A 112195-nucleotide genomic window follows, 5' to 3' on the forward strand; every position below is an offset into this window, starting at 1 on the left:
CCGCGGCCTACGCGATCGTCGCCGAGGCGGTCACGAACACGCTGCGGCACAGCGGCGCCCAGTCCGCGTGGGTGACGACGACCTCCGCTCCGGCGGGCCTGCGGGTCCGCATCGCCGACGACGGCCGGGGCTTCTCCGCCGAGGCCAGGGCCGGCGTCGGCACCCGCTCGATGCGTGAGCGCGCGGAGGAGCTCGGTGGCAGCCTCTCGATCACCTCACCCGAGACCGGCGGCACCCTCGTCGAGGCCCTCCTCCCCCAGGGCGTGGCGGTGACCCGTGGGTGACATCACCGTGGCCGTCGTCGACGACCATCCCGTCTTCCGGATGGGCATGGCCGGCCTCCTCGCCTCCCTCGACGGCATCACCGTCGTCGGTCAGGCGAGCGACGCGGCAGAGGCGCTCGCCCTGCCGCTCGCCGACATCGACGTCGTCCTCATGGACCTCAATCTCGGCGCGGACTCGGGCATCGAGACGACCCGCGAGATCGTCCGTCGTGACCCGGACGCGCGCGTGCTCGTCGTGACGATGCGCGAGGACGACGACGCGGTCGCGTCCTGCATGCGGGTCGGCGCGCGCGGCTACCTCCTCAAGGGCGCGAGCCCCGACGAGGTCGAGCGGGCGGTGCGCGCCGTCGCGAACGGCGACGTCATCCTCGGCTCCGCCGTCGCCGCCCGGGCGGTCACGGCGCTCACGTCGGGGCGGTCCGTCGCCCGCGTCCCCTTCCCCGACCTCACCGACCGCGAGCGCGAGGTGCTCGACCTCGTCGCCCGCGGCCACGACAACCTCACGATCTCGCGGCGCCTCGTCCTCTCGCCCAAGACCGTCCGCAACGTCGTCTCCAACGTCCTCACCAAGCTGGCCGTGCGTGACCGGGCCGCGGCCGTCGTGCGCGCCCGCGAGGAAGGCCTTGGCGTCGACTGACCGGTCAGCCTGTGCGGGCGAGGTGCGCCACGACGTAGAGCACCCCGAACGGGTCGCTGACCTCGCACGTCACCACCTCGAACGCCCCGTATGCCGGCCCGCCGGTCGCGTTGACCGGTGCCCCTGCCGCTCCGGCCAGGACCTGAAGTGGCGCCCGGCCGGCGACGAGCAGGTCGGCACAGAGGTTGGTGTCGAGGGTGAGCAGACCGTCGAGACCTCCGTCGGCCGCACCGCGCAGCGCAGCGACGATGACGTCGTCGACCTCGTGCGACCGGGGGTCGAGGTGGCCGGGTGCCTTCTCGGTCCGGCGGGCGGAACCGTCGGCGACGACGAGCATCGTCGTGGGGGGTGTCTTTGCTCCACCTCCCGAAGCAGCCGTCGCGCCGTGAGGTTCGGCCCCCGATGCCGCGGCCGGGTCCATCACGTCACGTGCGGAAGCGAAGCCACCCCCCTTCGCCTCACCAACCGACGCAGACGCAGGCACCTCTGCATCACCAGCGGAAGCGAAGCCACCCCCCTTCGCCTCACCAACCGACGCAGACGCAGGCACCTCTGCATCACCAGCGGAAGTGAAGCCACCCCGCCGAGCGTGGTGGTCGACCGCGTCCTCAGCCGACGTCCTGCGCACCCGGCCAGCGGGCACCGACGGACCCGTCGCGACCGCGCGCCCCAGGTCGACGCAGTCAGCCGTCGGGGCGTCCCACGGGACTGCGACGTGCTCGACCTCGAACCCGAGGTGGGTCGAGGCCAGCAGGTGGTCCGCGACGCGCAGCCCCACGGCCGGGCGAGTGCTCCGCGGCTCGCGGTCGGTGGCGTGGACGACGACGACGTGCGCCGCCGTGGCCACGGCGTCCCGCACTGCCGCGACGCAGGACTCGAGCAAGCCGGGGGCCGCAGGGACGCGACCCTGGTACTCCGGCAGCAGCAGCGGCGCGGCCGGGACGATGACGACGTCGGTGATCACGCGAGCCCCCGTGCGGTCCGGGCCGGTGCCAGGTCGCCGGCGAGTACCGAGACCATGTCGAGCACCTGACGGGTCTCGACGACCTCGTGGACGCGGTAGATGTGAGCGCCGTGCCAGGCGGAGATCGCCGTCGCCGCAAGAGTCCCGGTCAACCGCTCGCCGACCGGGAGGTCGAGGGACTCGCCGACGAAGTCCTTGTTGGACAGCGAGACGAGCAGCGGCCAGCCGAGCGCGACGAGCTCGTCGAGCCGCCGGGTCACCTCGACCGAGTGCCACGTGTTCTTGCCGAAGTCGTGTGCCGGGTCGATGACGACCCGCTCGCGCGGGACACCCACCGACACGGCGCGGTCGGCCTGGGCGACGAGCGACTCGACGACGGACGCGACGACGTCGTCGTACTCGATCCGGTGCGGCCGGGTCCGTGGCGTCACGCCGCCGGTGTGGGTGCAGACGACGGCGGCGTCGAACTCGGCCGCCACCTCCACGAGCTCCGGGTCCGCGCCGCCCCACGCGTCGTTGAGGATGTCGGCGCCCGCCTCGAGGACGGCCCGACCGACGGACGCCCGCCACGTGTCGACGCTGATGAGGAGGTCGGGGTGCTCGGCGCGGACGGCGGCGACGAAGTCGACGACCCGCTCCTTCTCCTCGTCCTCACCGATCTCGACACCCGGGGCGGCCTTGATGCCGCCGATGTCGACGATGTCCGCACCCTGCGCGACGACCTGGCGGACGCGGTCGAACGCCGCGTCCTCGCGCCACGTCGCGCCCTTGTCGTAGAACGAGTCCGGCGTGCGGTTGACGATCGCCATGACGAGCCGCGACCGGGCGTCGAACTCGCGCCGGCCCAGCCGGAACGTGAGGTCACTCATCGAGACTCCGCGCGGGGACCAGGCTCTGCGTGGGCCGGCATACCGACGCTGTCGGCCGGAGGCCGCTCGCCCGTCGCCACCGCGGTGACACGCGGCTCGAAGCCCGCCTGCCCGCGGGCGTACTGCGTGAGCCCCACCGTCTCCTCCGCCCGGACCGGCCCCGCACCGGAGCGTTCGCGCCGCCGGTCCGCGGCCGCCAGCACCTGGACTGCCATGAGGCCGAGGGTGTCATGCCGGTGGTGCCGGTGGGTGCGACGGCCGAGGTCGACCTGCGCGATGGCGTCGATGCCGTGTGCGTCATAGGTGTCGACGAGGGCGGCGATCTCGACGCCGTAGCCGACCGGCACGGCATACGACGCGAAGGCTGCGCGCCGGATGGCCCATTCGCCCGAGAGTGGCTGCACGACGCCTGCGAGCCCGGGACGGTGCAGCGCCAGCCACGGTCGCGCGACGAGCTCGGTGACCCGCCCGCCCGACTCCTCCTCGCGACCGGTCGCGTCGATCATCGGCCGGTCGTAGACCGCCTTGACGAGCTGCACCGCATCATCGACGAGGAGCGGCGCGAGCAGTCCGGTGACGAAGTGCGTGCCCCAGTCGACGAGGTCGGCGTCGACGAAGACGAGGAGGTCGCCACGCGTGACGTGCTGCGCCTTCCAGAGCGCCTCGCCCTTGCCCGGCACCGAGCCGAGGTCGGGCCGGATCCTGTTGGCCGAGAACACCTTTGCCCCGGCAGCGCGAGCCACCTCGGCCGTCCGGTCGCTGGAGTCGGAGTCGATGACGACGACCTCGTCGACGAGCCCGCCACCACCGTCGCGCACGAAGTCGGCACGGATCCGCTCGACGACCGCCGCGACGGTCGCCTCCTCGTCCTTGGCCGGGACGACGACAGAGACGGTGTGCCCACCCTTGCGCTCGAGGAGCGCCTCGGGCGTCCAGTCCGACGCCCGGTATGCCGGCCGGTCCACACGGTGTGGCTGGTGCCCGTCCATCTCGCTCACTGCCCGAACGTCGGGCGTCGCTTCTCACGGAAGGCCGTGAGCCCCTCGACGAAGTCGCGTGTGCGCAGGAGGGCGTGCTGGCCTTCGTTCTCGCGTGCCAGCGTCGAGTCGAGGTCCAGCGCGGCGGCGGTGATGGCCGCCGTGGTGCGTGCCGTGCCCGTCGGGGAGAGCGCGGCGAGGTGTGCGACGAGCTCGTCGGCGCGCGCGGCGAAGCCTTCCGCCGGCACGGACTCGGCGACGAGCCCCCACTCGGCGGCGACGGCCCCGGTGAGCCGCTCGCCGGTGAGCGCCAGGCGCAGGGCGCGGGCCCGTCCGATGGACGCGACGACGAGCGCGGTGGCGCCGCCGTCGGGCATGAGGCCCAGGGCCCCGAAGGCGAGGACGAGGGTCGCCTCGTCCCCGACGAGGACGTAGTCGGCGGAGAGCGCCATCGCGAGCCCGGCGCCGGCGGCGACGCCCGGCACGAGTGCAATCACCGGCGTGCCCGCCTCGACGACCGCGCGGCTCACCGCACCCACGCCGTGCAGGGTCCCGTCGAGGTCGCCCTCGTCGAGGTGCACGGAGAGGTCAGCGCCGGCGCAGAAGGCTCGCCCCTGACCGGAGAGCACGATGACGCGCACGGCCGGGTCGGCGTCGAGCCGCCGCACCGCGTCGGCCGCTGCCTCGAGCATCGGCACGTCGACGGCGTTGAGGCGGTCGGGGGCGGCGAGCGTGACGCGCCCGACCGCGCCGTCCACCTCGACGAGGACGGAGTCCGCCGAGCGCTCGCTCATGCCGAGGCCCTGGAGCCCGAGCCGCTGCCGGACCCGTCGCCGGCCCCGTCGCCGGATCCCTCCGGAGCCGACGGGCGGTAGAACGCCGCGAGCATCGCCCCGGCCGCGGCCACCCCACCGACGGCGGCCAGCGCGCCCCAGCCCAGCCCGGCGAGGTCGAGGCCGAGCGCGTTGTCGAGCGACCACCGCCCGGGCCCGAGCACCGCGAGCGCCACGGCGACGATGGCAACGAGCACGACGTACTCCCAGCCGCCCTTGAAGATGAAGTAGCCCTTGCCGCGGTGGTCGGTGAGCGCGGCAACGGTCATGAGGCCCACGAACGCCATCGCGGCGAGCCCGTTGAGCAGGCCGAGCGTGACGAGAAGTCCCGCGCCGATCTCGGTGAACGCGGCGAACCGCGCGTGCAGCCACCCCGGGCGCAGTCCGAGCGACTCGAACCAGCCGGCCGTCCCGGACAGCCCACCCTGCACCTTGTTGACCCCGTGCAGCACGAGCATCGGGCCCAGGGCGAGGCGGATGACGAGCGAGGCGACGTCGAGCTCGGTGGAGCTCAACGCGGTGGCGGCGGAGGTCATGACCCGGACCCTACGGTGAGCTCGCGCAGACCCGGCACGACCTGCTCGGCGAAGGTCCGCAGGAAGCGCTCCTGGTCACCGCCGGGCCCGTGGAAGACGAGGTGGTCGAAGCCGAGGTCGGTGTACTCCTTGACGGCGGACACCACGTCCTCCGGCGTCGAGGCCACGATCCAACGCTGCGCGACTTGCTCGATGGGCAGCTCGTCGGCGGCCCGCTCCATCTCCGCCGGGCTGGTGATCGAGTGCTTCTGTTCGGCGGTGAGCGACAGCGGCGCCCAGAAGCGTGTGTTCTCCAGGGCGCGCTCGGCGTCCGGGTCCCACGACAGCTTGATCTCGATCATCCGGTCGATGCTGCCGGTGTCCCGTCCCGACTTCTCCAGTCCCTCGGCGACGGCAGGCAGGAGCGAGTCGGCATAGAGCTCCCGGCCCTTGCCCGAGGTGCAGATGAAGCCGTCACCGGACCGGCCGGCATACCGGGCGACGGTCGGGCCGCCCGCGGCGACGTAGACGGGCACGGGCGTCTCGGGCCGGTCGAAGATCCGGGCGTCCTCGGTGCGGTAGTAGTCGCCCTCGAAGGTCACCGACTCCTGCGTCCACAGCGCCCGCATGAGCCGCACCGACTCGCGCAGCCGGGCGAACCGCTCCTTGAACTCGGGCCAGCCGCTCTCGGGCACCGAGCCGACGGCCACCTCGTTGAGCGCCTCGCCGGTGCCGACACCGAGCATGATCCGACCCGGCGCGAGGCAGCCGAGGGTCGCGAAGGTCTGCGCGACGACCGCGGGGTTGTAGCGGTAGGTCGGCGTCATCACCGACGTCCCGAGCATGACCCGCTCGGTCCGGGCCGCGACCCACGACAGCCAGGCGATCGAGCTGGGCGCGTGCCCGCCCTCGAGCCGCCACGGCTGGAAGTGGTCCGAGATCGTCACCGAGTCGAGCCCGAGCTCCTCGGCGAGCACGGCGTATCCCGCGAGCTCGGCCGGGGCGAACTGCTCGGCCGAAGCCTTGTAGCCGATGCGCATGCCGTCATCCTTCCCCATGCCGGTGCCATAGTGAGCACGTGGCCCCTGACCTGCACAGACGCCGTATGCCGTGCCTCGCGGTCGCCGGAGCGACGACCCTTGCGCTCCTGCTCGCGGGCTGCGCCGGACGCGGCTCGGCGGAGAACGAGCCGGTCGCCGACACCGCGACCCGCTTCCTCGCCTCCGTGACCTCGGCCCCTGACCAGGGCTGCGACCTCCTCGCCCCGGCGACACTCGAGGAGGTGGAGGCCGACGGCGAGCAGTGCGCCGACGTCCTGCCCGAGGCCGCCGGCGGCGAGCAGTCCGGCGAGCCGACGGTCGACGTCTACGGGCGCGACGCGATGGTGCGCTGGGGCGAGCAGGTGATCTTCCTGGCCCGGTTCGACGACGGCTGGCGGGTCACGGCCGCGGGGTGTGAGCCCACGGGGAAGGACCTGCCCTACGACTGCGAGGTGGAGGGGCCGTGAACGGCATGAGGTGGTCCTTCGTCGGCTGGCTCCTCGTCATCGGGTTCGGCCTGGCGTGGTGCCTCACCATCGGGGCGATGGCCCGATGAGGCGGCTGCGCGACCACGGCCTCGCCCTCGTCTTCGGCGCTCTCTTCCTCCTCTCCCTCACCGGACAGGCGCTGTGGGGAGTTGCCGAGCTCAACGGCGAGGCCCGCGACCGCGGCCTGCCGACGATCGGGCTCGGCGAGTACGTCACGTCCTCGACCTTCGCCGTCGACGTCGCCGAGAACTGGCAGTCCGAGTACCTCCAGTTCCTCCTCTTCATCCTCCTCACCGTGTGGTTCGTCCAGAAGGGCTCGCCCGAATCCAAGCCCCTCGACAAGACGGGCCGCGAGAGCGACGAGGACCAGAAGGTCGGGCGTCATGCGACGCCCGACTCGCCTCCGCTCGCCAAGGCCGAGGGCTGGCGTCGCTCGCTCTACTCGCACTCGCTCGGCCTGACGATGGGCCTCATCTTCCTCGGGTCGTGGTCCGCCCAGTTCGTCGCCGGCCGGGCCGCGCACAACGCCGACCTCATCCGCGACCTCAAGGAACCCGAGGGCTGGGCCGCCTACCTCACCGACCCGGACTTCTGGGGCCGCACGCTGCAGAACTGGCAGTCCGAGTTCCTCGCCGTGGCGAGCATGGTCGTCCTCTCGATCTACCTGCGCGAGCGCGGCTCGCCCGAGTCGAAGCCGGTCGGCGAGCCGCACGAGTCCACCGGGGTCGAAGGCTGAACCGCCCGGCTGGAGAGCTGAGCCCAGCGGGACTGCAGCGCACCGTTGACCGGCACGGCGCACCGGAGGACGCTGGCCGGAGGAGGTGTCGGACATGGCTTCCCACGCGATGAAGGCTCGCGGCAACGCGATCGGGCTGTGGATCCACCGGGCCTTCAGGGGGCGCCTCGACGGCGGCGGCAAGGTGGGCGGCGTCCTCATGCTGACGACGCCCGGACGACGCACGGGGCTCCCTCGCTCGACGATGGTCCGCTACCTCGACGACGGTGACACCCGGCTCGTGTGGGGCACGGGCAGCGGGTCGCCCACCGAGCCCGACTGGTTCCGCAACCTCAGGCAGGCCCCCGAGGCGACGATCGAGATCGGGACCACCTCGACCCGCGTGCGTCCCGAGGTGCTCGAGGGCGACGAGCTCGCTCGGGTCTGGCGCGACGTCGTCCTCGCCCAGCTCCCCACCGTCGCGAAGTACGAGCACCGGTCCGGTCGCACCATTCCGGTCGCTCGGCTGCACCCGCTGGGCCCCGCCACGGACGCGGCGGCCGGCAGTCCACGACGCGACTAGCCTGAGGGTGCGCGTGAGACCCACGCCATGGCACCGCTGCACCGTCGCGCAGCCCTCACTGACAAAGGAGTCACCACCGTGACCGCGTCGTCCGTCACCGCCCCCGGGACCGCCGAGGCCCCCGAGGCCACCGCCGCTCCGGGAGCCCCGCAGGCCTCCGCGCCGGAGCCCACGCCGCCCGCACCCGAGCCCCACGTCTCGTCCGTCCAGCACGACCCGACCGACACGTCCGGCCACGAGCAGGTCGTCCTCTGCTCTGACCCCGCGACCGGCCTGCGCGCGATCATCTCGATCCACGACACCTCTCTCGGCCCGGCCCTCGGCGGCACGCGGTTCTACCCCTACGCGACCCACGACGACGCGCTCGCCGACGTCCTGCGCCTCTCGCGCGGCATGTCATACAAGAACGCCGTCGCCGGCATCCCGCACGGCGGCGGCAAGGCCGTCATCATCGGCGACCCCACGACCGACAAGACCCCCGAGCTGCTGCGCGCGTTCGGCCGTTTCGTCGAAAGCCTCGGTGGCCGCTACGTCACGGCCTGCGACGTGGGCACCTACGTGCAGGACATGGACGTCGTCGCCGAGACGACCCGCTGGGCCACCGGCCGCTCGCCCGAGAACGGCGGCGCCGGCGACTCCTCCGTCCTCACCGCGTTCGGCGTCTTCCAGGGCATGCGGGCCGCCGCCCAGCACCTCTGGGGCGAGCCCACCCTCAAGGGCCGCCGGGTCGGCATCGCCGGCGTCGGCAAGGTCGGCCGCATCCTCGCCGGCCACCTCCTCGAGGACGGCGCCGACGTCGTCGTCACGGACGTCAACGCGTCCGCCGTCGACGCCCTGCTCGTCGCCCACCCCGGCATCGAGGTCGTCGGCGACGTCGCCGCCCTCGTCCGCAGCGACATCGACGTCTACGCCCCGTGCGCCCTCGGCGGCGCGCTGGACGACGACACCGTCGACGTCCTGCGCGCGAGCGTCGTCTGCGGTGGTGCCAACAACCAGCTCGTCACCGAGGGCGAGGGCGGCACGGCCGACCGCCTCGTGGCGCGCGGCATCACCTACTGCCCCGACTTCCTCGTCAACGCCGGTGGCGTCATCCAGGTGAGCGACGAGCTGCGCGGCTTCGACTTCGAGCGGGCCAAGCGGGGCGCGACCGCGATCTTCGAGCACACCCTCGAGGTCCTCCGGACCGCCGACGAGCGTGGCGAGAGCCCGGCAGCGGCTGCCGACCACATCGCCGAGCGCCGCATGGCCGCCGGGTCCTCGACGATCTGGCTGCCGCAGCACTGACCCTCCCCGCACCCGGCCGCACCCCGGCCGACCTGCCCGTATGCCGTGTGCCCGCCTCCTGAGGTGGGCACACGGCATACGAGGTTCTCGAGGTCTTCGCGGTGCCCCGGGCGGGCGCGACGCAGGACACGACCCGAGAACCGGACCCGTGCGCGGAAATCCCCCGGCCTGATGTAGCGTTGACCCCACGACACACACACGATTCCCGGGACCACAGCTTGCACGGGATGACCCCTTCGGGGCCGTCCCATCGGGTATGCCGTCCCGGCAGACGCACGAGGGGGTCACGCCATGGGGCGCGGCCGGGCAAAAGCCAAGCAGACCAAGGTGGCACGCGAGCTGAAGTACTTCAGCCCCGACACCGACTTGAGCGCGCTTGAGCGAGAACTTCACGGGAGCTCATCCCCTGCACCGTCGACCCGGAGCACCGGGCACGACCGTGACGAGGACGACGACTATGACAAGTGGGCCGCCGGGCGTCGCTGACGCCTGACGTCCACGCACGACACCTCGTCCGGCATGCACATCGTGCCGCCTGCGATCTGTCATGCTCGCGGGCATGACTGACGTGCGCAGTGCCGACGCCGCCAAGCGGCTCGGCGTCGAGACCACCGGCATCGAGATCATCGACGAGTCGGCCCGCACCGCGGCCCCTCGCGACCTCTTCTGGCCGTGGTTCGCCGCCAACGTGTCGGTGTTCGGCATCTCGTACGCCGCCTTCGTCCTCGGCTTCGGCATCTCCTTCTGGCAGGCCGTGCTCGTCACGGTCGTCGGGGTCGTCGTGTCCTTCGCCCTGTGCGGGATCATCGCCCTCGCCGGCAAGCGGGGCTCCGCGCCGACGATGGTGCTCTCGCGCGCCGCCTTCGGGGTCAAGGGGCAGAAGGTGCCCGGCGTCATCTCGTGGTTCGTCTCGATCGGCTGGGAGACCTTCCTCGCGATCCTCGCCGTCCTCGCGACCGCGACGATCTTCGAGCGGCTGGGCTGGGGCGGCGGCACCGCGACCAAGGTCGTCGCCGCGGTCGTCGTCGCCGCGATGATCGTGCTCGCCGCCGTCGCGGGCTACCACGTCATCATGCGGATGCAGTCGGTCCTCACCTGGGTCACCGGCGCGATCACCGTGCTCTACGTCGCGATGACGTTCACGCACATCGACTGGTCGGCCGTCTCGTCGCTTCCGTCGGGTGGCATCGGCGCCGTCATCGGGGCGCTCGTCCTCGTCATGACCGGCTTCGGCCTCGGCTGGATCAACATCGCCGCCGACTGGTCGCGCTACCAGCGCCGTGACGCCAGCGGCGCCGCGATCGTCGGCTGGAACACCTTCGGCGGCGCCCTCGCGCCGGCCCTGCTCGTCTGCTACGGACTCGCCCTCGCCGGGTCCGACCAGGCGGTCCTCGACGGCATCGGCGCAGACCCGATCGGCACGCTCGCGACGCTGCTGCCGACGTGGGTCCTCGTGCCCTTCCTCGTCGCCGCGATCCTCTCGCTCGTGTCCGGAGCCGTGCTCGGCATCTACTCGTCCGGGCTGACCCTGCTCTCGCTCGGCGTGCGCATCCCGCGTCCGATGGCGGCGCTCATCGACGGTGTCATCCTCACGCTCGGCACCTTCTACGTCGTCTTCGTCGCGGAGAGCTTCATCAACCCGTTCCAGTCGTTCCTCATCACGCTCGGCGTTCCGCTGGCCTCGTGGGCGGGGATCATGATCGCCGACATCGCGCTGCGCAAGCGCGACTACGACGACGACGCCCTCTTCGACTCCTCGGGCCGCTACGGCGCGTTCGACTGGGTGTCGATCGGCACGATGGCGGTCGCCTCCGTGCTCGGCTGGGGCCTCGTCGTCAACAACTTCGCCGATGACGCCTCGTGGAACAACTGGCAGGGATTCCTCCTCGACCCGCTCGGGCTCGGCACTTTCGTCGAGGACCCCGCCGGCTCCTACTGGGAGGGCACCTTCGCCTACGCCAACCTCGGCGTCCTCCTCGCCCTCGTGCTGTCCTTCGTCGTCACCTACGTCGCCCGCGGCGCCAAGGTCCGCGCCCAGGAGTCGCGCGCGTGAGCAGCGCCGCTCCCCCGACGGGCCGCCTGCCCGTCGACGAGGTCGCCCCCCTCGACGACGAGTGGCTCGTCGTCATCGACCCGCAGGCCGTCTTCGCCGACCCCGTGACGAGCCCGTGGGGCTCACCCATGTGGTCCGAGGTGGTGCCGCGGATCCGGCGTCTCGCGACGGCATACGAGGGTCGGGTCGTCGTCACGCGCTTCGTCGCGGACCCGGAGCTCGGCGGCTCGTGGGCCGACTACTACGACGACTGGCAGTTCGCGCTCGTCCCGGGCTCCGACCCCCTGTATGCCGTGGTGCCCGAGCTCGCGGACCTCACCGACCACGTCGTCACCGAGCCGACCTTCGGCAAGTGGACGGCCGGGCTGCGTCGCGTCATCGGCGAGCAGCCGCGGTTCGCGCTCGCCGGGGTCGCCACCGACTGCTGCGTCATCTCGACGGCCCTGCCTGCCGCTGATGCCGGCGCCACCGTGCGCGTCGTCGCGGACGCGTGCGCCGGGTCGAGCGTCGCGATGCACGAGCAGGCGCTCGGCGCGATGAGCATGTTCGCCCCGCAGGTGACGATCGTCTGAACGCGCGGGCCCTCAGATGACGCCGGTCGCGGCGAGGAGCGCCGCGCCGACGACGACGCCGAGCAGCCCTGCCGTCACGCCGGCGGCGCGCGCGCCCATCGCCTCCCCGCGCCCCAGCAGGGTCGCGGCGCCAAGACCGACACCCCACCCACCGACGAGCCCGGGGAGGGTCGTGACGACGAGCCCGCCGACGTCCGGCGACCCGAGGTCGCGCGACGCCACCTGCTCGATCGCGGAGCCGACGAGCCAGACGGCCACGAGGACGAGCACGAGCCAGGCCATGAGCACGACCGTCCCGGCCGCCAGCACCCCGACCGCCCAGCGCCGGGCCACACGCACGGGGTCACTGCCCACGGGTTCGCCGGTCACCGGTGAAGCCGGGTCGAGTCCCCGGGGAGGGCGGGTCGGGTCGGTCACCCTCCGAGGATGCCGGTCGAGGCCGCCCGTGTCCTGAGGTCGGCTGCTCAGGCCGGGTGGTCGCCGACGACCTGGACCGAGCCGCCGTCGACACCCTTGGCGCCACGCACGACCTCGACTCCGTCCTCGACCCGGGCGTCCTCGAGCGCAGTGACCTCGCCCATCGCCCAGGCGGCGAGCCCGCGGTCGGCGAGTGTGCGCACGGCGAGGTCGATCTGGTCGGCGGGCAGCATCGCGACGAACCCGACGCCCATGTTGAGGGTGCGCTCGACGTCGGCCTGCGGCACGTTGCCGAGGCGCTGGACGGTCGTGAAGACCGGTGGCGGGGTCCACGTCGCGCGGTCGACGCGGGCGAAGACGTCGGACGGCAGGACACGCGCGAGGTTGGCGGCGAGCCCCCCGCCGGTGACGTGCGAGAGCGCGTGGACGTCGACACCGTCGGTGCGGATGAGGTCGAGCAGGTCGCGCGAGTAGACGCGGGTCGGCTCGAGCAGCTCTTCGCCGAGGGTCCGGCCGAACTCGTCGACGTGGCGGTCGAGCTCCCAGCCGGCGTGGGCGACGACGCGGCGGACGAGCGAGTAGCCGTTGGAGTGCAGGCCAGAGCTGGCGATGCCGAGGACGACGTCGCCCGGGCGCACCCGCTGCGGGCCGAGGACGTCGGCGTACTCGACGACGCCGGTGGCCGCGCCCGCGACGTCGTACTCGTCGGGGTCGAGCAGGCCCGGGTGCTCGGCGGTCTCGCCGCCGACGAGGGCGACACCGGCCTGCTCGCACGCGCGCGCGATGCCGCCGACGATGGCGGCGATGCGCTCCGGCACGACCTTGCCGGTCGCGATGTAGTCGGTCATGAAGAGCGGCTCGGCGCCGCAGACGACGATGTCGTCGACGACCATGCCGACGAGGTCGAAGCCGATGGTGTCGTGCTTGTCGAGCGCCTGGGCGATGGCGACCTTGGTGCCGACGCCGTCGGTGCTCGTCGCGAGGACCGGCCGGTCCATGCGAGCGAGGGCGCTGGCGTCGAACATGCCGGCGAAGCCACCCAGCCCGCCGAGGACCTCGGGTCGGGTCGCCCGGCGGACGTCGGCCTTCATGAGCTCGACGGCCTTGTCACCCGCCTCGACGTCGACTCCGGCCGCGGCATACGTGATCTGTTCGCCCTGGTCGCACACGTCGGTCAGCCTAGGGTCAGGGCCGGCGGACGGCCTCGGCCGCCCCACCGGAGGCGGTGACGGACACGCGGTCGACGTCGAGCGTGCCGGCATCGGTCGGGTCGACGCCGGCGGCGTCGACCGGGAACTCGAGCTCGAGCAGCCCCTTGCCCAGCCGGTCGGCCGACGGCAGCTCGACCGGGTAGACGCCGGTGAAGCACGCGGTGCAGAGGCGCTCGGGCTCCTGCTCGGTCGCGGCGATCATCCCCTCCTCGGAGATGTAGCCGAGGGAGTCGGCGCCGATCGAGTTGCAGACCTCCTCGACCCCGATGCCGGTGGCGATGAGCTCGGCGCGGGTCGCGAAGTCGATGCCGTAGAAGCAGGGCCAGCGCACCGGCGGCGACGAGATCCGCACGTGCACCTCGGCCGCACCGGCCTCCCGGAGCATCCGGACGAGCGCGCGCTGGGTGTTGCCGCGCACGATCGAGTCGTCGACGACGACGAGGCGCTTGCCCTTGATGACCTCCTTGAGCGGGTTGAGCTTGAGGCGGATGCCGAGCTGGCGGATCGTCTGCGAGGGCGCGATGAACGTGCGGCCGACGTAGGCGTTCTTGACGAGCCCCTGGCCGTAGGGGATGCCCGACTCCTGCGCGTAGCCGATCGCCGCGGGCGTGCCCGACTCCGGCGTCGGCATGACGAGGTCGGCGTCGACGGGGTGCTCGCGGGCGAGCGCCCGGCCCATCTCGACCCGGGCCTCGTGGACGACGCGGCCGTTGATCGTCGTGTCGGGGCGGGCGAGGTAGACGTACTCGAAGACGCAGCCCTTGCGGTCGGTCTCGGCGAAGCGCTGCGAGCGCAGGCCGTCCTCGTCGATGGCGATGAGCTCGCCGGGCTCGACCTCGCGGATGAACGAGGCACCGACGATGTCGAGGGCGGCGGTCTCCGAGGCGACGACCCAGCCCCGCTCGAGGCGACCGAGGACGAGGGGACGGATCCCCTGGGGGTCGCGGGCGGCATACAGGGTGTGCTCGTTCATGAAGACGAAGCAGAACGCGCCGCGCAGGCGCGGGAGGACGTCGAGGGCGGCCGTCTCGACCGTGCGGTCGGGGTCCGCGGTGAGGAGGGCTGTGACGAGCGCCGTGTCGGTCGTGTTGCCACGGCCGAGCTCGCCCGGGTGGCGACCGTCGCCGCTCACCTCCTCGACGAGGTCGCGCAGCTCGGCGGAGTTGATGAGGTTGCCGTTGTGGGCGAGCGCGAGGGTGCCGCCGTCATGGCCACCGAGGGTGGGCTGGGCGTTCTCCCACGTGGAGCCGCCGGTCGTCGAGTAGCGGCAGTGCCCGATGGCGAGGTGACCCTTGAGCGAGCCGAGCGAGCGTTCGTCGAAGACCTGCGAGACGAGGCCCATGTCCTTGTAGACGAGGAGGCGGCGGCCGTCGCTCGTGGCGATGCCGGCGGACTCCTGGCCGCGGTGCTGGAGGGCGTAGAGCCCGTAGTAGGTCAGCTTGGCGACGTCCTCGCCGGGGGCCCAGACGCCGAAGACCCCGCAGGCGTCCTGCGGGCCCTTCTCGCCGGGCATGAGGTCGTGGGTGAGTCGTCCGTCTCCGCGTGCCACACTCCAAGTGTCCCACGACTCCGCGGGACCCCGGCGGCGGCCGCACTCCCGACCCATCCGCCGCGGGCTCGGCACCGAATGGCTTGCCATGGACGCTTCCGTTCCGACGTCGCACCCGCGCTGGCCGTATGCCGTCAGCGGCCTGCTCGCCGCGGCCGCCGGTGCCGCCGCCGGTCACCTCGTGGCCGCGTTCGTCGCGCCCGAGGCGTCCCCCGTGCTCGCCGTCGGTTCGCAGGTCATCGACGCGACCCCGACGCCCGTCAAGGAGTGGGCGGTGCGCACGATGGGCACCGCCGACAAGCCGATCCTCATCGGCAGCGTCACCGTCGTCACCCTTCTGCTCGCCGCCGCCGCGGGCCTCGTGTCCCGCACGCGCCCGCTGGTCGGCCGGCTCGTCATCGTCGGGCTCGCGACCCTCGCCGCGGCCGCTGCCGTGCTGCGGCCCACCGCCGGTCAGCTCGACGTCGTCCCCGGGCTCGTCACGGGCCTCGTCGGCGTCGGCGTGCTCACGCTCCTGCTCGGGCTCGTCGCCCGGCGCGAGACCGCCGTGGTCGCGTCCGGGCGGACCGGCGCCGCCTCGGCACCCGAGAGCCCGACCGACCACAATGCCCGCGCCACCGGCGAGGAGGTGTCGACCGGCCGCCGGAGCTTCCTGCTCGGGGCAGGTGCCACCGCGGTCGGCGCGGCCGCCGTCGGCGCAGTCGGCCAGAAGCTCACCGCCGACGCCATCGCCCCCTCGACCATGACGCTGCCGGCGCCTGCCCAGACGCTCGCGCCGCTGCCCGCGGGGATCGAGGGCACGGTCAAGGGAATCGTGCCGTGGCGCACCCCGAACAAGGACTTCTACCGGATCGACACCGCGTTGGTCATCCCTCGGGTCGACGTCGACTCGTGGGAGCTCACGATCGACGGCGAGGTCGACTCACCCTTCAGCATCGACTTCGCCGAGCTCTCCTCGATGGACCTCGTCGAGAAGGACATCACGATGTGCTGCGTGAGCAACGAGGTCGGCGGCGGCTACATCGGCGGCGCCCGCTGGCTCGGCGTGCCTGTCCGGCAGCTGCTGGAGCGCGCGGGCGTCCGCGGCTCGGCCGACCAGATCCTCAGCACCTCCGTCGACGGCATGACGATCTCGACGCCCGTGCAGGCACTCACCGACGACCGCGACGCCCTGCTCGCCATCGGGATGAACGGCGAGCCGCTGCCCCGCCGCCACGGCTACCCGGTGCGCCTCGTCACGCCGGGCCTCTACGGGTTCGTCGGCTCGACGAAGTGGGTCGAGCGCCTCACCGCGACGACGTATGCCGCCAAGAAGGCCTACTGGACCGAGCGCGAGTGGGCGACCGACGGCCGGATCCTCACCCAGTCCCGCATCGACACCCCGCGCGGGCTCGCCAACCTCCGCCCCGGCCGCAACGTCATCGGCGGCGTCGCCTGGGCCCAGGGCCGTGGCATCGCCAAGGTCGAGGTCCGCATCGACGACGAGCCGTGGCGCGAGGCGACGCTCGGGCCCGACGCCAACATCGACTACTGGCGGCAGTGGTTCCTCGAGTGGGACGCCAAGGCCGGCCGGCACGAGCTCACCGTCCGCGCCACCGACCTCACCGGGGCCGTGCAGACCGAGCAGCGCGCCGAGCCGTTCCCCCGGGGCGCGACCGGCTGGCACTCGATCCCCGTCCTCGTCGACTGACGACACCCAGGCGGGCCCGTCCCGCCCTCCCCCGCCGCCCCTTCGCTTGCGTCCGCAACTCTGGTGGCCAGGTCGTCACCTTGCCGGACGCAAGGAGTGCCCCTCTCCTTGCGTCCGCAACTCTGGTGGCCAGGTCGTCACCTTGCCGGACGCAAGGGTGAGTCGCGTCCGAAGGTGGGCGGACGGCATACCGAAGAAAGCTCGAAAAAGGTTGGGCCAGAGCCCATCCGACTCGCGAGCGGCACCGAACAACGGGTGTCATCCACCCCCATGAAGGAGACGATCATGAAGCTCACGCACCGTCCCGCAGTCCTCGCCCTGGCCCTCGCGCTCCCGCTCGGCCTCGCCGCCTGTGGCAGCTCGGACGACAGCACCGACACCGCGGCCAGCTCGTCGACCTCGGAGTCCATGAGCCCGTCCGCGAGCGCCTCCGAGTCCCCCTCGGGAGACATGATGGGCGAGCCGTTCGGCGCCGCCTGCAGCCAGGTTCCCGCCAGCGGCGCCGGCTCGTTCGACGGCATGTCGACCGCACCGGTCGCCACTGCCGCGAGCGCCAACCCGCTCCTGTCGACGCTCGTCTCCGCGGTCAAGGAGGCCGGCCTCGTCGACACCCTCAACGGCGCTCCCGAGCTCACCGTCTTCGCGCCGACGAACGACGCGTTCGCCAAGGTCCCGAAGGCGACGCTGGACGCCGCGATGGCCGACCCGAAGGGTCTGCTCACCAAGGTGCTCACCAACCACGTCGTCGAGGGCAAGATCAGCCCCGACCAGCTGGCCGGTGACCACAAGACCCTCGGTGGCGGCACGATCACGGTGGCCGGCAGCGGCGAGGACTTCACCGTCGGCGAGGCCAAGGTCGCCTGCGGCAACGTCCAGACCGCCAACGCGACCGTCTACATCATCGACGGCGTCCTGCTCCCGGCCTCCTGACCGACGAGCACCCGAGACAGGACGTAGGCGATCATGGTCCACATGGCAGCGGTCGGCGACGAAGGAGACCCCTCGCCGACCGCTGCCGTGGGACCGGACCTCGCCGGCCTGCTCGGTCGGTCGGCCCGGGGGGACGAGGCGGCGTTCGCCGAGCTCTACGACGCCACCGCGGCCCGGGTCCACGGGCTCGTCGTCCGGGTCGTGCGCGACCGGGCGCAGAGCGAGGAGGTCACCCAGGAGGCCTTCCTCGACATCTGGCGCCACTGCACCCGCTTCGACTCCTCCAAGGGGTCGCCGCTCGCCTGGATGCTCACGATCGCCCACCGCAAGGCCGTCGACCGGGTCCGCTCCGCCGAGGCGAGCAAGGCCCGCGAGGTCACCTACGAGGTGACGACCGCAGAGCGCGAGCACGACTCGACGCTCGAGAAGGTCGAGGTCCGCCTCGACCAGGAGCGCGTCCGCCGCGCGCTGGCCTCGCTCACCGACACCCAGCGAGGAGCTGTCGAGCTCGCCTACCTCGGCGGACACACCCACACCGAGGTGGCTGCCCTCCTCGGCATCCCGCTCGGGACGGCGAAGACCCGGATACGGGACGGACTCATCCGACTTCGAGACACCCTGGAGGTGACGGCATGAACCCTGACACGCACGCGCTCGCAGGCGCGTATGCCGTCAACGCCGTGACGGAGGAGGAGCGACGCTCCTTCGAGCTGCACCTCGGTCAGTGCGCGGACTGCCGCGCCGAGGTCGCCGAGCTGCGCGCCGCTGCCGCCACCATCGCGGCGGACGTCGAGCTGCCTCCCCCGCCGGCGCTGCGCGCGTCGGTCCTCTCCGCCGTGGCCCAGACCCGCCAGCTCTCCCCGCTCGAGGAGACCGAGGCGCCTGCTGCCGCTCCTGCCGCGACACCGGCCCCCGACGGGGCGCCGTCCCCGGCCGAGGGGTCCCCGGCTCCGGTCGATGCGCCGGTGGGTGCACCCCTTGACGGCTCGGCGGGTGTCGACGAGCTCGCCGCACGGCGTCGCAACCGGCTGCGTCCCTGGCTCGCGGCCGCCGTCGCCGCCGCCGTCCTCACCGTCGGTGGCCTCGTCTGGCAGCCGTGGCGCGACGACGCCCCCCCGCAGCTCACCGCCACGGAGCAGGTGCTGCAGGCCGACGACGCCCAGCGCCTCGAGCTGCCGATGGGCACCTCCGAGGTCGTCCTCGTCCGGAGCCCGTCGCACAAGCAGGCGGTCTTCGTTGCCGACGCCATGCCGAGCCCGCCATCGGGCAAGGCCTACCAGCTGTGGTTCGACGTCCCCGGGCAGGGCATGGTGAGCGCCGGCATGATCCCCACGACGGGGTCTGCCGTCACGGTCATGCTCGAGGGTGACGCCTCGACCGCCACCGGCGCCGGCATCACGCTCGAGCCCGAGTCGGGCTCGGAGCACCCCACGAGCGCCCCGGTCGCCCTCTTCTCGTTCGCCTGACCGCCGCCTGGCGCGGTGGACAATGGGCGCCATGCGATACGCACTCACCGGCGCCACCGGGTTCGTCGGCGGCGAGCTCGCCCGCCAGCTCGTCGAGGCCGGGCACGACGTCGTGGCGCTCGTCCGCACGCCGGGCCGGGCCACGGCCCTGAGCGCGCTGGGTGTCGATCTCGTCGAGGGCGAGCTCGACTCCGACAAGGCGCTCGACCGGCTGCTCGCCGGCGCCGACGGGCTCTTCCACGTGGCCGGTTGGTACAAGCTGGGGAGGACGTCGCGCGTGGCCACGTCCTCGCGATGGAGCGCGGGGTCGCGGGCGAGGACTACATGCTCGCCGGTGAGCCGGCCACCCTCTCCGAGCTGCTGGGGCAGGTGGCCGAGGTCGCCGGGACGAAGCCACCGGTGCCCCTCCCCGCCTCGGTCGTCCGGATCACCGAGCGGGTCCTGCGGCCCGTTGCCGGCGCCCTGCGACTGAGCGGCACCTACCACCCGGAGTCGCTGCGAGCGGCGCTGGCGAGCTACACCGGCACGCGGGCGAAGGCCGAGCGCGAGCTGGGATGGACCTGCCGCCCGCTCTCGGAGGGCCTCACGCAGACGGTGGTCGCCCTCCGCGCCCGCTGAGCGCGAGACTGAGGCCGACCAACGCCACCGCCGGGCCCACGACCGCCCAGAGGGTGACGCCCGACATCACACTGCCCCCGAGCACGCCCACGCCCTGCAGGAACCAGACGAGACCGACGACGACCAGCACGAGGCCCAGGACCAGCCGCGTCCGCGTGCTCATCGGTTGCGGCGCTCGGAGATCGTCTCGATGAGCACGGACACGCCGGCTGCGAGCAGACCGACGACGATGGCGCCGAGGATGCCGAGGTAGCCGACCGCCGTCGACGTCGAGTACTCACCGGCGGTGGTGCGCGCCGACGACTCGAGGCCGCGGTAGACCCCGAAGAAGGCACCCAGCGCGAACCCCAGGACGGCCCCGACGACGAGGACACGGAGGTGGTTGGGACGGCGGATCTCGTTCACGCCCCCAACGCTACTTCGCGTGCGCGGCGGCGACGACACCGGAGGCAACGGCTTCGAGGGTCGCGAGCGAGCCGGCATACGGGGACTCGGCCCTGGGCCAGTGGGTGATGGTGTCGGTGAAACCGAGCTCGGCGGCGCGGCCGGTCATCTCCTCGTAGAGGCCGGCCGACTCGAGCGAGAACCGCGGTGATGCGTCGAGGAGCAGGTAGCGGTCGTGCCCGCCCGTGCCCTCCAGTCCGTCGAACCGCTCGACGAGACCGGTGACGCCCTCCCACCACTGGTCGAGCGTCTCGGCGCCGCGCACCCCGGTCGTCACCCAGCCCTGGCCGAAACGGGCCGCGAGCCGCAGCGAGCGCGGCCCGTTGGCGGCGACGACGAACGGCACCCGGTCGCGAACGGGTCCGGGCAGCGTGCGGGCGTCGCGCACGGCGTACCACTCGCCGTCGTGGTCGACGTGGTCCTCGCGCAGCAGCCGGTCGAGCAGCGGGACGTACTCGTGGAAGCGGTCGACCCGCTCCTTGACCGTGTGCGAATCGCCGAGCACCTCGGAGTCGAGGTCACCGCCGGTGCCGAGCCCGCAGAGCAGGCGCCCGCCGGACAGGTCGTCGAGGGCGAGGACGTCACGGGCGAAGACGTAGGGGTGGCGGTAGTTCGGCGACGTGACGAACGTACCGAGCCCGATCGTCGACGTCACGCCGGCCGCCGCGGCGAGCGTCGGCACCGCCGGGAACCACGCGCTGTCGGGCAGCCCGCCCCACACGAGGTGGTCGTAGACCCATGCGTGCGCGAAGCCCAGCTCCTCGACCGCGCGCCACCGTGGCCCGGCCTCGCGCCAGGGTGCGTCGGGAAGGATCGAGATCCCGTGTCGCACGTCAGGTCACCTTCTCGGGGTCGGGGAAGAGCGGGAGGTATGCCGTGAGGTCGGCTCGCGTGCCACTCACCCGCAGGCGTCCCTCACCGGCCGCCGCGGCCGGGTCGAGCGTGCCGACGACGAGCGCGAGCCATGTCGCGGCGTCGGTCTCGATGACGTTGGGCGGGGTGCCGCGGCGGTGCTGGAGGCCCTCGATGCACTGGACCACGCCGAACGGGGGCACCCGCACCTCGACACTGCGTCCGGGGGCTCGGGCGCCGAGCTCCTCGAGCGAGAACCGCACCGCCGTCGCCGTCGTCGTGCGGTCGGCGCCCTCGGGGTCCCCCACCCACGAGGCGAGGGCCGCGCGGCCGGCGGTGACGGGCACACGGCGACGGGACGGCATACGGGCATCGTAGGGCGGCGCACCGACGGTCCCGGACGACCACCGTTTCCCGTGATGTCAAAAAAAGTTATGGAAAGGGTGCAGACGCCGTCGGCATTGTCGGGCAGCATGGGCCGGGTTGCCGAGCCCCTGCCGGTGACGACGCGCTCACTCACCCGGAGTGGCCGAACCAGGAGTTGGCATGACGATCACCACCAGGCGCCGGGTCGGCGCAACCGTTCTGGCGGCGGCCTGCGCCGCAACCCTCGCGGCGGCGCCCGCGAGCGGCGACACCAAGGCCAAGCCCAAGGGCAACCCCAACCTCACGACGGTGCAGCTGCTGTCGTTCAACGACTACCACGGTCACCTCGAGGCGACCGACCCGAAGCTCACCCCTGCCGAGGACCCGAGCCAGACCGCCGTCGGTGGGGCCGAGCACCTCTCGACGACGCTGACCAACCTGCGCGCCAAGGTCGGCGAGAAGTCGAGCCTCACCGTCGCGGCGGGAGACCTCATCGGCGGTTCGCCGTTCCTCTCCGGCATGTTCCACGACGAGCCCGCGGTGGAGTCGCTCAACGAGATGAAGCTCGACGTCAGCTCCGTCGGCAACCACGAGTTCGACGAGGGCACCGACGAGCTGCTCCGCATGCAGAACGGCGGCTGCCACCCGACCGACGGCTGCTACTTCCCGGAGGCGCCCTACGCCGGTGCCGACTTCCAGTGGCTCTCGGCCAACGTGGTCCGGAAGGACAACGGCGACACCCTCCTGCCCGGCACGTCGGTCAAGACCGTGAACGGTGTCAAGGTCGGCTTCATCGGCATGACCCTCGAGGCCACGCCGACACTCGTCAGCCCCGCTGGCGTGTCCTCGGTCGACTTCCTCGACGAGGTCACGACCGCCAACGCACAGGCTGCGGCCCTGAAGAAGCAGGGCGTGAAGTCCATCGTCGTCCTCCTGCACGAGGGCGGCTACCAGACCGGCACCATCAACGACTGCAACGGCATCTCGGCCCCGATCGCCCAGATCGCCGCCCAGATCACTCCCGAGGTCGACCAGATCATCACGGGTCACACGCACCAGGCCTACATCTGCTCGCTTCCCGACCCGGCGGGCAACGACCGCCTGGTCACGAGCGCGCACGACTACGGCCGGACCGTCACCGAGACGACGCTCGTGATCAACACCAAGAGCGGCGAGGTCATGCGTGACCGATCGACCGCCACCAACCACCTCGTCGCCCGGACGGCTCCGAAGGACGGCGCGATCACGCAGATCATCGACAAGTGGAACACCCTTGCCGGCCCGCTCAAGGCGCAGGTCGTCGGCACCCACACCGAGGACATCCTCGGCGACTCCGGCGGCAACCGCGGCATCGAGACGCCGATGGCCGACGTCGTGGCCGACGCGATCCTCGCCGGCACCGACGGTGCCAACGAAGGTGGCGCCCAGATCGCCTTCATGAACGTCGGAGGCGTCCGCGAGGATCTGCCGATGAAGCCGAAGTACTCCGAGGCACCCGGCCAGATCACCTACGCAGAGGCGTTCGACGTCGCTCCGTTCAACAACCTGCTCGTGAGCCTCGACCTCACCGGTGACCAGATCCGCCAGGTCCTCGAGCAGCAGTATCAGCCGGTCGCCGCTCGAGGTTCGCGCCCGATGCTCGCGCTCGGGGTGTCCGAGGGCTTCACCTACACCTGGGACGCCACGCAGCCGCAGGGCTCGCGCGTCGTCAACGGCTCGATGGCCCTCAATGGGACGCCGATCGAGGCGACGAAGACCTACCGGGTCGGGACGCTCAGCTTCCTCGCCGATGGTGGGGACCTCTTCACCGCCTTCACCGGTGGCAAGAACCGCATCGGAGGCCCGGAGGACCTCGGCAACCTCGTCGCCTATTTCGGTGCCAACCCCGGCATCACCGCTCCGGCCAGCCGGATTGCGGGGCTCTGACCCGCCTCCCTGCACGATCCACGCACCCCCCGCGCCACGTCGGCGCGGGGGGTGCTTGGCTGTGGGGCGTGACCGACGAGCCCGTCTTCGAGCAGGACGGCGACGTCACGTGGATCAGCGTCGGCGGCCACGCCCAGTCGGCCGTCTGCCTCGACGACCCGACGCTGCTCGTCTTCGAGTACGTCCAGCAGCTCGCCCTCGCCGTCGACGCGGTCTTCGCCCCGCCCGCTCCGCTGCGCGTCACCCACGTCGGTGGCGCCGGGCTGACGCTGGCGCGGTGGATGCAGGTCACCCGACCGGGATCGCCGCAGATCGTCCTCGAGCCCGACGTCGCCCTCACCGAGGCTGTCCGGCGCGAGCTGCCGCTGCCCCGCGGGCACCGCATCCGGGTCCGACCGCAGCGTGGCGAGGACGGCGTCTCCGGGCTCGCCTCCTCGAGCGCGGACCTCGTCGTCCTCGACGCGTATGCCGGCGGGCAGGTCCCTGCCTCCCTCACCACCGTCGAGTGGTTGGGCGAGGTCGCGAGGGTCCTCGCGCCCGGCGGCCTCCTCCTCGCGAACCTCGGTGACCGACCCGGGCTCAGGTATGCCGCACGCGTCGCCGCGGGTGCCCGGGAGGCCATGGGCGCGGGTGCGCGGACGGCATACGTGGGGTTGCAGGGGGTGCTCAAGGCGAAAGGTTTCGGCAACGTCGTCCTCGTCGCGTCACGCGACGAGCTGCCGGTCGACGACCTGCGGCGGGCGGCGGCGCGTCAGCCGCTGCCGACGGGGGTGGTCCCGCCGAGCGAGGTGGTGGCGCGGAGCGCGGGGGCGCAGCCGTTCAGCGCGGCGTCCGGCGACACCGCCATGTCGCCCGCCCCGCCCGACTGACCCTGGCGGCGTCGCGACTCGGGAGGGTCAGTGCGGCGGCCGGAAGTCCTCGGGCGACCAGTCGCGGGAGTAGTCGACTGGGGCATCGATCCCCGGGTCGTCCCGGACCTCGCGGGCGCTGCGGGACGAGCCCACGGGCCCGGTGTCGTCACCGTCCCCCGAGTCCTCGTCCTCGTCCTCGTCCTCGACCTCGTCGGCCGACTCGTCCGCGTCGTCGGGCAGCGGCCCCGAGCGCAGCCACCACAGGGTCGCCACGGCCATCACGCCCAAGGCGGCGATGAGGATCGAGACGTTGCCGAGGAGCAACGGGGTCACGGACTGCGGACCCAGGTAGCCGCTGGCTCGGCTGGCGCTGTCGTCCGCCGTGAGGACGTAGAGGTGCGCGAGGAAGAGCACGACGACGGCGACGAGAACCACCACACCAGCGCCGAGGACCTCCCAGCGGAGCGATCCCAACCGCGCCGACGCCGCCTTCCGGTGGAATGCGGCGACCGCAGCGGCCAGCAGCACGGAGGCGAGCAGCGCCTGCATGGGCAGCGGTCGGTAGCCGGTCTCGAACACCATGAGCGTGATGCGAGTCGCGAGGTCCATGCCCAGGTCCGTGGGCGTGCCGTCCTCGCCGAAGGACTGCCCCGTCTGCTGCCACATGATCCGGGCGACCAGGCCGAGCCCGATCGCCACCAGCACCGCGGCCGCTGCCAGCAGGCGGGCGGTCACCCCGACAAGCCGCTCGGTCGACATGGCGCGCAGGTCCATGGGCCCCCTCCCCTCGGCGCGGACGCTCCGCACCTGGGCCACAGGTTAGGCGTCATCCGGCGGCTGGCGTCGTAGCCTCGCGCCATGGATGACGAGCTCGACGAGACGCAGTGGACCGATGCCGCCCGTGAGAGCTACGCCGCGAGCGCCGAGGCGCTCATCGCCGAGATCCGGCGGCACGTCGAGCTCACCACCGGGCGCGAGGGTCGTCAGCGCGAGCTCGGCCCCTGGTTCGAGTCCGCCGAGGAGGTCCACGAGGCGGCCGTCGCCTTCACCCACGCCGAGCTCGACTGGTGCGGCTCGACCTCGATCAAGGTGCGCATCGACGAGGACGACTGGGATGACGACGAGGACGACGACGAGGAGGACGAGGAGGTGGGCGACGTCCTGTCCGTCGTGGGCCGTTGGGACTTCCGGGTGACCGACCCGGAGGCGTTCGTCGAAGCGGGGCGCCGGGCCTACGCCGAGGCGTGGCCGGACGACACCGCCGAGGACGCCGAGATCGCGGTGCCGGACGTCGGCGCCGCGGTGGCCGCACTCATGCACCCGCCGACCCTCGACCAGCTCGAAGGCGCGGAGGGGCTCGACATGGCGATGGTGTGGGCCGAGACCTACCTCCACGACGGGTCCGAGACCGACGAGGAGGACCCGTTCGCCATCGTCCACGAGTCACGGCGCAGGGGATGAGGTGGGCTCAGGCAGCGTCTGCCGTGCGTGCGCTCGCCTCGCGTGCCTCACGCTCAGCACGCGCGGCCTCGACCTTGGCCTGACGGCGCCGCTTGAGGCGCATCTGCGGGTCGTCGCCGGCGCCGAGCTGGGCCGGTCCGAAGACCTCCCACATGGCGTACTGGATGCGGTAGCCGATCCGGTAGCCCAGCGACAGGCCCTCGTTCTCGGGCTTGGCCATCGACTCCCACTTCCTTCGTGCACTTATGGTTAGTACACTCAGCATAGCCCACCCGACCACTAGGATTGCGACCGTGACGACGTCGAAGACCTCCACGGCCACCGCGGGCACCGACCTGCTCGCCCTCGACCGCCAGGTCTGCTACGCCCTCGCGGTCGCCTCGCGCAACGTCATCGCGCTCTACAAGCCGCTGCTCGAGCCGATGGGCCTGACCCACCCGCAGTACCTCGTCATGCTCGCGCTCTGGGAGGAGACCCCGCTCACCGTGAGCGAGCTCGGCCGCCGCGTGAGTCTCGAGCCGGGCACACTCTCGCCCCTGCTCAAGCGGCTCGAGGCCGGCGGGCTCATCACCCGAGAGCGTGACCCACGCGACGAGCGCGCCCTCGCCGTCTCGCTCACCCCCGCGGGTGCCCGGCTGAGGAGGCGTGCCGAGAAGGTCCCGCCGGCCATCCTCGACCGGCTCGGCATGGAGCTGTCCGAGCTCGAGGACCTGCGCGACGGACTCACCCGCCTCATCACCGCCGCCCGCGCCCAGTAGCTCGGGTCGCGAGCCGGGTTGGCGCTCGCGAGCCGCTTCGAGGCGGCTCGTGAGCGAGAGAGCGGCTCGGGAGACGGCCGCTCCTCCGCCGAGGGGTCAGCCGACGAACGTGCGGGCGTTGCGGAACATGCGCAGCCACGGCGACTCGTCCTCGACCCGCCCGCTCGTCCACGACATCTGCGCGTTCCGCTGCACCCGCTCGGGGTGCGGCATCATCGCGGTGAACCGGCCGTCCGGCGTGGTCACTGCCGTGAGCCCGTCCGGTGAGCCGTTGGGGTTGTGCGGGTATGCCATGGCAACCGACCCGTCGCCCGTCACGTAGCGCGCCACGCGCTCCACCGCGGCTGCGTCACCGCGGGCGGAGAAGTTGGCGAAGCCCTCGCCGTGCGCGACGGCGATCGGCAGGTGCGAGCCCGCCATCCCCGACGTGAAGATCGACGGCGAGTCGAGCACCTCGACGAGCGAGAGCCGCGCCTCGTACTGCTCGGACCGGTTGCGGGTGAAGCGCGGCCACGCCTCGGCACCGGGAATGAGGTCGGCGAGGGCGGCGAACATCTGGCACCCGTTGCAGATGCCGAGCCCGAAGGTGTCGCCGCCGTGGAAGAACTCGTGGAACTGCTCGGTGAGCGCGTCGTTGAAGAGCACCGACCGCGCCCAGCCCTCACCGGCGCCGAGGGTGTCGCCGTAGGAGAAGCCGCCGCACGCGACGAGCCCGACGACGTCGGAGAGCGACGCGCGCCCGGTCTGGAGGTCGGTCATGTGGACGTCGAGCGTCTCGAACCCGGCCCGGTGGAAGGCGTAGGCCGTCTCGACGTGCGAGTTCACGCCCTGCTCACGCAGGATCGCGACGCGGGGCTTGGCACCGAAATTGAGGAACGGGGCAGCCACGTCGTCGGTCGGGTCGAAGGTCGTCGACACCCGGAGGCCCGGGTCGTCGTCGGCCCCGAACGCTGCGTGCTCCTCGTCGGCGCACTCGGGGTTGTCGCGCAGCGCGGAGATCCGCCATGACACCTCGTCCCACGCCTGGGCGAGGTCGCGCAGCGGCTCGTCGACCTCGACACGGCCGTCGACGTTGACGGTGAGCCGGCGCTCCGGGTGCGTGCCGCCGACGACCGTGGCGAGCTCGCCGACACCGGCCGCGATGAGGACCTCGCGGACCTCGCCCACCGAGGCTGCGGGCACACCGAGGACGGCGCCGAGCTCCTCGGTGAAGAGTGCCTCGACCGAGTCGACCGACACCTCGACCCCCATCCCGCTCGCGAACGCCATCTCGCACACGGTCGCCCACAGGCCGCCGTCGGAGCGGTCGTGGTAGGCCGACACCAGCCCGCGGGAGCGCAGCTCGTGCACGGCCCTGGCCAGTGCGACGAGGCGGGCCGGGTCGTCGAGGTCGGGCACCTCCCCGCCGAACGCGCCGGACACCTGGGCCAGCATCGACCCGCCGAGCCGGTTCGCGCCGGCGCCGAGGTCGATGAGCACGAGGGCCGAGTCCGCTGCGAGCTGGGGGGTGAGCGTCCCGCGCACGTCGGGCAGCGCGGCGAACGCCGACACGACGAGCGAGACCGGCGACGTGACCTGCTTCGCCTCCCCGGAGGCCGGGTCCGTCCAGCGGGTGCGCATCGACATCGAGTCCTTGCCAACCGGCACCGAGATGCCGAGGGCGGGGCACAGCTCCATCGCGACGGCGTGCACGGTGTCGTAGAGCGCGGCGTCCTCACCGGTCTCGCCCGCGGCGGCCATCCAGTTGCACGAGAGCTTGACCGACGACAGCGACGCGATCGGCGCCGCGATGAGGTTCGTCAGCGCCTCGCCGACCGCCATCCGCCCGGAGGCGGGAGCGTCGACCGAGGCGAGCGGCATACGCTCCCCCGACGTCATGGCCTCACCCGCGAAGCCGGCGTGGTCCGCGAGGGTGACCGCCACGTCGGCGACCGGGACCTGCCACGGTCCGACCATCTGGTCGCGGTGCGTGAGCCCGCCGACCGTGCGGTCGCCGATCGTCACGAGGAAGCGCTTGCTCGCGACGGTCGGGTGACGCAGGACCGCGTATGCCGTCTCGCGCACGTCGATGTCGCCCAGGTCGAGCGCGTCTCCCGTCCACGACACGCGCTCGACGTCGCGGGTCATCCGCGGCGGCTTGCCGAGGAGGACCTCCATCGGCATGTCGATCGGGACGTCGTCGTCGGAGTCGCCGGCGACGACCAGCTGGGCGTCGTCGGCCGCGACGCCGATGACCGAGAGTGGGCAGCGCTCGCGCTCGGCGAACGACTCGAGCAGCTCGAGCGACTCGGGCGCGATGGCGAGGACGTAGCGCTCCTGGCTCTCGTTGACCCAGATCTCCTTGGGCGCGAGGCCGGACTCCTCGAGCGGCACCGCCGAGAGGTCGAAGCGGGCACCGAGACCGGCGTCGTCGACGAGCTCGGGGAAGGCGTTGGACAGCCCGCCCGCGCCGACGTCGTGGATCGCGAGGATCGGGTTGTCCGAGCCGAGCGACCAGCACGAGTTGATGACCTCCTGCGCGCGCCGCTCCATCTCGGGGTTCCCGCGCTGCACGGAGTTGAAGTCGAGCTCGGCGGCGTTGTCGCCGGAGGCCATCGACGAGGCGGCGCCACCGCCGATGCCGATGCGCATGCCCGGCCCGCCGATCTGGATGAGCAGGGTGCCGGCGGGGAAGCGCACCTTCTCGGTCTGGTCGGCGCTGATCGAGCCGAGGCCACCGGCGCTCATGATCGGCTTGTGGTAGCCGCGGCGCACGCCGTCGACGGTCTGCTCGTAGACCCGGAAGAAGCCACCGATGCCGGGGCGTCCGAACTCGTTGTTGAAGGCCGCGGCCCCGATCGGGCCCTCGACCATGATGTCGAGCGGGCTGGCGATGTGGTCGGGCGCGCCGTAGGGGTTGGTCTCCCACGGCTCCGAGGTCCCCGGCAGGTGCAGGTTCGACACGACGAACCCGGTGAGCCCGGCCTTCGGCGCCGAGCCGCGCCCGGTCGCCCCCTCGTCACGGATTTCGCCACCCGCCCCCGTCGCGGCGCCGGGGAACGGCGAGATCGCGGTCGGGTGGTTGTGGGTCTCGACCTTCATGAGGACGTGGACGTCCTCCTCGCGCGCGACGTAGGGCGTCGGCCCGTCACCACGCTCGGGCAGCCAGCGCTCGACCCGCCGGCCCTGCATGACCGAGGCGTTGTCCTTGTAGGCGACGACGGTCCCCTCGCCGGCGACCGACTCTGTGTGCCGGATCATCCCGAAGAGGCTGCGCGTCTGCGGCTCGCCGTCGACGACGAAGTCGGCGTTGAAGATCTTGTGCCGGCAGTGCTCAGAGTTGGCCTGCGCGAACATCATGAGCTCGACGTCGGTGGGGTTGCGGCGCAGCCCGGTGAACGCGTCGACGAGGTAGTCGATCTCGTCGTCGGACAGAGCCAGCCCGTATGCCGTGTTCGCACCTTCCAGCGCGTCGCGGCCGCCGCCGAGCACGTCGACGTGCTCCATCGCCTCGGCCTGGCGCTCCTCGAAGAGCGCGGCGGCCGCCTCGCGGGTCGGGAGGGCGGTCTCGGTCATCCGGTCGTGCAGGACGGCGGCGACGGCGGCCCAGCGCTCACCGCCAGCGGGGTCGGCATGGTTGCCGAGCCCGACGCCCTCGACGGTGAACTCCGTGACGCGCTCGACCCGGCGGACGTCGATGCCGCAGTTGTGCGCGATGTCGGTCGCCTTGCTCGCCCACGGCGAGATCGTGCCGAGGCGGGGACCGACGACGACGGTCGTCCGCGGAGCCTCGGAGGGCGACGGGACGGCATACGGGTCGCCGTAGGTGAGGAGGCGCTCGACCGTGGCGCGCCCTGTGTCGTCGAGGGGCTGCTCGCTCGCAACCCAGTGGACGAACCGGGCGCTCACACCGGTGATGCCGGAGTCAACCGCCCGCAGGCGGGCGAGGAGGGCCGCGGCCCGGAAGGGTGAGAGAGCGGACCCCCCTTCGACGGTCGTCAGGGCGAGGTCGTGCGTCGAGACAGGCACTCTGGGTTCTCCGAACGTGTGCGGCCGGGCCGGGTCACAGGCTACTGGCCCTTGGTCGGACCTCAGACCACCGGATCAGCGAGGTCGAAGGCGCGCGACACCGCGGTGGCCAGCTCCTGCTCCTGCTCGGGCAGGAGGAACCCGACCAGACGCCCCACGGCGCCGACCTCGGTCGTCTGGATGTTGTCGATCGACACCGCGCACGGGTGGTCCAGCCCGTTCCTCGGGCCGACGGGGATCTCGGTGAACCCGCCTCGCACCGTGCTCGTGATCGGCGCCACCGTGACCTTCGTGAGGTGGGGGCGGGCCGTCTCTCGGGTGAGGATGACGGCTGGACGTGGTTTGTCCAGCTGGACGATGTGGATCGGGCGCATCAGTCGAGATCGGGATATGTGCGGTTACGCGACCACTCCGCGAGCCCCGCCAGGTCGTCATCCTCGAGGGCTCCCGCGGCCTTCTGCGCCATGAGCCGCTGGACTTCCTCGGCATACAACCTCCGGCGCAGCTCGCGCTCGAGGGCGGACTCGACCAGCTCAGCGCGGCTGCGCGCCTGCCCGGACTTCACCTGGTCGTCGAGGAAGGCGACGAGGCGGTCGTCGATGCGGACGGAGATCTGCGTGCTCACGCACGAATGGTATCGCCACCGGGTGACAGAGTGAATCCCAAAGGCACGGTCAGCGCGTGAGGACCGCCCGCCAGCAGGGGTAGTCCGTCAGCGACCCGTCGGCGACGACCTCGACCTCGCTCAGCCCGTGGCTGGCGAAGAGGGACACGTCCTCGGCGGTGAGGAGCCACGGCGGCCCCGAGCCGTCGTCGTCGGGCTGCAGGACGCCCTGGACCGCCACGAGCGTGCCGCCGGGCGCGACGAGGTCCGCGATGGCCCCGACGGTCCGGTCGCGCAGGTCCCGCGGCAGGGCCTGGACGGTGTAGACGTCGACGACGAGGTCGAAGGCCCGGTGCCAGTCCTGCGGCAGGTCGAAGAGGTCGGCCGTGAGGTAGACGACCTGGGTGTCCGGGTGGCGCCGGCGGGCCGTGCGGATCGCCGTCGGCGAGAGGTCGAAGGCGGTCGTCTCGAACCCGAGGGACGCGACGTGCTCGGCGTCGGCGCCGAGGCCGCAGCCGACGACGACCGCCCGACGTCCCTCGCCGCGCACGCCGTGCTCGCGCGACCAGGCGGCGAGGAGCGGCTGCGGGTCGTCGTGGTCCCACGCCATCGTCACCTCGCCGGACTCGCCGGCGGCATAGAGCTCCTCGAACCAGCTCGTCGGGTCACCCCGCTCGATGCTCGCCTGTGCGAGGCGGTCCGCCTCCTGCTGCCAGCGGCGCGGTTCGGAGCCTTGGCGGGTCATGGGTCAGAACGTCCGGCCGGTGAGGCGCTCGTAGGCCTCGACGTACTTCGCCCGGGTCCGCTCGACGACGTCGGCCGGCAGTGCGGGCGGCGCGTCGCCGGAGGTCTTGTCCCAGCCGCTCTCGGCGGACAGGAGCCACTCGCGCACGAACTCCTTGTCGAAGCTCGGCTGAGGGTGGCCCGGCTCCCACTGGTCCGCGGGCCAGAAGCGGGACGAGTCCGGGGTGAGCACCTCGTCGGCGAGGACGAGGGCACCGCCGGCGTCGACGCCGAACTCGACCTTGGTGTCGGCGATGAGGATGCCGCGCTCGCCGGCGATCTCGTTGCCGCGGGCGAGGATGCGGGTCGTGAGGTCGCGCAGCTCCTCGGCGCGCTCAGCGCCCACCTCGCCGACGACGGCCTCGAAGGACATCGGCTCGTCGTGCTCGCCCACGGGCGCCTTCGTCGACGGGGTGAAGAGCGGCGCGTCGAACCGGTCGCCGTCGCGCAGGCCCTCGGGCAGCGCGAGCCCGCTCACGGTGCCATCGGCGAGGTACTCCCGCAGGCCGCCGCCGGTGAGGTAGGCCCGGGCCACGCACTCCACCGGCACCATCTCGAGCCGCTGGACGAGCACCGCGCGACCGGCGACGATGTCGGGCACATCGGTCGACACGACGTGGTTGGGCACGAGGTCGGCGAGCTGGTCGAACCACCACAGCGACAGCTGGGTGAGCACGGCGCCCTTGTCGGGGATCGGCGGGTCGAGGATGAAGTCGAAGGCCGAGATCCGGTCCGAGGCGACAAGGAGCAGCTGGTCGTCACGCCCGTCCGGGACGTAGAGGTCGCGGACCTTGCCCGAGTAGAGGTGGGTGAAGCCGGGGATCTCGAGCGGCGTCGTCATGCCTGCGATTCTGGCAGCCTCGGCCCCGCCGTCACTCCCGGGCAGCGGCCGGCCAGCGCTGGGCGCCCGGGCCGTCGGCGGCGTGGGCGTCCTCGGGGTTGTAGATCGGGCAGCTCGTCATCGACAGGCAGCCGCAGCCGATGCAGCCGGTGAGCCCGTCGCGCACCTCGACGAGGGCGTCGATGCGGGCGGTGAGGGCGGCGTGCCACACCTTGGAGAGCCGGGCCCAGTCGCCCTTGGTCGGCGGGTGGTCGTCGGGCAGGGTCGCGAGCGCCTCACCGATCTCGCCCAAGCTGAGACCGAACCGCTGGCCGGCGCGCACGACCGCGATCCGGCGGAGCACATGCCGTCCGTAGCGGCGGTGGTTGCCGGCGTTGCGCACGCTCGCGATGAGCCCGCGCTCCTCGTAGAACCGGACCGTCGGGACCGAGACGCCGCTGCGTGCGGCGACTTCACCTATGGGCAGCAGGTCGTTCTTGTCCACGCCCGCAGCCTACGACTTGATCTCAGGTGCGCTTGAGATATCAGGATGCCCGGCATGACCTCGACGGCCGCCGTGCCGACCCCCGCGCCTCCCGGAGGGTCAGCTCCCGCGGCCGCACCTGAGCGCGCCGAGCGCCTGCTCAGCGCGCGACACCTGCCGGTGGCGGTCGGCATCATCGCCCTCGTCACCCTCGGCGCCTTCGAGAACCGGGCTGTCATCAGCATCATGCCGACCGCCACCCGGGCCCTCGATGGGCTCGCGTGGTTCGGCGCCGCCAACGCGGCCTCGATGGTGACCTTCATGGTGGCCGTCGTCGTCGCCGGCCGCTGGGTCGACCGCGTCGGGGCGCGCACGGTCCTGCTCACCGGGCTGGGGACGTTCGCTGCCGCCCAGGTCGTCACCGCGGCTGCCCCGTCGATGGCCGTGCTCCTCCTCGGGCGCGGGCTCTCCGGCATCGCCGAGGGGCTCATCGACGTCTCGACGCTCGTCTTCGCCGCCCGGGCACTGCCCGAGCACCTGCGCGCCAAGGTGTTCGCGACCTTCGCCGCCGCCTGGATCCTGCCGAGCCTCCTCGGCCCCGGGGCCGCAGGTGCGGCCGAGGCGCTCGTCGGCTGGCGGCTCGTCTTCCTGCTGCCGACCGTCCTGCTCGTGCCCGCACTCCTCCTGCTCCTGCCCGCGCTGCGCCGCAACGTCCGGCACGACGACGGCCAGGCCACCAGAGCTGCGGACGCAAGCCCGACGCCGGCGCCGCTCGCCCCGGCCATCGGGCTCGCCACGGCCGTCGCCCTGCTCAGCATCGGCGGTCCGCTCGCCTTCGATGGCGGGGACCACCGGCTCGCCGGGCTCGTCGCCCTCGCGGTCGGCGGACTCGCCCTCGTCGCCACGGTGCGCGCAGCGCTGCCGCCCGGGACGCTCACGGTGGCACGCGGCATACCGGCAGTGGTCGCGCTGCGCACGCTCCTCGTCGTCGCGTTCGGCGGCATCGGTGGCTACCTGCCTCTCATGCTCGACGTCACCCACGACGTCGGGCCGGCGCTCGCGGGCATCAGCCTCAGCGTCACCGGCGTCTTCTGGGCCGTCGGCTCGGCGGTCCACAGCCTCGACGCCGTCCAACGACGCCTCGACGCCGCGGCCCGGGTCCGGCTCGGCCTCGCGCTCATCGTCGTCGGGGGGACCGGCCCGCTGCTCATCGCGCTCGGCGTCCTCGGGCTCGTGCCGGGGCTCGTCGGGTGGGCGCTCGCCGCGACCGGCATGGGGCTCTCCTCCCCCAGCCTGGCGACGGAGATCTTCACCCTCGCCGAGCCGCACGAGCAGGGGCAGGCAACCGCCGCGTCGCAGATCGGCGCGAGCCTCGGCAGCGCGCTCACGACAGCCGGCGGGGGCGCGCTCATCGCCGCCCGCCACGACACCCTCGACGGAGGGGTCTTCGCGCTACTCATCGGTATCTCGATCGCGGCCGCCGCGACGGCCCTCACTCTCACGCACCGGCTGCGCGCGTAGGTCGTTCCCGTGGGCGGATGCCCCTGCCGCAAACCGCTGGCGGGCTGGCACAGTACGACCCATGCTCTCGTCCCGTGACCTGTCCCTCGTGGCCATCTTCGCCGGCGTCATCGCCGCGCTCGGCCTCGTCCCGGCCGTCTCGCCCTTCGGTGGCGCCGTCCCCATCACCGCGCAGTCGATGGGCATCATGCTCGCCGGCGCCATCCTCGGCGCGCGCCGCGGCGCCCTGTCGGTGCTGCTCTTCCTCGCGCTGGTCGCCATCGGGCTGCCGCTGCTCTCCGGCGGGCGTGGAGGCCTCGGTGTCTTCGCCGGGCCAAGCGTCGGCTACCTCGTGGGCTTCCCCGTCGCGGCCTTCCTCGTCGGCCTGCTCACCGAGCGCGTCGGCCGCCCCTACCGGGTCCACCTCGGCGTCATGGCCAACATCCTCGGCGGCGTCCTCGCCCTCAACGTCCTCGGCATCATCGGCATGGCCGCAGTCCTCGGCGTCTCGCTCGTCAAGGCCACGACCCTCGCCGCCGTCTTCATGCCCGGCGACGTCGTCAAGGCCGTCCTCACCGCCGTCGTCGCCGCGGGCGTCCACGCCGCCTACCCCGGCCTCATCCCGGCGCGCCGCGAGCAGCCCGCCACCCCGGACCGCGTCTCCGCCTGACGCTCCACCGAGCCACCCTTCCGTGCCCGAGATCCGCGTCGCGTCCGTCAGCCACTCCTTCGGCGACGGCGCGACGCGGCGACCGGTCCTGCGCGACGTCGACGTCACCCTCACCGAGCACCGCATCGGGGTCGTCGGGGCCAACGGCTCGGGCAAGTCGACCTTCGCCCGCCTGCTCAACGGCCTCGTCCACCCGGACTCGGGCACGGTGACGGTCGACGGCCGCGACACCGTCCGCGACGGCCGCGAGGTCCGCCGGCGCGTCGGCTTCTGCTTCACCGACCCCGACGCCCAGATCGTCATGCCGACCGTCGCCGAGGACATCGCCTTCGGGCTGCGCCGCCGCGGTCTCACCAAGGACGAGGTGCGCGCGCGCACCCAGGGTGCGCTCACGGCATACGGGCTCGAGGGTCACGCCGACCACCCGGCCCACCTGCTCTCGGGCGGGCAGAAGCAGCTCCTCGCGCTCGCCAGCGTCCTCGTCACCGACCCCGACCTGCTCGTCCTCGACGAGCCGACGACCCTGCTCGACCTGCGCAACGCCGAGATGGTCCGGCGGCTCGTCGACGGGCTCTCGCAGCAGGTCGTCCTCGTCACCCACCACCTCGACCTGCTCGACGGCTTCGACCGCGTGCTCGTCTTCGACGACGGTCGCGTCGTCCACGACGGCACGCCCGCCGACGCCGTCGCGGCCTACCGCTCGCTCGTCGCCCGCTGATGCCCGTCACCGCGGTCCCGCTCTACCTCCCCGGCGCCTCACCGGTCCACCGGCTCGGCGCCGGACCCAAGCTGCTCCTCCTGCTCGCGACGGGCGTGACCCTCGCCGTCTGGCGCTCGCCGTGGCAGGTCGCCGTCGCGCTCGGAGCCGTCCTCCTCCTGTATGCCGTGGCGCGCCTTCCCTTGCGCGTGCTGGCCCGGCAGGTGGTCGCCCTCGCCTGGGTCGCCGTGCCGCTGCTCGCCTTCCAGTGGGTGTTCGCGTCGTGGCGGACGGGAGTCGGGGTCGTCGGCTCGTTCGTCACGCTCGTCCTGCTCGCCGGGCTCGTCACGTTGACGACGCGAACGACGGCCATGGTCGACGCCGTCGTGCGGGTGTGCGGGTGGCTGCGGAAGTTCGGGGTCGACCCCGAGCGGGTGGGGCTCCTGCTGGCGCTGGGCATCCGGTCGGTGCACGTCGTCCTCGGGCTCGCGCAGGAGGTGCGCGAGGCGCAGCACGCGAGGGGGCTGCGGTCGAGCCCACGAGCGTTCGCCGTGCCGCTCATCGTCCGGTCGCTGCGACACGCCGACCGGCTCGGCGAGGCGCTCAGCGCCCGCGGCGTCGACGACTGAGTGCCGCGCGGCTGGGCGGGCCCGGACCGGCTCAGGCGATGCCGAACGCGGCGAGGACCTGCGCGTCACAGTCGAGGGTGATGCCGAACACGGGTGCGCGTGTCATGGCGACAACCTCCGACCGGGCACCGACGATCGCTCCGGGTATCTGGAGTGGCTCCCCCACCTCCTGAGAGGTGCAGGACCACCCCTACAGAACCCATGCCCAGAACGGGAGCACGACCATGAGCGAGACCGCGAGCACGTCGGCCACCCCGGCAGCCGTCACCCCGACGACCACACCCACGGCGACATCCACGCCGACTCCCATCAGCGCGGCCCGGGTCCGCGCCTGCCTCGTCAGCGCGCAGATGTGGGCGCGCGAGCTGCCCCGCTACGCCAACTGGCAGCAGAGCAAGGCCGACTGGTGGTCCCTCGCCGCGGGCATCCTCGCGGCCGTCACCGGGCTGTCGGTCTTCCCCGTCCTCGACGACACCTCGACGACGACGGAGAAGGGCATCGTGGCGCTTGGCGCCCTGCTGTCGAGCATCTGCGCTCTCGTGCCCAGGGTGAAGAACTACGGCGAGATGGCCGGGCAGGCCCGCGAGCTCTCGACGACCTACGGCCCCCTCGTCGGGCGGCTCCTCGACAGCCTCGTCCAGGCGGAGGCAGGGACAGCGGACCAAGGCTCCCTCCGGGCCGTCATGGACGACTTCGACAGGGCCAAGGCGCGCAAGGACACCCTGCGCTTCCTCGGCCGCGAGAGCGCGCGCGCCGCGGACCGCACCCGGGCGGAGGAGCGGGTCGCCGCGCTCGTGCCCCAGACACTCCAGGCACCCGCAACGCCGCCAGACGGCACGCCACCACGGTCGACGCCCTCCACCTCCGACGGGTCACCCACCCCACGCGCCACGCGGGTCGACGGCCACCGCACCGTCAACATCGCGCTCTTCCAGTTCCCCGCGCGGGGGCCGGTCCCTGCGTCGGATGCCGGTGCGCCACGGCCTGTCTAGGGTGAGGTCCGTGGACCTCCGGATCTTCACCGAGCCGCAGCAGGGCGCGACCTACGACGACCTCCTCGCGGTCGCCCGCACCGCCGAGGACGCCGGGTTCGACGCCTTCTTCCGGTCCGACCACTACCTCCACATGAGCGGTGACGGTGGCGCCGGGCCGACCGACGCCTGGACCACCCTCGCCGGGCTCGCGCGCGACACGTCGCGCATCCGCCTCGGCACGCTCGTCACGGCTGCAACCTTCCGCCTCCCCGGCCCGCTCGCCATCGCCGTCGCCGGTGTCGACCAGATGTCCGGGGGCCGGGTCGAGCTCGGCATCGGCGCGGGGTGGTTCAAGGGTGAGCACACGGCATACGGGATCGACTTCCCCGACGTGAGGGAGCGGTTCGACAGGCTGGAGGAGTAGCTCGCCGTCATCACCGGGCTGTGGTCGACGCCCGCGGGCCGGACCTACACCCACGACGGGTCGCACTACCCCATGGTCGACGCGCCCGCGCTCGCCAAACCGGTGCAGGAGGGCGGCGTCCCGATCATCGTCGGCGGCTCCGGCAAGCGGCGCACGCCGGCTCTCGCCGCGCGCTACGCCTCGGAGTTCAACGCGGCCTTCCAGTCGCCCGAGGAGTCGCGGGTCCTCTTCGAGCGGGTGCGGGGGGCCTGCGAGGACCGCCGGCGCGACCCCGAGACCCTCACGCTGTCGGCGGTCGGCGTCCTCTGCCTCGGCGACGACGACGCGACGCTGGCCCGTCGGGCGGCCGCGATCTCGCGCGAGGTGGGCGAGCTGCGCACCCACGGGTTCGCCGGCTCGACCGACGAGGTCGTCGACCGGATCGGCCGCTACGCCGAGGCGGGCGCGACCCGCGTCTACCTCCAGGTCCTCGACCTCGCCGACCTCGACCACGTCGAGGAGGTCGCGGCCAAGGTCCTGCCGCAGCTCAGCTGACGCCGACCTCGCCGCGCGAGGCACGGAGCGCGATGTCGCTGCGGTGGTGGGCGTCCTCGAGGCCGACGAGGTCGACGGCGGCGTAGGCGCGCTCCCGTGCCTGCGCGAGGTCGGCTCCCGTCGCGACGACCGACAGGACGCGCCCGCCCGCGGAGACGAGCGTCCCCTGGCCGTCGAGCGCCGTCCCGGCGTGGAGCACGTATGCCGTGGGCACGCCCTCGATGTCGCCGAGACCGGTGATCGGGTCACCGGTGCGCGGGGTGCCCGGGTAGTTGTGCGAGGCGACGACCACGGTGACCGCCGCGTCGTCGGACCAGCGCAGCGCGTCGTACTCGTCCAGCCGTCCTGTCGCGGCGGCCTTGAGGAGCCCGCCGAGCGGGGTGAGGAGGCGGGCGAGGACGACCTGGGTCTCGGGGTCGCCGAAGCGGGCGTTGAACTCGATGACGCGCGGGCCGCGGCTCGTCATGGCGAGACCGATGAAGAGGACGCCCACGAAGGGCGTGCCACGACGGCGCATCTCGTCGACCGTCGGCTGGGCGACGCGGGTGACGAGCACGTCGGTGAGGCCCTCCGGCGCCCACGGCAGCGGGCTGTAGGCGCCCATGCCGCCCGTGTTGGGGCCGGCGTCGTCGTCGCCGACGCGCTTGAAGTCCTGCGCCGGGCTCAGCGGGACGACCTTGGCCCCGTCGCTGATGACGAAGAGCGACACCTCGGGCCCGTCGAGGAACTCCTCGACGACGACCTTGCCGCCCGGCTTGGCGAGGCAGGCGCCGGCGTGCGCGAGCGCCTCGTCGCGGTCGTCGGTGACGACGACCCCCTTGCCGGCCGCGAGGCCGTCGTCCTTGATGACGTAGGGAGCGCCGAAGGCGTCGATCGACTCGGCGACCTCGTCGACGGTCGTGCAGAGGTGGGCCAGGCCCGTCGGCACCTCTGCCGCCGACATGACCTCCTTGGCGAAGGCCTTGCTCCCCTCGAGGCGCGCGGCCTCGGCCGAGGGCCCGAAGACGTCGAACCCGCCGTCCCGCAGCACGTCGGCGACACCGGCGACCAGTGGCGCCTCGGGTCCGACGACGACGAGGTCCGGAGCGTGGCGCTGCGCCAGCGCGAGCACGGCCGCCCCGTCGGTGACGTCCGCGAGGGGCTCACACAGCGCGATCCGGTCGATCCCCGGGTTGCCCGGGGCGACGACGACGGCGTCGACCGCCTGGTCGGCGACGAGGCTGCGGACGATGGCGTGCTCGCGGGCACCTGAGCCGAGGACGAGGACCTTCATGGATCGCAAGCCTAGGGCGGTGTCGCGCAGCCGGGAGCGGGGGTCCGCGGACGGCATACGGGCGGGTGCGCGGACGGCACACGACGTCCTTCTGCGGGCCGGAGGCGCGTCCATGGGCACGGACACAAGTGTGGGCGCGACGCGCCCGGGGAGCAGGGGGGTACCCCCGGGTGCGCCGCGCCCGTCCGTGCGGCGCTCACGGTTGGGGGGAACCGGCGCTCTGCACGAACGTCGACGAGGTCGACGTGGAACACCATGACACGTCGTTCACCCTTCATTCAAACCAAACGGCGGCGGATTCCTGACAATGTCGTGAAGCCGCCATAGTCTGGGCCGGTGAGCGACCCCGCCACCCGCCTCGCCATCGACGAGCTGACGACCCGTGTCTACCTCGTCCTGCTCCGCGACCCGTCGCCGCGGCGCAGCGCGCTGTTGCGCGAGGGCCTCACCGAGGCGGAGATCACGGCGGCGCTGGCCAACCTCGAGTCCCGCGGGATGGTCAACGCCTCGCGCCCGGATCTCATCGAGGTCTTCCCGCCGGACACGACGCTGCCCGCCTGGGCCGCAGACCTCGAGCGGCAGGCGCGCACGACCCGCTCGGCGGTCGAGGGGCTCACCCACATGTACAACGAGGCGCGGGCCGGGGTCCGCGGCTCCACGGCCAGCCGCGACGTCGCGATCCTCGACACCGTCGAGGACGTCGAGGCGGCCTACTACCGGTTGGCCCGGCGGGCCGAGACCCGCTGCGTGCGCCTCTTCGCCCGCAGCCCGCGGATGGACGAGCTCGTCATCTCGCACCCCGAGTCGATCGCCATCGCCCACAGCGGCGTCGCGAGCCCGGGGCTGCAGCGGCAGGTCGTCTTCGAGCAGTCGATCCTCGAGGTGCGGGGGGCGTTCGCGGCGCTCGAGGCGATGCGGGCCGACGGGATCGACGTGCGCCTCACGCCGCACCTCGCCTTCTCGGTCCTCGCCGTCGACCGCACCTCGGCGCTCATCGACATCACCCACATCGACTCCGGTGGCGGCTCGCTGCAGGTCCAGCAGCGCCAGCTCGCCAGTGCGCTCATGGACATGTGCCTCGGGCTCTTCGCGCTCGCGACGCCCCTCCCCCGCACGCCACGGTCGCTGTCGGTCGCACGGCTCACCGAGCGCGACACCCAGATCATGGCCCTGCTCGCCGCCGGGGCGAGCGACCTCACGATGGCGCGCCAGCTCGACATCTCGCAGCGGACCGTCGAGCGCCGCGTCCGGGCGATCATGGTCGAGCTCGGGGCGACGACCCGCTTCCAGGCGGGGGCGATCGCCGGGCGGCGGGGGCTCATCTGAGGGCGTCCGTGTCCGTTGTCCGCGGGGCGTCCTCGCCGGGGTCCGCGCGCGCGTAGACTCGTTCCTTCCGTGCGTCCCGCGCACCCCACACCCCACGTCACTCTGCAGGGAGGGCCTCGACAGTGACGAGCACGCGCCCCGGTGCGCCCGACACCTCGGCGGACGTCGCCCGCGAGATCGCGTTCGAGCAGGCGCACGTCGACCGCGTCTACGCCGAGCTCGAGAAGGCCGGTGCCCGCGCCGCCGACGTCGAGGCCGACGGCCTCGCCCGCGGCCGCACGAGCCGCACCGGTGACGTCCGCGACGAGGAGCTCACCGGGCTCTTCGAGCGCGACGCCCTCGTGTATGCCGCCGCGAGGCGCCGTTCCGCGATCGAGAAGCAGTACGAAGGGCTCGTCTTCGGACGGCTCGACCTCGGCTCGGTCGACACCCCGGCCGCCGAGCGAGACGTGCGGCACATCGGCCGGCTCGGTGTGCGCGACGACGACTACGAACCGCTCGTCATCGACTGGCGGGCCCCGGCGGCGTCGGCCTTCTACCGCGCGACCCCGGTCGACCCCATGGGCGTCCTGCGTCGCCGGGTCCTGCGCTGCAAGGGCGCGACCGTCATCGGGGTCGAGGACGACCTCATGGTGCCCGAGGCGCCCGACGACATCGTCGTCGTCGGTGACGGCGCCCTCATCGCCGCCCTCACCCGCAGCCGCGGCCGGCAGATGCGCGACATCGTGGCGACGATCCAGCGGCACCAGGACGAGGCCATCCGCGCCCCCTCCCGCGGCGTCACCGAGATCACCGGCGGTCCGGGCACGGGCAAGACGGTCGTCGCCCTGCACCGCGCGGCCTACCTCCTCTACTCGGAGCGTCGCCGCTTCGAGTCCGGCGGCATCCTCGTAGTCGGCCCCTCGGCGGCCTACACGGCATACATCGAGCGTGTTCTGCCCTCGCTCGGCGAGGACAGCGTCGCGCTGCGCGCGCTCGGCGACCTCGTCGACGGGGTGACGGCAACGCGGCTGGACAGCCCCGAGGTCGCCGCGGTCAAGGGCTCGCTGCGGATCCGACGGGTGCTGTCGCGCGCCGCCTCGCGCCCGCCGCAGGGTGCGCCGTCGCAGCTGCGCGTCTTCGTCAACGGCCACGCCGTGCGGCTCGACGAGCCTGTCCTGCACCGCATCCGGCGCCAGGTGCTGCGCTCCGGGCAGCACAACCTCGCGACGAAGCACGCCCGCGAGGAGCTCGCGCAGGAGGCGTGGCGGTCGGTCCGCCAGGGTGACCGCGACGAGTTCTTCGACGCCTTCGACTCCTCGCGCGACATCGACGAGTTCGTCGCGTCGTGGTGGCGACAGCTCGACCCGCGCGAGGTGCTGCTCACCCTCGCCGACACCGATCACGCCTACGCGCTCGCCCGCGGGGTCCTCGACCAGGAGGAGGCGGCCGCGCTCGCCCACTCCATGCGCGAGGCGCTCGAGCTCGGCACGTGGTCGGTCGCCGACGTCGCCCTCATCGACGACCTCTCGGCGCGGCTCGGTCAGGTCCAGGAGCCCGAGGCCGAGGAGCGTGGGTTCTATGACATCGAGGAGTTCGACGACCTCTCGTCCTACGGCGTGCTCGACGTGCACGCCGGGGTCGACCGCCGCGCGGGTGAGACGTCGACGCGCAGCGTCGTGACGCCCGCGGACGCCCGCGGGCGCCTGCTCCACGGACGGATCGACCGGGCGTCCGGGTCGGCCCACGTCCTCGTCGACGAGGCCCAGGACCTGTCACCGATGCAGTGGCGCACGCTCGCCCGGCGCGGCCGCAACGCGTCGTGGACCGTCGTGGGCGATGCCGCGCAGGCGTCGTGGGGCGATCTCGAGGAGGCCCGGAGCGCACGGGTGGAGGCCTACGGCACCCACGAGGTGCGCGGCTTCCACATGGACACGAACTACCGCAACGCCCGTGAGATCTTCGACTACGCCCGCGACGTCATCCTGCCGCTCGTGCCCGACGCCGACATCCCGGCAGCGGTGCGCGAGACCGGGATCGACCCCGTGGACGTCACCGTCGACGGGTCGCCGGTCGATGCCGTGGAGCGTGCGGTCGACGACCTGCTCGGCGAGGTCGAGGGCTCCATCGCGGTCATCGTGCCGGCGCGCTGGGCGGACCGGGTGGCCCACCTCGACGGGGTCGGCGACGGCCGCGTGCAGGTCATCGACCCGCTCTCGACCAAGGGCCTCGAGTGGGACGCGACCGTCGTGCTCGACCCGGACGCAATCGTCGAGGAGTCACCGGGCGGGGTGCGCGTGCTCTACGTCGTCCTCACCCGAGCCGCGCACCGCATGACGGTGCTCCGCCCGAGCTGAACCCCCGACTTATTGCCCGTTTGCGACACGTCCGCTCGGGCGAAGCCCGCTCCGACGTGTCGCAAACGGGCAATAAGTCGCGAAGGGGTCAGTCGAGGAGGGCGTGGCGCTCGATGATCTCGTGGCGGCCGGGGCCGACGCCGATCGCCGACACGCGGGCTCCGATGAGCTCCTCGACGCGCAGCACGTAGGCCTGCGCGTTCGCCGGGAGCTCCTCGAAGGTGCGGCAGCCGGAGATGTCCTCCCACCAGCCGTCGAGCTCCTCGTAGATGGGCTTCGCGTGGTGGAAGTCGGTCTGCCCCACCGGCATCTCGTCGTGCCGGACGCCGTCGACGTCGTAGGCCACGCAGACCGGGACCTTCTCGAGCCCGGTGAGGACGTCGAGCTTGGTGATGACGAAGTCGGTGACGCCGTTGATGCGGGTGGCGTAGCGGCCGATGACGACGTCGAGCCAGCCGCAGCGGCGCGGGCGGCCGGTCGTCGTGCCGTACTCGGCGCCGGTCTTGCGCAGGAACTCGCCGTTGTCGTCGTCGAGCTCGGTCGGGAACGGGCCCTCGCCCACGCGCGTCGTGTAGGCCTTGAGGATCGCGATGACCCGCGAGACCCGGGTCGGCGGGATGCCCGAGCCGGTGCAGGCGCCGCCCGCGGTCGCCGACGACGACGTCACGAACGGGTAGGTGCCGTGGTCGACGTCGAGCAGCGTGGCCTGGCCCGCCTCGAGGAGGACGTTCTTGCCCTCGTTGAGGGCCTGCTCGAGCACGAGCGCGGTGTCGGCGACCATGGGACGCAGCCGGTCGGCATACGAGAGCAGCTCCTCGACGACGCGGTCGGCCTCGGCGGCGCGGGTGTTGTAGATCTTGACGAGCACCTGGTTCTTGAGCTCGAGCGCGGCCTCGACCTTCTGGCGCAGGATCCCCTCGTCGAAGAGGTCCTGGATGCGGATGCCGACGCGGTTCATCTTGTCGGCGTAGGTCGGGCCGATACCGCGGCCGGTCGTCCCGATCTTGCGCTTGCCGAGGAAGCGCTCGGTGACCTTGTCGAGGGTGCGGTTGTAGGGCGCGATGACGTGCGCGTTGGCGCTGACGAGCAGCTTGCTCGTGTCGACGCCGCGCTCCTCGAGCCCGTCGAGCTCCTCGAAGAGCACCTCGAGGTCGACGACGACGCCGTTGCCGATGATCGGCGTGACGGTCGGCGTGAGGATGCCCGAGGGCAGGAGGTGGAGGGCGTACTTCTCGAGCGCCCCGTCCTTCTCGATGACGACCGTGTGGCCGGCGTTGTTGCCCCCGTTGAACTTGACGACGTAGTCGACGTCCTCGCCCATGAGGTCGGTGGCCTTGCCCTTGCCTTCGTCGCCCCACTGGGCTCCGACGAGCACGATTGCCGGCATCTGGTCAGTCCTCTCCTGCGCGGCGGTGCCGCGCGTGCGTGACATGCGCGAGGCCCGGCGCGTGGCGTTCGCGACGGGCCTCCGGTGTGCCCCAGCCTATCGGGTATGCCGTCCGCCCACCGATGCTGCCGGGTGCGAGGCCGCGAGCGCGGCACCGAGCTGGAAGCGGGTGTCGACGCCGTGGATCGACATGAGGGCGGCGATCCGCCGACGCACCGTGCGAAGCCCGACCCCGAGGAAGCGGGCGATCGCCTCGTCCTTGAGGCCCATGCCCAAGAGCTCGACGAGACGGGCGTCGCCGGCTGCCCCGGCGGCATACGGCACGGCGTGGGCGTGCTCCCACGCGAGGTCGAAGTAGGCCGCGAGGGTGGAGATGAGCAGGGGGTCGCGGATGAGGACGTAGCCGGAGGAGACGTCGCCCCACCGCCGCAGGCCCACGGCGCCGACGTCGCCGAAGACGGCGTACTCGGAGCCGACCTCGGGCAGGAGCCGCTGCTCCTCGCCGACGGTCGACCACGACCGGAGCCACTGCAGCCCCTGCGGGGTGTCGAGGGCGTGGGCGGGATAGATCGTGCGCTGGACGTTGCCGGCGGCGATCCACTGCTGGTTGTCGCGCATCGTCGTGTCGTCGAGTGCGGGGCCGGCGTCGACGACCATGACGAGGTTGCGCAGGACCCCGCTCGACTCGTGGATGAGCCGCTGGACGACGGTCGGCGCCATCTCCTCGCTGATCGGCTCGACACCGGGCGTCGAGGCCGTCGAGGTGCCCTGGGTGAGCCGTCCGACGAGGTCGCGGATCTGGCCGAGGTCGCGCAGCCGTTCCTCGATCCGGGACTGCTCGCGGTCGAAGTACTCCTCGAGGAGCCGGGCCGGCGAGGCGACGTTGTCTGAGGTCAGCGCCATGACGGGCTCCTCCTGCTCGACGGAATGGCAGGATGCTGCCATTGGCATCTAAGTGTCGCAGATTCGGTGTGACATGGCGCATGATGGGCGCGCACGACCGTCGTGGCAGGGGACACGCGGACGTGTTCGCGCTTCGGCGCGGTGCTCCCTGGCAGGGGCTGGAGAAGGGCTCGGACCTGAGGTCCGAGCCCTTCTCTTCATGCGCGATCGGGCGGGTGGTCGCAGTCGCCCGCGATCGGCACCGCCGAACCCGGGACGGGCCTCAGAGCCCCAGCTCGCGCGCCCCGGTCGTCGAGGAGTCGCGCAGGAAGTCGGCGCAGCGCCGCTCCTCGTCGGTCTCGCCGATGAGCCCGGCCGCCCGCGACAGGACGGCGAGCGAGCGGAGGAACCCGCGGTTGGGCTCGTGCTCCCACGGGACCGGCCCCTGGCCTCGCCAGCCGTTGCGGCGGAGCGCGTCCAGCGCCCGGTGGTAGCCCGTGCGGGCGTAGGCGTAGCCCTCGACGGTGCGACCGTCGGCGAGGGCGTCCTCGGCGAGGGTCGCCCACGCCAGGGACGACGTCGGGTTGGCCGCGGCGACCTGGTCCGCGGCGACGCCCTCGTCGAGGAGCCGCGCCGCGGGGTCGACCGGGAGCCGGGTCTCGGGGATGCCGAGCAGGTTGTCGCTCACGACTCGCGCCTCAGGCCTGGTGGGTGCCGGCGGAGCGGAGGTTCTCGCAGGCCTCGACGACCCGGCGTGCCATCGCCGCCTCGGCCTCCTTGCCCCACGCGCGCGGGTCGTACTGCTTCTTGTTGCCCACCTCGCCGTCGATCTTGAGGACGCCGTCGAAGTTGCGCAGCATCCACTCGGCGACCGGCCGGGTGAAGGCGTACTGGGTGTCCGTGTCGACGTTCATCTTGACGACGCCGAAGTCGACGGCCGCGGCGATCTCCTCGGCGGTCGAGCCCGAGCCACCGTGGAAGACGAGGTCGAAGGGGCGTGCATCGGCGCCCTGGCCGAGCTCGCCGGCGGCGGCCTCCTGGGCGGCCTTGAGGATCTCGGGGCGCAGCTTGACGTTGCCCGGCTTGTAGACGCCGTGGACGTTGCCGAAGGTGAGCGCCGTGAGGTAGCGACCCTTCTCGCCCGCGCCGAGCGCCTTGATCGTGGCGACCGCGTCCTCGGGGGTCGTGTAGAGCTGCTCGTTGATCTCGTTGGCGACGCCGTCCTCCTCGCCACCGACGACGCCGACCTCGATCTCGAGGATGACGTTGGCGGCCTTGCACGCCGCGAGCAGGTCCTCGGCGATCTGGAGGTTCTCCTCGAGCGGCACGGCCGAGCCGTCCCACATGTGGCTCTGGAAGATCGGCAGGCCACCGGACTTCACGCGCTCGGCGCTGGCCGCGAGGAGCGGGCGCACGAAGCCGTCGAGCTTGTCCTTGGGGCAGTGGTCGGTGTGGAGGGCGATGTTGACGGGGTAGTTCTTCGCGACCTCCTCGGCGTAGGCCGCGAGCGCCTTGGCGCCGGTGACCATGTCCTTGATCGTCGAGCCCGAGGCGTACTCGCCACCACCGGTGGAGACCTGGATGATGCCGTCGCTGCCCGCCTCGGCGAACCCGCGGATCGCCGCCGTCACGGTCTGGCTCGAGGTGATGTTGATGGCCGGGTAGGCGAACGAGCCGGTCTTGGCCCGGTCGAGCATGTCGGCGTAGATCTCGGGAGTTGCGATGGGCATGGGGTCTCCTCGTCAGTGGCGAAGCCGGATCGCTTCCGATCTTTCCACGCAGGGTCGTGGTGGCAACACCGTGCCCAGACACCGGCCGGTAACTCCGTGCTCAGCCCGTGAGCTCCTCGCGTCGACGCTCCATGTGGCGCCGCTCGATCTCGTTGTCGCACAGCCCGATCGCCTCGGCGAGGCTCTCTCGGGCCGCCTCGGTGTCACCGGCCCGGGCGAGCAGCTCGCCGCGCACGGCGGGCAGCCGGTGGCCCGCCATCTCGACCCCGTCGAGCAGCGCGAGCCCGGCCCGCGGCCCCTCGGCCTCCGCGACGGCGACAGCCCGCGCGACCCGCACGGCCGGTGACGGGGAGAGCCGCTCGAGCACGGCATACAGGTCGGCGATGTGGTCCCAGCGGGTGTCGGCGGCGGTCGGCGCGCTCGCGTGCTCGGCCGCGATGAGCGCCTGGAGGCGGTAGCTGCGGGCGAGCGGCGACGTGGGCTCGGGGCGTGACTCGAGCCGCGCGAGAAGCGCGAGCGCGTCGGCGACCTCGTCGTGGTGCCACAGCGCCCGGTCCTGGTCGGCGAGGAGGACGAGCGATCCGTCGGGGCCGACGCGTGCGTCGCGTCGGGAGTGCTGGAGCGTCGTGAGGACGACGAGGTGGGCGAGCGTGTCGCTCGGCCGAAGCCCCATCGTCACGCGCGCGAGACGGATCGCCTCGCCGGCCAGCTCGGCCCGGACGAGGTCCGGCCCGCTCCCGGGCGCGTAGCCGGCCGTGAACGCGAGGTATGCCGTGTGCGCGACGACGTCGAGCCGCTCGCCGATCGCGTCGGTCCCGGGGATGGCGAAGGGGATGCCGGCCGCGACGACCTTCTTCTTGGCCCGGGTGATGCGGGCGGCCATCGTCGCCTCGGGCACGAGGAAGAGCCGGGCGATGTCGGCCGTCGAGATGCCCATGACGAGGCGCAGCGACAGCGCGCTCGCACTCTCCGGTGAGAGCGAGGGGTGGGCGCACATGAGGACGAGCCGCAGCAGGTCGTCGTCGACCACGGACCCGTCGTCGACCATGACTCCCTCCTTCGGCCGGCGTTCGGCCTCGACGGTGAGCAGCGGTTGCTTGCGAGCGGCCATCGCCTCGGCCCGCAGCCGGTCGAGGATGCGGCGTCGGGCGGCGGTCATGAGCCAGCCGCCGGGGTTGGCGGGCGTCGACTCCTGCGTCCATCTCGCCTGCGCGGTCGCGACCGCCTCCGCCAGCGCGTCCTCGACGAGGTCGAGCCGGCGGAACTGCGCGAGGAGCAGGGCCACGAGCCGGCCCCACTCCTCGCGCACGACGCGCTCGAGGGGCGTCACCCGACCTGGTTCCCGGCAGCGTCGAGCTCGACGACGGAACGGATCTCCACGGCATACGCGGGTGGGAGGAGGGAGGCGGCCTCGATGGCGACGTCGAGGTCGGGCAGCTCGACGTCGTAGTAGCCACCGATCATCTCGGTCGTCTCGGCGAACGGTCCGTCGGTGAGGACGCGCCGGCCGTCGAGGTGGCGGACCGTCGTCGCCGTGTCGGCGTCGGCGAGCGGAGCACCGGAGATGCGGCGTCCGCGCTCGTCGACGAACCGGTGGAAGGCGTCGTGGCCGTCGACGTAGGCCTGCCGCTCCTCGGGTCCGGCCGCCTCCCAGCCGCCGGGCTCGTAGGCGAGGAGGAAAAGGTAGCGCCTCACTGGACCAGGGTGCGGAACTCGAGGAGCTCGCCGCGAGATGCGAACTCGGTGCAGATGCGGCGGAGGTCGGCCTCGTCGTCGGTCTCGACGAGGTAGAAGCCGACGACCTGCTCGGCGGACTCGGTGAAGGGCCCATCGGTGACGAGCGCTCCCCCGGACCCGTCGGGGCGCATCGAGGTCGCCTCGGCCGAGGGGGTGAGCGGGCTCGTCATCAGCAGGGTGTGCCCGCCGGACGCGAGGTCCTCGTGGAACTGCTCGTGCGAGCGCATTCCCTTCTCGTGCTCCTCGGGCGGGAGCTGTGCCCACTCCGCCTCGGGCGCGGGCAGCAGCAGCAGGTGGCGACTCATCGGGTCTCCTCCGGTCGGTTCGGTGTGGCCGCGGGTGCGACCTCCACCCTCGTGACGAGCGAACCACACCCGGATCGACAACCGGGTCGTGCCGGGCTGGGTCGTCGTACTCACGCGCGGGAAGGCATGCACCCGCCACGCTGTCCCCATGGACCTCTCCACCGTGCGCGACCTCGCCCGCGCCACCCCCGCCGAACGCAACCGGGTCGTCGACCTGCTGCGGGCCGGGGCGATCCTCGTCGTCGTCCTCGGCCACTGGCTCATGGCCGCCGTGCAGGTCCGCGACGACGAGCTCGTCATGGGCCACCTGCTCGGGCTCGCGCCGTGGACGCACCCGCTCACCTGGGTCTTCCAGGTCATGCCGGTGTTCTTCGTCGTGGGCGGCTACGCGAACGCGCTCTCGTGGCGCTCGGCCCGCCGACGGAACCTCCCGTATGCCGGGTGGCTCCGCTCGCGGCTGCGTCGCCTCCTCGTCCCGGTCGTCCCGTTGCTGCTGCTCTGGCTGGCGGCGACAGCTGTGGCGTGGGAGGCGGGCGTCCCGGCGGGCACGCTGCGCACGGCCTCGCAGGTGGCCCTCGTGCCCACGTGGTTCCTCGCGGCCTACGTCGTCGTGTGCGCCCTCGCGCCGGCGACCCTGTGGCTGTGGGAGCGGTTCGGGTGGGCGTCCGTCGCCGCCGGGCTGGCGCTCGGAGGGCTCGTCGACCTCGTGTCGATCGGCGCCGACCTCCTCCTCGTCGGGTTCGCCAACTACGTCGTCGTGTGGGCCACCGTCTCCCAGCTCGGCTACGCGTGGCTCGACGGGCGGCTCGCCGGCACGGGTCGGCGGCTGCTCCTCGCCGCGGTCGGCGGGACCGCGACGCTCGCGCTCGTCGGCCTCGGCCCCTATCCGGTGTCGATGATCGGGCTCGACGGTGCTGCGGTGAACAACTCCTACCCGACGCGCGTGACGATGCTGACGCTCGGCCTGCTCCAGGCCGGGCTCGTCCTCGCCCTCGAGCCGCTGCTCGCGCGGTGGATGAGCCGCCCGCGCGCCTGGACCGCGACGGTCCTCGTCAACACACGCATCATGACGCTCTACCTGTGGCACCTCACCGCGATGGTGCTCGTCATCGGGGCCCTCCTGCTGCTCGGCGGCCCCGGCCTCGGCATCGAGCCGGTGAGCGCCGGCTGGTGGCTGACCCGGCCGCTGTGGTGGGCGCTCCTCGGCATCGTCACGGCCGGCGCGGTCGCCGCGCTGGGCCGCTTCGAGACGCCCCGCGCCGACGACTCCCCGCCGCCACCGGTCTGGCTGCCGGTGCTCGTCACCGCGGTTGCCTGCGGCGGGCTCGGCCTCATGGCGGCGCAAGGAGTCGTGGCCGAGGACGGCGTGCACTGGTGGTGGCCAGTGCTCACGGTCGCCGCCGTCGGGCTGCTGCTCCTCAGGCCGGGGGGTCGGTCGGGCGCTCGGCCAGCGGCGCGGGCAGCGGCCGGGCGTGGACGACCGTGAGGTCGGAGACCGCACGGGTGAGCACGACGTAGAGGCGGCGCAGACCGGTGCGCTCGTCGGGCTCGGCCTCGGCCACCTCGGCCGGCTCGAGGACGAGCACGTGGTCGAACTCGAGACCCTTGGCGACCGTCGCCGGCACGACGTCGACCTGGTGGTCAACGTCGCCGTGGTCGGCGCCGAGGGTGCCGTGCTCGATGCCCGCCGCGGACAGCGCAGCCGAGACCTCGGCGACGCGGGCATCCGGCACGATCGCCCCGATGCTGCCCTCGAGGGCACGCAGCCGGTCGACGTGCGCGACAGCGGTGGCGACAAGGTTCCCGTCGGCGGCGACCTCGACGAGGTCGAGCAGCCCGGGGTTTGCGCGGACCGACTCGGGTGCGGCGAGCCCCGGGGCCGCGGTGGGCAGCAGCCGCGCCGCGAACTCGATGACGCTCGCGGGCACGCGGAACCCGCGACGCAGCTCGGAGACGACCCCCTCGGGCTTGCCGAGGTGGGCCAGCGTCTCCGACCACGACGCCGTCGACCACGGGGTCGTGCCCTGCGCGATGTCGCCGAGCACCGTGGCCGCGCCGGTCGAGCAGCGTCGGCCGACGGCGCGCAGCTGCATCGGCGAGAGGTCCTGCGCCTCGTCGAGGACGACGTGGCCGAGGCTCGGCGTCCGGTTGAGCAGGTCGCCGAGCTCGTCGAGCAGCCACGTGTCCGCGAGTGTCCACTTCGCCGATCCCGCTGTGCGAGAGGGCTTCTGCCACAGCAGGCGGCTCTGCTCGTCGGCCGACAGGACCCCGTCGGCTGCCGCCGCGAGCGCGTCCGCGTCGGAGAGGAGCCGGTGCAGCAGCGCGCGGGGTTCGACCTTGGGCCAGATCGAGCCGGCATACGCCTTGACCGGCGCGCTGCGCGCGACGGCGTCCTGGACACGGTCGTCGGGGTACTCCCCCAGCGCCTCCATCCGCACGAGGACGGCGTGGGCGAGCCGCTGCGGCAGGAGCTGGCGCGCCGCCTCGTAGCGCACGTCGCGCGCCGCGAGACCGTCGACGAGCGGAGCGATGTCGTATGCCGGCACGCGCCACCGGCGTGACCCGCGCGGGACGACCATCGCCTCGCTCGGCGGCACGAGGTGCGACCACACGGCGCGGTGGAGCACCTGCGCCATGCGGGCGTCACCCTTGAGCCGGGCGACCTCGGTGGGCTCGGCCGCCCGGACCGGCACCGACGCCGTGAGCGCCTCGATGCTCGTGTGCTTGACCTCGACCTCGCCGAGGGTCGGGAGCACGGCCCCGATGTGGTCGAGGAAGGCCTCGTTGGGTCCGACGACGAGGACGCCGCTGCGGCTCAGCCGCTCGCGGAACGCATAGAGCAGCCATGCCGCGCGGTGGAGCCCGACCGCGGTCTTGCCGGTGCCGGGCGCTCCCTGGATGCAGACGGTCGTCGTCGCGTCGACCCGGACGAGGGCGTCCTGCTCGGGCTGGATCGTCGCGACGATGTCGCGCATGGGCCCGACGCGGGGCCGCTCGATCTCGGTCGCGAGGATCTGCGACGTCGCGTCCGGCTCGGTCTCGTCGAGGAGGTGCTCGTCCTCCATCGCGGTGATCCGGCCGTGGTCGTAGCCGAACCGGCGCCGCAGCCGCACGCCGAGCGGGTCGGTGTGGGAGGCGCGGTAGAAGGTCGTCGACACCGGCGCGCGCCAGTCGATGACGAGCGGGTCGCCGAGGTCGTCGGTGACGTGCCGTCGGCCGATGTACCAGCGCTCGTCGGTGTCGAGGTCGACGCGCCCGAAGAAGAGCGCGGTCGTGGGGTCGTCCTCGAGCGAGCGGGCGCGACGCCACAGCGTCTCGGCGAGCCGCTCGGACGAGACGGCGTCACCGCCCTGGATGTCGAGGGCGAGGGTCCGCTCGCGCATCCGGGCCAGCTCGGCGCGCGCGTTCGCGAGGTGGGCGCGCTCGCGGGTGAGCTCCTCATGAGTGGGCATGACGCTGTCGCCTCTCCTGAGCTCAGGGGTGTGTTGGGGGGATGGGACAGCCTAGGTCACGGACGCGCGAGGGTCACCCGGACATCGGTCCACCACGACAGCCGGCCTTCGCGCTGACGGTCCTCGAGCATCGGCTGGACCTGCTCGCGGACCGCCTCGAGGGTGCCGAGCCGCTCGTGCGCCTCGAGGACGACGCGGAACCCCTGCGACCAGACCCAGTCCCACCACGCCTGCGCCGCCGGGAGGGTGACGGTGATCCGGTGCTCCTCCGTGGCGACCCGGCCGAAGCCGTGCTCGCGCAGCACCGCCTCGAGCCGCTCCACCGAGGCGAAGTCCCCCTCCCGGGCCACCGTGATCGGAGGTCGCTCCTTCTCGGGGAGCGCCTGCACCACGGTGCCGTGGATGTCGGCCCACGAGTCGTCGGCCGCACCGAACCACGTGAACCCGAGCCGGCCCGACGGCGAGAGCCCCGCGCGGTGGACGTCCAGGGCCGCGCCGAGGTCCGGCAGGAAGAAGAGGACGAGTCCGGCCTGCACGACGTCCCAGGGACCCGGCGGCGGGTCAGCAGCGTCACCCACCTCCGCGGTGAGCCACGGGAGGTCGGCGGCCTCGGAGCGGAGCCCGGCCACCATCGTCGGAGCGATGTCCGTCGCCGTCACGGCACCGGTCGGCCCGACGGCCCGCGCGGCCAGCAGCGCGCTCGCGCCACGGCCACAGCCGACGTCGAGGACGCGCTCGCCGGCAGTGGGCCGGGTCGCCCCCACGAGAGCTCGCGCGGCAGGTCCGAAGAACTCGACCCCGACCTGGTCGTAGGTCGCCGCCGCCCGCTCGAAGACTCCACCGATGAGTGCCTTCTGCTCGGCGGCGGACTCGTGGGCCATCCCGTCAGTGTGCCCCCGTGGTCGCGGCGTCGCCGACGCTTTGGTCGAAGACGTGGCGCCGCACCCAGGCGTGCATCGCGATGGCCGCCGCCGCCCCAGCGTTGATCGAGCGCGTCGACCCGAACTGCTCGATGTGCAGCGTCGCCTCGCACTCGGCGCGCATCGCCTCCGACAACCCCGGCCCCTCCTGCCCGAAGACGAGCATGGCTTTGCGCGGCAGGTCGTAGGTCTCGAGTGCGCGGCTCCCGGGCAGGTTGTCGATCCCGATGAGCCGTATGCCGTGCGCCCGCGCCCACGAGGCCAGCTCGCCGGGCGTGGCGTGGTGGTGCTCGTGCTGGTAACGATCGGTGACCATGGCACCTCTGCGGTTCCACCGACGGCGGCCGACGATGTGGAAGGCGGCGGCGCCCATCGCGTTGGCGGTCCGGACGACCGAGCCGATGTTGAAGTCGTGCTCCCAGTTCTCGATCGCGACGTGGAAGTCGTGCCGCCGCGTGTCGAGGTCGGCGACGATCGCCTCGTGGCGCCAGTAGCGGTAGGCGTCGACGACGTTGCGCCGGTCGCCCTCGCGCAGCAGGTCGGGGTCGAGCCGCTCGTCGTCGGGCCACGCCCCGTCCCAGGGACCGACCCCGACGTCGTCAACTCGGTTGCCGCTGTCGGTCATGGACACCACGATGTCAGGCATGGGTGAGCTGCTGGGTGAGAGGGACAACTACGCGGACTACCTCCGCAGCCGGCGCGAGATGTTCGTCGCGGCCTGCGAGGGGCTCACACCCGAGCAGCTCGCTCTGCGCTCGGTGCCGCCGTCGACGATGTCGCTGCTCGGCATGGTGCGCCACCTCGCCGAGGTCGAGCGGGTGTGGTTCCGTCGCTGGCTCGACGGCGGCGACCCGGAGCGGCTCTGGGGGCCGCGCGGCAACGACGACGACTGGAACGGCGCCGTCGGCAGCCAGGAGTGCGTCGACGAGGCCTGGTCCGCCTGGCGCGCCGAGGTCGCGTTCGCCGAGGGCTGGCTCGCCGCGCACGACGACATGGGAGCGGTCGTCGACGCCGACCACCACGGCCGGATCAACGTCCGCGACATCGTCGTCCACCTCGTCGAGGAGTACGCCCAGCACCTCGGGCACGCCGACCTCCTCCGCGAGGTCATCGACGGGCGCAGGAGTGGCTGACGCGCGGACCTAGTGGTTGCGCAGGGCGTCGATGAGCTCGTCCTTGCTCATCGACGCGCGACCCTCGATGTCGAGCTCCTTGGCCCGGTCGCGCAGCTCCTCGACGGTGCGGTCCTCGTAGTCCTCGGCGGACCCGCCGCGCTCGCCCATCTCGGAGCGTGAGGTGGCCGCCGCGGCGTTGGAGATGCGGGCGGCCTTCTCCTTGCTCGCACCGTCGTCGCGCAGCTTCTCGTAGAGCTCGGGGTCCTTGATGCTCGGTCCGGGGTCCTTCGAACCGCTCTTGCCCTGCGGCATGGCTCCTCCTCGAGAGTCGGTGGCGTTCCTCCCACCCTGTGCCCGCGCGGAGTGATGTGCAAACGGGCGGCCGTCCTACTGCACCTTCTCCCACCCGCGCTTCTGGGCGCGGGTGCCCGCTCCCCGGCCGGGTCGCTCGTCGCGGCTGCGGTAGACGACGTAGGGCCGCGTGAAGTAGCCGATCGGCGCCGAGAAGACATGCACGAGACGCGTGAACGGCCACATGGCGATGAGGAGGAACGCGAGGAAGGCGTGCAGCTTGAAGCCGACCGGTGCCGACTCCATGAGGCTCGCGTCGGGCTGGAACCAGAAGATCTGGCGGAACCACGGCGAGACGCCGTCACGGTAGTTGTACTCCCCGCCGATGGTGAAGAGGCTGCCTGCCACGGTGTTCCACATGCCGAGGACGATGACGGTGCCGAGCACGGCATACATGACCTTGTCGTTGACCGTCGTCGCGGAGAAGACCGGGCCGACGGTCCGACGGCGGTAGACGAGGATGGCCAGCCCGACGACCGCCGCGATGCCGGCGGGGATTCCGCCGGCCAGCGCGATGACGTGGTAGGCCTCGTGGCTCAGGCCGACGGCGTCGGTCCAGTCCTGGGGCAGGAGCAGCCCGAGCACGTGACCCATGACGACGCCGAGCATGCCGAAGTGGAAGAGCGGGCTGCCGATGCGCAGGAGCCTGCTCTCGTAGAGCTGCGAGCTGCGGGTGGTCCAGCCGAACTTGTCGTAGCGGTAGCGCCAGACGTGCCCGACGACGAAGACCGCGAGGCAGATGTAGGGGAAGATCACCCAGAGGAACGTGCTCACCGAGGGCCTCCGATCGTGACGGGCGTGGGTCCGGCGTGCGAGGCTCCGGAGTGTGGGGGTCCGGCGGGCGCGGCTTCGTCGAGGCTCGACGGCGTCGCGTAGGGCGCGTCGAGCTCGGTGCTCAGCCCGACGAGCTCGGTGGGCGGGCCCTGGGCGATGAGCCGCTCGAGCGCCTCGTGGTCGTCGCCCTCGAGGGCCGGCAGGGTCCTGCGGAGCGCGTCGACGACGTCGAGCCACGGCGAGTCGCGGTCGGCGAGCGCGACCCGGAGCAGCTCGATGCCGACCCGGTGGTCGTTGAGGATGCGCCACGCGACGTCGGCGTCGACGCCTGCGCCGAACTCGAGGACGACGCACAGGTGGTCCGGCAGCTCGGCGTCCTCGTCGACGAGGACGCCGCCGGCCCGGCGGTAGTCCTGCTTGATCCGGACGAGCGCGGCTCCGCGGTTGCGGGTGTCGCCGTGCAGGTAGTAGGTGAGGTGCAGGCAGCACCGACGGGTCACGTCGAACGTGTCGACGTAGTCGCGTTGGAGCTCTCCGAGGGCAGCGCTCGAGAGGCGAGCGAGGAAGCGGGACAACGGCATACGGACGTCGTCGGGAAGTCCGGCGATCGCATCGGTGAGCATGGGCACCCGCTCGACGAGGGTCTCGTCGGGGTGGTCGAGCAACAGTGAGACGACCTGCCACGCCGTGGCCTGGTCGGCCGCCGAGAGGCGAGAGGAGGACCGGCGGTGCCGGCGCCACGGCATCACGACCGCACCTCCTCGTCGGGGGCGTCGTCCTGCGTCCGGTCGGCACGACCCTCGGGGAAGAGCCCGTCAGGCGCACCCTTGCCGTCCCAGTTGAGGAGGTTGACCCGGCCCTTCGAGGTTCCACCGCCGACGAGCGTCTCCGACGTCTGGCGCTGCTGCAGCATGTGGAAGTTCTCGACCGCGACCGGCGTGACGTTGCCGCGGCCCGAGCCCTCGCCGAAGGGTCCGGAGACGTCGAGCAGCTCGTCGTCGTAGGAGGTCACCGGGCAGTCGGTCGCGAGCTCCTCGAGCCCGTGCGCCTCCTCGGCGTGCGCGGTCGGGATGACGTAGCGGTCCTCGTACTTCGCGATGGCGAGCAGCCGGAACATGTCGTACATCTGCTCCTCGCTCATGCCGACCGCCTCGGGGATGTGCGCCTGCGGGTCCCGGCCGAGGTTGATGTCGCGCATGTAGGAGCGCATCGCCGCGAGCTTGCGCAGCACCGCGTCGACGGGCCTGGTGTCACCGGCGGTGAAGAGGTTGGCGAGGTACTCGACGGGGATCCGCAGCGTGTCGATGGCCGCGAAGAGGTTGTCCTCGTCCTCGGCGTCGTGCCCGGTGTCCTTGAGGGCGTCGACGACCGGCGACAGCGGCGGGATGTACCAGACCATCGGCATCGTGCGGTACTCCGGGTGGAGCGGCAGCGCGACCTTGTAGGTGTTGATGAGGGCGTTGACCGGCGAGCGCTTCGCCGCCTCGATCCAGTCGCCCGGTATGCCGGCCCGCTCGGCCTCGCGCTGCACCTCCGGGTCGAAGGGGTCGAGGAAGACCGAGCGCTGCGCCTCGTAGAGGTCGTGGTCGTCCGGGGTCGAGGCGGCCTCGAGGACGCGGTCGGCGTCGTAGAGCATGAGGCCGATGTAGCGCAGCCGTCCGACGCACGTCTCGGCGCACACCGTGGGGATGCCGACCTCGACGCGGGGGTAGCAGAAGGTGCACTTCTCGGCCTTGCCGGTCTTGTGGTTGAAGTAGACCTTCTTGTAGGGGCAGCCCGTGACGCACATGCGCCAGCCCCGGCACTTGTCCTGGTCGACGAGGACGATGCCGTCCTCCTCGCGCTTGTAGATCGCGCCGCTCGGGCACGACGCCGCACACGACGGGTTGAGGCAGTGCTCGCAGATGCGGGGCAGGTAGAACATGAAGGTGTCGTCGAAGGCGAGCTTCACCTTGTCCTCGATGCCCTTGATCATCGGGTCCTTGGCGGCGTGCTTGCCGCTGCCGCCGAGGTCGTCGTCCCAGTTCGCCGACCACTCGATGTTGACCGGCTTGCCGGAGATGAGCGAGTGCGGGCGGGCGACGGGGAACGTCTTGCCCGCCGGGGCGGTGAGCAGCGTCTCGTAGTCGTAGGTCCACGGCTCGTAGTAGTCGCTCAGCGCCGGCATCTTCGGGTTGCTGAAGATGTTGAGCAGCTTGGTGAGCCGGCCGCCGGCGCGCAGGGTGAGCCGGCCGCCCTGGGTGAGGGTCCAGCCGCCCTTCCACTTGTCCTGGTCCTGGTAGCCACGCGGGTAGCCGAGGCCGGGTCGGGTCTCGACGTTGTTGAACCAGACGTACTCCATGCCCGAGCGGTTGGTCCACGCCTGCTTGCACGTCACCGAGCAGGTGTGGCACCCGATGCACTTGTCGAGGTTCATCACCATCGCCATCTGCGCCATGACCTTCATCGGGTTGCCGCCTTTCGGGGGTCCTCGCGAAGTATCGGAGCGAAGAATGAGCGTAGAACTTCGTGGGGTGCCATCAGTACTCCACCTTCGCGGTCCGCTTGCGGATGGTCGTGACCTCGTCGCGGTTGTTGCCGATCGGGCCGATGTAGTTGAAGAAGTAGGACAGCTGCGCGTAGCCGCCGACGATGTGGTTCGGCTTGAGCAGGATCCGGGTGAGGCTGTTGTGGATCCCGCCCCGCTTGCGGTCGCGCTCGGTGAGCGGCACGTCGATGAGCCGGTCCTGGGCGTGGTGCATGTAGACCGTCCCCTCGGGCATCCGGTGGCTGACGATGGCCCGCGCGGCGACGACGCCGTTGCGGTTGACCATCTCGATCCAGTCGTTGTCCTCGATGCCGACCTTCGCGGCGTCGACGTCGGACATCCACACCGACTGCCCGCCGCGCGAGAGGGCGAGCATGAAGAGGTTGTCCTGGTACTCCGAGTGGATCGACCACTTGTTGTGCGGCGTGAGGTAGCGGACCGAGACGGCGACGCCCTGCCCCTCCGCCCGGCTCAGCTCGCCGATGGGCGCCTCGCCGAAGAGCCGCGTCATGTCGAGCGGTGGCCGGTAGACCGGCAGCGCCTCCCCCATGCCGAGGAACCAGTCGTGGTCGACGTAGAACTGCTGGCGTCCGGTGAGGGTGTGGAAGGGCTTGTGCCGCTCGATGTTGATCGTGAACGGGCTGTAGCGCCGCCCACCGGACTCGGATCCCGACCACTCCGGGCTCGTGATGACCGGCACGGGCGCGACCTGGGTGTCGGCGAAGGTGATCTGCTTGCCCTCGTGCTCGGCGGCGAGGTCGGCGAGCTGCGTGCCGGTCCGCTTCTCGAGGAAGCGGAAGCCTTGCGTCGCGAGGTGGCCGTTCGAGACGCCCGCGAGGTGCAGCATCGCGTCGGCCATCTGGATGTCGGTCTCGACCTTGGGCTGTCCGTCACCGGCACCACCACGCCGTATGCCGTTGCGCTGGCGGAGGATCTCGACCTCCCGCTTGACGTCGTAGGCGACGCCCTTGGTGAGCATGCCGACCTTCTCCAGCAGCGGGCCGATGCTCGTCATCTTGTCGAAGACGGCCGTGTAGTCGCGCTCGGCGACGGCGATGACCGGCATCGTCCTGCCCGGCACCGGCTCGCACTCACCGGCCCTCCAGTCCTTGACGACGCCGTGGACCGTGGCCATCGCTTCTGGGGTGTCGTGCCAGAGCGGCTTGGCGATGACATCCTTGCGGGTGCCGAGGTGGTCGACGGCGAGCTCGCTGAACTTCTTCGCGATCTCCTTCCACGTCTCCCAGTCCGACTTCGTCTGCCACGGCGGGCTGATCGCCGGGTTGAACGAGTGGATGAAGGGATGCATGTCGGTGGTCGAGAGGTCGTGCTTCTCGTACCAGGTGGCGGCGGGAAGCACGACGTCGGAGAGGATCGTCGAGCTCGTCATCCGGAAGTCGAGCGTGAGCAGCAGGTCGAGCTTGCCCTCGAGAGCCTTGTCCGGCCACTCGATGCCCTGCGGCCGGTGCTCGGGGCCCGCCTCGGTCGCCGTCGCCGCACTGTCGGTGCCGAGCAGGTGGCGCAGGAAGTACTCGTTGCCCTTGGCCGAGCTGCCGAGGAGGTTCGAGCGCCAGAGCGAGAGCACCCGCGGGTGGTTGCTCCCGGACTCGGGGTCGTCAACGGCGAACTTGAGGCGCCCCTCCTTGAGCTCCTGCGCGACGTAGGCCGGTGCCTCCATGCCCGCGGCCGCCGCGTCGTCGGCGATGTCGAGCGAGCTCCGGTCGAAGGTCGGGTAGCTCGGCGTCCAACCGAGCCGCACCGACTGCGACAGCAGGTCCATGACGCTCTTGCCGGCGAACACCCCTGTGCCCGAGTCGAGGTCGTCGGCCGAGAACGTGTCGTAGCGGTACTGCGACGTGTGGACGTACCAGTAGGCCGTCTGGTTCATGTGGCGCGGCGGGCGCTGCCAGTCGAGCGCGAAGGCCATGTGCTGGAAGCCCATGATCGGCCGGATCTTCTCCTGGCCGACGTAGTGGGCCCAGCCGCCGCCGTTGCGTCCCTGGCAGCCGGTGATCGTCGTGAGCAGGAGGATCGCGCGGTAGATCTGGTCGCTGTGGAACCAGTGGTTCGTCCCGGCGCCGAGCAGGATCATCCCGCGACCCTGGGTGTCGACGGCGTTCTGCCCCCACTCCCGCGCGAGCCGCTCCACCTGCGCGGCCGGCACGCCGGTGTGCTGTTCCTGCCACGCCGGGGTCGCCGGGACGGAGGGGTCGTCGTAGCCGGTCGGCCACGTGCCGGGCAACCCGTCGCGGGCCACGCCGTACTGCGCGAGGAGGAGGTCGAGCACGGTCGTGACGAGGCGGTCGCCGATGCGCCGGACGGGCACGCCGCGCACCTCGTGGGCGACCTTGCCGTCGGCACCGTCGAAGCGCGGCAGCTCGACCTCGACCGCCTCGTCGGTCGTGCCGTGGAGGGTGAGCAGCGGGTCGGTGTCACCGAGCTCGAGGTTCCACTTCCCGACGCCCTCGTCGCCGAACCGGTCGCCGATCGACCCGTTGAGCACGGTGAGCTCGCCGGTTCGCGCGTCGATGACGGCCGGCTTCCACATGGCGTTCTCGGAGTCGGACTTCGGCCCGCCCTCGACGTCGCCGGCGACGAGGTACTTGCCCGGACGATAGGCACCGTCACCACCGTCGCCGCGCTCCCCCGGCACGAGCACGACGAGGTTGGCGAGGTCGGTGTACTGCTTGTTGTAGTCGGCGAAGAACGGCTCGAGCCGGTCGACGAAGAACTCCTTGAGGAGCACGTGACCCATCGCCATCGCGAGGGCCCCGTCGGTCCCGGGGCCGAGGGTGACCCACTCGTCGGCGAACTTGACGTTCTCGGCGTAGTCGGGCGCGACCGCGATGACCTTCTGCCCGCGGTAGCGCGCCTCGGCCATCCAGTGCGCGTCGGGCGTGCGGGTCAGGGGCACGTTCGAGCCCCACATGAAGAGGTATGCCGCGTCCCACCAGTCACCGGACTCCGGCACGTCGGTCTGGTCGCCGAACATCTGCGGTGAGGCGTTGGGCAGGTCGGCGTACCAGTCGTAGAACGACAGCATCGGCGCGCCGACGAGCTCGAGGAAGCGGGCGCCGGACGCGTAGGACACCGGCGACATGGCGGGGATCGGTGAGAAGCCGGCGATGCGGTCGGGGCCGTGGGCCTTCACCGTGTGGACGTGGGCAGCGGCGACGAGCTCGACGACCTCCTCCCACGACGCACGCACGAGGCCGCCCTTGCCCCGGGCCGCCTTGTAGCGCGCGGCCTTCGCCGGGTCCTCGACGAGCGAGGCCCAGGCGAGCACCGGGTCGCCGCCGTGGGCCTTCTTGGCCTCCCGGAACATGCCGAGCAGCACGCCGCGCACGTAGGGGTAGCGGATCCGGGTCGGCGAGTAGGTGTACCAGGAGAACGCCGCGCCGCGCGGGCACCCGCGGGGCTCGTAGTCGGGCCGGTCGGCGCCGGCCGACGGGTAGTCGGTCTGCTGCGCCTCCCACGTGATGATCCCGTCCTTGACGTAGACCTTCCACGAGCAGGAGCCGGTGCAGTTGACCCCGTGCGTCGACCGGACGACCTTGTCGTGGCTCCACCGGTCGCGGTAGAAGGAGTCGCCACTTCGCCCGCCCTTGAGGCTGAGGCTGCGCCCGTCGTCCGAGACCGTGCCGCGGGTGAAGAACCGCCGCGTGCCGACGAGGGCCTCCGCCAGGGGCCCGTCGAGTCCGGTGCTGCTGGTGGCCTGCTCGCTCGTGGTCACGGCTCTCCTCGTCAGGGCGTCGTCGCTCTCGGAACGGACTCGTCACCCCACCCAACCGAACCTGCACCCGGGTTGGCAAGGACCAAGGTCCCGTCGGGCGGGCCGGTCGCACATGTTGCAGGTCAGGACCAAAGGCCCTGCGACACATCAGCACCCGTCGTTAGCGTCGACATGCCGACGGTCGATCGCTACCGTCCAGACGAGGGTGGAAGGAGTGACCGTGTCGGAGCAGCACCGACCCGCGCGGGGCCTCAGTGACGAGAGGGCCGCGCGCCGGGTCCTCACGATGTCGACGACGGCGTTCACGGTGATGTTCGCCGTGTGGCTGATGTTCGGGATCCTCGGCATCCCGATCCGGAAGGAGTTCGGCCTCACCGACGTCCAGCTCTCGTGGCTGAGCGCGGTGGCGGTCCTCAACGGGTCGCTCTGGCGCCTACCGGCGGGGATGGTCACCGACCGCATCGGCGGTCGCAAGGTCTTCGCAGCGATGCTCGCGTTCACGGCCGTGCCGGCATACCTCGTGTCCCGGGCCGAGAGCTACGGCCTGCTGCTCGTCCTCGCGTTCCTCGTGGGGTTCGCGGGCAACTCCTTCAGCGCCGGCATCTCGTGGAACTCGGCGTGGACCCCGCGTGAGCGGCAGGGCTTCGCGCTCGGGGTCTTCGGCGCGGGCAACGTCGGCGCGTCGGTGACGAAGTTCATCGGCCCGGCGCTCATCACCGGCACCGCCGGTGCGACGTACTTCGGCGTCCAGGGTGGGTGGCGCATCGTCCCCGTCCTGTATGCCGTCCTCCTCCTCGTGCTCGCGGCTCTCGTCCTCGTCGTCACCCCTGCCGAGGACCGCAAGCCCGGTCGCGGGCGGCCGCTGCGCGAGCAGCTCCAGCCGCTGCGCCGGCTGCGGGTGTGGCGGTTCAGCCTCTACTACGTCGCGGTCTTCGGCGCCTACGTGGCGCTGGCCGCATGGCTGCCGAAGTACTACGTCGACAACTTCGACGTGGGCCTCGGCACGGCGGCCCTGCTCACCGCGACCTTCATCTTCCCGGCGTCGCTGCTGCGCCCGGTCGGTGGCTGGTTCTCCGACCGCTGGGGTGCGCGGCGCGCGATGTACTGGACGTTCGGCGTGATGATGGCCTCCACGCTCTTCCTGTCGATGCCCGGCGGCCACATCGTCCTCGAGACCCGGGACGGGCCGAAGAACGTCCTCCCCTACGAGATCGGCATCTGGCCCTTCGCCATCGCCGTCTTCGTCCTCGGCTGCGCGATGGGCGTGGGCAAGGCCGCCGTCTTCAAGCACATCCCCGAGTACTTCCCCAAGGACGTCGGCGCCGTCGGCGGGCTCGTCGGGATGCTCGGCGGCCTCGGTGGCTTCTTCCTCCCGCCGCTCTTCGCCTACGGGCAGCGTTGGTCCGGCCTGCCGTCGAGCACGTTCTTCGTCCTGTTCCTGCTCACCGCCGCGTGCAGCGTGTGGATGCACTGGACCGTCGTCCACATGCTCCACGAGGAGTCCCCGGAGCTCGCGACCGAGCTCGAGCGGCCGAGCCGCACGGCTGACGCCGCAGCCGCACCCACCGAACCCACTGACACGACCGGGCCGCACCGCGTCCCCGAGGAGGCACGAGCATGAGCACGACGACGACCCGCCGCGGTGGAGAGTGGCTGGACTCCTGGGACCCCGAGAACGAGGAGACCTGGGACAAGAAGCTCGCGTGGACCACGCTCTGGATCACGACGTTCACGCTCACCCTGTGCTTCGCCTCGTGGTTCCTCGCGAGCGCCATCGCGCCCAAGCTCACCAACCTCGGGTTCGACCTCACCCAGAGCCAGCTCTACTGGCTCACCTCGATGCCCGGTCTCGCCGGCGGCCTCATGCGACTGCTGTGGATGGTCATGCCGCCGATCCTCGGCACCCGCAAGCTCGTCACCCTCACGACGCTGCTCCTCATCTTCCCGGTGCTCGGGTGGGCCGTCCGGATCCAGGACCCCACGACGCCCTACTGGGAGCTGCTCGCCCTGTCCTTCCTGTCCGGCATCGGCGGCGGCGCGTTCTCGGGCTTCATGCCGAGCACGTCCTACTTCTTCCCGCGCCGCCTTCAGGGCACGGCGCTGGGGCTGCAGGCCGGCATCGGCAACTTCGGCGTCTCCCTCGTCCAGCTGCTCACCCCGTGGATCATCGGCTTCGGGATGATCGGCTTCCTCGGCGGCTCGCAGTCGATGCAGGGCCTGCCCGGCAAGCCCGCCACCGAGGTCTGGTACCAGAACGCCGCGTTCGTCTACATCCCGTTCATCCTCATCGGCGCCGCGCTCGCGTGGACGATGCTCCGGTCGGTGCCCGTCACGGCCAACATCCGCCAGCAGTTCGACATCTTCAAGAACCAGGACACCTGGTGGATGACGCTCATCTACATCATGACGTTCGGCACCTTCTCCGGCCTGTCCGCCCAGTTCGGCCTGCTCATGAAGAACCTCTACGGCGCCGGCAACCCCGACATCGTCCAGGGCGCCGGAGCGAGCGCCCAGCTGCTCATCGACGGCTACTCGGTCCCCGACCCGGTGAAGTACGTCTTCCTCGGGCCGCTCGTCGGCGCCGGAGCCCGGGTGCTGTTCAGCCCGCTCACCGACCGCATGGGCGGCGCGCGGTGGACCCTCGTCTCGGGCATCGGGCTCGTCGGCTCGATCGCCTGGACGATGACGACGCTCGTTCCCGACACGTCCTCGGCCGAGGCGCTGCGCGGTGACTTCAAGGGCTTCCTCTGGGGGATGCTCGCGATCTTCCTCTTCAGCGGGATCGGCAACGCCTCGACCTTCAAGCAGATGCCGATGATCTTCGAGCGCCGCCAGGCCGGTGGCGTCATCGGCTGGACGGCGGCCATCGCGGCCTTCGGTCCGTTCCTCTTCGGCGTCGGCCTCACGATCATGTCGCCGACGGCGTTCTACGCAATCGGCATCGCGTGGGCGGTCATGTGCATCGCCATCACGTGGATGCGCTACGCCCGGCCCGGAGCACCCAAGGTCTCCTGACGACGGTCTCGGCCCGCGCGCCGGCTGCGCGCGGGCCGAGGCGTCCAGCGAACGCCCAGCGGCACGGCATACCCTTGCGCCCGTGATGATGCCTACCCTCGGCCCCGACTGGATGGACCCCCAGTGGCTCCTCGAACGCTTCGGCTCCCAGTTCTTCTGGGTGGGCGTCGCCATCGTCTTCATCGAGTGCGGCCTGCTCTTCCCGATCCTGCCGGGTGACTCGCTCCTCTTCTCGATCGGCCTCTTCATCGCCCGGGGCGACATCGACGTCAACATCTGGTTGGCCTGCCTCATCCTCAGCGCCGCCGCCTTCCTCGGCAACGTCACCGGCTACGAGATCGGGCGCGCCGTCGGTGCCCCGCTCTACGAGCGCGAGGGACGCTTCCTCAAGAAGAAGTACTTCGACCAGACCCACGCCTTCTTCGAGAAGCACGGAGCGAAGGCGCTCATCATCGGCCGGTTCGTGCCGATCGTGCGCACCTTCATCACCGTCGTCGCGGGCGTCTCGCGGATGGACCGCCGTCACTTCTTCGTGTGGAGCGCCGTCGGCGCCGTCCTGTGGGCGACCGGGCTCACCCTGCTCGGGCACGCGCTCGGTGGGGTGCAGTTCATCCACGACCACCTCGAGGCCGCGATCCTGCTCATCGTCGCCTTCTCGGTCCTGCCGATGGTCGTCGAGTTCCTCCGCCACCGCAGCGCCACCCGCACGGCCGTCGAGGAGACCGCGGAGGTCGTCGACGACCTCCGCCACGACGACGCCTGAGGCGCGTTCCCGTCTGGTCCGCCTGCTCACGGCTAGGGTCGCGCCATGACTGAGGCGTCGCGGGTCGCTGTGTACATCGACTTCGACAACGTGGTGATCTCGCACTACGACGACGTCCACGGCGCGGGCCGCTGGCGTGACGACAGGGCTCGAAACCACACCCCGAGCGGCAACGGTTCGGGGAGCGAGGTCTCCCAGCGACTGACCGCCGCCCACGTCGACCTCGGTGCAGTCATCGACTACGCCTCGTCATTCGGCACTGTTGCGGTGACGCGCGCGTACGCCGACTGGTCGGTGCCCGCCAACGCCGCGTACCGGCAGGACCTCGTCGACCGCGCGGTCGACCTCGTCCAGCTCTTCGCCACGTCGGGCACCAAGAACGGTGCCGACATCCGCCTGTCCATCGACGCGGTCGACGACCTCTTCAAGCACGCCGACCTCACCCATGTCGTCATCGTCGGCGGCGACTCCGACTACATCCCGCTCGCCCAGCACTGCCGTCGGATGGGCCGTTTCGTGGTCGGCGTCGGGGTGTCCGGTTCGACGAGCCGCGCCCTGCGGTCGGCCTGCGACGCGTTCAGCTCCTACGACGACCTGCCGGGCCTGGACGACCCGTCCGCGCCGACGGCCGCCGTGACCGCACCTCCGCCGGCGAAGAAGGCCGCCCCCGCCAAGAAGACCGCAGCCACGAAGGCCGTTGCCAAGAAGTCGGCCTCGGCCAAGGTCACGGGGTCGCCGCCCGCCCCGGCCAAGACGGCCACCAAGACCAACGCGACGGCTGAGCCGCCCGGCACGAGGCTGTTGCGCCGGGCGATGCAGGTCGCGACCGCCCGCGAGGACGGCTGGCACGACTCGTCCAGCGTCAAGAACCAGATCCTGCGGCTTGACTCGGGCTTCAAGGAGAAGTCCTACGGCCACTCCTCGTTCCGTGCCTTTGTCGAGGCGCACCGGGGGCTCGTCGACACAAAACTCCTCGACAACGGCCAGATGCTTGTCCGCCTCCGCTGAGCCGCAGAGTCGTCAGAGGGTGATGAGTCCCTGCCCGTATGCCGCGGTGACGGCTGCCGTGCGGTCGGTCACCTCGAGCTTGGCGAAGATCCGCAGCAGGTGCGTCTTGACCGTCGCCTCGCCGATGTAGAGCTCACGACCGACCTCGGCGTTCGAGAGCCCGCGGGCCACCGCCCGCAGCACCTCGAGCTCGCGCGGGGTCAGCTCGGAGCGCGCCGGGGCCCGCAGCCGTTCGGCGAGACGCGCCGCGACGGGAGAGGCGAGGACGGTCTCGCCCAGCGCCGCCCGCCGGATCGCGTCGGCGAGGACGTCGGGCGGGGTGTCCTTGAGCAGGTAGCCCCGGGCTCCCGACTCGACCGCCCGCACGATGTCGGCGTCGGTGTCGTAGGTCGTGAGGACGAGCACCTGCGGCGCGTCCGGCAGGTCACGCAGCCTGGCGGTCGCGTCGGCTCCGTCCATGACCGGCATACGGAGGTCCATGAGGACGACGTCGGGCGAGAGACGCGGGGCGAGCGCCAGCGCCTCGGCTCCGTTGCCGGCCTCGCCGACGACCTCGACGTCGTCGAGCTCACCGAGGAGGGCGACCATGCCGGCCCGCACGACGGGGTGGTCGTCGACGACGAGGACGCGGATCATCGGGGCAGCTCCATGACGAGTCGGGTGCCGCGGGGGTCCCCGCGGCCGATGCTCACCTCTCCGCCGAGCTCGGCGGCGCGGGCGCGCAGGCCGTCGAGGCCGAAGCCGGGCGGCGTGGTCGCGGGATCGAAGCCGGCACCGTCGTCGGTCACCTCGAGGGCGACCCGCTCGGGTTCGTAGGCGAGGGTCACGGACGCGGACGACGCTCCGGAGTGCCGCCTCACGTTCGACAGCGCCTCCTGCACCCCGCGCAGCAGGACGACCTCGGCGTTGCCGCCGAGCGGTGCCGGCTCCCCCTCGACCGACGACGTGACCCGTATGCCGGTCTCTCGCGTCACCGTGTCGGTGAGCCTCACGAGGGCCTCCACGAGGGTGCGCGACTGGAGGTGGCCGGGCGTGAGCTCCGCGACGATGACCCGGGCCTCGGCGAGGTTGTCGACGGCCGTGCCCTCGATCATCGACAGTCGCTCGCGGGCCGTGGCGACGTCGCCGCGGTCGAGCGCCGAGGTCGCTGCCCGCGACAGCGCGATGACCGAGGTGAACCCCTGCGCCAGGGTGTCGTGGATCTCGCGCGAGAGGCGGCTGCGCTCGTCCTGCACGCCCTGTGCGCGCTCGACGGCGGCGAGCTGCGCCCGGGTCGACCGGAGCTCGTCGATGACGGCGGCCCGGCGCTCGGCCTCGCCGATGATGCGGTGGATGAACATGCCGAGCGCGGCCGAGAGCGCGAACGAGATGACGACCGAGACGAGCGCCCCGGGGACCTCGGCGCCGGGGTCGTCGGCGGGGGCGACGGCAGCGGTGAAGAGCGCGAGCAGTGCAAGCCCCGTGCCGATGAGCGCCGGGCGCACCTCGAAGGTCGCCCAGATCTGCGGGAAGAGGCAGAAGAAGAGCAGCCACGACTCGAACTCGGGGTCGAGGGCGATGATCGTGAGGAGGCACGTCCAGGCACAGAGCTGGTAGAGGACGGCATACACGGTCTCCTCGCGCATGATCGCGCGGCGACCGAAGAGCGTGTAGGCCAAGGCGACCCCGCCGAGAAGGACGAGGGTCGGCCAACGGCCGTGCGGGCCGGGCGGCTCGAGGAGGGCGACGACGACGGCGGTCGCGACGAGGGCGTAGCAGCCGAGGTGCCACCACTTCGCCTGGCCGCGCCACACCGCCGCGAGCTGGTCGCTCGAGAGCTCAGCGGGCGGGGCGGGGGCCGGGTTCACGGCGCCATCATGTCGTGCCGCGCTTGAACCAGCGGAAGGTGAGGACGCAGAGGACGAGCCCGGCGACGGCCCAGACGCCGAGGAACATCGCGGTGCGCCCGTGCTCCCACGTCCCGGCCATCTCCATCGACGCGAGCTCGTCGGGGAAGAAGACCGAGCGCATGCCCTGCGCGATCCACTTGAGCGGGAAGACCGACGCGATCTGCTGCACCCAGGTGGGGATGTCGGTGAAGGCGAAGTAGACGCCGGAGATGAACTGGAGGATGAGCATGGGCGCGACGACGACCGCTCCCGCCGAGCGCGCCGACGCCAGCGAGCTGAAGGCCGTGCCGAGCACCGTCCCGGCGAAGACGCCGAGGCCGAAGACCCACAGGAACGTCAGCCAGCGAGACGCCGTGTCGGGCAGGTCGACGTCGAACGCGAACCGGGCGACGGCGAGCAGGAGGACCTGCTGGGCGAGCGCCGTCGTGGCCACGAGCCCGACCTTGCCGAGGAAGTAGGACACCGGCGGGATCGGGGTGCTGCGCAGCCGCTTGAGCGTCCCGTCGTCCCGCTCGACCGCCACCGACATTGCCATCGTCTGGAACGACGTGAGGAGGATGCCGGCCGAGATCATGCCCGGCAGGAAGAAGGTCGCGGCGTTCATCGGTGACCCGCTGGAGTCCATGACGTCGCCGAAGATGACCGAGAACAAGGTGAGCATGAGGATCGGGAAGAGGAAGGAGAAGAAGACCGACTCCTTCTCGCGGGAGTACATCTTGAGCTCGAGGACGGTGCGGTCGAGCCCCAGGGCGACGGCGTTCATGCCGGAACCTTCCGTGTCGTGTCTGCCGGGGAGTCCGCGACGTGCTCGGTGACGTGCGGGGCGATGAGGGAGAGGTAGGTGTCCTCGAGCGAGGGGCGGCTCACGGCGAGCTCCGGCACCTCGCCGCCGAACCGCTCGGCGAGCCGCTGGACCTCGAGCGTCGGCGTGGACGTGACCAGCGACCGGCGCTGCCCGTCCTCGGTCCACGACACCGTCGCCTCGTCGTCCGCCCTGCCGCCGAGGTTGGCCGGGGTGTCGAGGGCGAGGAGCCGTCCGGCAGCGATGACCCCGACGCGGTCGGCGAGGTGCTCCGCCTCGTCGAGGTAGTGGGTCGTGAGCAGGATCGTCGTGCCCTCGTCGGCGAGCGACCGGATGAGGTCCCAGAAGTCGCGCCGGGCCTTCGGGTCGAACCCGGTCGTCGGCTCGTCGAGGAAGAGCAGCTCAGGCCGGCCGACGATGCCGAGACCGACGTCGAGCCGGCGGCGCTGGCCGCCCGAGAGCCCGGCGATGCGCTCGTCCGCCTTCTCCTGCAGGCCGACTGATGCGAGGACCTCGTCGACGCCGCGAGGGGTGGCGTAGGCCCGCGCGGTCGAGGACAGGATCTCTCGCGGGGTGAGCAGGTCGAGGCCGGACGAGGTCTGCAGGACGATGCCGATCCGGTTGCGCCAAGCACGGTCGGCGTCGCGCGGGTCGGTGCCGAGCACCTGCACAGTGCCGGCGTCGGCGGTGCGGAAGCCCTCGAGGATCTCCACGGTCGTCGTCTTGCCCGCACCGTTGGGACCGAGGAGGGCGAAGACCTCACCGGCCTCGATGTCGAGGTCGAGCTCGTCGACGGCGCGCTTGTCGCCATAGGTCTTGACGAGTCCGCGGATGCTGATCGCTGTCATGCCTCCAGCATCCTCGGCTCGAGGGCCGCGCACACCGACCTTCGGGTGGATCGTGCGTCCACCGACCGGTGGACTCAGAAGGTCGTGTAGCCGCCGTCGACGACGACGACGGAGCCGGTCATGAAGCTCGAGGCGTCGGAGGCGAGGTAGACCACGGTGGGGGCGATCTCCTCGGGGAGCGCGTAGCGCTGCATCGGGGCGTCGTCGATCCACCGGGGCTTGAACGCCGGGTCGTCGACGGGTGCCATCTCGGTCCTGACGTATCCCGGGGCGACGGCGTTGACGCGGATGCCGAGGGGTGCCCACTCCGCCGCGAGCGACTTCGTCAGCTGGTGCACGGCCGCCTTCGACGCGTTGTATGCCGGCTGCCACTGCGGGCGGTTGACGATGAGTCCCGAGATGGAGCCGATGTTGACGATGACGCCGCTGCCCCGGTCGGCGAAGTGTCGGCCGGCGACCTGGCTCATGAGCCACAGGCCCCGGACGTTGGTGTCGAAGACCTCGTCCCACTCGTCGTCGGGGACCTCGAGCGCAGGGCGGTGGACGCAGGCGCCGGCATTGTTGACGAGGACGTCGAGCCGGCCGGTCGCCTCGACCGCGGCCTCGACGGCTCGGGTCACACTGTCGCGGTCGGTGACGTCGAGCCCGAGCCCGACGACGGTGCGTCCGGTCTCGGCGGCGAGGTCGGCGGCAGCGTCCCGCGAGGCCGCCTCGTCACGGGCGCCGATGACGACGTCGGCCCCGGCCTCGGCGAGCGCGCGGGCGAAGGCGAGGCCGAGCCCGCGGTATCCGCCGGTGACGAGCGCCGTGCGGCCGGCGAGCGAGAACGTGTCGAGAACAGTCGGACTCATGCCCGCCATTCTGTCCTCGGCATTCCCACCCGAGGTGGGTTTGTCGCACTGGAGGTGGGAACCGTTGTGCTCCGAAGTGCGAGGTTCCTGGGTGAAGTCACCCACAGCCCACGCCCGGCCCAGCGTCAGCCGGCGGAGAGCTCCTGCCGCAGCACGATCCGGGTCCACGAGCCGAGGTAGAGGACGTGACCCGAGCCCATCGGCTGCCCGGTCTCGATCGGGTCGTCGGGGATGTCGCCGACCCTCGGCGACACATAGGTGCCGTTGGCCGAGCCGAGGTCCTCGACGACCCAGCCCAGCCCGTGTCGGGTCAGCTGCGCGTGCCGTCGGCTCACACCGGCATCACCGTCGCAGTCGATGTGCGGGGCGACCGACATCGCCTCGCTGTGACGACCGATGAGCACCTGGCTGTTGCGCAGCGGCACCACGGTCGGCGGACCGAACGCGGGCAGCCGGTCGGGGCTGCTCTGGCACTCGTACCACTGCGGGTCCACCCAGACCTCGGCCACCCACGGGGCGGCTGCGGAGCGGCGGCCGGGGAGGATCGTCACAGGGGCGGGCCTCAGGTACGCGGAGCGGGCGGGGCCGCGGGGCCGTCGCCCGGGTTCGCGGGCTCGATCGGCTGCGTCTGCCCGACCGTCGGCGTCGCCTCCGGCGTGGCCGGCGTCTGGGCCGGCGACTGCTGGCCGGGCGGGGTCGAGGCGCTGGGTGCCGTCGGGGCGTAGCCGCTCGGCGGCGGGATGGTCGCGTCGCGCTGGCCGAAGTCGACCTTGGGAGCCTCGCGCTGCTCACCGACGGCCTCGAAGTACTCGGCCTGCTTGATCCCGAACATGCCCGCGATGAAGTTCGTCGGCACCGTCTCGACCTTGGTGTTGAGGTCGCGGACGGTCGCGTTGTAGTAGCGGCGGGCCGAGGCGATGCGGTCCTCGGTGCTCGTCAGCTCCTGCTGGAGGGCCATGAAGTTCTGGTTGGCCTTGAGGTCGGGGTAGGCCTCGGCGATGGCGAGGAGGCGACCGAGCGCCTGGCTGAGCATGTTCTCGCTCTCGGCCTGCTGGCCCGGCGACTGGTTCGGGGCCATCGCCGCCGAACGCGCCTTGATGACGTCCTCGAGGGTGCCCCGCTCGTGGGCGGCGTAGCCCTTGACCGTCTCGACGAGGTTGCCGATGAGGTCGTGGCGTCGCGTGAGCTCGACGTCGATCTGCCGCCACGCCTCCTGCACGAGGTTGCGCAGCTTGATGAGGCCGTTGTACATCCCGACGACCACGCCGACGAGCAGCAGGACGACGACGATGATGATGATGGCGGTGATCATGGGAACTCCCCTGTCGGTGGCGCTTCGCTCGCGATCCTAGGACCTGTATGCCGTCCGCCCGGGGATGCGCGCACGTTCGGCTCGGACGGCGCTCGGGACGGCGGCGTCCGGCTCAGGCGAGTCCGAGGTCCTCGAGCCCGAAGGCGTGTCGGTAGCCCAGACCCGCCTCGTCGAAGACCTGCGCCGCGCCGGTCGCCCGGTCGGCGATGGTCGCGACGCCGACGACGGTGGCACCGGCTTCCTTCGCGGCGTTCGCGGCGTCGAGCGGGGAGCCCCCCGTCGTCGACGTGTCCTCGACGATGAGCACCCGTCGACCCTCGATCGACGGCCCCTCGATGCGCTGCTGGAGTCCGTGCGCCTTGCCGGCCTTGCGGACGACGAAGGCGTCGAGGCGCTCCCCGGCAGCCGCGGCCGCGTGGAGCATCGAGGTCGCGACCGGGTCGGCGCCGAGGGTGAGACCGCCGACGGCGTCGAACTCGAGGTCGGCGACGAGGTCGCGCATGACCCGACCCACGAGCGGGCTCGCCTCACCGTCCAGGGTGATCCGCCGCAGGTCGACGTAGTAGTCGGCCTCCTTGCCCGACGAGAGGGTGACGCGGCCGTGGACGATGGCCTTGTCCTTGATGATCTCGAGCAGGCGGGCGCGGTCGGCGGCGATGTCAGTCACGGCCCCGAGGCTACCGACCCCGGGGCTCAGCCCGCCGACGGGCGGTGCGCGCCCTTCGACACCGCTCGCACGAGCGGGCGCGGCGCGAGGCGGGCAGCCGCCACGGCGACCTTGTAGAGCGGGCTCGGCACCGAGACGACCTTGCCCTTCGCCACGTCGGCGAGGGCGTCGCGGACGAGCCTGGGCGCGTCGAGCCAGACGAACTCGGGCAGCCTCGACATGTCGACGTCGGCCCGCTCGTGGAACTCCGTGTGCGTGAAGCCCGGGCACAGGGCCGTGACCGTGACTCCCGACCCTGCGAGCTCCGCGGCGAGACCCTCGCTGAAGACGGTGACGAAGGCCTTGTCCGCCGAGTAGGTCCCCGAAGCGATGAACGACGCCACCGACGACACGTTGACGATCGCGCCCCGGCCGCGGTCCCTCATGGCCCGGCCCGCGGCGTGCGACAGGACGAGCACGGCCCGCGCGAGCACGTCGAACTGGGCCTCCTCGTCGGCGATGTTGTGGTCGAGGAAGGCGCCCTTGAGCGAGAAGCCCGCGTTGTTGACGAGCAGGTCCACCGGCCGCTCGACCGACCCCACCCGTTCGGCCACCCTTCCCATCGCCTCCCGGTCCGTGAGGTCTGCGGGGAGCACCTCGACCTCCACTCCGTGGCGCGCCCGGAGCTCGTCGGCGAGCGCCTCGAGCCGGGTGACCTCGCGGGCGACGAGCACGAGATCGTCGCCGCGGGCGGCGAGCTGGACGGCGAACTCACGGCCGATGCCGGCGGTGGCGCCCGTGACGAGTGCGGTGCTCATGGCGACACCGTATGCCGGACCCTCACCGTCCCGACCGGCTCCGTGACCGACGTCGTATGCCGTCCGCGCACCTCGACTGCCCGTCGAGGGCCTCGTCGCGCGCGTCGAGGCCTGCAGCCGGGGTACTACGACCATCGCCCAATGGCACGCGCCCCCGGGTCCGGATGACGCTGATCACCTCACCTCCCCCCGACCAAGGAGACATCATGAAGCGCATGGGACTGGTGGTCGCAGGACTGACGGTGGCTGTCTGCCCCGCCGTCATCGGACTGTGGGCCAACGCGTCGTTCTCGGAGGCCGTGCCCGTCCGGGTGCCGGCCAACAGCCAGGTGATCCGCGTGGATGCGACGCCCTCACCGTCCGCGTCCACCTCCACCCCCAGCCCGAGCCCCTCGGCGAGCGACGACCACGGCGGCCGCACGCCCCGTGACCAGCGGACCGAACCCGGCGACGACCGCCGGTCGGACCGCTCGGGCTCCGGCTCGTCCGGCTCCGGCTCCGGCTCCGCCTCGACCACCCGCCACCACGACGACGTGACGACGGACGACCACGGCGGCGACACCCCGCGCGACCAGCGCACCGAGCCCGGCGACGACCGGCGCACCTCGACCGACTCGGACGGCTCGGGCTCGCGACACTCCGGCTCCGACGACTCCGGCTCCAGCGGGTCCGGCTCGAGCGGGTCGGGTGGGTCGGACGACGCCCGACCCGACGACCACGGTGGGCACGGAGGCGATGACTGAGTGGCAGTCGCTCCCGACCCGGCCGCCGCGGCTCCCGCCGCGGCGGCCCAGCCGCGTCCCGGCGACCTCGGTGAGGACCGCAGCCTCGGCGACGAGCTCCTGTCGCCTCCGCCGAGCGTGCCGACCGAGCCGCACGGGCCGTCCGAACCGGACTGGACGCTCGTCACCACGCCGGGCACCCGCACCGACCTCTCCCCCGTCGTCACGCCGCGGCGCGTCCTCACCCAGATGGTCGGCGCCCTCGCGCTCGTCCTCGTCGTCGTCGCCGCCCTCGCGACCTTCGCGGCCGGGCGGCTCGCGGAGCGGGAGGCCGTCAACGACGCCGCCGCCGCCGCCGACCTCATCGCCCAGGCGGTCATCACGCCCCTGCTCACCGACGACCTCCTCGACGGTGTCGACGGCTCGTCCGCGGCCCTCGACGAGGTCGTGCGCGACGTCGTCATCGGCGACGAGATCGTCCGGGTCAAGATCTGGTCGCCCGACGGGACGATCGTCTACGCCGACGAGGCCCACCTCATCGGGCGCACGTTCAGCCTGTCGCAGGACCAGCGGGAGGCGCTCGCGGACCCCCGCACCATCGCGGAGGTGTCGCAGCTCGACGAGACCGAGAACGAGTTCGAGACGGGCAACCGCCTCCTCGAGGTCTACCGACCGGTGTGGACACCCACCGGTCGCGAGATGCTCTTCGAGACCTACACGGCATACGACGTCGTGAGCGAGCGGGCGGCCGAGCTGAGGCGAGGGTTCGTCGGGGTGACGCTGAGCAGCCTGCTCCTGCTCGTCGTCCTCATGACGCCGGTCCTGTCGCGGCTCCTGGGACGGCTGCGCACCGTGTCGGAGCACCGCGAGCGCGTCCTCGAGCGCTCGCTCGGGGCGTCGGACGCCGAGCGTCGCCGCATCGCCGGCACCCTGCACGATGGTCCCGTGCAGGAGCTCGTCGCCTCGTCGCTCGCCGCCTCGGTCGCCGCCGAGCAGGCCGCCGCGCGCGGGGACTCGGCGCTGGCCGCGTCGTTCGAGCGCGTCGCGGCCTCGACCCGGGGCAACGCGAGGGCGCTGCGCTCGCTGCTCGTCGAGATCTATCCCGAGAGCCTCACCGGCGCCGACCCGGCCACGGTCCTGGCCGACGTCGCCGCCACCGCCCACGGCCGGGACGTCGACGTCGAGCTCGACGTCGACCCGTCGATCCGGCTGCCCGAGGACGAGCAGCGACTCATCCACCGGATCGCCCAGGAGTGCCTGCGCAACGCCGCGACCCACGCCGCGCCGTGCAGGCTCCTGCTCCGCCTCGCCCGCGAGGACGGCGCCGTCGTCCTCGAGGTCGCCGACGACGGCCGGGGGTTCGACCCCGACGTGCTCCGCGACCCACCCGCCGGCCACCTCGGGCTCAAGGTCCTCGCCGACCTCGCCTCCGACGCCGGTGCCGAGCTCGCGGTCCGCACCGCACCCGGTCGCGGCACCCGTTGGCGGCTCCGGCTGGCCGACTCCGGGGCGGCGTCGTGATCCGCGTCGTCGTCGTCGACGACCACGCCATGGTGCGCGCCGGCCTCGTGTCGCTGCTCGAGGCGGCCGGTGACATCACGGTCGTCGCCCAGGCCGCCGACGGCGAGGACGCGATCACCGTCGCGACCGAGGCACGCCCCGACGTCGTCCTCATGGACCTGTCGATGCCGGTCATGGACGGCGTGGCCGCGACCTCCGCCCTGCTCGACGTCATGCCCGATCTGCGCGTCGTCGTGCTCACCTCGTTCTCCGACCGAGGGCGCGTCACGGCCGCCCTCGAGGCGGGTGCGGTGGGCTACCAGCTCAAGGACGGTGAGCCCGCGAGCCTGCTCGCCGCGGTCCGAGCGGCGGCCGCCGGCCAGGCTCCCCTCGACCCGCGGGTGGCGCAGGTCCTCCTGCCCACCCGGGGCCAGCGGGCCGGCGACGGCCTCAGCAGCCGCGAGGAGCAGGTGCTCCGCCTCGTCGCCGACGGGCTGGCCAACAAGCAGATCGCCCGAGCGCTCGGCATCACCGAGCGCACGGTCAAGGCACACCTCGGCAAGGTCTTCCGCGAGCTCGGGGTCGCCGACAGGACGAGTGCCGCACTGTGGGCGCGTGACCACCTAGGGTGACCGGGTGCGCATCGCCACCTGGAACGTCAACTCCATCCGCTCCCGCATCGACCGCGTGGAGGCGTGGGTCCAGCGAGCCGACGTCGACGTCCTCGCCATCCAGGAGACGAAGTGCCGCGAGGACCAGTTCCCGCACGACCGCTTCGCCGCGCTCGGCTACGAGGTGGCCCACCACGGCCTCAACCAGTGGAACGGCGTGGCCATCGCCTCGCGAGTCGGGCTCGAGGACGTGAGCCGCGGCTTCCCCGACCTGCCGCAGTGGGGCGAGCCCGCCGTCGAGGAGGCGCGCGCGATCGGGGCCACGTGCGCCGGCATCCGGCTGTGGTCGCTCTACGTCCCCAACGGCCGGCACATCACCGACCCGCACATGCAGTACAAGCTCGCCTGGCTCGACACCCTTCGCGTCCAGACGCAGGCGTGGGCGGAGACCGGCTCGCCCTTCGCGCTCATGGGCGACTGGAACATCGCGCCCCAGGACGAGGACGTCTGGTCGATGGAGTACTACCTCGACAAGAGCCACGTCAGCCCGCCCGAGCGGGCCGCCTTCCAGGCCGTCCTCGATGCCGGAGTCACCGACGTCGTGCGACCTCACACCGAGCCCGGCGACTTCACCTACTGGGACTACCAGCGGCTCGCGTTCCCGAAGCGGCGCGGCATGCGGATCGACTTCATCCTGGCCTCCGAGCCACTCGCCGAGCGCGTGCAGGGCGCGGTCATCGACCGCGAGGAGCGCAAGGGTCAGGGCGCGAGCGACCACGCCCCCGTCGTCATCGAGGTCGCGGACGCGTGAGCGCCCGCACCACCGAGCGCACCCTGTCGGTCCTCGCTCCGCACGGCGCGACCCTCGCCGCCACCGAGTACCTGCCGGCCGGTGACCCCGACGAGGGCGCGCCCACCGTCGTCCTCGCCCACGGCTGGACCCTGGCCCGAGCGAGCTGGGAGCCGGTCGTGCGAGAGCTGCTGTCGCACAGGGCCGTTCGCGTCGTCACCTATGACCAGCGCGGACACGGCCGCTCCACGTGGGGCTCGGTCCGGTCGCAGTCGATCAGGGCCCTCGCCGACGACCTCGCAGCCGTCGTCCAGGCGGTCGCACCGACCGGACCGCTCGTCCTCGGCGGCCACTCGATGGGCGGCATGACGGTCCTCGCGTATGCCGGCCGCCACCCGTCCGTGGTCCGCGACCGTGTCCGTGGGGTCGCCCTCGTCTCGACGACGGCCACAGTCGAGGGTCGGCCGGAGGTGCGCGGCGAGGCACTCGCGATGGCTGTCGCAGCGCGAGTTCCGCTGCTGCGCATGGGGATGTTCGTCCCGCGCTCGGTCCTGCGCAACCTCAACTTCGGCGAGAACCCCGACCGGACCCACGTGCGGTCGACGGTCCGCACCATCGCGAGCACCTCGCTCGCGACGACCGGTCGCTACTTCGCCTCGATCCGCGACCACGACGAGACCGAGGCCCTCGCCGTGCTCGACGGCGTGCCCACCCACGTGCTCGTCGGGACGAAGGACCGGCTCACACCGGTGAGGTGGGCACGCAGCCTGCACGACGGCATACCGGGTTCGCGGCTCACCGTCCTCCCCGGCAAGGGGCACATGCTCACGCACGAGGCGACCGACACCGTCGCCGACGCCCTCATCGACCTCGTCGACGCGCGCTGACCGTCAGCCGAGCGCGAGCGCCTCGCCCTCGCCGAACGTGCTGAGGAGCGCCCCGACGGCGCCGATCGCGCCGTTGGGGCCGGTCCAGAAGTCCGCGCCCCGCGGGTCGAGGGCGACGACCGAGCCGGCGCCGACCACGGTGGCCGAGGCTCCCGGCGGGACGCGCACGGCCGTGTCCTCGCCGAGGCCCCACGCGACCTGGCCGCCCTCGAGGGCGCCGAGGTCGAAGAGCTTGCCCCAGCGGTAGTCGAGGGTGAGCGAGGGCACGAGCGAGCCCGTCACGAGCCCGAGCCCACGCTGCCACTGCCCGTCGCCGGTGCGGAAGTTCGCGATCGCCTCGTCCTCGTAGTTCGTGTCGGTCGGGTCGGCCTTGGTCGAGAACCACGTGCCGAGGGCGGCGGTGAGGTGGCGGTCGGCGAGGATGACCGGTGAGGTGAGGACGGCACTGCGGACCTTGTCGGCGAAGGCCGGGTCCGCGACGGCCGCCGCGACGGACGCGGGCGTCTCACCGACGAGGAGCACGCCGGCCGCTCCGGTCGTCACGACCTTCGACTTCTTGTCGGCCTCGACGACCTCGACGGTCCCCGTCCAGCCCGCGGCCCTGAGCGCGTCGGTGTAGCCCTTGGTGGCCTTCTTGTCCTTCGAGGAGGCCGCGAGCACGACGATGCGCGGCTGGGCACCCGAGGCGACCGCGCCCCGGGTGTCGGCCACGAACCGGTCGACGACGGCGGTCGACCCGCCGCCCACGACGTCGCCGCCGAGGTAGACCGTGCCCGCAGCACCGGGGACGCTCGGTCCCTCGGCCGGCGCCGGGGTCGGCGCCGCGACCGGGGCTCCGTTGCGCGACACGGTGCGCCCCACGACGTCGTAGGCCGTCGTGCTCCCTGCCGCGTCCGGCGGGAGGAGGTGCGTGAGCACGTTGCGGGTGGAGAGGACGCTGTTGGGCCCCACCCACGAGACCGGCGAGGAGAGCGTCTCGAGGTCGAGGACGGCGACCGAGGAGGCACCGAAGACACCGGAGAGGGTCGTGTCGGCGGTGTTGCGGACGCCGGTGGCGTAGTCGACGCCGACGCCGAGCCGGCTCGCACCGCCGAACCGCTCGTCCGAGGACGCGAGCGTCGACAGGAGGCGGCCGAAGCGCCCGCGCTGGTAGAAGTGCTGGTCGTAGATCGCCTGCGTCGAGCCGAAGCGGAGCCCGCGCTCACGGTCGGCGTCGTCGCCCCACCACACGAGCGAGCTGTCGCGGCGCAGGCCGTCCCACGGGCCGAGGTCGCCGACGTAGCCGTTGATCATCGTGCGCGACTCGACCGCGGCGCCGGCGCTCGTGCCACCGACGGCGGCTCCGCGCGCGAACGCCGCCTCGAGCCGGTCCTCGGCGGGGGTGTCGGCGAGGACCGACATCGCGAGCCCCTGGTCGCCGCCGAGGATGAAGACGCCGTCGGTCTGCTCGGTGACCATGGCCGAGTTGGCCGGGTCCTCGGCGTCCGCGCGGGCGAGCAGCGGGGCGAGGACGGCCGTGCAGCCGGTGAAGGGCGCGGTGACGACGGCGTCACACGCCGCGTCGACCTCGTCGGTGCGCTGCTGCGCGAGGGTGAGGTTCTCCTCGCGGTCCGCCGGGGCGTCCCCGTAGGACGAGGGCACGACGACGATGTCGACACTCGGGCCGGTGGCACCGTCGGCCGCCGCACGGGCGAAGCCCTGGAGCGTCTCGAGCGTGTAGCCACCCCCGATGGGTGTCATCGTCGTGGGGTCGGCCGCCCGGGCGGCTCCTCCCCCGAAGACGACGCCGCACGCCGTGACGGCGGCGGCGGTGGACAGGGCGAGGGTGCGTGCAGCGCGCGACATCGGAGCCATGGAGCCCAACCTAGGGCGCCGCCGCCGATCCCGCGCGGCGACCGCGCCCCTCCGCTCAGCGGAGCGTGCGCTCGTCGCCCAGCCGGGCGGCGACCTTGTCCGGCAGCCGGCGGTTGAGGGAGAAGAGCCGCCCGAGGACGGGCATGAGGACGATGTTGAGACCGTGCAGGATCCCGATGATGAGAAGGATTCCGCCGATCCGGATGAGCTCGAACTTCACCTGCGCGGCGGTGACGTCGGTGATCGGCTGGGCCAGGGCCCAGTCGGGGTTGGGCGCCACCTGGAGGGTGAAGAGGATGAAGGCCGCGAAGATGAGGTAGTAGACGATGTCGGTGAGGACGATGTAGCTCTTGCCCGTGAGCGGGTTGTCGTGGAAGACGTCGGCGGCGTAGGCGCGGCCGAACCGCTTGATGAACGGCCCGAGCCACAGCGCCATGCCGAGGAGGACGAGGTTCGTGGCGACTTCGAGGATCCACCAGGGCATGGCGAGGGTTCCGTTCTCTGTGCGGGGGGTGAGGGTGAGGACGAACGTGGCCACCACGACGACGACGAGGACCGCACCGAGCGACCATCGCAGCGCGGCGGAACGTCGGGCACGGTCGGCGTCGATGCTGTCGACGACGCGCTCGAAGAGGTCGGGCGAGGGTTCGACGGGGTAGTCGTGCAATGCGCGGGTCAGCCGGTCCTCGAGGTCGCTCATCGGTTGCCCTCCAGGGTCTCGGCGAGGCCGGCGAGGCCGCGCTGCAGATGGGTCTTCACGGTGTTGTTCGACAGGCCGAGGGTCTCGGCGATGTCGGGGATGGACAGGTCGAGGTAGTAGCGCAGGGTCACGCAGTCACGTTGGCGGCGCGGCAGGTCCCGGAGCGCGTCGATGACCTCCTGGCGTTCGGCCCGCGTCGCCGCGTCCTCCTCGGCGGAGGGCGCGTCGGGCAGCGCGGGCGGTCGGTGGCGCAGCGAGACCAGTCCCCTGCGGTTGTGGTCGCGCGCGAGGTTGATGACGATCGAGCGGAGGTATGCCGCCGCGCTGCCGCCGCGGCGGATGCGACCAGCGTTGCGGGACAACCGGATGAACGCTTCCTGGACGAGGTCCTCGGCGGCGGTGCGGTCGTCGAGATAGAACCGGGCGAGCCGGGTGAGTGAGGTGGCCTCCTGGGCGAAGAGGGTGATGACGTCGGGGTCCGTCCCAGCACCCACACCGGGGTCGGGCGCGGCCGTCCGGCGCTCGGCGAGGGTCTCCATCGCCCTGACAGACGCGTTCGCAGGGGCATCCGGGTGACCGTCCGGAGAAGGATTTTTCTGTGCGTTCTCGAGGTCACCCGCCACCGGTCCACGGCCGTCTGCATGGGTGTCGGCACCCTGCCGACCACGTCGAAAGGACACCTGCGATGCTCACCTCCACCCGCGCCCGGGTCGCCGTCGGAACCACTGCCATCGTCCTCCTCACGGCCACGCCCGCGCTGGCGTTCGGGCCGTTCCTGCGCACGAGCGGCCCGCTGCGCGACTTCGCCCCCACCGCGGCCGGCCCGTTCGACGGCGCGAGCGCGCGGGTCCAGCTCGTCGAGTCGGCGAGCGGCAGCCACGCCGTCCTCACGGTCAAGGGCATCGGCGCGGCCGCCGAGGGCCGGACCTTCGGCGCCCACCTCCACGACGGTCCATGCGTCGCGGGCGACGGCGCCGCCGCCATGGGTCACTACAACTCCGACGCCCACGCCGGGCACTCCCCCGTTGCCATCAACGACGAGACCGAGATCTGGCTCGACTTCACCGTCGTCGACGGCGAGGGCACCGGCACGGCGAGCGTCCCGTTCGTCCCGGAGCACGGCAAGCGCTCGGTCGTCATCCACGCCGACCCGACGAACCCGCAGACCGGTGGCGCCGGCGCGCGGCTCGCCTGCAAGACGGTGGAGTGGTGACCGTGCGGCTGCTCCGTCACCTCGTGGCCGGCCTCCTCCTCGGCATCGGGCTGGGGGCGGTGGCCCGCGGCTTCATGGCCCTGCTCACCGCGGACCCTCGGTTCAGCTGGTCCGGGACGGCCTTCATCCTCGGGCTCTTCGGCGTGGCCGGACTGGTCCTCGCCATGGCGCACGCCGCCAAGGGCCACCACCGCTCGCGGTGGTGGAAGCTCGTCACCCTGCCCGCCGTGCTGCTCTTCCTCGGGCCCGGCCTGCTCCTGGCCCCGGGCGTCCTGGGCATGGCACTCGCTGCATCACGCCGGGTCTGGGTGAGGGTCGTGGGCGTCGCCGTCCTCGCCGGGTCGGTCGCACTGCTGGCGGTGCTGTGCGAGACGGAGGACGAGCCGTTCACCCTCCGCACGGCCGCTGGCTTCGTCGTGATGTATGCCGTGTGCGCGGCGCTCGCGACCGGTGCTCGCGCCGCGCTCACGGGCTGGGCGCCAAAGGGCTCAGCCGCGGGGGTTCCGGCCGAGCCCCAGCGCCACGGAGGCGACGGCCCCGAGGGCGGCGGCGAGCGCCGCACCGCGGAAGACCCACTCGACCTGGACGACCGCGGCGTCGAGGAGCGCCTGGGCGTCGGTCTGGTCGGGCAGTGACGCCACGGCCGCGTAGTACTGGTGGAGCCCGATCGCGGTGAGCAGGGCGAGCCCCACCACCATGCCGACCATCCGGGCGACGACCACGAGCGCACTCGCGGTGCCGTGGGCGTCCTCGGGTGAGTCGGCGAGGGCCGCGTTGTTGACCGGTGCGAGCGCGAGCCCGATGCCGAGCCCGACGAGCGCGAGAACGGGCGTCGCCGTCCACTCCCCGAGCGAACCACGACCCCACGTCGACATGACGACGAGCCCGACGGCGGCGAGCGCGAGCCCCGTCCCGCTCACGAGGCCGTCACCGAGACGGCGCAGCGACCACCCGCCGAGCAGCGCGCCGACGGGGACGGCGACGAGGAAGCGCACGAGGACGAAGGCTGCGACCGTCTCGCTCTCGGTGTGCACGAGGCGGGCGAGGAGCGGCACGTCGACGATGACGGCGACGAGCGCGACCCCCACGCAGAGCGAGACGACGAGCGCCCAGCGCGTGCGTCCCACGACGACACCGCGAGGCACGAGCGGCTGCCCGGCACGGCGGTGGTGCACGAGATAGAGGCCGGCGAGGACGGCGGCGACCGGAAGCAGCGCGAGCCCGAGCGGCCCGACGACCTCCTTCTCGGGGTCGGCGGCCGCGAAGGTGAGGACGATGGACCCGAGCGCTCCCCCGAGGAGGAGTGCGCCGAGCAGGTCGGCCCGCCGCAGCACCGGCCAGGCACCGTGCACCCACAGCGCGACAGCGGCCGCCACGAGGACCAGCGCCACCACCCCGACCGGTGTCGCGAGGCGTGACGTGGAGTCGCCGAAGGGCACGAACGGCACCCCGAGCGACACCGACGTCACGAGCGCCTCGGGTGCGGCGAGCGCGAGCCAGGTGGCGGCCGCCGCGAGCAGCGAGACAGCGACGGGGAGCGGGCGGGGACGGGACGGCATACCCCCGCCGGTGGCGACCACGGCGGCAGCCAGCAGGACACCCAGCACGGCATTGAGCCAGAAGATCGCGCGCCAGTCGGCGACAGCGAGCACCGCCGCGCCGAGCACCGGACCCAGCACCGAGCCGAGCTCCTGCACCGCGCCGACGACTCCGAGCGGGGTGCCGCGACGGTCACGGTCCCAGAGCTGGGCGACGATCGCGAGCGTCGCGGGCACGAGGCCGCCACCGCCGACACCCTGGACGACCCGGCCCGCCACGAGCACCGGCAGCTCGACGGCGAGTGCCGTCACGGCGGAGCCGGCGACGAAGACGGCGAGGCAGCCCAGCAGCACGCGCTGGTGCGAGGCGAGGTCCGCGAGCCGGCCGATGAGCGGCAGCACGGCGATGTAGCCGAGGAGGAAGCCGGAGACGATCGGCGTCGCGCGCTGGAGCGCGTCGATCCCGATGCCGACACCGGCCATCATGTCGGTGAGCGCGAGCACGACGACATAGGTGTCGGCGGCGGCGAGGGCCACGGCAACCGATGCTGTCGCGAGCAGCGCCCGGGGGCGAGCGGTCGTCGTCCGTCGCTCGTCTGTCCTAGGGGCGGGTGATCTCAACCGCGGTCCCGTAGTCCTTGAGGCGCAGGGTGAAGGTCGACGTCGTCCCGGCGAAGAACGGCCCGGTCATCTCGGCGAGCTGGAGCCGGTCGTCGTCGGTGATGCCGTAGGTCACCTCGAAGGTGCCCTTGCCGTCACCGAGGTTGAAGAGCTCCTTGATGCGGGAGCCGGGGAGCGTGCCGGAGTACTGCTGGAGGACGGTGGCGCCATCACGGACCTTGTCGCCGGCCGTGGGCGAGGCGGTGTCGACGAGCAGCTGCGAGATGCCCTTGGCCGGGTCGAAGAAGTTCGACGGGTTGGGGGCGCCGAGCTCCGCGAGGTCGGTCGGGTTGTAGCCCGGCGTGAAGAACTTCATGTATGCCGTGTCACCGATCGTGATGACCTCGGCCGACCCGCTCACGCCCTTGATCGTCGCCGTGACGCTGCCCTTGAACTTCGGCTCGGTCGCGCTGATCTCGCCGGTGCCGAGGGCGCCGGTCACGCCGTTCTCGGTCTTCGGCACGTTCTTGCTCGAGAGGGTCAGCCCGACGAACTTCGCCTTGTCGAACACGGCCTTGGCCTCGGTGAGTGCAGCCTTCGGGTCGGCCTTCGCCTCGGGCTCGGCCCCGCCGGAGCAGCCGGTGAGGAGTCCGAGGGTGGCGGCGGCGGCCGTGACCGACCCGGCCAGCAGAGCGCGTCGTCGCATGGCGCACACCCTACTGGCCGGGTCCTCGGTCATTCGGCAGTCACCGCAGGGCCAGGCCGTCGCCCTCCCGGTCGACCGTGACGGTCTGGCCGTCGCGGACCTCGCCCGCGAGCAGGGCGCGCGCGAGGCGGTCGCCGATCTCCTTCTGGACGAGTCGGCGCAGGGGACGAGCCCCGTATGCCGGGTCGTAGCCGGTCTCGGCGAGCCACGCGCGTGCCGCGTCGGTCACCTCGAGGTCGATGCGGCGGTCCTTGAGGCGCGTGCCGAGCGCCCGCACCTGGAGCTCGACGATGTGCGCGAGCTCGTCGCGGCTCAGCGGGTCGAAGACGACGACCTCGTCGAGCCGGTTGAGGAACTCGGGCTTGAAGGCGGTGCGCACCGCCGCCATGACGGCCTCGCGCTTGGCCTCCGGGTCCAGCGTCGGGTCGATGAGGAACTGGCTGCCGAGGTTGCTCGTCATGACGAGGATGACGTTGCGGAAGTCGACGGTGCGGCCCTGGCCGTCGGTGAGCCGCCCGTCGTCGAGGACCTGGAGGAGGATGTCGAAGGTCTCGGGGTGGGCCTTCTCGACCTCGTCGAGGAGGACGACGGAGTAGGGACGACGGCGGACCGCCTCGGTGAGCTGGCCGCCCTCCTCGTGGCCGATGTAGCCGGGGGGCGCGCCGATGAGGCGTGCGACGGCGTGCCGCTCGGAGTACTCCGACATGTCGATGCGGACCATCGCCCGCTCGTCGTCGAAGAGGAAGTCCGCGAGCGACTTGGCGAGCTCGGTCTTGCCGACGCCGGTGGGGCCGAGGAAGAGGAAGCTGCCCGTCGGCCGGTCGGGGTCCGCGATGCCGGCGCGGCTGCGACGGACGGCGTCGGCGACGGCCTGCACGGCGGAGGTCTGACCGATGAGGCGGGCGCCGATGATCGACTCCATCGAGAGCAGCTTCTCCGTCTCGCCCTGGAGCAGACGTCCGGCCGGGATGCCGGTCCACGCCGAGATCACCTCGGCGATGTCGTCGGCGCCGACCCGCTCCTTGACCATCAGGTCGTCGCCGCTGCGGGCGACCTCTGCCTCGCTCGCGGCGGCGAGCTGCTTCTCGAGCTCGGGGATCTCGCCGTAGAGCAGGCGGGAGGCGCCCTCGTAGTCGCCGTCGCGCTGCAGGCGCTCGGCGCGGGTCCGGGCGTCGTCGACCTGGGCCTTGAGGTCACCGACCCGGTTGAGGCCGGACTTCTCGGCGTCCCAGCGGGCGTTGAGGGCGGAGAGCTGCTCGGTCTTGTCGGCGAGGTCCTCGCGGAGGCGGGCGAGGCGCTCGACCGAGGCCTCGTCGGTCTCGCGCTCGAGGTGGAGCTCCTCCATCTTGAGCCGGTCGACGGCGCGGCGGAGCTCGTCGATCTCGACCGGGCTCGAGTCGATCTCCATGCGCAGGCGGGAGGCGGCCTCGTCGACGAGGTCGATCGCCTTGTCGGGCAGCTGGCGGCCGGTGATGTAGCGGTCGGACAGCGAGGCGGCCGCGACGAGGGCGGTGTCCTCAATCTCGACCTTGTGGTGCGCCTCGTAGCGCTCCTTGAGACCGCGCAGGATCGCGACGGTGTCCTCGACCGAGGGCTCGCCGACGAAGACCTGCTGGAAGCGGCGCTCGAGGGCGGGGTCCTTCTCGACGTGCTCACGGAACTCGTCGAGGGTCGTCGCGCCGACGAGCCGGAGCTCGCCTCGGGCGAGCATCGGCTTGAGCATGTTGCCGGCGTCCATCGCGCCCTCGCCGGTCGCGCCGGCACCGACGACGGTGTGGAGCTCGTCGATGAAGGTGACGATCTGGCCGTTGCTCGCCTTGATCTCCTCGAGGACGGCCTTGAGCCGCTCCTCGAACTCGCCGCGGTACTTCGCGCCCGCGACCATCGCGCCGAGGTCGAGGCTGATGAGGCGCTTGTCGCGCAGGGACTCGGGGACGTCGCCGTCGACGATGCGCTGCGCGAGGCCCTCGACGACGGCGGTCTTGCCGACGCCGGGCTCGCCGATGAGGACGGGGTTGTTCTTCGTGCGCCGTGAGAGGACCTGGACGACGCGGCGGATCTCGGAGTCACGGCCGATGACCGGGTCGAGCCGGCCGTCGCGGGCCATGCCGGTGAGGTCGGTGCCGTACTTCTCGAGCGACTCGCTGCCACTCTCCTGTGCCTCGGAGGTGACCTTGCGGCCGGCGCGCAGCTCGTCGATGCGCGCCTCGACCGCCTTGCCCGCCGACCGGTCGACGCCCGGCAGGGCACCCTTCTCGACGAGGGCGAGCACGAGCAGGTCGGTCGCGAGGTGGGTGTCGCCCTTGGCGGACATGAGGGTGCTCGCCTGCTGGAGGACGCCGAGCGCCGCCTGCCCGAGCGCGGGGGTGGCGGTGCTGGGACCGGAGCTCACCGGCATACGGGACAGCGCGGAGCGCGCGGCCGAGGTGACGGCCTCACCCGTGGTGCCGGCCGCCTCGAGCAGCGCCGGTGTCGAGGTGTCCGGCTGCTCGACGAGCGCGAGGGCGAGGTGGTCGGGGGTGATCTCCGGATGACCGGCCGCCTGGGCGGTGCGCTGGGCGAGCGCGAGCGCCTCGGCGACCTTGGTCGTCGGCGTGAGTTCCATCGTGGCTGTCTCCTGAGGATCGTGGGGTCACGGGTTCGTCAGGTGCAACGAGCACAGAGTTGAGTTGATTCCGCTCAACTCCGCGTCGGGGTGCGGGTCAGCAGGTGGCCGCGAGGTCCTGCACCTCGTCCGCCGGCTCGCTGGGGCTGGGCGTGCTCGACGACCGGGTCGGGGTCGGGCTGGGGGCCGGGGCCGAGGTCGAGGGCGCGGCCGACGGGGTGGTGGGCGAGATCGCGGCCTGCACGAGGGACCGGATCTTGTCGAAGTCCGGCTTCGCGACCCGCACGACCTTGTTGGTGATGGGCAGGCTGCGGATGGAACCGGTGTCCTGGACGGTCCCCACGAGCTCGGCCCAGGCCGGGAGCTCGGACGTCGGGATGTCGACGGTGAGGTTCCTCCTGACGACCTTGGCGAGGTCGGGGTAGTTGCGGAGGAGCTTGACCGGGTCGGCCTGGTCGATGATGGCACCGGCTACGCACCGCTGGCGACGCATGCGGCTGAAGTCGTCGCTGCCCGCGCGTGACCGGGCGTACCAGAGCGCGTGGTAGCCGTCGAGACGCTGCGGGCCCAGCTCGATCCACTCCCTCTTGTCGCCGACGAAGACGACCCTGCCGTTCACGAGCTTGCACGAGACGCAGACGCGCTCCTTGACGTCGATGTCGACACCGCCCATCGCGTCGACGAGCGACTGGAACCCCCGGAGGTTGACGACGAGGGTGCGGTCGATCGTCAGGCCGAGGATCTCGCCGATGACGTCCCGCGTCGAGGTGAGGCCGGGGTTCGGGTTCCCCGGGAAGAGGTCGGAGTGGTCGGTGGCGAGGGTCCAGATTCCGTTGAGCAGGCACTCGTCGCCGCAGTCGTAGCCGTTGGGGTACAGCGTCGACAGGGGGTTGCTGTCGGGGATCGGCACCCGCTCGAGGTTGCGCGGGAGGCTGAAGAGGACGGTGTCGCCGCGTTCGGTGTCGATGCTCGCGACCATCATCGAGTCGGTGCGGACACCGACGCGGCTGTCGGCCGCGTCCGACCCGAGGAGCAGGACGTTGACTCGCGGCTTGTCCGCCCAGGCGCTGGCGGTCCCGTCGTCGCCCTCGGGGTTGCCGCCGGTGAGCACCCCGACCACGTCATGCTGGATGCCGAGGTAGCGCACGGCGTTCGCGGCGGGCACCAGGACGAGCAGGCAGCAGACCGCGGCGAAGAGCGCGCGCCAGCCGGTGCCCGGCCCACGCGGAGCGGTCTCCCGCGCCGTGAGGAGAATGCCTGCACACCAGAGCAGCGCGCCCACGACCGTGGCCACGAGCAGCATGACGAGCATGCGCGGGCGCACGGCGAGGTCGAGGGCGGCCACGACGACGCCCTTGCGCCACGCGTAGAACACGACGAGCGCGCCCAGCAGCAGGGTCCCCGCGAGCAGGGCCATGCCGAAGCCCCGCCTGCGAGTGCCGAGGAGACCCGCGCCCGGGAGCACCGTGCTCAGCGCCGTGAGACCGAAGAACCGGCCGGACCCCCCGGTCGTGTCGTACTCGTCGTAGTCGTCCTCGTCGTGGCCGAGGTCGGAGTGGTCGTCGACCGAGTCGTCGGTGTCCTCGGCGCGCCGGGTGCCGCGGTTGCGGCGGGGGTCGTGGTTCTGCACGTGCCCATCATGCCGCGCACGGCTGTGGGATCAGTGAGGCTGGACCGAATCCCCGGCCGGATCGTTGCCCGGCCCGAACCAGGGCGCCGAGACGGCCGGCCGGACCGGCTCGACCCACTTCGGCAGGACGGTCTCCCGGCGCGAGGCACCCGTGGCCCATCGCCGCATGTGCGGTGCGACGTGAGCGCGCCACCAGAGCAGCTGCTCGCGGGCCGCGCGCGCGAACCCGGGCCGGTCGTCGGCACCCAGCGTGACCCGGGAAGCGCCGTGCCCCTTGACGACGTCGAAGATGTCCCTCAGCTCGGCCATCCGGGCGCCCCGCACCTGCTCCTGCTGGGGGTGACCCGGCAGCTGCTGGTAGCCACAGTCCATCGTCCGGATCTGGGCCAGGGTGAGGTTCTTGACGTAGTCGCCGACGTAGGGGAACTCCGGATCGCCGGGGAACGCGGGCCCGGTGTCCGCACACTTCGTACGGCTCACCTGGCGGTCGTGCGTCACGACGACCTTCTCGTCCTCGGTCACCTGGGTGTCGAGCTCGAGGGTGCTCACGCGAGCTCGAGCGCCTTGGCGAACGCCTCGGGGGTCGACTCGGTCGTGAGGCCCAGTCCCCCGCGGTGGGCCTGGAGGTCGAAGTGGGTCTTCTGGGGCAGGACGGCGTTGCCCACGGGTGCGTCGGGGACGGCCTGCGCCGGGGCCGCGATCCCGAACGGGGCGGCGGCCAGGGCCAAAGCGGCCAGTGTCTGGGGTGCTCTCATGACCTCGACGCTCCCCCCTTCGGACGGCGCGCACTCGGCAGGGACGTGACCGGAAGGCGAACTTCTCGTATGCCGTCGTCCCGGGCTCGCCGGGACTCGCTTCAGTCCGCGAGCTCGCCCAGCCGGGCGACGGCCTTGTCGATGAGCTCCCAGGGCGGGCGTCGCAGGTCCAGCACGACACCGGCCTCGTCCTCGTCCAGCGGCTCCAGCGTGTCGATCTGCGACCGCAGCAGGCTCGTCGGCATGAAGTGCCCCTCGCGCCCGGCCATGCGCTCGCGGATGACCTCGGCCGGACCGTCGAGGTGGACGAAGGTCACCGACGGCGGGCCGTCGCGCAGGACGTCGCGGTAGGTCCGCTTGAGGGCCGAGCACGTGATGATCGTCGAGACCCCAGCGGCCGACCTGGCCTCCATCCATTGCGCGAGGGCCGTGAGCCAGGGCCACCGGTCCTCGTCGGTGAGGGGAACCCCGCGCTCCATCCGGGCGATGTTCTCCGGCGGATGGAACTCGTCGGCCTCCGCGAACTCGTAGCCGGTCGCCTCGGCGATACCGCGGGCGACCGTGGTCTTGCCGCTGCCCGAGACCCCCATGACGACGATGTGAGTGGTGTGGCGCTCGCTCATCCGAGAGTCTCGCACGGGCGGTGCGCTGCGAGCTCGTCGAGCTTGGAGCACGTCGGCAGGCCGGTCCAATCCCGACGTGCTCGCGCCCCAAGCCCCGGTAGCACGGCGCGGTCGAATTTCTCCGCGCACGGCATACGGGTCTGAGGGCAGACGCGCCGTCCCACGACGCACCTCGGCCCCGTCACCACGGGTGACGGGGCCGAGGACGCGAGTGCCGCCGAAGCGGCTCGGCTCACTGGGTGAGCTTGCTCAGGGTCGGGTCGTTGGCGTAGGCCTCCTTGGCGTTCGCCTTGGTGACGATGAGCGGCTCGAGCAGGTTGGCCGGGACGACCTTGACGCCGTTGTCGTAGGACTTCTCGTCGTTGACGGTCGGCTTCTCACCCTTCTGCAGCGCCTGGACCATCTCGATGGTGGCCTTGACGAGGTTGCGGGTGTCCTTGTTGATCGTCGAGTACTGCTCGCCGGCCATGATCGACTTCACGGACTCGACCTCGGAGTCCTGACCGGTGACGACCGGGACGGGCTTGCCGGCGGCCTTGACCGAGGTGATGATCGCGCGGGCGAGTGTGTCGTTCGGCGAGAGGACGCCGTCGAGCGCGGCCGAGCTGTAGGACGCCGAGAGCAGGGTGTCCATGCGCTTCTGCGCGTTCTCGGCCTTCCAGCCCTGGGTGACGGCCTGGTTGAAGTTCGTCTGGCCCGAGGTGACCTTGAGCGTGCCGTCGTCGATCTTCGGCTTGAGGACGCTCATCGCGCCGTCGAAGAAGACCTGCGCGTTGGCGTCGTCGGGCGAGCCGGCGAAGAGCTCGATGTTGTAGGGGCCGGACGGCTTCTTGGCCGCCATGCCCTCGAGGAGCGCGTTGCCCTGGAGAACGCCGACCTTGAAGTTGTCGTAGGCGACGTAGTAGTCGACCGCGTCGGTGTTCTTGAGAAGACGGTCGTAGGCGATGACGGTCGCGCCGGCGTCCTTGGCCGCCTTGACCTGGGTGCCGAGCTGCGCGCCGTCGATGGCGCCGACGACGATGACCTTGGCGCCCTTGGTCACCATCGACTGGATCTGGTTCTGCTGTTCGCCGACACCACCGTTGGCGAACTGCACGTCGGCCTTGAAGCCGGCCTTTGCGAGGTCGTCCTTGAAGAGCTGCTCGGCGAGGACCCAGTTCTCCGACGTCTTTTGCGGCAGGGACACACCGATGAGCGAGTTGGCCTCGAAGCCGCCGGCACCGCCGGAGGCGGAGCTGTCGGAACCCGAGGCGGGGGTCTCCTCGTCAGCCCGGCCGCAGCCGGTCAGTGCGAGGGCGGCGACGGCGGTGGCCGCCATCAGCTTGGTGAGGGAACGCATGTCGTCTCTTTCTTTCGTATGCCGTGGCGCACCCGGGGCGGAAGCGTCACTGTCCTGCCTATTCAGTTGTGCGGTGGCGAGCGGGCTCAGGACTCCTGCTTGACGGTCTCGCCCGTCTCCTTCGTCGCCCGGCCACCGAAGTTCTGCATGAGGAGGCCGGTGATCGAGCGCCGGCCCTGGCTCTTGTTGTAGACGTCGAACGCGACGGCCGCGAGCAGCACGAGGCCCTTGATGATCTGGGTCATGTCGGCGCCGACGCCGAGCAGCTGCAGGCCGTTGTTGAGCACGGCCATGACGAGACCACCGATGACGGCCCCGACGACGGTGCCGACACCACCGGTGACGGCGGCGCCGCCGATGAAGACGGCGGCGATGGCGTCGAGCTCCCAGCCGACGCCGTCGAACGGGCCGGAGGCGTTGGAGCGCGCGACGAACATCATCCCGGCGAGCGAGGCGAGGACCGACATGTTCATCATCACGAGGAAGTTGACTCGCTTGGAGCGCACACCGGAGAGCTCGGCGGCGTGACGGTTGCCACCGACGGCGTAGACGTGGCGACCGATGATCGTGCGCGTCGAGATGAACCCGTAGAGCAGGACGAGGGCGCCGAGGATGAGAGCCGAGATCGGCAGCGACGTCCCCGGGCGACCGGAGGCCATGAGCAACGCCACGGCGAGGATGGCGACCGAGATGAGGGCGAGCCGGATCCACATGACCGTGCCGTCCTCGAGCTCGGCGCCGATCTTCTTCTGGTTGCGCCGGTTGCGCAGCGTGCCGAGGATGATCGCCGCACAGACGAGCAGTCCGATGAGCACGGTGAGGTTGTTGTAGCCGGTGTTGGGCCCGACCTCGGGCAGGTAGCCGGCACCGATGGTCTGGAAGTCCTCGCCCACCGGCACGGTGTTGGACTTGCCGACGTACTGGTTCGCGCCGCGGAAGATGAGCATGCCCGCGAGGGTGACGATGAAGGCCGGGATCCCGACCTGAGCCACCCAGAACCCCTGCCATGCACCCACGACCACGCCGATGCCGAGGCCGAGCAGGATGCCCAGCCACCACGGGATGCCCCAGTCGCGCATCGCGATGGCGACGACGATGCCGGCGAAGGCCGCGACCGAGCCGACCGAGAGGTCGATGTGCCCGGCGATGATGACGAGCACCATGCCGATCGCCATGACGAGGATGTAGCTGTTGCCCTGGAAGATGTTGATGACGTTGCCGGGGTCGAGCGTGAGCCCGTCCGTGAGGACCTGGAAGAGCACGATGAGGAACACCAGGGCGAAGATCATCCCGAACTGGCGGGTGTCTCCACCGAAGATTTCCTTGATCTTGTTCATGCAGCGTCCTTCGGAGTGCTGGACTGCGACGTCCTGGTCATGAGCCGCATGAGCGACTCCTGGTTGGCCTCGGCCTTGTCGAGGACACCGGTGACCCGGCCCTCGCTGATCGTGTAGATGCGGTCGCTCAGCCCGAGCAGCTCGGGCAGCTCGGAGCTCACGACGATGACGCCCTTGCCCTGGCTCGCGAGGCGCTGGATGATCCCGTAGATCTCGTACTTGGCGCCGACGTCGATGCCGCGGGTGGGCTCGTCGAGGATGAGCAGGTCGGGGTCGGTGAAGAGCCACTTGCTCAGGACGACCTTCTGCTGGTTGCCGCCCGAGAGCTTGGCCACGCCGTAGTCGACCGACGGGGTCTTGGTGCGCAGCTGCTTGCGGTAGTCGTCGGCCGCGGAGTGCTCGGCGCGGCGGTCGATGACGAGGTTGTGCGCGATCTTCTTGAGCTTGGCCGACACCGTCGTCGTCTTGATGTCGTCGAGGAGGTTGAGCCCGAGCGACTTGCGGTCCTCGGTGACGTAGCCGATGCCGGCGTCGATCGCCGCGGGCACGCTGCGCAGGTCGACCTTCTTGCCGTTGAGCCACATCTCGCCGCCGAGCCACGTGCCGTAGGAGTGGCCGAAGATCGAGCGCATGAGCTCGGTGCGGCCCGAGCCCATGAGGCCGGCAAACCCGACGATCTCGCCGCGGCGGACGAAGAACTCGGACTGCTTGGCGACGAGCCGCTCGGGGACCTGCGGGTGGGCGACGGTCCAGCCCTTGACCTCGAAGATCACCTCGCCGATGTCGGGGGTGTGGTCGGGGAAGCGCGACTCGAGCGAACGGCCGACCATGCCGCGGATGATGCGGTCCTCGTCGACGGCACCCTGGCGCACGTCGAGCGTCTCGACCGTCTGGCCGTCGCGGATGATCGTGATCGCGTTGGCGATGGCCTCGATCTCGTTGAGCTTGTGGCTGATCATGATCGAGGTGATGCCCTTGGCCTGCAGGCCGCGGATGAGGTCGAGCAGGTGGCGCGAGTCCTCCTCGTTGAGCGCCGCCGTGGGCTCGTCGAGGATGAGCAGCTGCACGTCCTTGGCGAGGGCCTTGGCGATCTCGACGAGCTGCTGCTTGCCGACACCGATGTTCTTGATCGGGGTCTCGGGGTCCTCGGCCAGGCCGACGCGGGCGAGAAGGTCGCGGGCGCGGTTGTTGGTCTTGACCCAGTCGATGGCGCCCCGCTTCGTCTCCTCGTTGCCGAGGAAGATGTTCTCGGCGATGGAGAGCTCGGGGATGAGCGCCAGCTCCTGGTGGATGATGACGATGCCCGCGTGCTCGGAGTCGCGGATGTTGTTGAAGGTGACCTCGGCGCCGTTGTAGCGGATCGTGCCGTCGTAGGAGCCGTGCGGGTGGACGCCCGACAGGACCTTCATCAGGGTCGACTTGCCGGCGCCGTTCTCGCCGCAGATCGCGTGGACGTCACCTCGACGGACCGTCAGGTTGACGTCGGACAGGGCCTTGACACCGGGGAATGTCTTGGTGATGCCCGTCATCTCAAGGATGGGTGCCGGATCGGCCACGTCGTCTCCTCGTCGAATCGCACCGCGGACCTCACTGGCTCGGTGCTTGGATGCTAGACCCAGACCCTGTCAGGAGCGGGATGTTCCGGAGTCGGACGCGCGGCTTGTCCGGTGGACAAGCCGAAGTGGACAAAACGGGCGTTCGACGACCGCGCTCCGGTCAGGGGATCGTCGGCTCCGGGTCGTACCAGCCGCCCCGCTCCTCGGCGAGCGCGCTGAACCGCTCGCGCAGGCCGCTCTCGACCGGGCCGGACGGGTCGTCGACCATCTCCTCACGGATGTGGACGGCCCACTCGGCGTCCTCCGCGTCGTCCTCTCCCGCGTGCGCGATCCGCAGGACCCGCACCTCCGTGAAGCCCTCCTCGTCGAGCTCGGTGGCGATCTCGTCGGCGGTCTCGCGCTCGGGGAAGAGGAGAAGGTGCTCGGTCACGAGCCGAAGCGTATGCCGTCCGCCGCCTCCCGACCGACTTCTTGCCCGGATGCGACACCTCGCTGGCGCTCGGTGTCGCATCCGGGCAAGAAGTCGAAGGTGCCGGGGGGTCAGGGGCGCCAGAGGACGAGCGCCTGCGAGGCGCTGCCCGCACCCGAGCCGGAGCCGGGACGACGGCGGGGGCGCTCACCGAGACGGCTGGCGAAGATCTCGCCGCCCGGGCCGACCGAGAAGATCCGCGAGCCCCCCGACGCCGCGGTCTCGAGCCGCTCCACCTCGCGGGACAGCTCGGCGACGCGGGCGCGCAGCGCGGCCACGGAGTTCTCGAGCTCGAGGATGCGGGCGATGCCGGCGAGGCTCACGCCCTCCTCCTGCGATAGCCGCTGGATCTCGCGGAGCAGCGCGACGTCGCGGGCGGAGTAGCGGCGGCCGCCGCCCCGGGTGCGCGACGGGGTGACGAGCCCGAGCCGGTCGTACTGGCGCAGCGTCTGCGCGTGCATGCCCGCGAGCTCGGCCGCGACCGAGATGACGAAGACGGGTGCCTCGTCGTCCGGTCGCGGCTGGGCCTGGCGCGCTGCCATGATCAGGCCCTGGCCCGCTCGGCGAGGTCGGCCCGCGGGTCGGTGCCCTCGGCCTCGGCGCGCAGCACCTCGACGGCCTCGCGGGCGCGGTCGGAGAGCTCGGAGGGCACGACGACCTGCACCTTGGCGAGCAGGTCGCCCGTGCCGCTCTTGCCTGCGACCCCGCGGCCCTTGACGCGCAGGACGCGCCCGGACGGGGTGCCGGGCGCGATGCGCACCCTGACGCTCGACCCGTCGAGCGTAGGCACGGCGACCGTCGCACCGAGCGCGGCCTCCGCGAAGGTCACCGGGAGGTCGACCGTGAGGTTGTCGCCGTCGCGCCCGAAGACGGGGTGCTTCTCGACGGCGACGGTGAGGATGAGGTCACCCGCGGCCGCTCCCGGCTCGCCGGGCTGGCCCTTGCCCCGCAGCCGGATCTTCTGGCCGTCCTTGACCCCGGCCGGGATGCGCGCCGTGATCGTGCGACCCTCTGCGGTGCGCAGCGTCACCGTCGAACCCTCGACGGCATCGCGGAACGGCAGCGTCGTCGAGGCCTGGACGTCGGCGCCCTTGCGGGGACCCCGAGTGGCGCCGTAGCCGGCATACCCCGGTTGCGGACGGCCGCCGCCCCCGGCGGCTCCCCCGAACATCTGGGCGAGGAGGTCGTTGATGTCCTCCCCACCGCCGCCGGGGTAGCCGCCGTAGGAGCCACCACCGGTGTCGAAGCGGACGCGCTGCCCGCCACCGCCGAAGTGGCTGAAGATGTCGTCGAAGCCGCCGTTGCCCCCCGGCCCCCCCGCGGTGAAGCGCGCGCCGCCGCGCGCCATCTGGCGCACCGCGTCGTACTCCTCACGCTGCTTGGGGTCGGACAGCACCGCGTGGGCCTCGCCGATGTCCTTGAACTTCTGCTCGGCGGCCGTGTCCCCGGGGTTCTTGTCGGGGTGGTGGGTGCGCGCGAGCTTGCGGTAGGCCTTCTTGATCGCACCGGAGTCGGCGTCCTTGGGGACGCCGAGGATCGCGTAGAAGTCCTTCTCGAACCAGTCCTGGCTCGCCATCAGCGCCTCCTCTCGGACATCGTATGCCGTTGCGCCACAGGGGCGTTCGGCGTGCGGACCGGCGTCGTGCCGAGCCGCCTCACTCGGGGTCGGCGACCGCGACCCGCGCGGGACGCAGGACCTGGTCGCCGGTGCGGTAGCCGGGCTGGAGCACCTGGACGACGGTCGTCGTCGTCGCGTCGGTGGGCAGCTCGGCGTTGGAGGCGTCCCAGGCGGCGTGCATGAGCGCCTCGTGGTGCATCGGGTCGAAGGGCTCGCCGACCGCACCGAAGCGGATCAGCCCGAACTTGCCCAGGCTCGACTCGAGCTTGTCGGCGATCGCCGCGAACGGGCCGTCGGTGAGGTCACCGTGGTCGCGGGCGAGCTGGATGTCGTCGAGGACCGGCAGCAGCGAGTCGAGGACGTCGCGCACCGCACGCTCCTGGACCGCGGCACGGTCCCGGTCGACGCGGCGCTTGTAGTTGACGTACTCCGCGTTGAGCCGCTGGAGGTCGTCGAGCCGCTGCGCCGCGAGCGCCGTGTCGGGGTGCTCGCCACCGTCGCCGTCGACCGGCTCCTCGTCGTCGGCGGGCACGTCGTCGGCGGGCACGTCGCCCGCGGGGGCGGTGGCCCCGGCCGAAGCCGGAGCCACCTCCTCACCGTCGTTGGCGGACTCGGTGTTGATCGCGTCGTCGGAGGACTCGTCGTCCACGAGCTCGGCGTCGACGACCTCGTCCTCACCCGGCATACGGGGGTCGGTCACTTCTTCTCCTCGTCGTCCTCGACGACCTCGGCGTCGACCACGTCGGAGTCGTCGTTCGCCTGGGCACCGGCCTGCTCGGCGCCGTCGCTGGACTCGCCACCGGGCACGTCACCGGACTCGCCCTGCTCGGCCGCCGCGGCGTACATCGCGGCGCCCATCTTCTGGGACTCCTCGTTGAGGTGGTCGATCTTGGCCTGGATCTCGTCGCGGGAGAGCGTCGACTCGGGCTTGATCGCCTCCTTGAGGTCGGCGAGGGCGGTGTCGACCGGGCTGCGCTGCTCGTCGGTGAGCTTGTCACCGGACTCGCTGAGGAACTTCTCGGTCGAGAAGACGAGCGACTCGGCCATGTTGCGGGTCTCGGTCTCCTCGCGACGCTTCTTGTCCTCGTCGGCGTGGGCCTCGGCGTCCTTGACCATGCGGTCGATCTCCTCCTTGGACAGCGCGCTGCCGCCCGAGATGGTGATCTTCTGCTCCTTGCCGGTGCCGCGGTCCTTGGCGGTCACGTGGACGATGCCGTTGGCGTCGATGTCGAAGGTGACCTCGACCTGCGGCACGCCGCGGGGGGCGGGCGCGATGCCGGAGAGCTCGAAGGTGCCGAGCGCCTTGTTCTGCTGGGCGATCTCGCGCTCACCCTGGAAGACCTGGATGAGGACCGACGGCTGGTTGTCCTCGGCCGTCGAGAAGACCTCGGAGCGCTTGGTCGGGATGGCCGTGTTGCGCTCGATGAGCTTGGTGAAGAGCCCACCCTTGGTCTCGATGCCGAGCGAGAGGGGCGTGACGTCGATGAGGAGGACGTCCTTGCGCTCGCCCTTGAGGACACCGGCCTGGAGCGCCGCGCCGAGCGCGACGACCTCGTCGGGGTTGACGCCCTTGTTGGGCTCCTTGCCGCCGGTGAGCTCCTTGACGAGCTCGGTCACGGCCGGCATACGGGTCGAGCCACCGACGAGGACCACGTGGTCGATGTCGGAGAGCTGGATGCCCGCGTCCTTGATGACGTTCTGGAACGGCTGCTTGGTGCGGTCGAGGAGGTCCTTGGTCATCTGCTCGAACTGGGCGCGGGTCAGCGTCTCGTCGAGGTGGATGGGGCCGTTCTCGCTCATCGAGAGGTACTGCATCGAGATCGTCGTCGAGCTGGCCGAGGAGAGCTCCTTCTTGGCCTGCTCGGCGGCGTCGCGCAGACGCTGCATGGCGATCTTGTCCTTGGACAGGTCGACGCCGGTGTTGTTCTTCACGGTCGTGAGGAGGTGCTTGACGACGCGGTCGTCCCAGTCGTCGCCACCGAGCTGGTTGTCACCGCTCGTCGCACGGACCTGGATCGTCGAGAAGCCGTCCTCCGGGTCCTTGCCGACCTCGAGGAGGGACACGTCGAAGGTGCCGCCACCGAGGTCGAAGACGAGGATCAGCTCGTCCTCCTTGCCCTTGTCGAGGCCGTAGGCGAGGGCGGCGGCGGTCGGCTCGTTGACGATGCGCAGGACGTTGAGGCCCGCGATCTCACCGGCCTCCTTGGTGGCCTGGCGCTCGGCGTCGTCGAAGTAGGCGGGGACGGTGATGACCGCGTCGGTGACGGGCTCACCGAGGTAGGACTCGGCGTCGCGCTTGAGCTTCTGGAGCGTGCGGGCGCTGATCTCCTGCGCGGTGTACTTCTTGCCGTCGATGTCGGCGCTCGTCCAGTCGGTGCCCATGTGGCGCTTGACGGAGCGGAGGGTGCGGTCGGCGTTGGTCACGGCCTGGCGCTTGGCGATCTCGCCGACGAGGACCTCACCGCCCTTGGAGAAGGCGACGACCGACGGGGTGGTGCGGCCACCCTCGGCGTTCGCGATGATCGTGGGCTCGCCACCCTCGAGGACGGCGACGGCGGAGTTGGTGGTTCCGAGGTCGATACCGACTGCACGGGCCATGTGACTGTCTCCTTGCGTTGAGCTTGGGTTGAGTTGCTGTCACTCAAGTTAGGAGCCCGTGTGCCGGGTGGCAAATCCGTGCGTCCAAACTTGCGTTCACTCGGCTCAACTCTCGCCCCGGACCAAATGTTCCCGGGGTCGGGCTCCGACCCGGCTCGCCGCGCTCTGCGGCGCCGCTGTCGGTGGCCCGCCCTACGGTGTCCACATGGCTGAGGAGAGCACCACGAGGCGCCTGCGGGTGGTCCGCGAGGCGCGTCCTGTCGACATCTCCAACGACATCGCCGCAGAGGTCGCGGGCGATCTCGAGCGCGAGGACTACTGGGCGCGGCTCGAGGAGCTGCGGGCGGAGCGGGCCCGCCTGCTCGCGGGCTGAGCGCCCCTGTCGGAGCTCGCGCCTCTCAGAGCTCACGCCTCTCAAAGCTGCAGGATGACCGCGCAGACGAGCAGCGAGGAGTGCACGCCCTTGGGGTCGTGCAGGTCCCCGGGTTCGGTGGCGGTCCGGTCCGCACGCGCCCGCACCGCCGCGCCGGGGTCCTCGGCGACGAGGTCCTCGCACAGGCCGGCGACGACCGCCGCCGCGTCGTGCTCGTCGAGCCCGTCGAGCGCGAGCCCGTCGTGCAGCAGCGTCGCCGCCTCGCGGAAGACCTCACGGGCCATCTCGCGGTCGACCTCGGACCGGGCGTCGGCCACCTCCTCGGCAGTGGCGAGCAGCCGGTCGTAGGGCGGTCCGAAGGCGGCGTCGGTCATCTCCCGAGAGTCCCAGCGAGGCGGGCCCGGGCACAACCGTGTTACGGGGCTTGGCGACGGACTGACGGACGGGACCCCACCTCGCTAGCGTCGCCCGCATGAGGCGCGTGGCGGTGGGGCTGCTCCTGGCCGGCGGGCTCGCTGGCGCCTTGACCGGGTGCGGCGAGACGCCCGGACCTGGGCGGCCCGAGCCCGCACCCACGCTCACGCCGACCCCGGCGATCCGGGCGACGACGACCCCGGCGCCGGCACCGACCGGCGTGCCGCGCGACGGCCGCGGGATCGCCGCGCTCCACCAGGCAGGCGCCTACGCGGTGCAGGTCCAGAGCGCGGTGCAGGCCGAGGTCGACCGGCTCGAGCCGGGGGTCACCCACGTCGTCGCCTGCCGGCCGGTCCCCATGCAGCACATCCCGGGGGCGAGCACCCGGTGCGACGTCGTCCCGGAGGGCGGGCTTCCGCAGATGTGGACAGCCGTGACGATGCAGGGGTCGGCACCGGACGGCGGCCTCGTCGTCGAGGTGAGCAGGGGCGAGCGGACCGACCTGCCGGCCTTCCCACCGGGCTGAGCCTCAGCCGAGCGAGACGACCATCTTGCCGGTGTTCTCGCCACGCATGAGGCCGAGGAAGGCGTCGACGCCGCTCTCGATGCCCTCGACCCGGGTCTCGGCGTAGGTCAGCTCGCCCGAGGCCAGCCAGCCGCCGACCTCCTCGACGAACTGCGGCTGCAGCGCGGCGTGGTCGCCGACGAGCATCCCCTGCAGGCGCAGCCGCTTGCCGATGACGAGCGCGAGGTTGCGCGGCCCGGGCGTCGGCTCGGTCGCGTTGTACTGCGCGATCATCCCGCAGATGGCCACGCGACCGTGCACCTTGAGCGACGAGATCGCGGCCTCGAGGTGCTCGCCGCCGACGTTGTCGAAGTAGACGTCGATGCCGTCGGGGGCGGCCTCACGGAGCTGCTGGGCGACCGGGCCGTCCTTGTAGTTGAAGGCCGCGTCGAAGCCGTACTCCTCGACGAGCAGGCGCACCTTCTCGTCGGAGCCGGCCGAGCCGATGACGCGCGAGGCGCCCTTGAGCCGGGCGATCTGCCCGACCTGGCTGCCGACGGCGCCAGCCGCCCCCGAGACGAAGACCGCGTCGCCGGGCCGGAAGGACGCGACCTCGAGCAGACCCGCGTATGCCGTCAGCCCCGTCATCCCGAGGACGCCGAGGTAGGCCGAGAGCGGGGCCCGCGAGGGGTCGACCTTGACGACGGCGGCCCCGTCGACCTCGGCGTACTCGCGCCAGCCCAGCCCGTGCAGGACGTGGTCGCCGACGGCGACGCCCTCGGCCGCGGACGCGACGACCTCGCCGACGGCGCCACCCTCCATGGGTCGGTCCAGCTGGAACGGCGGGGTGTAGGACTTCACGTCGTTCATCCGGCCGCGCATGTAGGGGTCGACCGAGAAGTGGAGGTTGCGCACGAGGACCTTGCCGTCGGCGGGAGCGGAGACCGGAGCCTCGCGCAGCGCGAAGTCATCGGTCGTCGGCCAGCCCTGGGGGCGGGCGACGAGGTGCCACTCGCGGCTGGTCGTGGGAAGTGCGGCGGTCATGTGTGGAGACTCTCCTCGGGCGCGACAGAAACTTCAGAACATGAAACACCATGCGTTGAGATATTTCAGGTTGTCAAATAATTCGCCTATCCTCGAGGCATGGCCACCTCGCGCACCGACCCGCTCACCCTCGAGGTCGTCGACCTCATCGGGTCCGTCGTGGCGCGCTACCACGCGGAGTACGACCGGGCCGCCGCGGCACACTCGCTCACCGGGGCACAGGCCCGGCTGCTGGCGCTGCTCGCCGTCGAGCCGCTGCCCATGCGCAGGATCGCGCGGACCCTGCGGTGCGAGCCCTCCAACGTCACCGGCATCGTCGACCGGCTCGAGGCCCGAGGACTCGTCGAGCGCCGGCCCGATCCCGCCGACCGCCGGGTCAAGGTCGCCGCGGCCACGACCGAGGGCGCCCGCACAGCGCGGCGGCTCCGCGCGTCGCTCGGGTTCGCCCGAGAGCCACTCGCCGAGCTCTCCCACAAGGAGCGGACGACCCTGCGCGACCTCCTGCAGCGGATGGTCGGAGACCCGGACGGCTCCTGACCTCACCGGCCCCGACGATTCCCTACACTCCCTGCCATGGGGGAGAACGCGACGGCTGGACGAGGCGTGCTCGGGCGCGCCCGCGGCTTCGTCAAGGGCAGGCCGGCGAGCCAGAAGGTGGGTGGCGGCGTCGCCGCGGCGCTGCTCGCGAGCGCGCCGTTCGGCGGGCTCGCCGCGGTGCCCGAGCCCGGGCCCGAGCCGATCGCCAAGGGCAAGGCCGTCATGGTCGGGCCCTACGAGGTCGTCGTCGACCAGGTCGTCGAGCTGCCCGACCTCAAGCCGGCGGTCTCCCCCGAGCCGTCGGAGCGGGTCGTCGTCGTCGACATGAAGGTCACCCTCACGGGTGACCGACCGGAGTATGCCGTCACGCTCACGAAGAACGTCTCCCTCACCGGTGGTGGCGTCGAGGTCGTCGACGGTCCGGACCTCTACTTCGTCGAGGACGCCACCCGCATGTCGAACATCAACCCGGGCCTCACCTACCGGCTCGCGCTCACCTACACGACCTCGGGTCCGTGGCAGGGCGACTCGGTCACGGTGAGCAGCAACCTCGTGGAGTTCCGCGAGGAGGACAAGCAGACCCTCGATCCCGACGCGTGGGTCGCCCGCGACAAGATCCAGTCGCGCGGGACCTTCCCCCTCGTGAGGCGCTCATGAGGCGCAGCATCGCCCTGGCCGCCTTCGTCCTCGCCGCCATGGGGATCGGGCGCCTCATCACCGACCACGTCCCGACGGGCGACGTCGCCGACAAGCCCTTCACGCACGCCGGCGTCGTGGGCGAGAAGGTCGCCCTCGACTACGCCGACGTCACCGTCACGGGGGTCCACGTCACCCCGACGATCATGGGCAACCCCGCCTCGGCCGCGGGGGGCCGCTTCCTCGTCGTCGACACCGAGCTCGTCGCCACCCGCGAGCCGGTCTTCATGGCCGGCTTCTTCCTCGTCGACGCCAGCGACCACCGTTGGATCTCCTCGACCCGCGGCAGTGAGTGCGTGACCAACGCCAAGCTCTCGACCGGCGTGCGGCACTATGCGAGCTTCTGCTTCGACGTGCCCAAGCGCGCGCTGTCCGGTGCGCGTCTCGTCGCGACCCGGGGCATGTGGACCTCGCACGAGTCCGAGTTCCGTCGCGACGACCTCGCCGACGTGGACCTCGGCATCGCGGCCGCCGAGGCCGACACCCTGTGGGCCGGCACCGACCCGGTCAACGTCAAGGAGAGCGGCCCCGTCCCGCCCGCGGAGGCCCGCCGATGAGCACCACCGCGACGCCCCCGACCCGCGCCACCCGCCCCCGCCGCCCGAGCCGCTGGTGGATGGCGGCCCTCCCCGTCGCCGTGGCCGCGATGCTCGTCGCGAACGGCTACCGCGTGCCCGTCTTCTGGTACCAGTCCGGTCAGCACCACGAGCTCGCCTCGGGCGACCGAGGCGAGTGGGTGCGGGTCACCGAGGAGTACACCGACGCGATCGGCGACACCACGCGGACCTACGAGGTGCGGCTCGCGGGGCTGGGAGGTGAGAGCACGGCATACGAGGACGACGGCGGTGACGAGTTCACGCTCGCCGACGGGATGGTCGCGCGCACGGTCGACCTCGACTTCCGCGCCGCGCCGGACCAGGCGCTCAAGAACTGCGCGGTCACCCTCGTCGACGACGAGGGTCGGCAGTACCGCGTCGGCCACATCTCCGACGGCATCGGGCCGTCGGTGACCAACTGCGTCCCCGAGGAGACACCCGGGCCCAGCGTCGTCATCTTCGAGACCGAGCGCCGCGGCGCCCTGCCACCGAAGGAGAAGCCGCGACCGACCGAGTGGTCGTCGTCGCCGACGATCGCCGTGCCGAAGGACGCGCGGTTCGTCGAGGTGCGGATCTCGTTCGAGAACCCCGACTACGTCACGCTCCGGCTTCCGCGCTGACCTCTCGCGGCGCGGTCGGCTGCGGCTCGGCGTCCGCCGGGTGCAGCTTCGGGCCGAGCAGCCAGTCGATGGCGGCGGCGAGCAGGGCTGCGGCGAGCACCATCGTGATCGCGAGGCCGACGGCCTTCTCCATCGGTGAGAACGCCAGCCACGTGTCGGTCTGGAGCGGCCCGATGGCGAGCCGGAGCAGCTGCCCGACGATCCACGGGATGCGGATGACGAGAAGGAAGGCCAGGCAGAAGGTGAGCATCGGCAGCAGGCCGGCGGTCGCCATCATCCGCAGCCCGTTCCAGAACGCCGACCACCGCTCGCGCACGTCTGCCACGAGCCCGCCACCGAAGCGGCGCACCGGCGCCGGGATGCGCTCCCACCGCGGGTCCGGCTGCCGCGCCGGCTCCTCCGGCCCGGAGAGCTTGTGCCCGAGGACGACGGCGCCGACCGTGATCCACGCGAGCGGGACGATGACGACGGCGTCTATCGCACCCACGAGCCCGAAGAGCCACGTCGTCGCGGTGTCGACGGGGTTGGCCAGCGGGCCGAGGGACGTGATGACCTGGTCGTACTCGTCGAGGACGAGTCGTGACGCCCGGCGCTCCTGCACCCAGGCGACACCGTCCTCGCGGAACTCGGCGACCTTCTGCGCGACCTGCGAGGTGTAGTAGACCTCGACGAGTGCACCGGCGAACGCGAGCCAGAGGAAGCGGGTCACGCTCTCGAACTTGCCGAGCGCGTAGCGCACCACCCAAGCGATGACGACGATGGCGAGCACGACCTGCCAGTCGTAGATCGCGAGACGCGAGGCGAAGTCGATGTCGGGCGGCTCCCCCAGCGTGAACTGGTTGAACTCGTCGTAGGCCGCCTCGTTGGTGAACCGGTAGAGGTCCTCCTTGAGCAGCCCGTAGGACACGTAGACCGCGAGGAAGGGCACGAGCACACTGACCGCGACGTCGACGAGCCGCAGCTCGCGCTTCTCGGTCGGCGCCTGCCGGGCCTCGCGGCGCGACAGCTCGGCGACGTTGGGCAGCGCGCCGCGGGTCATCCAGAGCATGGCGATCATCGCGAGGAGGAAGCCGAGAGGCGCGAGCACGAGGATGAGCTGGGCGACGAAGGCGTTGTGGTCGCTCACCTCGACGGCGACCCAGAGCGCGCCGCTGCGCAGCGCCAGCCCGAGGCACGCGATGACGACGAAGGGCGCCCAGTAGACGCGGAGCACCCGCCAGGCGGACACGAGCACCGCGGGGATGTCGCGCACCCTCATCTCGTCGTTCATCGCCCATCCCCCGGTAGTCGCCGCCCTGACGCCCCGGAGCATATCCAGTCAGGGCGCCGGGTCGTTCCCGTCGGCGTCGAGGAACCCGCGCACCGCGGCGACGAACTCGCGCGGACGGGTGGCGTGGACCTCGTGGCCGGCGTCGATGGTGACCGAGGTGGCGCGGGGCACGACAGCGACGAGGTCGTCGACCCACTCCGGCGGGACGAAGCTGCTCGGGCCACCGCTCACGGCGAGGACGGGGACGGCGATGCCCGCCAGCACTTCCGGCCAGTCCGCTGCCGGGGTGTCGACCTCGGGTCGCACCTGCTCGACGACGGCCCAGTCGAACGCGAGGTGACCGGCGGGACGGACGGGGGCGGCCGGCATACGGGGGCGCAGGAGACCGACGTCCTCGAGGACGAGACGTCGCACGAGGGGTGACCGGGCAGCGACCCGGCACGCGACGAGACCGCCGAGCGAGTGGCCGACGAGGTCGACGTCCTCCCCCGTCGACTCCAGGAGGGCGAGGACGTCGGCGGTCATGAGCTCGACCGAGTAGGTGCCCGGCCACGCCGACCGTCCGTGCCCACGCAGGTCGACGGCGTGGACCGTCCGGTCGCTTGAGAGGTCGGTCGCGACCTCCGACCAGTCCTCGGCCGTGAGCCCGGTGCCGTGCAGGAGGACGACCGGCGGGAGCGCGGGACGGTCGGCGTCCCACACGGCGACGGAGAGGTCGGTTCTGGCGCCGCGTCGCGTCTCCCTCCTCATGCCGACAGTCTGCCCGTGGGTCCCGCCCCCGCAGCGGCGCGACGGAAAGTTACAGACATGGGTCATTCCTGCGGTAGTTATTGACGGAGCCTTCGGAGCCGTGTAGACCTCATCGACAACCGCGCCATCGCGTGGGGCGCGGGGGCGATGCTCCGCGAAGGCCGAAGGATCGAGGACCGATGAAGTTCCGAACGAACCCTGGCGGCCGGGGGCTGCGAACCGTGCTCTCCGGACTGCTTGTCATGCTGTTGGCCTGTGCCGCAGCACTTTTCGCGGGCAGCGGCGCGCACGCCGAGACCAAGGACGAGAAGACGCTGACGATCGCCGTGAGCCAGGAGGTCGACTCGCTGAGCCCGTTCCTCGCCGTGCGACGGATCACGACGGCGCTCGGCCGCCTCTCCTACGACTTCCTCACGAACTACGACCCCAAGACGGGCAAGACGATCCCGGCCCTCGCCGAGTCGTGGACGACGTCCGAGGACGGGCTCACGTGGACCTACAAGATCCGTGACACGAAATGGACCGACGGCCAGCCGATCACGGCCGAGGACGCCCGCTGGACCTTCGACACGATGATGAAGGACGAGGCCGCCGCGACCGCCAACGGCAACTTCGTCGAGAACTTCGAGAGCGTCAGCGCACCCGACCCGCGCACCCTCGAGGTCAAGCTCAAGGCGCCGCAGGCGACGATGCTCGCCCTCGACGTGCCGATCCTGCCCAAGCACAAGTGGGAGGGCGTCGGTGACTACTCGAAGTTCAACAACGACCAAGAGTTCCCGATCGTGGGCAGCGGTCCTTGGGTCATCAGCGCCTACGAGGTGAACCAGTCGATCACCCTCACGCCCAACAAGGACTTCTGGCGGGGTGCGCCCAAGTTCGACAAGCTCGTCTTCCGCTACATCGACGACAGCGACGCCCAGGTGGAGGCGCTCAAGGCCGGCGAGGTCGACTTCGTCTCCGGCCTCACGCCGGCCCAGGCCAAGGCGCTCGAGTCCGCCGACAACATCACCGTCAACAAGGCCAAGGGCAAGCGCTTCCAGGCCATCACCCTCAACCCGGGCGCGAAGCTCCAGGACGGCACGGCCTTCGGCGACGGCAACAAGGCGCTCCAGGACCCGGTCGTGCGCGAGGCGCTGGTGCGCACCATCGACCGCGAGGCGATCTACAAGACGGCCTACGGCGGCTTCGGCGAGGCCAACGGCGGCTACATCCCGTCGCGCTACAAGGACTACCACTGGGAGCCCGAGGGCGACGCCGTCATCGGCTTCGACACCGCGAAGGCCGGCGAGCTCCTCGAGGGCGCCGGCTGGGTCAAGGGCTCGGACGGGATCCGCGCCAAGGGCGGCACGAAGCTCTCGTTCCGCTTCAACGTCCACGCCGACAACCCGCAGTACGTCCAGGCCGCCGAGATGATGCGCGAGTGGGCCAAGGAGGCCGGCATCGACCTCAAGGTCGAGCCCGTGTCCGAGGTGGGCGCCCTGCTCGACGCGGGCACCTACGACATCCTCACCACCGGCTGGAGCGTCAACCCCGACCCCGACTACATCCTCGGCATCAACCGGTGCTCGGGCCTGCCCGCGAAGGTCGGCGGCCCCTACCTGTCCGACGCGTACTACTGCAACCCGGAGTACGACAAGCTGTATGCCGCGCAGCTCGCCGAGCTCGACCAGCCCAAGCGGGCCGAGATCGTCAAGCAGATGCAGGAGCAGCTCTACAAGGACAACGTCTTCGTCGTCTGGGGCTACGCCGACCAGCTCGAGGCCTTCCGCTCCGACACCATCGCGTCGATGCAGCCGCAGCCGGACCCGGGCGGCAACTACGACAGCCAGGACGGCTACTGGAGCTGGTGGTCGGCGACGCCCGTCGGCGAGGAGGACGAGGCCGCAGGTGACTCCGGCGGCAGCAGCTCGGGCCTCATGCTCGGTGGCGGCGCCGTGGCCCTCGCGGCCCTTGCGGCCGGCGTCGTCTTCCTGCGTCGTCGGGGCGCCACCGCCGCCGACGACCGTGAGTGACGGATGACCGAGCTCCCACCCAGTGATGCGGTCCCGCACCTCGACGAGGTGCGGGACCGCGGGGACGCCCCCCGTGGCACGGGCGGTGCTGCCGTCGCCCTCGCCGACCGGCGCGGGCGTGACGACGACCGCCTGCGCCGCAACGCGGCATACCTCGGGAAGCGGCTGCTCGGCGCGGCCGTCTCCCTCGTCGCCGTGATCTTCACGAGCTTCTTCCTCTTCCGGATCATCCCCGGCGACCCGGTGCGGGTGATGACCCACGGCCGCCCTGTGACGATCGAGCAGAAGGAGGCGCTCGCGCGCGAGTTCGGGCTCGACAAGCCGATGCTCGAGCAGTTCGTCAGCTATCTCCTCGGAGTGCTGCGCTTCGACTTCGGCGAGTCCTTCCAGTACAACCGGCCGGTCCTGTCGATGGTCGGCGAGCGCCTGGGCCCGACGCTGCTGCTCGTCGGCGCCAGCCTTGCCGTCTCGGCCGCCCTCGGGCTGTGGCTCGGCGTCCAGGGCGCGTGGAAGCACGGCAGCACGGCCGACCGCGTCAACACCGGGGTGGCCTTGACGCTCTGGTCGGTGCCGAGCTTCTGGCTGGGCCTCATCCTCATCGTCGTCTTCGCCTCGGGGCTGGGGTGGTTCCCGACCTCGGGCATGAAGACGCCGGGGGTGACCGGGTTCGACATGGTGCTCGACGTGGCGCACCACATGGTGCTGCCGCTCGTCACGCTCGTCGCCGTCGTCTATGCGCAGTACCTCCTCGTCATGCGGTCCTCGCTGCTCGACGAGATGGGCTCGGACTACCTCACGACCGCCCGCGCGAAGGGCCTGCGCGACACCGAGGTCAAGCGCCAGCACGCCCTTCCCAACGCGCTGCTGCCGACGACGACGCTCGTCTTCATCAACATCGGCTTCGTGCTCTTCGGGGCCGTGCTCGTCGAGACGGTCTTCTCGTGGCCCGGGCTCGGCAAGCTCTTCTACGAGGGGCTGAGCGTGCCTGACCTGCCGCTCGTGCAGGGGCTGTTCGTCATCTTCTCGGCGGCGGTCATCCTCATGAACCTCGTCTCCGACCTCATCTACCCGCTCATCGACCCCCGGGTGCGTCCATGACCTCCGCCGCCTCGACCGCGAACGCGTCCCCCCGACAGCTCACGTGGGCCCGCCGGCGCCGTGCGGTGGGCACGTTCTGGAGCTCCTACCGCCAGAACCGCGCCGGCCTCTTCGGCCTCGCCGTGCTCGCCGTCTTCGTCCTCTCGGCGCTGCTCGTGCCGTGGATCGTCGGCGAGGAGGCGCTGAGCGTCACCCGCCCACCCGGCGAGCCGCTGCAGCCGCCGAGCGGCGAGTTCTGGCTCGGCACCGACCGCTCAGGCCGCTCGGTGCTCGACCTCATCCTCTGGGGCTCGCGGGTCTCACTCACGGTCGGCTTCGCCGCGACCTTCATCTCGATCGCCCTCGGCTCGCTCATCGGCATCCTCGCCGGGCACTTCTCGGGCTGGATGTCGGGGCTGCTGCTGCGCATCACCGACTGGTTCCTCGTCATGCCGACGCTCGTGCTCGCCGTGGCCCTCGCCGCCGTCCTCGGCCGCAGCCTGTCGACGATCGTCATCGCCATCGGTGTGACCTCGTGGCCGACGACGGCGCGGCTCGTGCGCGCCCAGACCCTCGCGGTCGAGGCCCGGCCCTACATCGAGCGGGCCCGCGCCCTCGGCGGTGGGCACTGGCACGTCATGACCCGACACGTGCTGCCCAACGTCATGCCGATCGTCCTCGCCCAGACGACGCTCATGGTGGCCGGCGCCATCCTCACCGAGTCGACGGTCGCCTTCCTCGGACTGGGCGACCCGACGACGCCGTCGTGGGGCAGCACCATCCAGGCCGCCCGCGACACGGGCGCGGTGAGCTCGGGCATGTGGTGGTACATCCTCCCGCCCGGCATCGCGATCGCCCTCGTCGCGCTCGCCTTCACGCTCTGCGGACGGGCCATCGAGGCCGTCCTCAACCCCCGACTGAGGTCCCGCTGATGACGACGCCCCTGCTCGAGCTCGACGGCCTCACGGTCGGCTACCGCACCCGCGACGGGGTCGTCCCCGCCGTGCGCGGCGTCGACCTCACCCTGGCCCGCGGCGAGAAGCTCGGCGTCGCCGGCGAGTCCGGGTCGGGCAAGTCGACGCTCGCCCTCGCGCTGCTGCGCCTGCTCCCCCCGTCGGCGACGGTCACCGGCCGGGTGCTGCTCGACGGCGAGGACGTCCTCGAGATGGGCTGGGGCCGCCTGCGCGCCGTGCGCTGGGCCGGCGCGTCGATCATCTTCCAGGGCGCGATGCACTCGCTCAACCCGGTCCAGACCATCGGCGACCAGATCACCGAGCCGATCCTGCGCCACCAGAAGGTCGGTCGCGACGCCGCCGACGCCCGGGTGCGCGAGCTCCTCGGCCAGGTGGGGATGCTGCCCGACCGCGCCCGCTCCTACCCCCACGAGCTCTCCGGCGGCCAGCGCCAGCGCGTCATGATCGCGATGGCCCTCGCGTGCGAGCCCGACCTCGTCATCGCCGACGAGCCGACGACCGCCCTCGATGTCATGGTGCAGGCGCAGATCCTCACGCTCATCGACGACCTCGTCGCGAGCCGCGGCATCAGCCTGCTCATGATCAGCCACGACCTCTCGGTCCTCTCCGACGTCTGCGACCGCCTCGCGGTGATGTATGCCGGCCGCGTCGTCGAGGTCGGACCCGCCGGTGAGGTCTTCCGGCAGGCCCGACACCCCTACGGTGCTGCGCTCGCGTCGGCCTTCCCGACCGTGGGCGACCCCGCGTCGCGGATGCGGCCGCAGGGGCTGCCTGGCGACCCGCCCGACCCCCAGGCCCTGCCGACGGGGTGCGCCTTCCACCCGCGCTGCCCGGTCCGACTCGACCACTGCGACGACGTCGACCCGGTGCTGTGGCCGGCGGGGTTGGATGGCGCGGGGCACGAGGCCGCCTGCGTGCGGGTCCTGCCCGACGACGGCCGCTCGCTCGCAGCCACAGTTGCCCACGCGGCCCCGACCAGTGCCGTGGAGGCCACCCGATGAGCGACGCCCTGACCGACCGCACCCCCGCGTCCGCCCACGACGCGGGCACACCGCTGCTCAGCGCGCGCGACCTGCACGTCACCTTCCCGGGCCGCCGCGGGGGCGGGTCGGCGCGCGCCGTCGACGGTGTCAACCTCGACGTCGCACCGGGCGAGATCGTCGCGCTCGTCGGCGAGTCCGGTTGCGGCAAGACGACCCTCGCCCGAACCCTGCTCGGGCTCCAGAAGCCGACGTCGGGCACGGTGTCCTACCGCGGGACGCCCTTGAGCTACGGCTCCAAGGCGCTCAAGGCCTACCGCCGCGAGGCCCAGCTCGTCCTCCAGGACCCGAGTGGGTCGCTCAACCCGCGGCACACCGTCTACGAGGCCGTCGCCGAGGGGCTGCGGATCCACGGC

General features: G+C 71.9%; 115 protein-coding genes and 2 pseudogenes (2 of these 117 running past the window's edge). 50 read left to right on the forward strand and 67 right to left on the reverse strand.

The window, feature by feature from the left end:
* Together N798_RS00905 and N798_RS00910 are read left to right on the forward strand one after the other, a co-directional pair.
* Positions 1–284 carry the 3' portion of a sensor histidine kinase gene (locus N798_RS00905; RefSeq protein WP_035945755.1) on the forward strand. Its footprint begins 1669 nt before the window's first position, so 284 of the gene's 1953 nt are visible here — the last part of the coding sequence; the start codon falls outside the window, past its left edge; its stop codon occupies positions 282–284.
* A complete protein-coding gene (locus tag N798_RS00910) occupies positions 277–921 on the forward strand; it encodes a response regulator (protein WP_035945442.1) in 645 nt (214 codons plus the stop codon). Before N798_RS00905 ends, N798_RS00910 begins: the two co-directional genes overlap by 8 nt.
* A gap of 4 nt (positions 922–925) precedes the next feature.
* On the opposite strand, the gene N798_RS17985 is transcribed toward N798_RS00910, so the two are convergent.
* The 6 genes from N798_RS17985 to fgd form a co-directional block, all read right to left on the reverse strand.
* Positions 926–1258: a class III extradiol ring-cleavage dioxygenase family protein gene (locus N798_RS17985; protein ID WP_035945757.1), complete on the reverse strand. Its 333-nt coding sequence runs from the start codon at positions 1256–1258 to the stop codon at positions 926–928.
* A gap of 623 nt (positions 1259–1881) precedes the next feature.
* The gene (gene folP / locus N798_RS00920; RefSeq protein WP_035945444.1) at positions 1882–2754 is read right to left on the reverse strand and encodes a dihydropteroate synthase; all 873 of its coding nucleotides are present in this window, start codon (positions 2752–2754) and stop codon (positions 1882–1884) included.
* The gene (locus N798_RS00925; protein ID WP_035945759.1) at positions 2751–3743 is read right to left on the reverse strand and encodes a glucosyl-3-phosphoglycerate synthase; all 993 of its coding nucleotides are present in this window, start codon (positions 3741–3743) and stop codon (positions 2751–2753) included. The genes folP and N798_RS00925 overlap by 4 nt, the downstream gene beginning before the upstream one ends.
* Positions 3744–3748: 5 nt before the next feature.
* Entirely contained in the window at positions 3749–4525 is a 777-nt protein-coding gene (locus N798_RS00930) for an enoyl-CoA hydratase-related protein (protein ID WP_035945445.1), read from the reverse strand.
* Complete coding sequence (locus N798_RS00935) at positions 4522–5100, reverse strand: DoxX family protein (protein ID WP_052116779.1); 579 nt, start codon at positions 5098–5100, stop codon at positions 4522–4524. The genes N798_RS00930 and N798_RS00935 overlap by 4 nt, the downstream gene beginning before the upstream one ends.
* Positions 5097–6119, reverse strand: coding sequence for a glucose-6-phosphate dehydrogenase (coenzyme-F420) (fgd, locus tag N798_RS00940; protein WP_035945446.1), 1023 nt, complete (start codon positions 6117–6119; stop codon positions 5097–5099). The genes N798_RS00935 and fgd overlap by 4 nt, the downstream gene beginning before the upstream one ends.
* Before the next feature lie 38 nt (positions 6120–6157).
* Here fgd and N798_RS00945 point away from each other — a divergent pair, with 38 nt between their 5' ends.
* From N798_RS00945 to N798_RS00975, 7 genes are all read left to right on the forward strand, one after another.
* Positions 6158–6586: a hypothetical protein gene (locus N798_RS00945; RefSeq protein WP_156971560.1), complete on the forward strand. Its 429-nt coding sequence runs from the start codon at positions 6158–6160 to the stop codon at positions 6584–6586.
* Positions 6587–6671: 85 nt separating this feature from the next.
* The gene (locus N798_RS00950; protein ID WP_035945447.1) at positions 6672–7343 is read left to right on the forward strand and encodes a DUF6766 family protein; all 672 of its coding nucleotides are present in this window, start codon (positions 6672–6674) and stop codon (positions 7341–7343) included.
* A 94-nt stretch (positions 7344–7437) separates the two neighbouring features.
* On the forward strand, positions 7438–7905 hold the full coding sequence (locus N798_RS00955) for a nitroreductase/quinone reductase family protein (RefSeq protein WP_084099931.1): 468 nt from the start codon (positions 7438–7440) through the stop codon (positions 7903–7905).
* A gap of 78 nt (positions 7906–7983) precedes the next feature.
* Entirely contained in the window at positions 7984–9189 is a 1206-nt protein-coding gene (locus N798_RS00960; RefSeq protein WP_084099934.1) for a Glu/Leu/Phe/Val family dehydrogenase, read from the forward strand.
* 291 nt (positions 9190–9480) lie between these two features.
* A complete protein-coding gene (locus N798_RS00965; protein ID WP_035945448.1) occupies positions 9481–9675 on the forward strand; it encodes a DUF3073 domain-containing protein in 195 nt (64 codons plus the stop codon).
* A gap of 73 nt (positions 9676–9748) precedes the next feature.
* Complete coding sequence (locus N798_RS00970) at positions 9749–11242, forward strand: purine-cytosine permease family protein (protein ID WP_188450416.1); 1494 nt, start codon at positions 9749–9751, stop codon at positions 11240–11242.
* Positions 11239–11814 carry a cysteine hydrolase family protein gene (locus tag N798_RS00975; RefSeq protein WP_229708516.1) on the forward strand — a complete coding sequence of 192 codons (576 nt, stop codon included), beginning with the start codon at positions 11239–11241 and terminating at the stop codon, positions 11812–11814. Before N798_RS00970 ends, N798_RS00975 begins: the two co-directional genes overlap by 4 nt.
* A 12-nt stretch (positions 11815–11826) precedes the next feature.
* Here the strand turns inward: N798_RS00975 and N798_RS00980 are convergent, their stop codons facing one another.
* The 3 genes from N798_RS00980 to purF are packed head-to-tail and all read right to left on the reverse strand — an operon-like array spanning position 11827 to position 14991.
* Positions 11827–12231: a hypothetical protein gene (locus N798_RS00980; RefSeq protein WP_156971561.1), complete on the reverse strand. Its 405-nt coding sequence runs from the start codon at positions 12229–12231 to the stop codon at positions 11827–11829.
* A gap of 47 nt (positions 12232–12278) precedes the next feature.
* A complete protein-coding gene (gene purM, locus N798_RS00985; RefSeq protein ID WP_035945453.1) occupies positions 12279–13400 on the reverse strand; it encodes a phosphoribosylformylglycinamidine cyclo-ligase in 1122 nt (373 codons plus the stop codon).
* Between the two features lie 16 nt (positions 13401–13416).
* On the reverse strand, positions 13417–14991 hold the full coding sequence (purF, locus tag N798_RS00990) for an amidophosphoribosyltransferase (RefSeq protein ID WP_035945455.1): 1575 nt from the start codon (positions 14989–14991) through the stop codon (positions 13417–13419).
* Between the two features lie 88 nt (positions 14992–15079).
* On the opposite strand from purF, the gene N798_RS00995 reads away from it, so the two are divergent.
* The 6 genes and pseudogenes from N798_RS00995 (at position 15080) to N798_RS18565 (ending at position 19695) form a co-directional block, all read left to right on the forward strand.
* The gene (locus N798_RS00995; RefSeq protein ID WP_035945456.1) at positions 15080–16681 is read left to right on the forward strand and encodes a molybdopterin-dependent oxidoreductase; all 1602 of its coding nucleotides are present in this window, start codon (positions 15080–15082) and stop codon (positions 16679–16681) included.
* A gap of 285 nt (positions 16682–16966) precedes the next feature.
* Positions 16967–17611, forward strand: coding sequence for a fasciclin domain-containing protein (locus tag N798_RS01000; RefSeq protein ID WP_035945773.1), 645 nt, complete (start codon positions 16967–16969; stop codon positions 17609–17611).
* Positions 17612–17653: 42 nt separating this feature from the next.
* Positions 17654–18247, forward strand: a complete 594-nt coding sequence (gene sigK, locus N798_RS01005) for an ECF RNA polymerase sigma factor SigK (RefSeq protein ID WP_188450415.1) — start codon at positions 17654–17656, stop codon at positions 18245–18247.
* Complete coding sequence (locus tag N798_RS01010; protein WP_035945459.1) at positions 18244–19077, forward strand: anti-sigma factor; 834 nt, start codon at positions 18244–18246, stop codon at positions 19075–19077. The genes sigK and N798_RS01010 overlap by 4 nt, the downstream gene beginning before the upstream one ends.
* A gap of 31 nt (positions 19078–19108) precedes the next feature.
* A pseudogene (locus N798_RS18945) lies at positions 19109–19279 on the forward strand (NAD(P)H-binding protein); the annotation flags it as partial.
* A gap of 47 nt (positions 19280–19326) precedes the next feature.
* Positions 19327–19695, forward strand: a complete 369-nt coding sequence (locus tag N798_RS18565) for a Rossmann-fold NAD(P)-binding domain-containing protein (protein ID WP_229708514.1) — start codon at positions 19327–19329, stop codon at positions 19693–19695.
* Between the two features lie 159 nt (positions 19696–19854).
* Here N798_RS18565 and N798_RS01025 read toward each other — a convergent pair whose 3' ends face one another.
* The 3 genes from N798_RS01025 to N798_RS01035 are packed head-to-tail and all read right to left on the reverse strand — an operon-like array spanning position 19855 to position 21356.
* A complete protein-coding gene (locus N798_RS01025) occupies positions 19855–20100 on the reverse strand; it encodes a hypothetical protein (protein ID WP_035945464.1) in 246 nt (81 codons plus the stop codon).
* A gap of 10 nt (positions 20101–20110) precedes the next feature.
* Positions 20111–20971, reverse strand: a complete 861-nt coding sequence (locus tag N798_RS01030; RefSeq protein WP_035945465.1) for an LLM class flavin-dependent oxidoreductase — start codon at positions 20969–20971, stop codon at positions 20111–20113.
* 1 nt (position 20972) lies between these two features.
* The gene (locus N798_RS01035) at positions 20973–21356 is read right to left on the reverse strand and encodes a sterol carrier family protein (RefSeq protein WP_035945466.1); all 384 of its coding nucleotides are present in this window, start codon (positions 21354–21356) and stop codon (positions 20973–20975) included.
* 181 nt (positions 21357–21537) lie between these two features.
* On the opposite strand from N798_RS01035, the gene N798_RS01040 reads away from it, so the two are divergent.
* Complete coding sequence (locus N798_RS01040) at positions 21538–23283, forward strand: bifunctional metallophosphatase/5'-nucleotidase (RefSeq protein ID WP_035945467.1); 1746 nt, start codon at positions 21538–21540, stop codon at positions 23281–23283.
* 68 nt (positions 23284–23351) lie between these two features.
* Positions 23352–24152: a spermidine synthase gene (locus tag N798_RS01045; protein WP_156971562.1), complete on the forward strand. Its 801-nt coding sequence runs from the start codon at positions 23352–23354 to the stop codon at positions 24150–24152.
* A gap of 27 nt (positions 24153–24179) precedes the next feature.
* Here the strand turns inward: N798_RS01045 and N798_RS01050 are convergent, their stop codons facing one another.
* Positions 24180–24908, reverse strand: coding sequence for a hypothetical protein (locus tag N798_RS01050; RefSeq protein ID WP_035945470.1), 729 nt, complete (start codon positions 24906–24908; stop codon positions 24180–24182).
* Positions 24909–24992: 84 nt separating this feature from the next.
* Here N798_RS01050 and N798_RS01055 point away from each other — a divergent pair, with 84 nt between their 5' ends.
* Entirely contained in the window at positions 24993–25595 is a 603-nt protein-coding gene (locus tag N798_RS01055) for a hypothetical protein (RefSeq protein ID WP_035945472.1), read from the forward strand.
* 7 nt (positions 25596–25602) lie between these two features.
* Here N798_RS01055 and N798_RS01060 read toward each other — a convergent pair whose 3' ends face one another.
* Positions 25603–25815, reverse strand: coding sequence for a hypothetical protein (locus N798_RS01060; protein ID WP_035945474.1), 213 nt, complete (start codon positions 25813–25815; stop codon positions 25603–25605).
* 73 nt (positions 25816–25888) lie between these two features.
* On the opposite strand from N798_RS01060, the gene N798_RS01065 reads away from it, so the two are divergent.
* Positions 25889–26353, forward strand: coding sequence for a MarR family winged helix-turn-helix transcriptional regulator (locus tag N798_RS01065; protein WP_035945477.1), 465 nt, complete (start codon positions 25889–25891; stop codon positions 26351–26353).
* A 96-nt stretch (positions 26354–26449) separates the two neighbouring features.
* Here the strand turns inward: N798_RS01065 and purL are convergent, their stop codons facing one another.
* The 6 genes from purL to soxR form a co-directional block, all read right to left on the reverse strand.
* Positions 26450–30361: a phosphoribosylformylglycinamidine synthase gene (gene purL / locus N798_RS01070; RefSeq protein ID WP_035945480.1), complete on the reverse strand. Its 3912-nt coding sequence runs from the start codon at positions 30359–30361 to the stop codon at positions 26450–26452.
* A gap of 62 nt (positions 30362–30423) precedes the next feature.
* Complete coding sequence (locus N798_RS01075; RefSeq protein ID WP_035945482.1) at positions 30424–30735, reverse strand: type II toxin-antitoxin system PemK/MazF family toxin; 312 nt, start codon at positions 30733–30735, stop codon at positions 30424–30426.
* Positions 30735–30986, reverse strand: a complete 252-nt coding sequence (locus N798_RS18840; RefSeq protein ID WP_035945483.1) for a ribbon-helix-helix domain-containing protein — start codon at positions 30984–30986, stop codon at positions 30735–30737. The genes N798_RS01075 and N798_RS18840 overlap by 1 nt, the downstream gene beginning before the upstream one ends.
* 49 nt (positions 30987–31035) lie before the next feature.
* Complete coding sequence (locus N798_RS01085) at positions 31036–31710, reverse strand: class I SAM-dependent methyltransferase (protein ID WP_229708512.1); 675 nt, start codon at positions 31708–31710, stop codon at positions 31036–31038.
* A gap of 3 nt (positions 31711–31713) precedes the next feature.
* The gene (locus N798_RS01090; protein ID WP_035945484.1) at positions 31714–32589 is read right to left on the reverse strand and encodes a phosphoribosylaminoimidazolesuccinocarboxamide synthase; all 876 of its coding nucleotides are present in this window, start codon (positions 32587–32589) and stop codon (positions 31714–31716) included.
* Positions 32590–32620: 31 nt separating this feature from the next.
* Positions 32621–33073, reverse strand: a complete 453-nt coding sequence (gene soxR / locus N798_RS01095; RefSeq protein ID WP_035945485.1) for a redox-sensitive transcriptional activator SoxR — start codon at positions 33071–33073, stop codon at positions 32621–32623.
* A gap of 54 nt (positions 33074–33127) precedes the next feature.
* Here soxR and N798_RS01100 point away from each other — a divergent pair, with 54 nt between their 5' ends.
* From N798_RS01100 to N798_RS01125, 6 genes and pseudogenes are all read left to right on the forward strand, one after another.
* Positions 33128–34573: an MFS transporter gene (locus tag N798_RS01100; RefSeq protein WP_052116782.1), complete on the forward strand. Its 1446-nt coding sequence runs from the start codon at positions 33128–33130 to the stop codon at positions 34571–34573.
* 61 nt (positions 34574–34634) lie between these two features.
* Entirely contained in the window at positions 34635–35222 is a 588-nt protein-coding gene (locus N798_RS01105) for a biotin transporter BioY (protein ID WP_035945486.1), read from the forward strand.
* A gap of 22 nt (positions 35223–35244) precedes the next feature.
* A complete protein-coding gene (locus N798_RS01110; RefSeq protein WP_035945487.1) occupies positions 35245–35940 on the forward strand; it encodes an energy-coupling factor ABC transporter ATP-binding protein in 696 nt (231 codons plus the stop codon).
* Entirely contained in the window at positions 35940–36548 is a 609-nt protein-coding gene (locus tag N798_RS01115; protein ID WP_035945489.1) for an energy-coupling factor transporter transmembrane component T family protein, read from the forward strand. The genes N798_RS01110 and N798_RS01115 overlap by 1 nt, the downstream gene beginning before the upstream one ends.
* Positions 36549–36772: 224 nt before the next feature.
* Positions 36773–37540, forward strand: coding sequence for a hypothetical protein (locus tag N798_RS01120; RefSeq protein ID WP_156971563.1), 768 nt, complete (start codon positions 36773–36775; stop codon positions 37538–37540).
* Positions 37541–37550: 10 nt separating this feature from the next.
* Positions 37551–38480 (forward strand): annotated as a pseudogene (locus N798_RS01125) (LLM class F420-dependent oxidoreductase).
* Here the strand turns inward: N798_RS01125 and purD are convergent.
* The gene (gene purD / locus N798_RS01130; RefSeq protein ID WP_035945492.1) at positions 38473–39753 is read right to left on the reverse strand and encodes a phosphoribosylamine--glycine ligase; all 1281 of its coding nucleotides are present in this window, start codon (positions 39751–39753) and stop codon (positions 38473–38475) included. The pseudogene N798_RS01125 and the gene purD overlap by 8 nt on opposite strands.
* 336 nt (positions 39754–40089) lie before the next feature.
* Between purD and N798_RS01135 the strand changes: the two genes are divergently transcribed.
* Together N798_RS01135 and N798_RS01140 are read left to right on the forward strand one after the other, a co-directional pair.
* Positions 40090–41079, forward strand: a complete 990-nt coding sequence (locus N798_RS01135) for a helix-turn-helix transcriptional regulator (protein WP_035945494.1) — start codon at positions 40090–40092, stop codon at positions 41077–41079.
* A gap of 122 nt (positions 41080–41201) precedes the next feature.
* A complete protein-coding gene (locus tag N798_RS01140) occupies positions 41202–43415 on the forward strand; it encodes a HelD family protein (RefSeq protein ID WP_035945495.1) in 2214 nt (737 codons plus the stop codon).
* A gap of 88 nt (positions 43416–43503) precedes the next feature.
* Here N798_RS01140 and N798_RS01145 read toward each other — a convergent pair whose 3' ends face one another.
* From N798_RS01145 to N798_RS18290, 7 genes are all read right to left on the reverse strand, one after another.
* Entirely contained in the window at positions 43504–44802 is a 1299-nt protein-coding gene (locus tag N798_RS01145) for an adenylosuccinate synthase (protein WP_035945498.1), read from the reverse strand.
* Between the two features lie 96 nt (positions 44803–44898).
* Entirely contained in the window at positions 44899–45705 is an 807-nt protein-coding gene (locus N798_RS01150) for a helix-turn-helix domain-containing protein (protein WP_035945499.1), read from the reverse strand.
* Positions 45706–45967: 262 nt separating this feature from the next.
* On the reverse strand, positions 45968–46372 hold the full coding sequence (locus N798_RS01155; RefSeq protein WP_035945500.1) for a DUF3151 domain-containing protein: 405 nt from the start codon (positions 46370–46372) through the stop codon (positions 45968–45970).
* A 10-nt stretch (positions 46373–46382) separates the two neighbouring features.
* Positions 46383–47414, reverse strand: coding sequence for a class II fructose-bisphosphate aldolase (gene fbaA, locus N798_RS01160; protein ID WP_035945501.1), 1032 nt, complete (start codon positions 47412–47414; stop codon positions 46383–46385).
* A 100-nt stretch (positions 47415–47514) separates the two neighbouring features.
* Positions 47515–48744: an RNA polymerase sigma factor gene (locus N798_RS01165; RefSeq protein WP_035945503.1), complete on the reverse strand. Its 1230-nt coding sequence runs from the start codon at positions 48742–48744 to the stop codon at positions 47515–47517.
* Positions 48741–49109: a YciI family protein gene (locus tag N798_RS01170; RefSeq protein WP_035945505.1), complete on the reverse strand. Its 369-nt coding sequence runs from the start codon at positions 49107–49109 to the stop codon at positions 48741–48743. The genes N798_RS01165 and N798_RS01170 overlap by 4 nt, the downstream gene beginning before the upstream one ends.
* A complete protein-coding gene (locus tag N798_RS18290; protein WP_052116783.1) occupies positions 49106–49456 on the reverse strand; it encodes a YciI family protein in 351 nt (116 codons plus the stop codon). Before N798_RS18290 ends, N798_RS01170 begins: the two co-directional genes overlap by 4 nt.
* Before the next feature lie 148 nt (positions 49457–49604).
* Between N798_RS18290 and N798_RS01180 the strand changes: the two genes are divergently transcribed.
* Complete coding sequence (locus N798_RS01180; protein WP_052116784.1) at positions 49605–50942, forward strand: acyltransferase family protein; 1338 nt, start codon at positions 49605–49607, stop codon at positions 50940–50942.
* Here N798_RS01180 and N798_RS01185 read toward each other — a convergent pair.
* The 3 genes from N798_RS01185 to N798_RS01195 are packed head-to-tail and all read right to left on the reverse strand — an operon-like array spanning position 50875 to position 54474.
* Complete coding sequence (locus N798_RS01185; RefSeq protein ID WP_035945506.1) at positions 50875–52908, reverse strand: HelD family protein; 2034 nt, start codon at positions 52906–52908, stop codon at positions 50875–50877. The two genes, N798_RS01180 and N798_RS01185, sit on opposite strands and share 68 nt — an antisense overlap.
* A 56-nt stretch (positions 52909–52964) precedes the next feature.
* The gene (locus N798_RS01190; protein ID WP_052116785.1) at positions 52965–53789 is read right to left on the reverse strand and encodes a class I SAM-dependent methyltransferase; all 825 of its coding nucleotides are present in this window, start codon (positions 53787–53789) and stop codon (positions 52965–52967) included.
* Between the two features lie 4 nt (positions 53790–53793).
* Positions 53794–54474: a TrmH family RNA methyltransferase gene (locus N798_RS01195; RefSeq protein WP_035945507.1), complete on the reverse strand. Its 681-nt coding sequence runs from the start codon at positions 54472–54474 to the stop codon at positions 53794–53796.
* Here N798_RS01195 and N798_RS01200 point away from each other — a divergent pair.
* Complete coding sequence (locus N798_RS01200; RefSeq protein ID WP_229708510.1) at positions 54473–54961, forward strand: DinB family protein; 489 nt, start codon at positions 54473–54475, stop codon at positions 54959–54961. The genes N798_RS01195 and N798_RS01200 overlap by 2 nt on opposite strands.
* A 9-nt stretch (positions 54962–54970) precedes the next feature.
* Here N798_RS01200 and N798_RS01205 read toward each other — a convergent pair whose 3' ends face one another.
* The 5 genes from N798_RS01205 to N798_RS01225 all read right to left on the reverse strand — a co-directional run bounded on the left by N798_RS01205 (position 54971) and on the right by N798_RS01225 (position 62328).
* Positions 54971–55255 carry a DUF7218 family protein gene (locus N798_RS01205; RefSeq protein WP_035945509.1) on the reverse strand — a complete coding sequence of 95 codons (285 nt, stop codon included), beginning with the start codon at positions 55253–55255 and terminating at the stop codon, positions 54971–54973.
* 75 nt (positions 55256–55330) lie between these two features.
* The gene (gene narI, locus N798_RS01210) at positions 55331–56068 is read right to left on the reverse strand and encodes a respiratory nitrate reductase subunit gamma (protein ID WP_035945511.1); all 738 of its coding nucleotides are present in this window, start codon (positions 56066–56068) and stop codon (positions 55331–55333) included.
* The gene (gene narJ, locus N798_RS01215) at positions 56065–56814 is read right to left on the reverse strand and encodes a nitrate reductase molybdenum cofactor assembly chaperone (RefSeq protein WP_084099993.1); all 750 of its coding nucleotides are present in this window, start codon (positions 56812–56814) and stop codon (positions 56065–56067) included. Before narJ ends, narI begins: the two co-directional genes overlap by 4 nt.
* Entirely contained in the window at positions 56814–58514 is a 1701-nt protein-coding gene (narH, locus tag N798_RS01220; protein ID WP_052116786.1) for a nitrate reductase subunit beta, read from the reverse strand. Before narH ends, narJ begins: the two co-directional genes overlap by 1 nt.
* 73 nt (positions 58515–58587) lie before the next feature.
* On the reverse strand, positions 58588–62328 hold the full coding sequence (locus tag N798_RS01225) for a nitrate reductase subunit alpha (protein WP_035945512.1): 3741 nt from the start codon (positions 62326–62328) through the stop codon (positions 58588–58590).
* Positions 62329–62548: 220 nt separating this feature from the next.
* Between N798_RS01225 and N798_RS01230 the strand changes: the two genes are divergently transcribed.
* The 4 genes from N798_RS01230 to N798_RS01245 all read left to right on the forward strand — a co-directional run bounded on the left by N798_RS01230 (position 62549) and on the right by N798_RS01245 (position 67114).
* The gene (locus N798_RS01230; protein WP_229708508.1) at positions 62549–63949 is read left to right on the forward strand and encodes an MFS transporter; all 1401 of its coding nucleotides are present in this window, start codon (positions 62549–62551) and stop codon (positions 63947–63949) included.
* A complete protein-coding gene (locus N798_RS01235; RefSeq protein ID WP_035945513.1) occupies positions 63946–65343 on the forward strand; it encodes an MFS transporter in 1398 nt (465 codons plus the stop codon). The genes N798_RS01230 and N798_RS01235 overlap by 4 nt, the downstream gene beginning before the upstream one ends.
* An 85-nt stretch (positions 65344–65428) precedes the next feature.
* On the forward strand, positions 65429–66106 hold the full coding sequence (locus N798_RS01240) for a DedA family protein (RefSeq protein WP_084099951.1): 678 nt from the start codon (positions 65429–65431) through the stop codon (positions 66104–66106).
* Between the two features lie 45 nt (positions 66107–66151).
* Positions 66152–67114 (forward strand): NYN domain-containing protein, encoded by a 963-nt coding sequence (locus N798_RS01245; protein ID WP_035945515.1) that lies wholly within the window; start codon positions 66152–66154, stop codon positions 67112–67114.
* A 12-nt stretch (positions 67115–67126) separates the two neighbouring features.
* Here N798_RS01245 and N798_RS01250 read toward each other — a convergent pair whose 3' ends face one another.
* The 9 genes from N798_RS01250 to N798_RS01290 all read right to left on the reverse strand — a co-directional run bounded on the left by N798_RS01250 (position 67127) and on the right by N798_RS01290 (position 74280).
* A complete protein-coding gene (locus N798_RS01250; protein ID WP_035945517.1) occupies positions 67127–67750 on the reverse strand; it encodes a response regulator in 624 nt (207 codons plus the stop codon).
* On the reverse strand, positions 67747–68961 hold the full coding sequence (locus N798_RS01255) for a sensor histidine kinase (protein WP_052116788.1): 1215 nt from the start codon (positions 68959–68961) through the stop codon (positions 67747–67749). The genes N798_RS01250 and N798_RS01255 overlap by 4 nt, the downstream gene beginning before the upstream one ends.
* Positions 68962–68968: 7 nt before the next feature.
* Complete coding sequence (locus tag N798_RS01260) at positions 68969–69766, reverse strand: ABC transporter permease (RefSeq protein ID WP_035945518.1); 798 nt, start codon at positions 69764–69766, stop codon at positions 68969–68971.
* On the reverse strand, positions 69763–70653 hold the full coding sequence (locus N798_RS01265) for an ABC transporter ATP-binding protein (RefSeq protein ID WP_035945519.1): 891 nt from the start codon (positions 70651–70653) through the stop codon (positions 69763–69765). Before N798_RS01265 ends, N798_RS01260 begins: the two co-directional genes overlap by 4 nt.
* 74 nt (positions 70654–70727) lie before the next feature.
* Complete coding sequence (locus tag N798_RS01270) at positions 70728–71504, reverse strand: SDR family NAD(P)-dependent oxidoreductase (protein ID WP_035945791.1); 777 nt, start codon at positions 71502–71504, stop codon at positions 70728–70730.
* Positions 71505–71629: 125 nt separating this feature from the next.
* Positions 71630–72055: an FHA domain-containing protein gene (locus tag N798_RS01275; RefSeq protein ID WP_035945520.1), complete on the reverse strand. Its 426-nt coding sequence runs from the start codon at positions 72053–72055 to the stop codon at positions 71630–71632.
* A gap of 11 nt (positions 72056–72066) precedes the next feature.
* Positions 72067–72816, reverse strand: coding sequence for a LemA family protein (locus tag N798_RS01280; protein ID WP_035945521.1), 750 nt, complete (start codon positions 72814–72816; stop codon positions 72067–72069).
* A 112-nt stretch (positions 72817–72928) separates the two neighbouring features.
* Positions 72929–73483: an orotate phosphoribosyltransferase gene (pyrE, locus tag N798_RS01285; protein ID WP_035945522.1), complete on the reverse strand. Its 555-nt coding sequence runs from the start codon at positions 73481–73483 to the stop codon at positions 72929–72931.
* A 26-nt stretch (positions 73484–73509) separates the two neighbouring features.
* A complete protein-coding gene (locus N798_RS01290; protein ID WP_035945523.1) occupies positions 73510–74280 on the reverse strand; it encodes an SDR family NAD(P)-dependent oxidoreductase in 771 nt (256 codons plus the stop codon).
* 206 nt (positions 74281–74486) lie between these two features.
* Here N798_RS01290 and N798_RS01295 point away from each other — a divergent pair, with 206 nt between their 5' ends.
* Genes N798_RS01295 through N798_RS01315 form a run of 5 tightly spaced genes read left to right on the forward strand, consistent with a single transcriptional unit; the run spans position 74487 to position 78790 of the window.
* Positions 74487–75023: a hypothetical protein gene (locus N798_RS01295; RefSeq protein ID WP_035945524.1), complete on the forward strand. Its 537-nt coding sequence runs from the start codon at positions 74487–74489 to the stop codon at positions 75021–75023.
* Positions 75024–76523: a sensor histidine kinase gene (locus N798_RS01300; protein WP_035945525.1), complete on the forward strand. Its 1500-nt coding sequence runs from the start codon at positions 75024–75026 to the stop codon at positions 76521–76523. It begins immediately after the preceding gene.
* On the forward strand, positions 76520–77134 hold the full coding sequence (locus N798_RS01305; RefSeq protein WP_035945526.1) for a response regulator: 615 nt from the start codon (positions 76520–76522) through the stop codon (positions 77132–77134). The genes N798_RS01300 and N798_RS01305 overlap by 4 nt, the downstream gene beginning before the upstream one ends.
* Positions 77135–77138: 4 nt before the next feature.
* Positions 77139–77924: an exodeoxyribonuclease III gene (locus N798_RS01310; RefSeq protein ID WP_035945527.1), complete on the forward strand. Its 786-nt coding sequence runs from the start codon at positions 77139–77141 to the stop codon at positions 77922–77924.
* On the forward strand, positions 77921–78790 hold the full coding sequence (locus N798_RS01315; RefSeq protein WP_035945529.1) for an alpha/beta fold hydrolase: 870 nt from the start codon (positions 77921–77923) through the stop codon (positions 78788–78790). Before N798_RS01310 ends, N798_RS01315 begins: the two co-directional genes overlap by 4 nt.
* Positions 78791–78793: 3 nt before the next feature.
* Here N798_RS01315 and N798_RS17125 read toward each other — a convergent pair whose 3' ends face one another.
* The 3 genes from N798_RS17125 to N798_RS01330 are packed head-to-tail and all read right to left on the reverse strand — an operon-like array spanning position 78794 to position 81883.
* The gene (locus N798_RS17125; RefSeq protein WP_052116790.1) at positions 78794–80644 is read right to left on the reverse strand and encodes a type 1 glutamine amidotransferase family protein; all 1851 of its coding nucleotides are present in this window, start codon (positions 80642–80644) and stop codon (positions 78794–78796) included.
* A gap of 55 nt (positions 80645–80699) precedes the next feature.
* The gene (locus N798_RS01325) at positions 80700–81344 is read right to left on the reverse strand and encodes a hypothetical protein (protein ID WP_035945530.1); all 645 of its coding nucleotides are present in this window, start codon (positions 81342–81344) and stop codon (positions 80700–80702) included.
* Positions 81341–81883: an RNA polymerase sigma factor gene (locus tag N798_RS01330; RefSeq protein WP_035945531.1), complete on the reverse strand. Its 543-nt coding sequence runs from the start codon at positions 81881–81883 to the stop codon at positions 81341–81343. Before N798_RS01330 ends, N798_RS01325 begins: the two co-directional genes overlap by 4 nt.
* A gap of 146 nt (positions 81884–82029) precedes the next feature.
* On the opposite strand from N798_RS01330, the gene N798_RS17130 reads away from it, so the two are divergent.
* Complete coding sequence (locus tag N798_RS17130; RefSeq protein WP_052116791.1) at positions 82030–82557, forward strand: superoxide dismutase family protein; 528 nt, start codon at positions 82030–82032, stop codon at positions 82555–82557.
* A gap of 488 nt (positions 82558–83045) precedes the next feature.
* Here the strand turns inward: N798_RS17130 and N798_RS01340 are convergent, their stop codons facing one another.
* From N798_RS01340 to dnaK, 15 genes are all read right to left on the reverse strand, one after another.
* A complete protein-coding gene (locus tag N798_RS01340; RefSeq protein ID WP_084099952.1) occupies positions 83046–84632 on the reverse strand; it encodes an MFS transporter in 1587 nt (528 codons plus the stop codon).
* Positions 84633–84696: 64 nt separating this feature from the next.
* On the reverse strand, positions 84697–85401 hold the full coding sequence (locus N798_RS01345) for an LppX_LprAFG lipoprotein (RefSeq protein ID WP_035945532.1): 705 nt from the start codon (positions 85399–85401) through the stop codon (positions 84697–84699).
* Positions 85402–85441: 40 nt separating this feature from the next.
* Entirely contained in the window at positions 85442–88006 is a 2565-nt protein-coding gene (clpB, locus tag N798_RS01350; protein ID WP_035945533.1) for an ATP-dependent chaperone ClpB, read from the reverse strand.
* A gap of 97 nt (positions 88007–88103) precedes the next feature.
* The gene (locus tag N798_RS01355) at positions 88104–89636 is read right to left on the reverse strand and encodes an LCP family protein (RefSeq protein ID WP_052116793.1); all 1533 of its coding nucleotides are present in this window, start codon (positions 89634–89636) and stop codon (positions 88104–88106) included.
* Between the two features lie 30 nt (positions 89637–89666).
* Positions 89667–90185 (reverse strand): glycerophosphodiester phosphodiesterase family protein, encoded by a 519-nt coding sequence (locus tag N798_RS17135; protein WP_052116794.1) that lies wholly within the window; start codon positions 90183–90185, stop codon positions 89667–89669.
* The gene (locus tag N798_RS18580; protein ID WP_229708506.1) at positions 90182–90391 is read right to left on the reverse strand and encodes a hypothetical protein; all 210 of its coding nucleotides are present in this window, start codon (positions 90389–90391) and stop codon (positions 90182–90184) included. Before N798_RS18580 ends, N798_RS17135 begins: the two co-directional genes overlap by 4 nt.
* Positions 90392–90492: 101 nt before the next feature.
* Complete coding sequence (locus N798_RS01365; protein ID WP_035945534.1) at positions 90493–91014, reverse strand: gluconokinase; 522 nt, start codon at positions 91012–91014, stop codon at positions 90493–90495.
* Between the two features lie 232 nt (positions 91015–91246).
* Positions 91247–92353, reverse strand: a complete 1107-nt coding sequence (locus N798_RS01370) for a substrate-binding domain-containing protein (protein ID WP_035945535.1) — start codon at positions 92351–92353, stop codon at positions 91247–91249.
* A gap of 86 nt (positions 92354–92439) precedes the next feature.
* A complete protein-coding gene (gene mmsB / locus N798_RS01375; RefSeq protein ID WP_035945537.1) occupies positions 92440–93690 on the reverse strand; it encodes a multiple monosaccharide ABC transporter permease in 1251 nt (416 codons plus the stop codon).
* Positions 93687–95219, reverse strand: coding sequence for a multiple monosaccharide ABC transporter ATP-binding protein (gene mmsA / locus N798_RS01380; protein WP_052116796.1), 1533 nt, complete (start codon positions 95217–95219; stop codon positions 93687–93689). The genes mmsB and mmsA overlap by 4 nt, the downstream gene beginning before the upstream one ends.
* A gap of 187 nt (positions 95220–95406) precedes the next feature.
* Complete coding sequence (locus N798_RS01385; protein WP_035945539.1) at positions 95407–95676, reverse strand: hypothetical protein; 270 nt, start codon at positions 95674–95676, stop codon at positions 95407–95409.
* 110 nt (positions 95677–95786) lie between these two features.
* A complete protein-coding gene (locus N798_RS01390) occupies positions 95787–96257 on the reverse strand; it encodes a heat shock protein transcriptional repressor HspR (RefSeq protein WP_035945540.1) in 471 nt (156 codons plus the stop codon).
* Positions 96258–96259: 2 nt separating this feature from the next.
* Positions 96260–97291: a DnaJ C-terminal domain-containing protein gene (locus N798_RS01395; protein ID WP_035945541.1), complete on the reverse strand. Its 1032-nt coding sequence runs from the start codon at positions 97289–97291 to the stop codon at positions 96260–96262.
* Between the two features lie 79 nt (positions 97292–97370).
* Entirely contained in the window at positions 97371–98033 is a 663-nt protein-coding gene (gene grpE / locus N798_RS01400; RefSeq protein ID WP_415751851.1) for a nucleotide exchange factor GrpE, read from the reverse strand.
* Entirely contained in the window at positions 98030–99931 is a 1902-nt protein-coding gene (dnaK, locus tag N798_RS01405) for a molecular chaperone DnaK (protein ID WP_035945544.1), read from the reverse strand. Before dnaK ends, grpE begins: the two co-directional genes overlap by 4 nt.
* A gap of 205 nt (positions 99932–100136) precedes the next feature.
* Here dnaK and N798_RS17990 point away from each other — a divergent pair, with 205 nt between their 5' ends.
* Positions 100137–100304 (forward strand): hypothetical protein, encoded by a 168-nt coding sequence (locus N798_RS17990; protein ID WP_156971565.1) that lies wholly within the window; start codon positions 100137–100139, stop codon positions 100302–100304.
* A gap of 41 nt (positions 100305–100345) precedes the next feature.
* Here the strand turns inward: N798_RS17990 and N798_RS01410 are convergent, their stop codons facing one another.
* Complete coding sequence (locus tag N798_RS01410) at positions 100346–100678, reverse strand: hypothetical protein (RefSeq protein ID WP_035945546.1); 333 nt, start codon at positions 100676–100678, stop codon at positions 100346–100348.
* Positions 100679–100776: 98 nt separating this feature from the next.
* On the opposite strand from N798_RS01410, the gene N798_RS01415 reads away from it, so the two are divergent.
* Positions 100777–101244 (forward strand): hypothetical protein, encoded by a 468-nt coding sequence (locus tag N798_RS01415; protein ID WP_156971566.1) that lies wholly within the window; start codon positions 100777–100779, stop codon positions 101242–101244.
* A 3-nt stretch (positions 101245–101247) separates the two neighbouring features.
* Here the strand turns inward: N798_RS01415 and N798_RS01420 are convergent, their stop codons facing one another.
* The gene (locus N798_RS01420) at positions 101248–102267 is read right to left on the reverse strand and encodes an NADP-dependent oxidoreductase (RefSeq protein ID WP_035945549.1); all 1020 of its coding nucleotides are present in this window, start codon (positions 102265–102267) and stop codon (positions 101248–101250) included.
* 99 nt (positions 102268–102366) lie between these two features.
* Here N798_RS01420 and N798_RS01425 point away from each other — a divergent pair, with 99 nt between their 5' ends.
* The 4 genes from N798_RS01425 to N798_RS01440 are packed head-to-tail and all read left to right on the forward strand — an operon-like array spanning position 102367 to position 104716.
* Positions 102367–102804, forward strand: coding sequence for a MarR family winged helix-turn-helix transcriptional regulator (locus N798_RS01425; RefSeq protein ID WP_035945551.1), 438 nt, complete (start codon positions 102367–102369; stop codon positions 102802–102804).
* 36 nt (positions 102805–102840) lie between these two features.
* On the forward strand, positions 102841–103461 hold the full coding sequence (locus tag N798_RS01430) for a hypothetical protein (protein WP_156971567.1): 621 nt from the start codon (positions 102841–102843) through the stop codon (positions 103459–103461).
* Positions 103458–104057 carry a hypothetical protein gene (locus N798_RS01435; protein ID WP_035945554.1) on the forward strand — a complete coding sequence of 200 codons (600 nt, stop codon included), beginning with the start codon at positions 103458–103460 and terminating at the stop codon, positions 104055–104057. Before N798_RS01430 ends, N798_RS01435 begins: the two co-directional genes overlap by 4 nt.
* Positions 104054–104716, forward strand: a complete 663-nt coding sequence (locus tag N798_RS01440) for a hypothetical protein (RefSeq protein WP_035945556.1) — start codon at positions 104054–104056, stop codon at positions 104714–104716. The genes N798_RS01435 and N798_RS01440 overlap by 4 nt, the downstream gene beginning before the upstream one ends.
* On the opposite strand, the gene N798_RS01445 is transcribed toward N798_RS01440, so the two are convergent.
* Together N798_RS01445 and N798_RS01450 are read right to left on the reverse strand one after the other, a co-directional pair.
* Positions 104694–105986: a hypothetical protein gene (locus N798_RS01445; RefSeq protein ID WP_035945558.1), complete on the reverse strand. Its 1293-nt coding sequence runs from the start codon at positions 105984–105986 to the stop codon at positions 104694–104696. The genes N798_RS01440 and N798_RS01445 overlap by 23 nt on opposite strands.
* A 48-nt stretch (positions 105987–106034) precedes the next feature.
* Positions 106035–106736: an alpha/beta fold hydrolase gene (locus N798_RS01450; RefSeq protein ID WP_084099955.1), complete on the reverse strand. Its 702-nt coding sequence runs from the start codon at positions 106734–106736 to the stop codon at positions 106035–106037.
* A gap of 179 nt (positions 106737–106915) precedes the next feature.
* Between N798_RS01450 and N798_RS01455 the strand changes: the two genes are divergently transcribed.
* The 5 genes in view from N798_RS01455 to N798_RS01475 are tightly spaced (at most 3 nt apart) and all read left to right on the forward strand, a layout consistent with a single transcriptional unit that may run on beyond the window.
* Positions 106916–108748 carry an ABC transporter substrate-binding protein gene (locus tag N798_RS01455; protein ID WP_035945559.1) on the forward strand — a complete coding sequence of 611 codons (1833 nt, stop codon included), beginning with the start codon at positions 106916–106918 and terminating at the stop codon, positions 108746–108748.
* A 3-nt stretch (positions 108749–108751) separates the two neighbouring features.
* Positions 108752–109846: an ABC transporter permease gene (locus N798_RS01460; RefSeq protein ID WP_035945561.1), complete on the forward strand. Its 1095-nt coding sequence runs from the start codon at positions 108752–108754 to the stop codon at positions 109844–109846.
* Entirely contained in the window at positions 109843–110757 is a 915-nt protein-coding gene (locus N798_RS01465) for an ABC transporter permease (RefSeq protein ID WP_035945562.1), read from the forward strand. Before N798_RS01460 ends, N798_RS01465 begins: the two co-directional genes overlap by 4 nt.
* Positions 110757–111800, forward strand: coding sequence for an ABC transporter ATP-binding protein (locus N798_RS01470; RefSeq protein ID WP_052116797.1), 1044 nt, complete (start codon positions 110757–110759; stop codon positions 111798–111800). Before N798_RS01465 ends, N798_RS01470 begins: the two co-directional genes overlap by 1 nt.
* Positions 111797–112195: the 5' portion of an ABC transporter ATP-binding protein gene (locus N798_RS01475; protein ID WP_052116798.1), read on the forward strand. It continues 660 nt past the right edge of the window; 399 of the gene's 1059 nt are visible here — the first part of the coding sequence; it begins with the start codon at positions 111797–111799; the stop codon falls past the right edge of the window. The genes N798_RS01470 and N798_RS01475 overlap by 4 nt, the downstream gene beginning before the upstream one ends.

This window comes from Knoellia flava TL1, from assembly GCF_000768675.1.
In the GTDB taxonomy this organism is placed as follows: domain Bacteria; phylum Actinomycetota; class Actinomycetes; order Actinomycetales; family Dermatophilaceae; genus Knoellia; species Knoellia flava.

Coding starts and splice junctions, on each gene's coding strand:
- N798_RS01425 (WP_035945551.1), top strand. CDS start 102,367: ATGGCCACCTCGCGCACCGACCCGCTCACCCTCGAGGTCGTCGACCTC.
- narH (WP_052116786.1), bottom strand. CDS start 58,514: ATGAAGGTCATGGCGCAGATGGCGATGGTGATGAACCTCGACAAGTGC.
- fbaA (WP_035945501.1), bottom strand. CDS start 47,414: ATGCCCATCGCAACTCCCGAGATCTACGCCGACATGCTCGACCGGGCC.
- N798_RS01295 (WP_035945524.1), top strand. CDS start 74,487: ATGAAGCGCATGGGACTGGTGGTCGCAGGACTGACGGTGGCTGTCTGC.
- N798_RS01185 (WP_035945506.1), bottom strand. CDS start 52,908: ATGCCCACTCATGAGGAGCTCACCCGCGAGCGCGCCCACCTCGCGAAC.
- N798_RS01040 (WP_035945467.1), top strand. CDS start 21,538: ATGACGATCACCACCAGGCGCCGGGTCGGCGCAACCGTTCTGGCGGCG.
- N798_RS01455 (WP_035945559.1), top strand. CDS start 106,916: ATGAAGTTCCGAACGAACCCTGGCGGCCGGGGGCTGCGAACCGTGCTC.
- N798_RS01055 (WP_035945472.1), top strand. CDS start 24,993: ATGGATGACGAGCTCGACGAGACGCAGTGGACCGATGCCGCCCGTGAG.
- dnaK (WP_035945544.1), bottom strand. CDS start 99,931: ATGGCCCGTGCAGTCGGTATCGACCTCGGAACCACCAACTCCGCCGTC.
- N798_RS17985 (WP_035945757.1), bottom strand. CDS start 1,258: ATGCTCGTCGTCGCCGACGGTTCCGCCCGCCGGACCGAGAAGGCACCC.
- N798_RS00965 (WP_035945448.1), top strand. CDS start 9,481: ATGGGGCGCGGCCGGGCAAAAGCCAAGCAGACCAAGGTGGCACGCGAG.
- N798_RS01460 (WP_035945561.1), top strand. CDS start 108,752: ATGACCGAGCTCCCACCCAGTGATGCGGTCCCGCACCTCGACGAGGTG.
- N798_RS01365 (WP_035945534.1), bottom strand. CDS start 91,014: ATGAGCGAGCGCCACACCACTCACATCGTCGTCATGGGGGTCTCGGGC.
- N798_RS01085 (WP_229708512.1), bottom strand. CDS start 31,710: ATGACCCGCCAAGGCTCCGAACCGCGCCGCTGGCAGCAGGAGGCGGAC.
- N798_RS01235 (WP_035945513.1), top strand. CDS start 63,946: ATGAGCACGACGACGACCCGCCGCGGTGGAGAGTGGCTGGACTCCTGG.
- N798_RS18290 (WP_052116783.1), bottom strand. CDS start 49,456: ATGAGTCGCCACCTGCTGCTGCTGCCCGCGCCCGAGGCGGAGTGGGCA.
- N798_RS01000 (WP_035945773.1), top strand. CDS start 16,967: ATGAAGCTCACGCACCGTCCCGCAGTCCTCGCCCTGGCCCTCGCGCTC.
- N798_RS01200 (WP_229708510.1), top strand. CDS start 54,473: ATGGGTGAGCTGCTGGGTGAGAGGGACAACTACGCGGACTACCTCCGC.
- folP (WP_035945444.1), bottom strand. CDS start 2,754: ATGAGTGACCTCACGTTCCGGCTGGGCCGGCGCGAGTTCGACGCCCGG.
- N798_RS01370 (WP_035945535.1), bottom strand. CDS start 92,353: ATGCGTTCCCTCACCAAGCTGATGGCGGCCACCGCCGTCGCCGCCCTC.
- N798_RS01190 (WP_052116785.1), bottom strand. CDS start 53,789: ATGGCCCACGAGTCCGCCGCCGAGCAGAAGGCACTCATCGGTGGAGTC.
- N798_RS01440 (WP_035945556.1), top strand. CDS start 104,054: ATGAGCACCACCGCGACGCCCCCGACCCGCGCCACCCGCCCCCGCCGC.
- fgd (WP_035945446.1), bottom strand. CDS start 6,119: ATGCGCATCGGCTACAAGGCTTCGGCCGAGCAGTTCGCCCCGGCCGAG.
- N798_RS01060 (WP_035945474.1), bottom strand. CDS start 25,815: ATGGCCAAGCCCGAGAACGAGGGCCTGTCGCTGGGCTACCGGATCGGC.
- N798_RS17990 (WP_156971565.1), top strand. CDS start 100,137: ATGGCTGAGGAGAGCACCACGAGGCGCCTGCGGGTGGTCCGCGAGGCG.
- N798_RS00925 (WP_035945759.1), bottom strand. CDS start 3,743: ATGGACGGGCACCAGCCACACCGTGTGGACCGGCCGGCATACCGGGCG.
- N798_RS17130 (WP_052116791.1), top strand. CDS start 82,030: ATGCTCACCTCCACCCGCGCCCGGGTCGCCGTCGGAACCACTGCCATC.
- N798_RS18580 (WP_229708506.1), bottom strand. CDS start 90,391: ATGAGAGCACCCCAGACACTGGCCGCTTTGGCCCTGGCCGCCGCCCCG.
- N798_RS01390 (WP_035945540.1), bottom strand. CDS start 96,257: ATGGCAGCGCGCCAGGCCCAGCCGCGACCGGACGACGAGGCACCCGTC.
- N798_RS00995 (WP_035945456.1), top strand. CDS start 15,080: ATGGACGCTTCCGTTCCGACGTCGCACCCGCGCTGGCCGTATGCCGTC.
- N798_RS01240 (WP_084099951.1), top strand. CDS start 65,429: ATGATGCCTACCCTCGGCCCCGACTGGATGGACCCCCAGTGGCTCCTC.
- N798_RS01100 (WP_052116782.1), top strand. CDS start 33,128: ATGACCTCGACGGCCGCCGTGCCGACCCCCGCGCCTCCCGGAGGGTCA.
- N798_RS01195 (WP_035945507.1), bottom strand. CDS start 54,474: ATGCCTGACATCGTGGTGTCCATGACCGACAGCGGCAACCGAGTTGAC.
- N798_RS01270 (WP_035945791.1), bottom strand. CDS start 71,504: ATGAGTCCGACTGTTCTCGACACGTTCTCGCTCGCCGGCCGCACGGCG.
- N798_RS00950 (WP_035945447.1), top strand. CDS start 6,672: ATGAGGCGGCTGCGCGACCACGGCCTCGCCCTCGTCTTCGGCGCTCTC.
- clpB (WP_035945533.1), bottom strand. CDS start 88,006: ATGGAACTCACGCCGACGACCAAGGTCGCCGAGGCGCTCGCGCTCGCC.
- N798_RS01075 (WP_035945482.1), bottom strand. CDS start 30,735: ATGCGCCCGATCCACATCGTCCAGCTGGACAAACCACGTCCAGCCGTC.
- N798_RS00955 (WP_084099931.1), top strand. CDS start 7,438: ATGGCTTCCCACGCGATGAAGGCTCGCGGCAACGCGATCGGGCTGTGG.
- N798_RS01115 (WP_035945489.1), top strand. CDS start 35,940: ATGCCCGTCACCGCGGTCCCGCTCTACCTCCCCGGCGCCTCACCGGTC.
- purD (WP_035945492.1), bottom strand. CDS start 39,753: ATGAAGGTCCTCGTCCTCGGCTCAGGTGCCCGCGAGCACGCCATCGTC.
- N798_RS00935 (WP_052116779.1), bottom strand. CDS start 5,100: ATGACCTCCGCCGCCACCGCGTTGAGCTCCACCGAGCTCGACGTCGCC.
- N798_RS00970 (WP_188450416.1), top strand. CDS start 9,749: ATGACTGACGTGCGCAGTGCCGACGCCGCCAAGCGGCTCGGCGTCGAG.
- N798_RS01145 (WP_035945498.1), bottom strand. CDS start 44,802: ATGCCGGCAATCGTGCTCGTCGGAGCCCAGTGGGGCGACGAAGGCAAG.
- N798_RS01395 (WP_035945541.1), bottom strand. CDS start 97,291: ATGGCGAGCCAGGACTGGTTCGAGAAGGACTTCTACGCGATCCTCGGC.
- N798_RS01290 (WP_035945523.1), bottom strand. CDS start 74,280: ATGAGCACCGCACTCGTCACGGGCGCCACCGCCGGCATCGGCCGTGAG.
- N798_RS01420 (WP_035945549.1), bottom strand. CDS start 102,267: ATGACCGCCGCACTTCCCACGACCAGCCGCGAGTGGCACCTCGTCGCC.
- N798_RS01150 (WP_035945499.1), bottom strand. CDS start 45,705: ATGGCGCTGACCTCAGACAACGTCGCCTCGCCGGCCCGGCTCCTCGAG.
- N798_RS01010 (WP_035945459.1), top strand. CDS start 18,244: ATGAACCCTGACACGCACGCGCTCGCAGGCGCGTATGCCGTCAACGCC.
- N798_RS00930 (WP_035945445.1), bottom strand. CDS start 4,525: ATGAGCGAGCGCTCGGCGGACTCCGTCCTCGTCGAGGTGGACGGCGCG.
- N798_RS01180 (WP_052116784.1), top strand. CDS start 49,605: ATGGACCTCTCCACCGTGCGCGACCTCGCCCGCGCCACCCCCGCCGAA.
- N798_RS01250 (WP_035945517.1), bottom strand. CDS start 67,750: ATGATCCGCGTCCTCGTCGTCGACGACCACCCCGTCGTGCGGGCCGGC.
- N798_RS01330 (WP_035945531.1), bottom strand. CDS start 81,883: ATGGAGACCCTCGCCGAGCGCCGGACGGCCGCGCCCGACCCCGGTGTG.
- N798_RS01120 (WP_156971563.1), top strand. CDS start 36,773: ATGAGCGAGACCGCGAGCACGTCGGCCACCCCGGCAGCCGTCACCCCG.
- N798_RS01050 (WP_035945470.1), bottom strand. CDS start 24,908: ATGGACCTGCGCGCCATGTCGACCGAGCGGCTTGTCGGGGTGACCGCC.
- N798_RS01035 (WP_035945466.1), bottom strand. CDS start 21,356: ATGCCGTCCCGTCGCCGTGTGCCCGTCACCGCCGGCCGCGCGGCCCTC.
- N798_RS01445 (WP_035945558.1), bottom strand. CDS start 105,986: ATGAACGACGAGATGAGGGTGCGCGACATCCCCGCGGTGCTCGTGTCC.
- N798_RS01410 (WP_035945546.1), bottom strand. CDS start 100,678: ATGACCGACGCCGCCTTCGGACCGCCCTACGACCGGCTGCTCGCCACT.
- N798_RS01435 (WP_035945554.1), top strand. CDS start 103,458: ATGAGGCGCAGCATCGCCCTGGCCGCCTTCGTCCTCGCCGCCATGGGG.
- N798_RS01470 (WP_052116797.1), top strand. CDS start 110,757: ATGACGACGCCCCTGCTCGAGCTCGACGGCCTCACGGTCGGCTACCGC.
- N798_RS01205 (WP_035945509.1), bottom strand. CDS start 55,255: ATGCCGCAGGGCAAGAGCGGTTCGAAGGACCCCGGACCGAGCATCAAG.
- mmsA (WP_052116796.1), bottom strand. CDS start 95,219: ATGACGGGCATCACCAAGACATTCCCCGGTGTCAAGGCCCTGTCCGAC.
- N798_RS01260 (WP_035945518.1), bottom strand. CDS start 69,766: ATGAACGCCGTCGCCCTGGGGCTCGACCGCACCGTCCTCGAGCTCAAG.
- mmsB (WP_035945537.1), bottom strand. CDS start 93,690: ATGAACAAGATCAAGGAAATCTTCGGTGGAGACACCCGCCAGTTCGGG.
- narJ (WP_084099993.1), bottom strand. CDS start 56,814: ATGCCGTGGCGCCGGCACCGCCGGTCCTCCTCTCGCCTCTCGGCGGCC.
- N798_RS01465 (WP_035945562.1), top strand. CDS start 109,843: ATGACCTCCGCCGCCTCGACCGCGAACGCGTCCCCCCGACAGCTCACG.
- N798_RS01415 (WP_156971566.1), top strand. CDS start 100,777: ATGAGGCGCGTGGCGGTGGGGCTGCTCCTGGCCGGCGGGCTCGCTGGC.
- N798_RS01245 (WP_035945515.1), top strand. CDS start 66,152: ATGACTGAGGCGTCGCGGGTCGCTGTGTACATCGACTTCGACAACGTG.
- N798_RS01450 (WP_084099955.1), bottom strand. CDS start 106,736: ATGAGGAGGGAGACGCGACGCGGCGCCAGAACCGACCTCTCCGTCGCC.
- N798_RS01430 (WP_156971567.1), top strand. CDS start 102,841: ATGGGGGAGAACGCGACGGCTGGACGAGGCGTGCTCGGGCGCGCCCGC.
- N798_RS01325 (WP_035945530.1), bottom strand. CDS start 81,344: ATGAGCGACCTCGAGGACCGGCTGACCCGCGCATTGCACGACTACCCC.
- N798_RS17125 (WP_052116790.1), bottom strand. CDS start 80,644: ATGGCTCCGATGTCGCGCGCTGCACGCACCCTCGCCCTGTCCACCGCC.
- N798_RS01090 (WP_035945484.1), bottom strand. CDS start 32,589: ATGACGACGCCGCTCGAGATCCCCGGCTTCACCCACCTCTACTCGGGC.
- N798_RS01345 (WP_035945532.1), bottom strand. CDS start 85,401: ATGCGACGACGCGCTCTGCTGGCCGGGTCGGTCACGGCCGCCGCCGCC.
- N798_RS01105 (WP_035945486.1), top strand. CDS start 34,635: ATGCTCTCGTCCCGTGACCTGTCCCTCGTGGCCATCTTCGCCGGCGTC.
- N798_RS01265 (WP_035945519.1), bottom strand. CDS start 70,653: ATGACAGCGATCAGCATCCGCGGACTCGTCAAGACCTATGGCGACAAG.
- N798_RS01280 (WP_035945521.1), bottom strand. CDS start 72,816: ATGATCACCGCCATCATCATCATCGTCGTCGTCCTGCTGCTCGTCGGC.
- sigK (WP_188450415.1), top strand. CDS start 17,654: ATGGCAGCGGTCGGCGACGAAGGAGACCCCTCGCCGACCGCTGCCGTG.